Origin of the sequence: Plantibacter sp. Mn2098, from assembly GCF_049319745.1 — a bacterium.
GTDB lineage: Bacteria > Actinomycetota > Actinomycetes > Actinomycetales > Microbacteriaceae > Plantibacter.
Genome location: NZ_JBMOUH010000002.1, coordinates 453,422 through 566,784, shown reverse-complemented (window position 1 = coordinate 566,784; position 113,363 = coordinate 453,422). Strand labels below are relative to the sequence as shown.

Sequence of the window (113,363 nt, the reverse complement as noted above, 5' to 3'; positions counted from 1 at the left end):
CGCCTACACGGATCACGGCCGGGCGCGTGAGCCGGAGATCGCCCGCTGGGTCGCCGCGACGCACGGCATCAACCCGTCCTCGGCGTTGTTCCGCGCGGAGGTGGAGCACCGTCATCTGGCCACCCCCGACGGGCTGGTGGTGACCGAGTCCGGCTCCGTCCTCCTCTCGGAGATCAAGACCACCACGAAGGCGTGGCGGAGCATCCCCCGCAACTACCTCCGGCAGGTGTGGTGGCAGCAGTACGTGCTGGGCGCCGAGCGCACCCTCGTGGTGTGGGAGGAGCACAACGACTTCGTACCGGTCGGCGAGGAACCGCTGTGCCGGTGGGTGGACCGTGACGATGCGGAGATCGCGAATCTCGTCCGGCTGGCCAACTCACTGATCGACGAGCTGCACCGCCGGACGACGCGCGACCGATAGCACCGGAGCCCTGCCCCGCGCGGACTGTTCGGGCGCGAGCACTTCCGCGAAGCCGTACCAGACCAGCCAGGCGAGAGCCACGGTCATCGCGACGAACTCGAGCCAGCTGCCGACCTGCACCCCGATCTCGGCGAGCGACAACAGCCCGCCGGCGCCCGCGACGAGGGCGACGAGCCCGCCGGCCGTCCACGACCCGGCCCGCACGATCCGCACGGGTGATCGCAGGGCCGCGACCCCCATCGCGATGCAGGCGAGCGCGAATCCGAGCACCGCGACGATGATGTGGACGGCATCCTGCACGGTGAACGCGGCGCTTCCCGGAATGGGGCACTCGTACGTGCAGGTCACCTGCGACGCGGTGAAGAAGCACACGCTCGACGCGGCGATGAGCACCCACGGCGCGATGACCGCGCCACCGGCGACGCCACCCGCGACCCCTGCCCGCCGCATCGAGATCGCCAGGCTCAACCCGCCGACCGCCACCATGAGCAGCGCAGCGTTGAACACGGGGGCCGTGACCTCGCCCGTGCTGCCGAGGCCGCTCACGTAGCTGTTCTTGTGCAGACTGAAGCGCGCTCCCCAGATCATGACCGTGGCGATGGCGATGAGCACACCGCCGATCACCGCGAACGTCAGGGCGGACCGGTCGACTCCGCGCGCGCCGTTCACAACCATGCTCTCCACGCTGCCACGCGTCTCGTCGGCCCGCATCCTACGCGCGGATGATCCGCGTACGGCTCAACCACACGACGGCCACGCCCATCAGTCCGATGAACCCGGCGATCGCGATGATGTACACGGCGACCGGGCCGTATCCGCCGAGGTTCGCGGGGTTCAGGAACGGATACGGGTACCACCCCGTGATCGCGCCGCGGATCATCGTGTACACGGACCACACGAGCGGGAACGCGATGATGACCCACAGCGCCCGCCATTCGAGGCGCGACTTCCCCGGCGCGAGGATCCACACGAGCACAAGATAGATCGGCGCGATGAGGTGCAGCACCTCGTTGGACCAGCCGAGCGTCGTCCCCTGGTCGAGCGAGATGCTGCGCAACAGCAGGTTGTATACGACACCCGTCGTCGCCATGTAGGTGACGATGGACGCGAACGCCACGTTGAACCACGGCGGATCCTGCTTGTACCGGAACCCGAACCACGCGCCGACGATGAGCGCGATCGCCGCCAAAGCGTTCGACAGGATCGTGAAGTAGCTGAAGAAGTTCACGAGGAACATCGGGATGTCCGGCTGCCCGTAGTTCAGGCTGGTGATCAGTTGGCCGACGATCGCCGCGATGATGACACCGGCGGCGATGAGGCGGATGACACCGAAAAGTGCGCGCATCGTCACACTCTAGCGGGCACCTCCCGCGCGCAGATCGACAGATGTTGTCCCCCGAAGAGCGGGGTCCGTTCTCGCCCAATTGACACCGCTGTAACACCCTCGACTCATTGGCGGGATTCAATGGTGGACAGAGCCGATGCAGCGTCCGCTGCCTCGGGATCCAGTGCGACGATGGAGGAGCAACGATGCGTCACAGAGTCGGACACTCCTGGTCCACCACGGCCGTCGCAGAGCGTGCGCGGCCGGTTCCCGAAACGATGCGGGCGGCGGTCATCGATGCGACGGGGAGTCCTGAACTCTTCCGCATCGCCACGATCCCGACCCCGTCGAAGGTCAACGCCGAGTACCTCGTCAAGGTCGTAGCAGCCGGCATCAACCCGATCGATGCGAAGACGCGCGCCGGTCGCGGCGTCGCAGCCGCCATCCCCGGCTTCCCGTCGGTCCTCGGGTTCGACTTCAGCGGTGTCGTGCTGCAGGCGCCCTTCGAAGCCTCGGAGCTGCAGGCCGGCGACGAGGTCTACGGGATGACGAGCTTCCCGCGCACACCTGGCAGCTACGCGGAGTACGCGGTCGTGTCATCGCTCAGCCTCGCGAAGAAGCCGACGACGCTCTCGCACGTCGAGGCGGCCGGTGTGCCGCTCGCGGCGCTGACGGCGTGGGGCATGGTCGTGGACGTCGCGAAGGCGCACGAGGGCCAGCGCATCCTCATCCACGCTGGGAGCGGTGGCGTCGGGCACTTCGCGGTGCAGTTCGCCCGGTATTTCGGGGCGCATGTCACGGCGACGGGGTCGACCCGGAATCTCCCCTGGTTGCGTGAGCTCGGTGCGGCGGACACGGTCGATCACACGACGACGCGGTTCGAGGACGTCGTGCGGCAGGTCGATGTGGTGATCGACCTCATCGGGAACGTCCTCGATGACACGGGGTCGCGTTCGCTCTCCGTCCTCCGGCCCGGCGGCCTCATCGTCAACGCGCCGACGGGCAGTTGGCCGACGTTCATCGATGAGGCTCACGATGCCGGGGTGCGGGCGACGACGTACAAGGTCGCTCCGGACGGTGGAACGCTCGACACGATCAGCCGGCTCCTCGAATCCGGCGACGTGCGGGTGTTCGTCGATCAGATCTTCGACCTCGACGCCGTCTCCGCGGCCCACACGGCGCTCGAGACCGGGCATGCCCGCGGCAAGATCGTCCTCAAGGTCGCCGAGGGCTGATCCTCGCCCCGGGAGAGCGTCTGATCGCGCCGGGTCGGCAAGAAGCACACCACGGATGCGGCGAAGACCGAGGCCCTCACCATCCCTCGAGTAGGTTGCGCGTCGATGAGCGGCCGTTCGGGCGAGCTGGATCGTAGGTCTGCCAGGCGAGCAGTACCGCACCGGCGAGCGTGACGACCACGATGGGCCACACCGCGAACCGGTAGCCGCTGACGGCCACCAGAACAGCGACCGCCAGTCCGAAGACCAGCACCGTCACCCCGGCCGCGACCGCCGGCGCCAACGGCGACCGTGCGACGAGGGAGACGATCTTCCGCACAAGATGGCCGAGCCCGAGTGCGATGCTCCCGGCGATCACCCCGAAGATGCTCGCGATCAGGATGATGACCGGAACGAAGGACAGCTGGCTCAGGCGGTTCGGGCCGCTGGAGAGGACCACGTCCAGGATGACCGGCAGCAACGCGGTCAGATTCGCCGCGATCACTCCGGCGAGGGACGCCTGGAAGCACTGCGCCGGCCACGCGACCCGGCGTCGAAGCGGCTTCGGCATGATCATGTCCATCCGCTCACTGTAGAGGCGGAAGCGGGGCGACGCCCATCGGACGCCGCCCCGCGATCCATCCGCCTACTTGGGGTCGGTCAGGATCTGGTACGAGTCGCCGTAGGTCTTCCACTTCAGCGGGACGTTCAGATCGAGGTTGCCGGCCTTCAGGAAGGTCCGCTGCTCGGTGTCGATCCGGCTCGTGTCGTCGTGCGCGTCCTCCTCCTTCATGATCGTGGTGCGCAGGTCGAGGAACGCGTTGAGGTACGCCGTCTCGTTGCCGCCCTGCGCCGGCGTCTTCGCCTTCGCGAGCGCCGCAGCGCGGATGCCGCCGAAGCTCGACCGGTCGGTGCCAGGGCCGTGCATCACGATGGCGTCGTAGTAGATGAACTGGCCGAGCGTGCGCAGCCCGTCTGCCTTCGCCTGGGCGACGGCGGGGTTGAAGTAGACGCGGTCGCGTTCGCTGTCCTGGGTGGTCTTGAAGACCGTGTCCTTCGCGGCCGTCTTCCAGTCGGCGACGAATGCGTTGCCGAGCCCGGTGTGCGAGGCGCTTCCGTTCACCTTCTTCAACGCGGGGATGTACTTCGCCAGCACGTTGCCGGGCCTGGCCGCCGTGTACGCCTGGACCAGCTCGAGCATGTCGCCCGTGCCGCTCGTGAACCCGATGATGCCGCCGGTGTATCCGCGGTCGTCGCCGATGTCCTCGATGTACGCGTATTGCGCCTTCCAGTTGAGCGAAGAATTCTCCGCACTGGAGACGAGCTGCATCGCGATCTCCTTCTTCGACGGCGTGTCCAGGCCGGCGGACGATGCCGCGCTGGCCGGCTGAACGACGCCGATGGTCAAGATCGCTGCGGCGAACGCCGCGGCCAATCCGATTCGAACTCTCATGAATGGTCCTAACCCGGGTCCATTGCTCCCGATGACGAGTACTGCACACGGCCTCGTGCCGGCTCGCGTATCGTAACCTTAAACAACCTTTATAGAAAAGACCTTTCTAGTTAATTGACACGGTGGTCCCCACCGGTCTGGGAAACGGTATCCGGGATGTCTACGATGAATGACAGGGTGCGCGAACGGCGGCTCTCAACGGTTGGAGTTCGCTCGTGGTGACGTCGCAGGAGGGTGGGACCACCGCCTGGCTCCGAGCACGCAACGACCGGACGGCGTTGCGGGTGCTCATCGAACAGGGCCCCCTCACCCGCACCCGGCTCGGACAGCTCACCGGGGTCACGAAGCCGACCGCGACGCAGATGATCGAACGCCTCCAGCGGGCCGGACTCATCACCGGAGCCGGACGTGTGCAGAACACGCGCGGACCGAGCGCCGAGAGCTACCGCGTCCGTGCGGAATGGGTCACGGGCGTCGCGGTGAGCATCACGGCCGAGCGGGTCGAATCGGTCCTCGTCGACGTCGCGGGTGGACAGTATCCGGTCTCGTCGGTCGAGCGCCCGCGGGTGCGTGAGCAGGAGCGCTCGCCCGAGCACACCCACGAGCGTGCGCACGGCCCGGCTCAAGCTCTGGAAGACCTCCCGACGCACGACGCACGAACGCCGGAGCAGATCGTCCTCGACGCCATCGAAGCCGCGTGCGAAGCCGCCGGTGTGGCGAGTTCCAACGTGCGTTCGGTCGTCGTCGGCGTCCAGGCGGCCGTCGCAGACGACTCGGATGCGCTCACGCTCGGCAGCGGCCTCGACGGTTGGCCGGAGCGCGGCGCCAGAACCCGGATCAGCGAGGCGTTGGGCATCGACGTCGTCCTCGAGAACGACGTCAATCTGGCGACGATGGCGGAACGCGCTGTCGGCGCCGGTGCCGAGCCGAGCAGTTTCGTCCTGCTCTGGCTGGGCGTCGGCATCGGCATCGGCATCGATCTGCGTGGGGCGGTGCACCGCGGATCGAACGGGAGCGCCGGAGAGATCGGGTACCTCCCCATCCCAACGGATGTCGGGGAGCCGGATGACGTCGACGTGACGGACCTGCTCGGCGGCGTGACCGTCCTCGGACTGCTCGGGCTCCCGCACGATGCCGATTACGCGGCGCACGTCGGCTCTGTGAGCGGGAACACCGGCGTCCTGGAGGTCCTGGCCGAGCGGATCGTGCTCGCGCTGGAGCCCGTCCAGGCCGTCCTGGACCCGGCGATGGTGGTCCTCGGCGGTCCGACGGGACGCGCCGGCGGCGAGATGCTGGCCTCGCTCGTCACGGCACGCATGCGCGACACCGTCCCGAACGCTCCCCTCATCGTGCCGAGCGGCGTCGCCGAGAACGGTGTGCTCGTCGGAGGCCAACACGTCCTGCGCGCGTTCCTGCAGGAACGGCTGGAGGCCGAGATCCCATCGGAGTAGGCACCCGGCGAGCCGAGCCGTGAGACGGCGGACCGACGACTCAGTGCGCGTCGTCCATCCCGGTCTGATGCACCGAGGCGCCCTGGCATCCGGCGTCCTGCCATCGGTACGTGCCCACCCAGTCGCCGTCGAGGGCGACCTTTGCGGCGTTCGGTCGACCATCCGCTCCGAAGGCCGCGTCCGACTGGATGCCGCCCAGACCGTCGCCGGCATTGAACGTCCACGCGTACCAGAATCCCTGCTTCGCCATGCACACGGCCGTGAGCTGCTGCTGCGTCGACCAGATCTCCGGCGTCGGGAAGGTGGTCTGCGGGATGACGATGCTGGCGGGGTCGGTCCTCGCGTCGTACCAGCCGGCCGGCGTCCGGGAGAAGTCCACACCATCGACGTCGGTCGGAACGACCGGGGCGACGCTCGGCAGATTCGCCTTCGCCGTCTCCAGCGTCTGCGCGAGACGGTCCGACTCGTCCTGCCGCTCCGCGAAGACGGCCCCGCCGCCGAGACCCGCGTACACAGCCCCGCCGACGACCACCACCAGTCCCGTGACGGCGATCCCGAGTGCGATGCCGCGCCGCAGACTCCCGGTCCCGAGACTCACGCGATCGGTCCGGTCGTCGTCGGCACCCTGTCGCCGACCCGACCACTGGACGGAGCCTTCCTCGGAGCCGGCCACCACCAGACGGCGGCACCCGCGAACAGCAGCACCAGACCTGCGCCCGTCCCGAACGTCACCAGGTCGATCGGGCTGAATCCCCACGCACCTGGCGCCGAACGGTAGGCGAGCGAGCCGACCGTCGCGCTCACCAGCACGAGGATCTGCACACTGAGATACACGACCGGGAGTGCGATTCCCGCCAACACGATCGCGCCGATGAACCGCGCTTGTTTCCAGAGCAACGCCCCGACGGCGCTGATCGCAACCACGGCCAACACCATCACCAACAGGTGGTGGCGTGGGATGTTCGGGATGTCGCCGATGACGAGCGCCCGCAGCACACGTACGAGCACAAACACGGCGAGTCCTGCGAGGCCGACACCGGCGGCGAACACCACGGCCGCGAGGACGTCGCCGACGCGTCTGGTGCCGACGGACATCGCGTCGGGCAATGGTGTGGCGCGCTGCTGTCTGGCGCGCCAGGCGAGGTCGGCCGGTGCGCCGCGGAGTGCGCGGGTCAGCATGTCGCGTTTGACCTGTTTCGACGGCGTCCCCGTCTCGTCGGCCCAGGTGGCGTGCTCGTGCAGATCGGATGCGATCTCGTCGCGTCGCGCAGCAGCGACATCCGGCGCCAGGTCCCGCGTGTACCAGCTGCACCAGCCGAGCACGCGCTTGCTCGCCGCGCGGTAGTGCTCGCTGCGGAGCACGCTCATGCCGGACTCGCCCCTGGGATGCGCACGGCGGCGCTGCGCTGTTCCTCGGCCAACCGCTGATGTTCGCGCATTCGGGCCACCTCACCCTCGCCGGTGACTCGGTAGAGGCGTCGACGCGGGCGCCCCTCCTGCTCTGCGAACGCGGGATCCTCCCAATCGGCCTCGATGAGACCGGCTTCCGTCATCCGTGACAAGGCTTTGTACAACGTCCCGTGGGCGATGAGGGCGTCCCCGCCTCCGGCCGACAGATGTTTGGCGAGCAGGAAGCCGTAGAAGCTGCCCTCCTGGCTCTGGAGGACGATGCCGCTGTCGAGGATGTCGAGTTCGAGGGGGAACAGCGTTCCGGGGCGGCGTCTGGGCATACCCCAGCATAGGAATATACGTTCCCACCGGTCAAACCCGTTCTGTCGCGCCTCCCCGCCGCGCAGTTGTCGAGCATAACTCCTTCAATCTGCACGTCGCCGATCGGAGACCCCCGGAATTCCGGGGCGGCGTCCGATGCGACCGACGGATCGAAGGAGTTATGCTCGACGACCCGATGCGGGACCGCCTGACGTCAGCCCCAAAAAACGGCACCGGCTCAGCCCACCGGGAAAGTCTCAGTCCACCGGAAAGGTCTAGTCCACCGGGACCGCCTCAGCCCACCGGGACCGCCCCCGTCCACCCGGAACGCCGAAGGGCCCCACGGCGTACCGTGAGGCCCTTGGTACTCAGAATCTGAGCAGCAGTGCTTAGAAGACGTTGACGTCCAGCGGGATGCCGGGGCCGAACGTGGTCGACACGGCGCCCTTCTGGATGTAACGGCCCTTCGAGGAGGACGGCTTCAGACGCACGATCTCTTCGAGAGCTGCGTTGATGTTCTCCTCGAGCTGCGAAGCATCGAACGACGCCTTGCCGACGACGAAGTGCACGTTGGCGTGCTTGTCGACGCGGAACTCGATCTTTCCGCCCTTGATGTCGGAAACGGCCTTGGCCACATCCGGCGTCACGGTGCCCGTCTTGGGGTTCGGCATGAGGCCACGGGGTCCGAGGACCTTACCGAGACGACCGACCTTGCCCATGAGCTCGGGGGTGGAGACTGCCGAGTCGAACGAGGTGTAGCCGCCGGCCACCTTCTCGATGAGCTCGTCGCCGCCGACCTCGTCAGCGCCGGCAGCGATCGCGGCTTCAGCAGCCGGACCCGTTGCGAACACGATGACGCGGGCGGTCTTACCCGTTCCGTGCGGGAGGATGACCGTTCCACGGACCATCTGGTCCGCCTTGCGCGGGTCGACACCGAGCTTGAGGGCGACCTCGACGGTGCTGTTGAACTTCGCGGAACCAGTCTCCTTGGCGAGGGCGACCGCTTCGTTGGGGGTGTAGTACTTGTCAGCCTCGATCTTCTCGGCTGCGGCCCGGTAGGCCTTCGACTTCGTTGCCATTTGTTTCTCCTGTGAGAATGTGGTCATCTGCGCCTGGCAGGCGCTGCCACGAATGATTAGGGAAGGGCGCGAGCCCTGAACTGATCGGGGTGATTAGCCCTCGACGGTGATGCCCATGGAACGGGCGGTGCCGGCGATGATCTTCGAGGCGGCCTCGATGTCGTTCGAGTTCAGGTCGGGAGCCTTCTGCTCGGCGATCTGACGGACCTGCTCCTTGGTGAGCTTCGCGACCTTGACGGTGTGCGGGGTTCCGGAACCCTTGGCGACGCCGGCAGCCTTCTTGATGAGCTCCGCAGCAGGCGGGGTCTTCAGGATGAAGGTGAACGAACGGTCCTCGTAGACGGTGATCTCAACGGGGATGACGTTGCCGCGCTGCGACTCGGTCGCTGCGTTGTACGCCTTGCAGAATTCCATGATGTTGACGCCGTGCTGACCAAGGGCGGGGCCGATGGGGGGAGCAGGGTTTGCGGCGCCGGCCTGGATCTGCAGCTTGATCAGACCCGTAACCTTCTTCTTCGGTGCCATGTTTCTTCCTTCTTTGTGGGTTCGAGTGCCATCGGATGATGGGCGCTCTCCCGCGCGCCCGGTGGGCGGCGGTGGTTCGAGAAAACTTGGGGTGCTCGGTTAGAGCTTGGTGACCTGGTCGAAGCTGAGCTCGACCGGGGTCTCGCGCTCGAACAGGGAGACGAGGACGGTGAGCTTGCCGCTCTCCGGCTTGATCTCGCTGATCGATCCGGGGAGGCCGGCGAACGAGCCTTCCTTGATCGTGATGGTCTCGCCGATCTCGAAGTCGACCTCGGCGGGGATGACGCGAGCCTGTGTCGCACTGCCCTTGGCAGCACCCTTGGCCGGAGCCGTCTCCTTGACCTCGACGAGGCTCTTCAGCATGTTGAAGGACTCTTCGAAGCGGAGCGGCGTGGGGTTGTGGGCGTTGCCCACGAAGCCCGTGACGCCGGGGGTGTGTCGGACGACCGACCAGCTGTCCTCGTTGAGGTCCATGCGGACGAGCACGTAGCCGGGGATGCGGACGCGCGTGACCATCTTGCGCTGGCCGTTCTTGATCTCGACGACGTCTTCCATGGGCACTTCGACCTGGTAGATGTAGTCGGCGACTTCGAGCGTGGACTTGCGCTGCTCGATGTTGGCCTTGACCTTGCGCTCGAAGCCGGCGTAGGAGTGGATGACGTACCACTTGCCGGGGAGGAAGCGGAGTTCCTTGCGGAACGCGTCGTAGGGGTCTTCCTCGACGGGCTCTTCCTCTTCTTCGGTGATCGCTTCTGCAGCGGCTTCGACCTCGGAGGCTTCGTCGATCTCGAGTGCGTCGTCGACGACGGCGTCGGCCTCTGGGTCGACGGCTTCAGCCATTGCGTCCAGAACGGCGTCGAGGTCGACTTCGTCTGCGTTCTCGTCTTCGACGTGGAGTGCGTTGTGCTCAGCGGGGTCGACGGAGTGTTCGTCGGCTGCGAGTACGTTGCCCTCCTGGGCTTCGTCGTCCTCCGAGGACTGCTCAGCAGCGGTCGCCCAGTCGACGTCGTTCACGTTTCGCTCAGACACTGAATTCCATTCCATTTCATTTGTGCGCCCGGTGAATCGTCCGGGTGCTGCACCGTTGACGGTGCGAGGCGGCGAGGCCGCCTTCTTCGATTGTGAGCCGCGTTAGCCGGCGCTCGGCACACCGAACACGAGCGTGACGACCCAGGCGAACACGAGGTCGATGCCGTAGACGAGCGCCATCATGATGACGACGAAGACGAGCACAACACCCGTGTAGCTGAGGAGCTCTTTGCGCGTCGGGGTGACGACCTTCTTGAGTTCGGCCACCACCTGCTTCAGGAACAGGATGATCCCCGCGAAGAAGCCACGCCGTTCGGCGCGCTCTGCCTTCGCCGTGACGACGACGTCCTCACCGGGCGTCTCGCTTGTCTTCGGGGCCACTCGTTACACCTTTCGTGTGCCGGCACTATTCATGTCGACTCGCAGGGCGGACAGGACTTGAACCTGCAACCTGCGGTTTTGGAGACCGCTGCTCTACCAATTGAGCCACCGCCCTTCAGCACGTGGAGTGTGCTGCAGGGGCTGAAACCTTCCGGCCCCTCTGTCCGGTATCTCACGAGCGAACCAGTGAAAATAGGCGCAAAAAAGCATGGCAGGTTTCAACTACCTCCTTCAAGTGTACGGCACACGAGGGCAGGTGTAAAACGCTGCCGACGAACCACTCGCACTTGCCAGGAACGCGGTACGGATTTCCCAGCCCAGGAGGAAGTTCTGGGACTCAGATCTCGTGCGAGAGTTCCTCGTCGAGTTCGTCGCGCGCACGGTCGTTGTGGGCATCGGCGGCGTACGTCGGCTCGTCGATCCCACGACTCCAGTAGCCGATGATGAGCTGCTCGCGCCGGTCGAAACCGATGCCGAGGCGCAGGTGCACACGGATCGCACGGACCGTCTCGGACTCGGCGCCGACCCACACGCGCACGGTCTCGGAGGCGGTCGGGAAGTCCAGAAGTTCGACGGCGTCCGTCAGGAGGGTGGTCGAACCCGGGGCTTCGCCGTCGCGGTGCAACCAGCGGACCTCGAAGCCCTCAGGCGCCTGGAGCGCCTGCTCCTCTGCAGCGTCGGCGACCTCGATGATCGCGATGCCGCGCTGCTCTGGGTCGAATCCCTCGATCATCGCCGCGATTGCAGGGAGGGCGGTCTCGTCCCCGACGAGCAGCTTCCAGCTCGCATCGCCGATGAGGTTGCCTCCGCCGCCGAGGACACCGATCGCGTCGCCGATGGAGGCTCCGCCGGCCCAGGAGCCGGCCACGCCGCCGCCGTGGAGCACGAACTCGACGTCGAATTCACCGGCCGCGTCGTCGATGCTGCGGATCGTGAAGCTGCGGACGCGCTCACGGGCGCCAGCGCGCCAGACATAGCTGCCGTACACGCGTTTCGGGAGTTCGAGCGGCGCGCCGCCCGCCTCGGGGAAGAACAGTTTGACGTTGGGCTCGCGGTGCGGTTCGGCGAGGTACACGGCGGCGCCGGGGCCGCCGAAGGTCACGCGCCGCAGCCGGGGCGTGACGTCGACCACCCGCGTGACGACGATCTCCTGAGGCAATTGCTGTTCGGTCATGGTTTGAGCATAGGCTCACCTAACCCGCTCGTGCACACCCGTTTCCCGCAGTCGCCGCAGCGCGTCGATCCGCCGGTCGGTGACACCGGAATAGCGGGCCGGACGCCCGAGTTCAGCCGCGGTGCTTGAGGGCCGCGTCAGCCTGCTTCGCGGCTTGCTTCGCGACCTTCTGACCTTCCTTGACGGCGCGCTTGCGGATCTTCTTGACCTGCGGGTCGTTCCAGACGGATTGAGCGATCCCCCGGAGCTCCCGATACCGCGCCCGACCAGCCTTGGCCCCGAGCACGTACGCGGTGACCCCGACCGCGATGATGAGTATCCAGCGGAACGTTTTCGACATCGGTCGATCCCCTCTCGTTCTGGCGTCGCTCGCAGACGTTCCGTCGAGCAGCCACCTCATGCACGCTACGTCGCGCCCCGATCGGCCGCCAGCGATTGACAAGACCCGCGCGGCCTGGCAAGCACTGGATTCTCGAGACGATGCTGGCGCTTCGGAAAGAGTGACTGTATAGTCACTCACATGGTCCGATCGAACTCCATCCTCTCCACCGCCGAGGTGCGCGTCCCACTCGTCACCGCGAGCGCGATCGAGGAATTCGCCCGCGGCGGCTACCACGGGACGACCGTCGCGGACGTCGCGCGGGCATCGAGCATCTCCCCCGCCTACGTGTTCAAACTCTTCCCGGGCAAGGAGCGACTCTTCGTCGCGGCTCTCGAAGAATGCTTCGCGCGCATCGAGCAGGCCCTCGCCGACGGCGCCGACGCGGCGGAGGACCAGACGCCGGACGCCATCCTGTATGCGATGGGCGACGCCTACGCGGACCTCATCCGGGACCGCTCGCTCCTCATCCTCCAGGTCCACGCCCAGTCCGTCGCGGACATCCCGGAGGTCGGCGACGCGCTGCGCCGCGGACTCGGCCGCATCACGACGTTCACCAAGTCCCGCTCCGGCGGCAGCGATGAAGCCGTGCAGCGCTTCATCGCCTACGGCCAGCTCTGCCACCTCATCGTGACGGTCCGCACCGACGACGTCCCGGAGGAGTGGGCGCGGATCCTCGCGCTCGGCATCCGTCACCCCGAGTAGTCGACCCCGCCGCTCCTTCTCCCCACAATCCACTCCGTGAGGTGCACGCCTCCACGCCTCACGGAGTGAGTGACCAGTCACTCATGCCGCGCCCCCACGCCGGTCCCTGAGCTCGTCGAAGGGCCCCAACACCGGTCCCTGAGCTTGTCGAAGGGCCCACCCCCGCATCCCGCACCCGCACATCCCACCCACCCAGAAAGGACTCGACACCATGAACACCACCACACCCACCACATCGACCACACCCACCCCGCCCACACCCCGCAGCACCAGGCGATGGGCGGCCCTCGCCGTCCTCGCCCTCGCCCAGTTCCTCGTCGTCCTCGACGCGTCGATCGTGAACATCGCGCTCCCGGTGATCGGCGAGCACCTCGACATGGACACCACGACGCTCGCGTGGGTCATCACCGCGTACGTCCTCCCCTTCGGCGGGCTCCTCCTCCTCGGCGGCCGCCTCGCGGACCGCTACGGACACCGGCGGCTGTTCCTCATCGGCACGGCCGGATTCGTCGCCGCATCGGCGATGGCCGGCCTCTCGGTCACGAGCGGGATGCTGCTCGGCGCCCGCGCCCTGCAGGGAGCATCCGCGGCGCTCCTCGCCCCTGCCGCACTCGCCCTCGTCACCCACCTCTTCCCGCTTGCGAAGGACCGGGTGAAAGCGCTCGGGATCTGGGGAGCCGTCGCAGGCATCGGCTCGGCCGCAGGAGTCCTGCTCGGCGGCATCCTGACGGCGACCCTCGGCTGGGAGGCCGTCTTCTTCGTCAATGTGCCCGTCGGCGCCGTGGTGCTCATCGCCATCCCGATGCTCGTCACCCGCGACCTGCCGGCCGCCCGAACCCGCCTCGACTACGCGGGAGCTGCGACCGTCACTGGCTCGCTCGTGAGCTTCGTCGGTGCGCTCAGCAGCGCGGAACGACTCGGATTCCTCCACCCGCTGACGCTCGGACTGTTCGTCGCAGCCGTGGTCCTCGGCGCAGCATTCATCGTGATCCAGCGCCGGACGGAGCAGCCGCTCGTCCCGCTCGGCGTCTTCCGCAACCGCAACCTCAGCATCGGCAACGTCGTGGTGCTCCTCGTCGGAGCCGGTATGGTCGCGCTGTTCTTCGCGCTGTCGGTCTACCTGCAGGCGGTGCTCCACTACGACGCGCTCACGGCGGGCCTCTCGCAGCTGCCACTCGCCGGAGCGCTTGTCCTGGTCGCGGGTGTCGTGCCCTCGATCGTCGCCCGGATCGGCACGAAGACGACCCTCATCGCATCCCTCCTCGTGCTCGCCGGCGGTCTCGTCTGGCTCTCGATGTCGCCGGCCGACGCCGGCTTCGTCGCCGACATCCTCGGCCCGAGCCTGCTCATCGGCATCGGGATCGGCGGGGCGCTCGTCACGGCGACCCAGGTCTCCGTCGATGGCGTCGACGGCGGGGAATCCGGTCTGGCCGGCGGTCTCGTGAACACGAGTCAGCAGATCGGCGGTGCGCTCGGCATCGCGGTGCTGTCGTCGATCGCCGCGGCGAGGACGGGCGCACTCGAAGCGGCCGGCGCATCGACCGGTGTCGCGATGACGGCCGGATTCTCGCTCGTCTTCCTCGGAGCCGCCGGTTTGACGGTCCTCGGCGCGCTGACCGCGACGCTGCTCCGCACCTCCACGGGCGACACCTCGCCCGCCACCGCGACGGTTCAGACGGGACAGGTGCAACAGGTGTGACAGGTCGGACAGGTGTGACAGGCAGGACGGATCGCGGGAGCGGCGCCGTCAGGCCGCTAACCCGGCGAGTGCGCGTCGAGGAACTCGTACACCTCGACCTGATCGACCCCGGGGAACGTGCCGGTGGGCAGGGCGGCGAGCAGGCTCGTCGGCGTCCTGGCCGCCGGCCACGACCGCCCGGCCCACCGCTCCGACAGCTCGGACGAGGCCCGTCGGCAGCAGGACTCGTCCGGGCAGCCGGACGTCGACCGATGCGCCGTCTCACGCCCGCGGAACCACTTCACATGAGCGAACGGCACACCGACACTGACCGAGTACTCGCCCTCCTTCGCCTTCTCGATGCGGGAGGTGCACCAGAACGACCCCGTCGCCATGTCCGTGTACTGATACCAGGGACTGAAGCGGTCCTCGATGTCGAACACCGTCCTCGCCGTCCAGTTCCGACACACGATGGACCCCTCCACCGCACCGAGCGCATCGGACGGGAACGTCACACCGTCGTTCTCGTACGCCTTGATGATCGTGCCGGACTCATGCACCTTCATGAAGTGCACCGGGAGGCCGAGATGCTTGGTCGCGAGGTTCGTGAAGCGATGCGCGGCCGTCTCGTAGGACACGGCGAACGCATCGCGAAGATCCTCCATCGAGATCCGACGCAGGTTCTTCGCCTCCGTGAGCGTCTTCACCGTGTCGCGCTCGGGAAGCAGGATCGCCGCCGTCAGATAGTTGGTCTCGACCCGCTGACGGAGGAAGTCCGCGTAGCTCTTCGGCTCCTCGTGCCCGCACAGATGACTCGCGAACGCCTGCAGGATGGGCGAACGGGAATCGCGCGAGGCCGACTGCTCGGTCGGCAGGTAGATGCGCCCGTTGCGGTGGTCGAGGACCGAGCGGGTGGAGTGCGGGAGGTCCCCGACGTAGTGCAGCGAGAAGCCCAGGTGCTGCGCCATGTCCGCGACCGTCTGCTGCGAGACCGGTCCGCCGGTGTGCCCGACGGCGTCGAGGAGATCACGGGCGACGACCTCGAGCTCTGGGAAGAAGTTGTCGTGGGCGCGCATCTCTGCACGCAGCTGCGCGTTGGCACGCCGAGCCTCCTCGGGTGTCGCCGCGCGTTCACGATGCAGCCGCGACACCTCGTTGTGCAGCGAGAGGATCGTGCGGAGGGTCTCGTCGGAGGTGCCCTTCGACACCCGGACCGGTTCGATGCCGAGGGAGGCAAAGACGGGACCCCGCTGTGCGCGCTCGACGGCGATCTCCAGCGCGTCGCGCTCGGTCGGCGGCTCGTCCTTCAGGAGGTCCTCGACACGGGTGCCGACGGCGGCGGCGATCGTACGCAGCATCGACAGCCCTGGTTCCCGGCGGCCGTTCTCGATGGCGGACACCTGCGAGGGGGCCCGGTCCATCGCGCGCCCCAGCTCGTCGAGGGTGAGGCCGGCGCGGAGGCGCGCTTCCCGGATGCGGCGGCCGAGGACGAGCGCATCGGCCTGCTCGTCGGGCGGCGCGTCGGCGTGCTGGTCGGGCCGCGCCTCGGGCCGCGCGCCCGACTCCGCCGGGGGCGTCCGGTGGGTTGCTCGCGTCACAGCATCGGTGCTGGTCATGCGGTCGATGCTGCCACGGGGCCGATCTTCTGGCAAACAGAACTTTCGTGATTCTTCTGCTGACCGATCCAGTTCCAGCGGGTCGAACCAGGCGCACGATCGATACCAGCACCACCGAACACCGGATCTTCCGCGATCTTACGCCGCAACACCGTTGCGACGAACCGCGCACCAGACGACAGGAGCACCCCGTGAGCATCGACGCCACACCGCACCAGACGAACCTCCACCGCCAGCCGATGCGCCCCGGCGACCAGACCCAGACCGCCGCAGAGCTGCAGGCGGAGTGGGACACGGACCCCCGCTGGGACGGCATCCGCCGCGACTACACCGCAGCAGACGTCATCCGCCTGCGAGGCGGCGTGCGGGAGGACGCGACCCTCGCCCGCCGCGGCGCCGAAAACCTCTGGAACCTCATCCACACCGAGGAGTGGGTCCCGGCACTCGGCGCGCTGACCGGCAACCAGGCCGTGCAGCAGGTGCGCGCCGGGCTCACGGCGATCTACCTCTCCGGCTGGCAGGTCGCCGCAGACGCGAACCTCTCCGGACAGACCTACCCCGACCAGAGCCTCTATCCGGCCAACTCGGTGCCGGCCGTTGTGCGCCGCATCAACAATGCGCTGCTGCGGGCGGAGCAGATCGAGTTCGCGGAGCGCTTCTCGGAGTCGTCGGGCGCTGAGGCGGTCGAAGGGCGACGGGCTCAAGGGATGGCGGAGGCCCTTCGACAAGCTCAGGGACCGGGGCAGGGACCAGCGGGGATCGACTGGCTCGCGCCGATCGTCGCCGATGCGGAAGCCGGCTTCGGCGGTCCACTCAATGCGTACGAGCTGATGTCTGGCATGATCCAGGCCGGCGCCGCCGGCGTCCACTGGGAGGACCAACTCGCGAGCGAGAAGAAGTGCGGCCACATGGGCGGCAAGGTCCTCGTCCCCACCGGGCAGCACATCCGCACGCTCAACGCGGCGCGGCTCGCAGCCGACGTCGCCGGAGTCCCGTCGATCATCATCGCCCGCACCGATGCCCTCGCCGCAACCCTCATCACGAGCGACATCGACGACCGCGACCGCCCGTTCTTGAACGGCGAGCGCACGCCGGAGGGCTTCCACGAGGTGACGAACGGCATCGAGCCGGTCATCGCCCGCGGCCTCGCCTACGCGGAGTACGCCGACCTCCTCTGGGTGGAATCCGCTGAGCCCGACATCGAACTCGCCCGCCGGTTCGCCGAAGCGATCCACGACCGGTTCCCCGGCAAGAAGCTCGCCTACAACTGCTCGCCGTCGTTCAACTGGCGGTCCCACCTCGACGACGCGCAGATCGCCTCCTTCCAACGCGACCTCGCCGCGATGGGCTACGCGTTCCAGTTCATCACCCTCGCCGGATTCCACGCCCTCAACCACTCGATGTTCACGCTCGCGAAGGACTACAAGGACCGTGCGATGAGCGCCTACGTCGATCTGCAGGAAGCGGAATTCGCATCGGAGACCAGCGGCTACACCGCGACCAAGCACCAGCGAGAAGTGGGCACCGGCTACTTCGACCTGGTCGCCACCGCCCTCAACCCGACGAGCGCCACCCTCGCCCTCGCCGGGTCCACCGAGGCCCAGCAGTTCCACTAGCCCTGCCGCCGGCGTCGTCCGGTCATCTGCCCTTCGACAAGCTCAGGGACCAGTCGTCCCCGGTCCCTGAGCCTGTCGAAGGGCCCGCACCACCGGTCCCTGAGCTTGTCGAAGGGCCCACACCACAGACCACAACCGCATCGGAGATCATCATGAACACGCTGCTCGACACCCGCACCCTCCCCACCACCGGGGCGATCCCGACCACAACCGCCGGCCCGGCCATCGAGGTCGCCGGCCCCATCCTGGGCCGCTACGACGAGATCCTCACTCCCGCGGCGCTCACGTTCCTCACCGAACTGCACCAGCGCTTCGCCGGCATCCGCCACGACCGCCTCGCCGACCGCATGCGTCGCCGCTTCGAGATCGGCAACGGCCGCGACCCGAAGTTCCGCGACGACACCGCGCACATCCGATCCGATGCCGCCTGGCGCGTCGCGGGAGCAGGTCCCGGTCTCGAGGACCGTCGCGTCGAGATCACCGGCCCCACCGACCCCAAGATGACGATCAACGCCCTCAACTCCGGTGCGAAGGTATGGCTCGCCGACCAGGAGGATGCCACGAGCCCCACTTGGCGGAACGTCATCGATGGTCAACTGTCCCTCCGTGATGCGATCCGCGGAGACCTCACCTTCACCAACGACGCCGGCAAGGAGTATCGCGTCACCGCGTCCGAGACCCCGACGATCGTGATGCGACCGCGCGGCTGGCACCTCGTCGAGAAGCACCTGCGCTTCATCGACAGGACGGGAGCGGCGATGGCGTCCTCCGGCAGCCTCGTCGACTACGGCCTGTACCTGTTCCACAACGCGCAGGCCCTCATCGACTCCGGCCGTGGTCCCTACTTCTATCTCGCCAAGCTCGAATCGAGCGAGGAGGCGAAACTGTGGGACGACGTGTTCACCTTCAGCGAGGAGTACCTGGGCCTCCCGCACGGCACGATCCGCGCGACGGTCCTCATCGAAACCCTGCCTGCCGCCTTCGAGATGGACGAGATCCTGTACGTCCTCCGCGACCACTGCGCCGGCCTCAACGCCGGCCGCTGGGACTACATCTTCTCGATCATCAAGAACTACCGGGGTCGTGGGGCGCGCTTCGTCCTCCCGGACCGCAGCGAGGTGACGATGACCGTGCCGTTTATGCGGGCGTACACGGAACTGCTCGTGCAGACCTGTCACAAGCGGGGAGCGCACGCGATCGGCGGCATGTCGGCGTTCATCCCCAACCGGCGAGACCCCGAGGCGACGGCGCGGGCGATCGAGAAGGTCTCGGCGGACAAGCGGCGGGAGGCCGGCGACGGATTCGACGGCACCTGGGTCGCACATCCGGACCTCATCGACACGGCCAGGGCGGAGTTCGACCGGGTGCTCGGCGAACGCCCCAACCAACTCCACCGGCTCCGGGAGGACGTGCGGGTGACGCCGGCGCAGCTGCTCGACGTGCACATCGGTCGGGCGGTGACCGATGCCGGGCTCCGCGACAACGTGTCGATCGCGGTCCGCTACCTGGACTCCTGGCTGCGCGGCATCGGTGCTGCGGCGATCGACGGGCTCATGGAGGACGCGGCGACCGCCGAGATCAGCCGTTCGCAGGTGTGGCAGTGGATCCACCAGGACGTCGCGACGGACGATGGCTGGCCGATCACCCGGGAACGGGTGGAGGGAGTGCTCGGCGAGTTGCTCGCATCGCTCCCCCGGTTCGACGGCGACCGCTTCGACGATGCAGCAGACCTCTTCCGCGAGGTCGCGCTGGAGGACGAGTTCCCCACGTTCCTGACCATCCCCGCCTACGCCCGCTACCTCGACTGACGGGTCTCCGTCCAGATCCCCCGGTCCTCGTCCCCATCCCCATCCCGCATAACTCCTTCAATCCGTCGGCGCCCATCACGCGCCCATCGCGCATAACTCCTTCGATCCGTCCGTCCGTGAAATCGCCGCCCCGGAATTCCGGGGGTCCGGGACGGGAGCGCGCCGAATTGAAGGAGTTATGCGCGATGGGGACAGATGACGGACAGCAGGATTGAAGGAGTTGTGCGCGATGCGGATGGATGGGGAGGGCGAGTCGATGGGCGCGACCGCGGACCTGACGGAGCACGACCGCGGACCTGAGGGGGTGCGACCGCGGACCTGGACGGGGCGCGACACGACGCGGAGACGGCGCGATCCTCGGAACCGGCTGACACATTCTCCACAGGGGATGCGGGGTTCGGTACGCTCGAACCGTGACCCAGACCCCACGCCTCTCCCAGAAGATCTCGGCCATCGCCGAGTCCGCCACCCTGAAGGTCGACGCGAAAGCAAAGGCCCTCCAGGCCCAGGGCCGTCCCGTCATCAGCTATGCAGCCGGTGAACCCGACTTCCCCACGCCGCAGCACATCGTCGAGGCTGCCATCGAAGCCGCCCGCGACCCGAAGAGCCACCGGTACACGCCGGCCGCCGGTCTGCCGGATCTGCGCGAGGCCATCGCCGAGAAGACGCTCCGCGACTCCGGCGTCCAGGTCGGCGCGAACCAGGTCATCGTCACCAACGGCGGCAAGCAGTCCGTCTACGAAGCGTTCCAGGTGCTCCTGAACCCGGGCGACGAGGTCATCGTCCCGACCCCGTTCTGGACCACCTACCCGGAGGCGATCACCCTCGCCGACGGTGTCCCCGTCGACGTCTTCGCCGACGCGTCCCAGAACTACCAGGTCACGGTCGAGCAGCTCGAAGCAGCCCGCACCGAACGCACCAAGGTCCTCCTCTTCGTCTCACCGTCCAACCCGACCGGTTCCGTCTACTCCCCCGAGCAGACGAAGGCCATCGGCGAATGGGCACTCGAACACGGCATCTGGGTCATCACCGACGAGATCTACCAGAACCTCACCTACGACAGCGTCAAGGCGATCTCCATCGTCGAAGCCGTCCCGGAGCTCGCCGGACAGACGCTGCTCGTCAACGGCGTCGCCAAGACGTACGCGATGACGGGCTGGCGCGTGGGCTGGACCGTCGGCCCCGCCGACGCGATCAAGGCGCTCGGCAACCTGCAGTCGCACCTGTCCGGCAACGTCAACAACATCGCCCAGCGTGCGGCGATCGCGGCACTCACCGGCCCGCAGGACGAAGCGGAGCAGATGCGTCAGGCGTTCGACCGCCGCCGCAAGCTCATCGTGAGCGAACTCAACAAGATCGACGGCTTCCAGACGCCGACGCCGCAGGGCGCGTTCTACGTGTACCCGGACGTCACGGCGCTGCTCGGCCGCAGCTGGGGCGGCGTCACACCGACGACCACGCTCGAACTCGCCGACCTCATGCTCGACCAGGCGGAGGTCGCAGCCGTTCCCGGTGAAGCGTTCGGCCCGTCCGGATACCTGCGCTTCAGCTACGCGCTCGGCGACGACTCGCTCCTCGAGGGTGCGCAGCGCCTGCAGCGGCTCTTCGCCTGACGCGGAGTCAGGAACGACGAACCGGAGAACGACAGAACGACAGAACCCCACCGGCCGAGAGGCTGGTGGGGTTCTGTTGTTGTGGGGCCCTTCGACAGGCTCAGGGACCGGGGTATGCGGGGTGCGGGGCGGGCCCTTCGACAAGCTCAGGGACCGGGGTATGCGGGGTGCGGGGCGGCTAGCGGCTGCGCTGCAGTGCGATGAGGCCGGTCGGGAACCGGTCACGCGCCGAGACGTAGACGACTCCCTTGACCTGATCGACCGCGACGCCGTACACCTTGTTCCCGAAGGCGGTGCCAGGCAGGTTCGCGATCTGCGACAGGTCGGCGGCCTTCAGGATGAGCACACCGCTCGCCTCGAATGCGGCGGACGAGTGCCCGATGTACAGGCGTCCGACGAGCGGGTCGACCGCGACGGACCGGTAGTCCGGCTTGGTCGCCGCGAGCGATGCGAGGAGTTCGAAGGTGGTCCCGTCATAGACGCGAACACCCTCAGTGCCTGCCGTGTTGTCGTTCGTCGTGTAGACCCGGTTCGCCGTGGCGTCGAACGCGATGCCGTGGGTCGTCCAGTTGGCGCCGTCGGTCGAGATCGTGGTGACCTTCGCCCCCGTCGCCGCATCCATGACCTCGAACCCGGTACCGCGGGTCGCCCCGAACACCCGCCCCGTGACGAGGTCGACGTCGATGCCGCGCACGTTCGCCGCGAAGGCGAACGGGCCGCGGGCGATCGTGCCGTCGGCGATCTTCACCACGCTCCACGAGTTGCCGTAGGCGACGTACAGCTCGCCCTTGGTCGAGTCGATGGCGACGTCGCGGACGCCCTCATCGGTGCCGCCGGGGATGACGTGCGTCGCGATGAGCTTGTCCGTGACCGGATCGATCTCCAGCACACGTGCCGGCCGCTGCTCGTTGCCGACGAACACGTGACCCGTCACCGAGTCGACCACTGAACCGACCGGCTTCGTGTCGAGGTCGGCGTTCGCCTCACTGGACGGGATCGCCGTCAGCGAGGTGGGCGTGTACGTGAGGCCCGTCGGCGGCGCCGTCGGATCGGTCGGGTCAGTCGGATCGGTGGGATCCGTCGGGTCCGTGGGATCCGTCGGGTCGGTCGGGTGCGTCGGATCGGTCGGATCCGTGGGGTCCGTCGGATCCGTCGGGTCGGTCGGGTGCGTCGGGTTCTCGACACCGACCCGCTGGCTGACCGTCACCGCGACCGGCTTCAGCTCCGACCCTGGCGGGTTCAGGCGGAAGTCGCGGTTGGAGACGAACACGCGCTGGCGCTTCTCGTCGACCGAGATGCCGTACCCGTCCTTGCCGTACTTCGGGTCCGCCAGATCCGCGAGCTGCGCACCCGTCTTCACGTCGTGCACGGAGAATCCGCCGGTGCCCGGCTGGGTGCCGGTGTAGCCGACGTACACGAGCCCGTGCGTCGAGTCGATGTCGAGCTGACGCGGGTTCGGCCGCGTCGGCGTCTCCCACAGCGGGGTGAAGCCCTTGTCCACGTCGAACGCGGCCAGGTTGATGACCCCTGGGACGTCCTCGAAGTACGCCGCAGCGACGATGCCGGCAGCCGGATCCGCCGAGACGTAGTACGCCCCGGAGGTTCCACCGACGACGCCGAGCGATGCGCCGGTCACGGCGTCGAGGACCTCGACACCACGAGACGGGACAGCGCCGTAGACGTAGCCGCGCACCGGGTCGACATCGATCGACCGGTTCGACTCGATGAAGGAGAACGGTCCGCGCACGATCTGCCCGAACGTCGCATCAGCGATCGACACGACCACCCAGTTGCGGTTCTGCTGGCCGACGTAGAGCAGCTGCCCAGCGTCGTCGATGCCGAGGTCGCGGATGTTCTCCGGGAGCGTCATCGTGCGACGGATCGTGTCCGTGTCCGGGTCGATCTCCGAGATCGTGCGGCCGTTCTGGTCGCCCAGGTACAGGACGCCCTTCGCCTCGGAGAACGCGGAGCCGGCCGGCAGCTGTGTGTTCGACGTGTTCGCGGAGGTGATGTCCGCCACCTGGGCGTACTCGTATCCGGCGTCGAGGACGCGCTTGCTCACCGTCACGGCGACGGGGTCCTTCTCCGATCCAGGCGGGTTGAGACGGTGGTCGCGGTTGGAGACGAAGACGCGCTGCTGCTGCTCGTCGACCGAGATGCCGTAGCCGTCCTTGCCGTACTTCGGGTCGGCGAAGTCGCCGAGGAGCTTGCCCGTCTTGGCGTCGTGGACCGTGAATCCACCGGCACCGACCGCGGTTCCCGTGTACCCGACGTACAGCAGACCGTTGGTGCTGTCCGAGTCGAGCTGGCGCGGGTTGGCGCGGCTGGTCGAGGACCACAGCGATGCGAAGCCGTTCTCGACATCGAAGGACTCGATGTTCTTCGCGTCCTTCACGTCGCTGAAGTAGACCGTGGAGACGAGCCCGTTGGCCGGGTCGGCCGACACGTAGTACGAGTCCGCCGTTCCGCCGATGACACCGAGCGATGCACCGGTCACGGCGTCGAGGACCTCGACACCACGAGACGGCACCGCGCCATAGACATAGCCGCGCACCGGGTCGACGTCGATCGACCGGTTCGACTCGATGAACGGGAACGGACCACGAACGATCTGCCCGAACGTCGCATCGGCGATCGACACGACCACCCAGTTACGGTTCTGCTGACCGACGTAGAGCAGCTGCCCGGCATCATCAATGCCGAGGTCGCGGATGTTCTCCGGGAGCGTCATCGTGCGACGAACGGTGTCCGTGTCCGGGTCGACCTCCGAGATGGTCCGGCCGTTCTGGTCCCCCAGGTAGAGCGCGTTCTTCGACTGGGAGAACGCGGAACCTGCCGGGAGGCGGACAGCGTCCTGCTTCGGCGAGGAGAGCCCGCCGACAACCTGGTAGTCGACGCTCTGCACTGGCGTCCCCGGGTCGGTGGGTCCGCCCGGATCCGGGTTCGGCACACAACCGAGGCACGGAACGGACGTCCCCGGCTCGATCACCTGCGGGATCGTGTCGTCGGTCACGGCCTTGCCGGCCTCGTTCTTCACGATCGTCAGACCGTCGTAGTAGACGCCGTCGGCCGTGCGTGATTCGTAGCGCAGCGAGTCGCCTGACACATCGATCAGCTGGTACAGCTCGATGTCGCCGCCGAGCTTCTTGAGGTGCGCATCGTTCTCGTTCCACAGACGCGGACCGGCTCCCGCGTACATCTTCGAACCGACGACGGACACCGCGTAGACGGGGCCGTCGTAGCTGAGCTCCTTGTTCCAGCTGACCGGGTTGCCCTTCTCGGCGTTGTTGGAGTTGCCGCGGCCGTAGTTGTGGTCGTGGCCCTGCAGCACGAGGTCGACGTTGTTCGCCTCGAACAGCGGCAGCCACGACTCGCGGATCGCACGGTTGTTCCGGCCCTCGTCGAGCGAGAACACCGGGTGGTGGAAGTACACGACCGTCCACTTGTTGGGGTTCTGCTCAAGCGTCTGCTTGAGCCACGCCGTCTGCACGGCGAGCGCCGACGCCTCGGTGATGTTGCTGTTCAGCGAGATGAACCGCACACCCTGGTAGTCGGTGTAGTACACCGTCCCCTTGAGCAGCGCCTCGACGGATGCCGAGCCCTTCGGCCCGTTGTCCGGATACGCGAACTGCGCCTGCCACTGACGGGACAGCGCCTCGCCCTCGTACTCGTGGTTGCCGGCTGCCGCCAGGAAGTTCTGCGTGCCGAAGGTGTACCCGGACGCGTCGAACACCTCGCCCCACTGGGTGTCGTCGTTGGCGTCATCGATGAGGTCGCCGGACTGGAGCACGATGCTCGCGTCCGGGCGGTCCCTGAACGCGTTCCGGATGACCCGGGACGCGTCGGACTTGATGCCGTTCTGGACGTCGCCCAGGTAGATGAACGAGAAGTCGTCCGGTGCGGCCGACGCGGTGGTGAAGTGCTGCCACTCGCTGAAGTTCGTGCCGTCGCCGACCCGGTACTGGTACGTCGTCGCCGGCGTCAGACCGGTGAACGCGACGGTGTGGAACGACTCGGTGTAGCCCTTGTCGGTGGGGACGTCGACGTTCTTCTTCGCCTGCACGGTCGTGAGGTCGGTGCGGTACGGCTGGGCCGTCGCCACACGGATCTGCGCCTGAGCCGTGTTCACCCCGGTGGAGGTGCGCCAGGTGACCGACTGCGAGGTCGCGAGGTCGCCGGACGGGGTCAGGACCAGACGGTCCGGGATGCGGGACGGGCCGTGTTGCACGATGGCGGGCACCGCCGCTGCGGCGAGCTGTGCCGTGGCCGCTTGCGCCGCGGACGCCGGGGCGGTCAGCCCCAGCGAACCGAGCAGCGCTGCGGCGACGGTCGTGACCGCGAGCGCGCTGGACAGCCTGCGGCGGGTGCCGCGGCGTGGTGACGGAGTCATGGGATGAGGCTCTTTCCTCGGGTGGAATGGGGTGGTGTCCGCGTGGGCGGACGAACGGATGCCGAACGGATTCCGGATCATGCCTCGCCTCCTGTGGTGCGGCGGCGGAAGGAGACGAACAGGAATGCTGCGGTGCCGAGGAGCAGGGCTCCTCCGGCGGCCGCGATCGCGATGCCGACACCGTCGACGCCCGTGCTGGCGAGGTCGCGCGCACCGGTCGTCGGCGAACCGACCGCGAGGATCGTGATCGGGGCGTCGATCGTTGCACCGGATTCGAGGCCGCGCACCGTGATGGTGTGTGCGCCCGGGGCGACTCCGGCCGGGATGTGGGCCTCGTAGTAATACCCGCCCGCCGCGTCAGCCGGCAGGTTGCCGAGCGTGATCGGGTCGGAGTGGAGCGTGATCTCGAGGTCCTCGTTCGGCCAGAATCCGCCGCCGCGCATCGCGAGCTTGCCACCGGCGGCGATGCCCGTCGCCGAGAGTTCGATCGGCGTCGGCTTCGCGGCCGGCTTGGGGTCCGGTTTGTCGGTCGGCGGGGTGGTGGGCTTCGGTGTGCCGGTGGGCTGGTTCGTCGGCGCGACCGTGGGCTCAACCGTCGGCTGGACCGTGGGCTCAACCGTCGGCTGGACCGTGGGCTCAACCGTCGGCTTGGGCGTCGGCGTCTCCGTCGGCTTCGGCGTCGGCGTCTCCGTCGGCTTCGGCGTCGGCGTCTCGGTCGGCTTGGGCGTCGGAGTCGGAGTCGGCGTCGGCTCAGGCGTTGAGCCGGGTCCCGGCTGCGCAGGGGTCGGCCGGACGGGCGCCTTCACATCGGCACGGGCGGAACCCGGGCCGGACGCCCACGCGACGGTCTCATCCGTGACGAGCTTCACACCGTCGTCGGACTTCGTGATCGTGAATGCGTCGTACAGTTCGCCCGTGACCTTGTGGCTCTCCACATGGATCTGGTTCGCCGTGACGTCGACGGTCTGGTACATCTGCGTGTCGCGGTTCATGCTGCGCAGGTTCGCGCCGTTCTTGATCCAGTTGTTGGACTCGACCGGGTCCGGCACGTACATCTTCGGACCGGCGATCGTGACCATGTAGACGGGACCGGTCTGGCTCGTGGCGGGGTCGGCTCCGGCTGGGAGGTTCTGCTCGTTCGCGAACAGGTTGCCTCGGCCGTAGGCGTGGTCGTGGCCCTGCAGGACCAGGTCGACGTTGTGCTTCTCGAAGATCGGCAGCCAGGCGTTGCGGATCGTCGCGTTGTCACGGCCCGAGGTCACCGAGAAGATCGGCTGGTGGAACGAGACGACGCTCCACTTGCCCGGGTTCGACGCGAGCACGCCGTCGAGCCACGCGGTCTGCGACTCCATCTCGGCGCCGTTGATCACGGACGCGTTGAGCGAGATGAACCGGACGCCCTGGATGTCGGTGAAGTAGACGTTCTCGTCGTAGACCTGCTTGATCGCAGGCGTCGTGGCCGGACCGTTCCGCGGGTACTCGAACTGCGCTCCCCAGTAGCGGGTGAGCTCGGGGCCCGGGTAGTACTCGTGGTTGCCCGGCGTCGCGAGGACGTTCATCGACGAGTTCGCGAAGCCGGCGGCTCCGAACCATTCGCCCCACTCGGCGTCGGCGACATCGGTGTCGATGAGGTCGCCGCGGTGGACGACGGCCTTGGCGTACGGACGCGCCTCGGAGGCCGCACGGAAGGAGCGGGACGCGTACGACTTGACGTCGTTCTGCGCGTCGCCCTGGACGAGGAAGGAGAACGGTTCCGCGGTCGCGGACGCCGTCTCGAACTCGAACCACTCGCTCCACGTCGTGCCGTCACCGACGCGGTACAGGTACGCGGTGGAGGGTGCGAGGCCCGTCATCGTGGCCGTGTGGTACTTGATCGAGTACCCGAGGTCGGTTGCGAATCCGGTCGTCGTCGACGCCTGGATCGTCGAGGAGACCTTCGGCGGCCCCTTCGTCGACGCGCCGAGCTGCAGCTGCGCCGTTGTGACATCGGTGGAGGTGCGCCAGGAGACGTTCTGGCTCTGGAACGGCGTCTCGGTCGGCGTCATGATGACGCGGTCAGGGATCGCCGATGCGACGTGCACCGTCGCGGGGTTCACCGGGGGCGGGTTGAGTCCACCGGCGGCGTACGCGATCCCACCTCCAACGGTCGCGATGGCGACGACGGTCGCGAGACCGCCTGCCACAAGTGCTGTTCGGGGGTTCAGGCGCGCGCGTATGCGCGCCGAGAGATCGCTCTGCATCGGGAGAGTGTCCTTCGGGGAGGACCGGCGTGACCAGCCGGTGGTGTTCGGGTCGCTGCCACGGGGAGGCAGCGTCGCTCACGCTAACGAACCCTCAATGTCCAATGGGTGTTGGATATCGACGTTCCCCCAACGTTCTCCCGGCGTTCCGAAACACCCCCCGATTTGTCGCAATCGGTCAGCTGAACTTCACCTGAGAGGGACGAACCGGCTCGCGCCGGCACGTCCCGATGCGCTAAGACTCCGCGGGTATCAGGGACGCCCGACGACCGTGCGGGACACCAGATCGACCCACGGATTGTCCGCGCTCTGCAGCGTCGCCGCATCGCACGTCAACAACAGGTTGATCAGCACGTCGCTCTGCGCCGCGACGCGCAGGCCGCTGTACAGACCGGCGGGACCGTCCGTGGTCGCGCTCGTGTACGCCATCGTCGTCACGAGCAGTTCCAGGCCGTCGCCACCGTCCGTCGGGACCGTCGCACGCCCGTTGTCGCCCACGATCGCCGTGTTCGAGAGCTGCTCGCCGAAGCGATCGATGTCGTCCAGCGCAACCGCACGGGTCGACGGGAGGTCGCCCGTCCCACCGCCGGCGGTGTTGCTCGCATCGAAGTCGATGGACTCCACCGAGTAGTTGCAGCCGATCGCGTCGTTGCTCCACGCGTTGACGCCCTCCTCGTCGAAGGTGACCTGCGTCCAGCCTTCCGGCAGCGCGACAGACACGGCGGGCGCGCCGTCGACCTGGTAGTAGGCGTCGAGCGGCAGCACACCGCCGGCGGAGTCCTCAGAGGGCGGCGGTGCGACGGACTCGCCCTGGCTCGGCACAGGGGTGGGGGCCGGCGCCGGCTCTGCGCCGTTCGAGCGGGGCGCGAGGGCGGCCGCGAGCAGCAGCGCGAGCACCACGAGGATCGCGATGATCACCACGGCGCCGCCGCCGATGACCCACCACACCCAGGCGGGGAGGCCGCGTTTCGGGGCGGGCGGGTAGGGGCCGGGGCCGTATCCGTAGGGGCCGCCTGGGCCGCCTGGTCCGACCGGAGCGCCCGGGCCGGCTGGCCCAGGGCCGTACGGCGGCTGCGCGCCCTGATACTGCGGCGGGTTCCCCTGATACTGCGGCGGGTTCCCCTGCTGAGGCGGCTGCACGCCCTGGTACTGCCCAGGCGCACTCGGGTACTCCGGCTGATTCCCCGGGTACTGCGGCTGCGAGAAATACTGCGGCGGGATCGGCTGATGCGGTCGCTGCTCCTGCGGATACGGCTGCTGCGGCGGGCGTGGTGGGACAGGCGGCACCGCGTGCGGCTCTCCCGAGGTCGGGACCGGGCCGGATCCGGGCGGCGGTTCTGGCGGTTGGAACGACATCGCTACCTCTTCTCGCACCGCACGTGAGCGACCTGCGCGTCGTGCGTCCTCAAACTCTACCCAGCCGGGAGACCCGATCAAGGGCCTTGAACACCGGCTGTTGTGTGCCACCCTCCGCCGGGCGCACACACGCCGGGCGGTGCCGGATCAGATCGCGACGCCGACCGTCACCGGCTCAGGTTGCAACAGCACACCGAACTCCGCCAGGACGCGCGCCTGCACAAATCGGGCGAGCTGGGCGACCTCATCGGCCGTCGCATTGCCGCGGTTCGTGAGGGCGAGCGTGTGTTTGGACGACACGGCGGCCCGCGAGCCGGGGATGGCGTACCCGCGGCGGATCCCGGAGCGTTCGATGAGCCAGGCAGCCGACAGCTTCGCGAGCCGTGGCTCGTGCGGCGCGGCGGGCGGGTCCACCGGTGCACCGAGTTCGAAGACGTACTCGGTCTCCGCCTCCGGCTCGATCGGCCACCACGGCGCACCGGCCGGCAGCGACCTGGCGACGTGCTCCGTCACGATCGGGTTGGTGAAGAAGGAGCCGGCGCTCGCGGTGTCGCGGTCGTTCGGGTCGAGGACCATGCCCTTGGATGCGCGCAGGGCGAGAACGGTGGATCGCACCTGACCGATCGACACGGCATCGCCCAGCTCGACCCCGAGCGCGAACGCGAGCTGCTCGTAGGCGACCGGCGCGCCGTCGCCGCCGATCCCGACGTCGTCCAGCTCGATCGTGACCGCGAGGACGATCGCCTCCCGCTCCGGGACACCGCCGCCGTGCCGTTTGAGGACGGATGTCCGGTAGCCGAGCTCCAGCTGGTCGGCCGGAACCGTGTGCACCTCGCCGTCGACCTCGTCGAGCAGATCGACCGAGACGAGCACCGAGTCGAGCTCCTGCCCGTACGCCCCGATGTTCTGCACGGGGGCGGCGCCGACGGATCCCGGGATGCCGGACAGCGCCTCGATCCCGCTCCACCCCTGCTCGACGGCGTGCGCGACGAGCCCGTCCCAGGACTCCCCCGCCTGCACGCGCAGCCGGACCTTGCCCGCCGGAGCAGGCACCTGCTCGATGCCGCGGGTGGCGACCCTGATGACCGTCGCCTCGATGTCCTCGTCGCCGATCAGCAGGTTCGACCCGCCGCCGATGAGCAGCCAGTCACCGCCATCAGCCCACACCCGGCGTGCGACATCGGCCAGGTCGGCCTCCGTCGTGCACTCCACGAAATGGGTTGCGAGGCCACCGACCTGGAGGGTCGTGTAGTCGCTGAGCCGGACAGCGGTCATCGGAGCGAGACCACGACCTGCGCTTTGCCGAGGACCGTCTGGTCCGCGAAGGTGACGGTGAGGTCGATGCGTGCCGTGCCGGCATCGGCGTCGACCTTGCCGGCCTTCGCACTGATGTGCAGCGTCGCGCCGCTCTGCGCATCGACGAGGACCGGACGGGTGAAGCGCACCTGATAGTCGAGGACCTTCGCCGGGTCGCCGATCCAATCGACGACGGGCTGCACGGCGAGGCCCATCGTGAGCATGCCGTGGGCGAGGACGCCAGGCAGGCCGACCGAGGTCGCGACGTCGTCGCGGTAGTGGATGGGGTTGAAGTCCCCCGATGCGCCGGCGTAGCGCACGAGCGAGTCGCGGCTCAGTTCGACGGTGCGCTCTGCGACGACGTCGCCGGCTGTGATGGTTGCCAGGTCGATGCTCATTCGTCTCCCCTGACGACCAGGGTGGAGATGGCGGTCACCACGTGCTGGCCGGTTGCATCGGTCATGTTCGATTCGCACGTCACCATCGAGTGGCCGCCGAGCGACTTGATGCTCGTGACCGTGAGGGTTGCCGTCAGTTCGTCGCCGGCGACGATCGGGCGGGTGTGGATGAACCGCTGGTCGCCGTGGACCACACGGCTGAAGTCGATGCCGGCGTCCGGTTCGGCCAGGAGCTGCGCGAGCGTCTGCTCCTGCACGACGACCGGGAAGGTCGGCGGGGCGACGACATCGGCGTATCCGGCGGCGCGGGCGGCTTCCGGATCGAGGTTGATGGGGTTGGTCGCGAAGACGGCCCGGGAGAACTCCCGCACCTTCTCGCGTCCGACCAGGTACGGCGGGGCGCTCGGGAGGACCCGCCCCTGCAATTCAGGATTCACAGACACCCCACAACCCTACTCGCAGCCCGCGAGGGGTCGCATATGGCTAGTCGGACGAGTCCGCAACTAGCCATTCGCGACCCCTCGCGGGATTCGGTCGGGGTTATTTTTTCGTGCCGGAGCCGAAGAGGCCGCCGAGGGAGCCGAGGATGTCGCCGAGGCCGCCGGAGGAGGAACCGCCGGACGCGGACGCGCCGCCGCCCGTCAGGCCGCCGAGGAGACCGCCCAGGACGTCGCCGATGCCGCCACCACCGGAGGAGGCCGGCTCGGCCGCCGTGGCGTCCGACGCAGCGGACTTGCCCTGGAACTGCTTCGCGAGGAAGCTCATGACCACCGGCGCGAGCATCGGCAGGAGCTTGCCGATGAGGTCACCGCTGATCGGGCTCGCCGCCGCTGCCGGCTGCGTGTTCCCGAGCGCCGCGACGACGTCCTGCTTCTTGTCGCCGAACACGTGATCTACGATCTTCTCGCCGTCAGCCGTGTCGACGTCGTCGAGCGACACCCCGCCGTCGACGAGCGACGTCCCGTGCTGCTCGACGGCCTTCGCGATCGAATCGGCGCCGCCGTCCTTCGCGTTGGCCTCCAGCCCGCCGAGCAGCGCGGGGAGCGCCTGCTTGACCGCGGCTTCCGCGGTGCCGGAGTCGACACCGAGCTTGTTCGCGATGTCGCCGATCGGCAACTGCGAGATGAGTTCTTCCAGACTGCTCACAACATCCTCGTTTCGAGCGTCGCCACCGTGGCATCGCCGGTCGCCGCCAGCGTAACGGCGCGCGTGCGCGAGCGGAAGGGGATCGACGCAGCCCACGGCATCGGCCTACGCTGTGCCGGTGGTCACTGTGCGAGATCTCCAGCTCCCCGACGGTCGGACGCTGCGCGTCCACGACGGCGGGGAGGGCGGGGCCGATGCGACCGGTGCCTCCGGCTCGTCTGCCCTCACCGTCCTCTGGCATCACGGCTCCCCGCAGACCGGCGCTCCGCTCGAACCCTTGCTGACTGCGGCCGCGGCGCGGGGGATCCGGCTCCTCTCCTATGGTCGCCCGAGCTACGGCGGGTCCTCTCCGCTGCCGGGGCGGACCGTCGGTTCGGCGGCGGACGATGTGCGGCACATCGCGGAGGCCTTCGGAATCGAGTCGATGGCGATGCTCGGCGCATCAGGCGGCGGCCCGCACGCCCTCGCAGCGGCAGCCGCGCTCCCCGACATCGTGGTCGCGACGGCGACGCTCGCGAGCCTCGCGCCCTACGAATCGGCTGCGATCGGCTCCGCGGCGGCGCCGGATCGCCCAGGTGTGATCCGGCCGTCGCCCGAGCCGGACTGGTTCGCCGGCATGGCGACGGATGGCGCGTCGTTGCGCGCCGCGGTCGAGGGCCGCGTCACGAAGGAACGGTACGAGGAGAGCGCCGATTTCGACCCGTCGAGCTTCATCGCGCGGGACTACGCGGTCCTCGGATCGTCGTGGGCGTCGCTCGGGGAGGACGTGAATGTCGCGTCCACCGCCGGGAACGAGGGTCTGATCGATGACGATCTCGCGTTCGTGGCCCCGTGGGGTGTCGACCTCGGTTCGATCGTGACGCCGGTCCTGCTCGTCCAGGGCGGCCTCGACCGCGTGGTGCCGGCATCGCACGCCGATCGCCTGCTGCGGCGCATCCCGATGGCCGAGCTCTGGCTCCGCCCCGATGACGGACATCTGTCCGTTCTGGAGGCCGTCCCGGTCGCGATGGACTGGCTGCTCGCCGCGTCGGCATCGCGTCCCTGACCCGCCGGTCCCGTCCGGCCCGTCACGTCCCGTCCGGCTGGAGTTACGCGCGGGAGCGCACCGCCTGGAGGATCATGCGCACGGCGATCACGATGAGGAACGCCGCGAAGAGCAGGTTGCCGACGAACGGCGGGATCCCGGCCGCGACGATCGCCCCGAGTGCCGTGGTGGTGCAGGCCGCGACACCGATGATCGCCGCCGCCTTGAGGTCGACGTTGCGCCGCCTCGCGTTGCCGAACGTGCCCGAGATCGCGGTCGGCACCATCATGAGCAGCGAGGTCCCCTTCGCGACGAGGTCGCTCGCCCCGAACAGGACGATGAGCATCGGCACGACCACAACGCCCCCGCCGATGCCGAGCAGGCCGGACAGCACACCGGTCACGAACCCGAGCACCACCAGGCCGATGATCGTCCAGACCGACAGGTGGATGTCGGATTCCCGCGACGGGACCACGAGGAAGAGCGTCACGATGACGATCGCGAGGAACGTGATGAACGCCCACTGCAGCACCGTCTTGGACAGTCGTTGCAGCAGGAAGCTGCCGAGTTGGGCGCCCGCGATCGCACCGACGGCGAGGCAGATCGCCGCGATCCAGTCGACGTCGCCGTGGATGGCGTAGCTGATCACACCGACGATCGATGTCGGGACGATCGCCGCGAGCGAGGTCCCGGCGGACAGCCGCTGATCGAAGCCGACGAGGAACACGAGCGCCGGGACGATGAGGATCCCACCGCCGACCCCGAACAACCCGGACAGGAATCCGGCGGCGAGCCCGATGACGAGCAGCCATACGATGCGAACGGTCGGGCTGGGAGCACTGGTCACGCACCTACCGTAGTCCCGCCGGGCGCATCCTCCGCATCCGGGTGCGGGCCGTCACGGCTGCTCAGGCGAGTTCGACGCGCGCCGCTCCGGCCTGCAGGACCCGCCAGCCGTCCGGCGTGCGGTCGAGCGTCGAGATGGAGCAGTTCTCCAGGGGCTCGATCTCGCGCTCGGCGATCGCGCTCAGGGTGAGCCTGATGAGCGTGCCGTGGCTGACGACGGCGACGTTCGCGTCCCCGTACTCCGCGGCGAGCTGTTCGAGCGCGCGCAGTCCGCGGTCGGTCACCGATTCCGCCGGCTCCATGTCCGGGTAGTCGTGATCCGGCCAGTTGGCGCGGATGATGTCGGCGTTCGCGCCCTCCGCCACGCCGTAGTGCCGCTCGGTGAACAGCGGGTAGGTGCCGCCGAGTTCGATGCCGAGGATCGAGGCGATGATGCTCGCGGTCTCCCGCGCGCGCCCGAGCGGCGAGCTGACGACGGCGTCCCAATTCCCGCCGAGGAGCGGCGCCGCGACCCTCGCCTGGTCGCGTCCCGTCTGGTTCAGCGGGATGTCGGTCGTGCCCTGCAGCCGCCGTTCGTAGTTCCAGTCGGTTTGGCCGTGGCGGATGAGGGCGAACGTCATGGGGACGCCTTTCGGGTTTCGAGCGGGGATTTCCAGCCTACCCGCGCGTTTCGAGTGCACATCCCCGGCGGGCGATCAGCCTTGGCGTCCGTTCCATCGCGGGTTCTTCTTGTTGATGACGAAGACCTTGCCCCTGCGGCGCACGACCTGCGATCCCGGCTTGTTCTTGAGCGACTTGAGCGATGCCCTGACCTTCATGATGACGCCTCCGTGTGTTCGCGACGGTTTGTTATTGAGAAATGTTCTCAGTAACATCGTACGACACAACCACCGGAACCATCACCCCAGGAAGCCGCCAGTGTCCGAATCCCCTCTCACCGTGATCCTCGTCCTCGGCGCCTGCCCGCCGGAACGCCGCACCATCGCCAGGCAGATCGCCGGATCGGCGTCCGCCCTCGTGACGATCGAACGGCCGATGGGCGTCGACGGCATCGGCACACTCGTCGACGAGGCGATCGATGCACTGCTCGCGCGCGCATTCCTCGACCCGTCGCCGTCCCCCAGGCGACTCGTCCTCGACTGCGGGACGACCGTGCAGCCGGTCGACGCCGTCGGCGCAGTCCTCGCCCGCGCCCCGGAGGTGCGACTCGACGCCGTGGTGACCGCGGTCGACGCCAGTCACATCCTCCAGGACCTCGATGACGACCGCTGGATCGGCCACTCCGCGGACGACACGATCGTCTACACGAGCAGGGCGGCCATCGTGATGGAGCAGATCGAGTACGCGGACACGATCGCGGTCACCGGACGCCAGGGTGTCGAGCACGGCCGGCTCGCTGTCCTGCTCGCCCTCCTCAGCCACCTCAACCCGACGGCGCTCGTGCGCCTGGCCGACGCCCGTCGACCGTCTCGCTACACCGATTCGCCGTTCGATGTTGACCGCTTCAGCGGCTCCCCCGGCTGGGTGTCCAAGATCAACGGCGAGCACACGCCCTGGATCGAGCACCCGCGCGTCTCGACGATGCTGTTCGAAAGCGCCAGGCCCATGCATCCCGAGCGCCTGCTCGCCCTGTTCGACGGCCCCATCGAGTCGCGGCGCTTCGGTCGGATCGTCCGCACGAGCGGATTCTGCAGACTCGCGTCCCGCAGCACCCAGGTCGGATTGCTGCAACAGGTCGGCACGATGCTGGAACTGGAACCGACCTCGTTCAGCAGTGCCGATCCGGGTGCGCCACTCGGACAGGAGCTCGTCTTCACCGGAATCGATGTCGACCAGCCGGCACTCATCGCAGCCCTCCACGACTGCACGCTCACCGATGCAGAGCTCACCGCGGACCCGGTCACCTGGGCCGGCTACCCGGACGCGTTCACGCTGTGGCTGGAGCCGCTCGCGAGCGACCAGGACTGAGGTCGCGCGGTCGCCTCGGACCCATGCATCCCCCTTGACAATAAAAATTGTCGGTGAGATCCTTGCAGCATGTTGGACGTCGCAGTAATCACCGATGCGGGCGCCGCCGAGGCCTCGCTCGGACCCATCAGGAGCCGGATCCTCGCCGCGCTCGGTGAGGAGGCTTCCGCGACCACACTGGCCGACCGCATCGGCCTCCCCCGCCAGAAGGTTAACTACCACCTGCGCGAACTCGAGCGCCACGGCCTCGTCGAACTCGTCGAAGAGCGACGCAAGGGCAACATGACCGAGCGGATCATGCGCGCGACGGCCGCCTCCTACGTCATCTCGCCGAGCGCGCTCCCCGAGGTCGCACCGGACCCCCGACGCGGCGCCGATCAGCGCTCGGCCTTCTGGATGCTCGCTGTGGCGGCACGCCTGGTGCAGGACGTCGGCACGCTCATCACCCGCGCGACCGCCGCCCGCAAGCCGCTCGCCACGTTCACGATCGACAGCCGGCTCACCTTCGCGACCGCGGCGGATCGTGCGTCCTTCGTTGCAGAGCTCAGCCTGAGCGTTGCCCGACTCGCGGACCGGTACGACGCTGCTGGACGGGCCGATGCGACGGGCGGGCGGGAGCATCGCCTGGTGCTCGCCCTGCATCCAGCGATCACAACGGAGGGCACGGCGAGACACGAGCGGACGGTCGCCGCCTCGACTGCGCCCGCGGTCTCGCCGCGCGCCGACGAGCCAACGGTTTCGACGCCGGAATCCCTGCCGACCACACCACTCGCACCCAAGACACCGACCACATCGACCACACCAGAGGAGCATTGACATGGGCAAAGCATTCGAGATCGTCGCCGAGGGCGAGTTCCCCGGCACGCCGGAACAGGTCTGGGACGCGGTGACGTCCAACACCGGCGCGTGGCTGTTCCCGAGCGAGGGGCTACCAGGCGTCGACCTGGTGTCGGAGCGGCCGACGCACCACGTCAACCGGATGGAGGGCCCGGACGGCTGGTTCAACCAGCTGGAGCAGGTCATCGAGGAACGGCCGAACGGGTCGTACCTGCGGTGGGTGCACAGCGGCGTCTTCCAGGACGATTGGGACGCTCAGTACGACGGCGCCTCGCTCCACACCGCGTTCTACCTGCACACGCTCGCCGAGTATCTTGAGCATTTCGCTGGGCGTCAGGCAGTGTTCGTCGATGTGCAGGGCCCAGAGGCGTCGAAGGCCGCCGATGCATTCGAGGTCACCCGTGCGGCGCTCGGGATCGATGCTGCGACGACCGCCGGAACGCCGACGACCGTGGACCTTCCGGGGCTGGCCGCCGGTGATGCCGTCGTCGACCTGCAGGACGAGCACTTCATCGGCCTTCGCTCCGAGAACGCGCTGTTCCGATTCTTCGGCCGCAACGCGTTCGGCGGACCGGTCGGACTGACGGTGCACCACTTCGGCACCGGAGACGCAGCGCCGGACGCCGCCGCGCTCCAGCGCGACTGGCAGACCTGGCTGGACGCCCGCTTCGTCTGACACCCTCCGGCCGTTCGCAATTCAGGAGCGACCCGGCGTGTCAGTGCCGAAACGCCGTGGGCGCGGGTCAACACGCCGCGGCGCTCCTGAGTTGTGAACAGCAGCAGGAGACGGAGGCCGAGCGGCAGTCAGGGCAGGCGCGACGCGAAGGCGACGACGAAGCACACGAACGCGATGACGGCTGCACCCGACCGGAAGACGTCGATCGTCTCCCAGCGGCGGACGGTCGTCTTCCAGTCGGCGGGCGGCTGCTCGACGTCCCAGTCGTTGACCTTGATGTTGATCGGGACGGTTCCGAGGAACGAGAACAGGACGAACGCGATGAGGGCGACGACGCCGGCGATCCGGAACCCGAACCCGTCATCCGTTCCGCCGAAGGCGAGCACGGCGATGCCGACCAGCACGGTCGGGATCATCAGGATCGGGACGACGATGCGCAGTCGTCGGACGAGCGCCTGTCGCGCCAGGATGTGCGGACGGTCCTCCAGTGCGCTCAACGCGGGCTGGACACCGTAGCGGACGATGAACTCCTCGCCGGCGAGCAGGCCGGCGAGGACCAAACCGATCGCCTCCAGGACGACCACGTCAGTGCTCGGGAGCGTCGTCGGCCGCACGTCGCGCGGCGACGATCTCCGCGGCCTTCGCACGGGCACCGGCCGCCGTGCGCGATGCGACGACGCCCGCCGCAAGCTCCTGCGCCTCCGCGAGGGTGTGCCCCAGCAGCTCGTGCCGCACGTCGGCGAGCGCCGCAGCGCTCATCGACAAGGTGGTGACGCCGAGTCCGACGAGGACGACGGCCAGCAGCGGGTCCGCTGCGGCCTCGCCGCACACGCCGACGTTCTTCCCGGTCGCCGCCCCGGCACGCCCGGCCTCCCCCACCAGGCGCAGCACGGCCGGGTGCCACGGGTCCTGGTAGTTCGCGACGGTGCCGAGCTGTCGATCGGCGGCGAGGGTGTACTGCGTGAGGTCGTTCGTGCCGATGCTGATGAAGTCGGCGTCGTCGAGGATCTGTTCGGCGAGGAGCGCGGCCGACGGCACCTCGACCATCACGCCGGCGACCCGCACACCGAGCTCACGGGCGAGTGCGGTGAAATAGGCGCCGTCCTCGGAGTCTGCGACCATCGGCGCCATGACCCACAGGTCGACGCCGGTGCCGTCCGCAGCTTCGACGAGAGCGCGCAGCTGGTCGCGCAGGATGTCCTCATGCGCACGCAGGGCCCGAAGTCCGCGACGTCCGAGCGCCGGGTTCTCCTCCCCATCGTCGGTGAGGAATTCGAGCGGCTTGTCTGCTCCTGCATCGAGGACCCGGACGACGACCTTCTTGCCGGAGAACGCGGCGAAGAGCTCCCGGTACTGCGCCTCCTGACTTTCGACGGTCGGTGCGGATGCGGCGTCGAGGAAGAGGAACTCGGTGCGGAACAGTCCGACACCCTCTGCGCCGAGCTCGATGGCCGATGCAGCGTCCGCCGCGGACCCGACGTTGGCGAGCAGGGGAACGGCCGTCCCATCGGCGAGGCGCCCCGGCGTCACCGGTTCTGCGGCAGCAGCGGCTCGGGCGGCGATGGCGGCCTGCGCCGCACTGATCGCCTCGTCAGTGGGAGCGCTGTCGATCGTTCCGGCGGCGGCATCGACGATGACCACTCCTCCGGAGACGAGGCCGAGCGCACCGTCCGCGCCGACGACGGCCGGGATGCCCTTCGAGCGCGCCAGGATCGCGGTGTGCGAGGTCGGCCCGCCGCCGGAGGTCACCACGGCGAGCACCTTCGTGAGGTCGAGGAGCGCCGTATCCGCCGGCGCGAGATCCCGGGCGACCAGCACGAACGGGACGTCGGACTCCGGGAGCCCCGGCACCGGCACGCCGCGCAGGTTCGCGATGACGCGCTGCGCGACGTCGCCCAGGTCAGCGGCACGCTCGGCCATGTAGCCGCCGAGCGAGGTGAGCATGGTCTGGAACTGCGCGAATGCCTCGTGCACCGCGTACTCGCCGGAGACCCCGCCGTCGATCCGGTCGCGCACGTCGTCGGCGATGGCCGGATCCTGCGCCATGAGCGCCTGCGACTCCAGGACCTCTTTCGCTTCACCGCCGGCACGCTCGCCCGTCGCCTGCAGCTCGAGGGCCGTCTCCGCGAGCGCGGCGAGCGTGCGTTCGATCTCCGCTGCGGCATCGCCAGTGAACGGCGTGGCCTCCGGCGCGGGCAGGTGCTCGGCCATGATCAGAACGGGACCGACAGCCGATCCACGGCCGACTCCGGCGCCAGTGAGCGTCGTCACAGTGATTCCTCTCGATGCGAGCGAACCCGGCGGCGTCCGCTTCTGCATCGAGGCTACCCCGGCAGTGCTGGCGACGGCATGTGTCCGTGTCAACTGTGGAGTGGACCCGAAGCGTGCCCGCCTGTTGAGTACCCTGGAAAACGCAAAAACCCCCGGAAAACCGGGGGTGATGTGTAGCAGGAGCGGGATTCGAACCCGCGACCTCACGATTATGAGTCGTGCGCTCTCACCAACTGAGCTACCCTGCCGCGTACTCTCCGCATGCGGGCGAGCGCAGAGACGGAGAGTAACGAGCCCCGAGTCAGGATTGAACTGACGACCCCTTCCTTACCATGGAAGTGCTCTACCACTGAGCTATCGGGGCGTTGCCGCTGCGATCTCGCGCAATTGGCACCAGTAGAGGATAGCATCCTCCGGCGGTGCAAAAGTACACCGCGTCGTCAGGCCCGCAGAAGCGATGTCGGCCGCTCACCCGCCCGCGTACTCGTCAGCAGCATCGGCGACCTTCTGCAGGTAGCTGTCCGCACTGTTGTAGGACCGGATGGCGGCCACCCAGCCGGCCTCGTCGGTCATCCGCTGGCCCGCATCGCACAGGTACCCTGCCGTCGCGAGCGCCGCGTCGTCGATGTCCTGCGGGTCCTTGACGCCGTCTCCGTTGCCGTCAGCACCCCAGACCGCCCAGGAGCTCGGGATGAACTGCATGGGCCCGACCGCGCGATCCCAGGTGGAGTCGCCGTCGTATCGCCCACCGTCCGTGTCCGGGATCGCGTGGAACTCGGCGCCGGTGAGCGCCGGTCCGATGATGGGCGGTTCCGTGACGCCGGCGGCATCGATCGTCCCGCCGAAGATCGTCCCGTGCACCGATTCCACCCGCCCGATGGCGGCGATCGTGTTCCAGCCGATGCCGCACTCCGGACGCGACTCGGCCATCGCGAGCGCCGCCCCGGCATACGCGCGCATCGCCCGGACGGGGATGCCCGTCCGCGCAGCAGTGTCGGCGACCCAGCTGGGATCGGCCCGATCAGCGATGCTGCGCGGCGCGCCCCCTGCTCCCGGAACCGCGGCGAGGCCTGGCCCGTCCGGCGCCGCATGCGGTGCACGGACGACGGTCGCCTCCGCAGGGGTGGACCGTTCGAGGAGCCCAGGGACGATGATCGCGGCACCGACGACGACCGCAAGCCCGACGACACTCACGATGCCGCCGACGATCAGCCACCGGAGCGAGATCCGGCGAACACCAGCGCGGGCGGAGGGCCGGGTGCGGGCCTGGCGGGCGCGGGCAGGACTACGGCGCGGCGACGGGGTGCGCCGCCGCCCTGCTTGCTTCGCGTCGGCAGGCTTCCGCTTCGCAGCCGCCCGACGAGTGGGCTTCCGTTTGCCGGCAGGCTGGCGAGCCGCTTTCCCCGTGCCGACGGCCCGACCCTCGGCCGCCCGGCCAGGGCCCCTGGACGGCGAGCGCCTCGATCCCGCTCTCCCGTTGGCCACCCGTCAACCGTACCCGCCGCGCCTGAGCGCACACAGCGCCACCCGGCTACGACCCTGGCAGCACCACCCCCGGCAGCACCCACGCCGTGAACGCCGGCCCGTCGCCGTGCAGCCGGATGCCCGGCGCATCGACCGCCAGCTCCGATTCACCCCACACACGATGCGCGACATCGGCCCCGGCGACCGCCCGCGGCAGCAGCGTCACGTCGAACCCGGCCCGCGCAGCCACGACGAGCACGGACTCCTCCCGATGCTCGCGCACGAACACGATGACGTCGTCACCGACGTGCAACCAGCGGAATCCGCCGTCGTTGAGCGCGACATGCGCGCGGCGCAGGGCGATGAGGGAACTGTAGAGCTCGATCGTCTCGGCCGCGATCCCCTCATCGGCCAGATGCCACGGCAGCGGCGTCCGCGAGTCCTCGCCGTCGATCGCGGTGAGCCCGAATTCGTCGCCCGCCCACACCACCGGAATCCCCGGGAACGTCACCGACAGCCCGAACGCCACCGGAACGGTCCCGTCGGCAGCACCGGTGCGGAAGCGAGGCACGTCGTGCGTGTCGAGCGCGTTCATGTTCCCGAGCCTCGTCCGCCAGGGGAACGCCGCAGTGAACTGGACGTGCGCCCGCACGAACTCCTGTCCCGTGTAGCTCGGAATCGTCCCGTACGGCAGCCCGAAGAACGACGACGGCGTCCCAGGCGTGGACAGCCAGCCCCACAGCGGCCGTGTGAAGTTGGCATAGGTCATCGCCCCGTGCCAGGCGTCGCCCTGGACGTCGCTCGCGGCATCGTTCGTCGATTCGCCGAGCAGGATCGTGTCCGGATTGACCTCCACCATCGTGCGGCGGATGGTGCGTCGCACCTGTTCGTTGAGGTCCTCGTCGCGGAATCGGCCGGTCATGTTCGCGACGTCGATCCGCCAGCCGTCGAGGTTGTACGGCGGCTGCAGCCACTTGGCCACGACCGAATCCGGCCCCTCGATGAAGCGACGCCTGAGTTCGGTGGAGTTCCAGTCGAATTTCGGCAGGCTGGAGACGCCGAGCCAGGACGCGTAGGTCTCGTTCTCGTCGTCGAGGAAGTAGTAGAAGGCGCTCTCCGGGGCCTCCGGGTGCCGATGGGCGGCCAGGAACCACTCGTGCCGGTCGCCGGAGTGGTTGCTCGTGAGGTCGCCGATGATCTTGAACCCACGCTCGTGGGCCGCCTCGATGAGCCGGATGTAGGCATCGTCCCCGCCGAGCAGCTGGTCGACCTCGGCGAAGCTCGACGCGTCGTAGCGATGGTTGGAGGCGCCGGGGAACACGGGCGTCAGATAGAGGACGGTGACGCCGAGCCGCTGCAGGTGGTCGAGGTGTTCGATCACACCGTCGAGGTCGCCGCCGTAGAACTGCTGCGAGCGCCCCGGCTGGACGAGGTCGACCTCGTCACCCCACGCCGCGGGGATCGCCCACTCCGGCAGTTCCCGCTCGTCGGCTGCTGCCGAGCGTCCGAACCGGTCGGGGAAGATCTGGTAGAGGATGCTCTCCTTGACCCACGCCGGCGGCGCCTCGTACGTGACGAGGCGGAAGTCCTCCACATCGAGCGTCTCGGTCGTGTGGAGCCCGGTCCCGTTCAGCCAGACGCTCGACCCGTCGCCGCGCGTGATGAGGAACCGGTAGCCGTGGACGGGGTTCTCGACGTGGACGTCGGCCTCCCACCAGTCCCAGCCGTCGTCCGATGCGATGAGCCGGCCGTCCTCGAACCTCGGCTCGTGGTCCGGGTTCGACCGTGTCCGCACGGCGCTCACCGGCCCGAACGACGTGGGGATGCGGACGCTCACCCGCACCGTGTCCCCGAGCGCCGGCGTGGCGTTCGAGACGTGCAGCGGGGATCCGTCGTGGTGCGGTTCGTCAACGTATGGCATGGGTCTCCCCGATCGATGGGCGACGACTGATGGACGACGCAACGGTGCGTTGGCTTCACGCTAGCGCCTCCGATGCTCGTCCAGGTGAACTGTTGCGCACGGGGTTCAGGGCCATGTCGGGACGATGCCGTAGGGTGTGCGCATGGACGCTGCATCGCCGACGCCGACCGACAACCAGAGCTCCGCCCCCGCCGTCTCCATCGGCGCGGAATGGTGGCGATCAGCGGTGATCTACCAGATCTATCCGCGCTCCTTCGCGGACGCGAACGGCGACGGCATCGGCGATCTCCCCGGCATCACGAGCCGTCTCGACTCGCTGCAGCACCTCGGGATCGACGCCATCTGGCTCTCCCCCTTTATGACGAGCCCGCAGCGCGACGCCGGCTACGACGTCGCGGACTACTGCGACGTCGATCCGCTGTTCGGCACGCTCGCCGATTTCGACGCGATGACCGCTGCGGCGCATGCTCGCGGCATCCGCGTCATCGTGGACCTCGTCCCCAACCACTCGTCGAGCGACCACCGCTGGTTCCAGGAGGCGCTCGCGGCGGCGCCCGGTTCCCCCGAGCGGGCCCGCTACCTCTTCCGTGACGGCAAGGGCGAGCACGGCGAGATCGCCCCGAACAACTGGGAGTCCGTCTTCGGCGGTCCGGCGTGGACCCGCATCACCGAGGCGGACGGCACGCCCGGCCAGTGGTACCTGCACATCTTCGACTCCTCGCAGCCGGACTTCGACTGGACCAACGAGTGGGTTCGCGAGCAGTTCCGCGGCATCCTGCGCTTCTGGTTGGACCGCGGTGTCGACGGTTTCCGGGTCGATGTCGCGCACGGCATGATCAAGGCGGACGGCCTCCCCGACTACACGCCTCCGGCTGCGGGCGGCAGCATGGGCGGCGCGGCTCCGGCGATCGGCGCCGAGGGTGCGGCTGGGACCGCCGCTGCGGCTGCGGCCTCGTCCACCGAGACGATCATCGGCGCCTCCAGCAGCACGCCACCGGTCGGCCTCGAACCGGAGATCGACGCCGGCTGGCCGGAATCCGCTCCGTACTGGGGCCAGGACGGCGTCCACGAGATCTACCGCGACTGGCACGAGGTCCTCGCCGCCTACCCCGGCGACCGCGTCCTGTGCGCCGAGGCATGGGTCGAGCCGCTCGAGAAGATGGCACTCTGGGTGCGCCCGGACGAGATGCAGCAGGCGTTCAACTTCCCGTACCTGGAGACGCCGTGGAACGCCGCGGCGCTGCGGCCGGTCATCAACGAGTCGATCCGCGCGTTCGCGGCCGTCGGCGCGCCGAGCACGTGGGTCCTCTCCAACCACGACGTCGTCCGTCACGCCTCCCGGCTGGCGCTCACCGCCGAGAACCCGCAGGGTCACGGCATCGGACCGAAGTCCCCCGGCAAGCCGGATCGCGCCGTCGGTCTGCGCCGCGCCCGCGCCGCATCGTCCGTGATGCTCGCGCTGCCGGGCGGCGCGTACGTCTATCAGGGCGAGGAGCTCGGGCTGCCGGAGGTCATCGACCTCCCCGACGACGCCAGGCAGGACCCCACCTGGTTCCGCACCAACCACGAGCGCTACGGTCGCGACGGTTGCCGCGTCCCGATCCCGTGGGAGGCCGGCCACCCCGCGTACGGCTTCAACACGACCGGTGCGTCCTGGCTGCCGCAGCCGGACGACTGGAACGACTACTCACGCGATGCGCAGGCCGGCATCGCCGGTTCGACGCTGGAGCTCTACCGGACCCTGCTCACCGCGCGCAAGCAGCACGGCCTGGGTCTCGGGTCCGTCACCTGGCTCGACGGCGTTCCCGAGACGGTCCTCGCCTTCACCAACCGCGGCACGACGGGCGCCGTCACCGTGCTCGCCAACACCGGCTCGGAGCCCGTCGAGGTGCCGGCTCCACTGCTCGACACCCATGTCCTGCAGGCGAGCGGTCCGTTCGACGGCACCACGATCGATGCAGACACGACCGTGTGGTTCGAGGCATCCGACCGCTAGCAGGCACGTCCACACCATCACCAACGCAGGGAGAGATCCATGGCAACGGTCGCGGAGACAGTCGTCGCAACACTGAAGGCGAGCGGGGTGAAGCGGGTCTACGGGATCCCCGGTGATTCGCTCAACGGGTTCACCGATGCGCTCCGCACCGATGGGGACATCGATTGGGTGCACGTGCGTCACGAGGAGGCGGCCGCGTTCGCCGCGGCCGCGGAGGCAGAGCTGACGGGTGAGATCGCGGTCGCAGCGGCGAGCTGCGGTCCGGGCAACCTGCACCTCATCAACGGCCTGTTCGACGCCAACCGCTCGCGGGTGCCCGTGCTGGCGATCGCCGCGCACATCCCCAGTTCGGAGATCGGCAGCACCTACTTCCAGGAGACGCACCCGCAGGAGTTGTTCCGCGAGTGCAGCGTCTACGTCGAGCTCGTGTCCGTGCCGGAGCAGCTGCCCAGGGTGCTGGAGATCGCGATGCGGACCGCCATCGAGCGCCGTGGGGTCGCGGTCGTTGTGGTGCCGGGCGACGTGATGCTGCAGAAGGCGGTCTCCGACCGGGTGACGGCCATCCGCTCGACGGCTCCGCGCATCCTGCCGTCCGAGGAGGAGCTGGTCTCGGCGGCGAAGATCCTCAACGGCGCCTCGAAGGTCACCATCCTCGCCGGTGCCGGCACGGCCGGCGCGCACGAGCAGCTCATCCAGACCGCCGATGCCCTCGCGGCGCCCGTTGTGCACGCGCTCCGCGGCAAGGAGCACGTCGAGTACGACAACCCGTTCGACGTCGGGATGACCGGGCTCCTCGGGTTCGCGAGCGGCTACCGGGCGATGCTGTCCTGCGACGTCCTGCTGATGCTCGGCACGGACTTCCCCTACCCGCAGTTCTACCCGGGCAAGGCGACGGTCATCCAGGTCGACGTCCGCGGTGAGCAGATCGGGCGCCGTCACCCGGTCGACCTTCCGCTCGTCGGCACGGTCCGCGACACGCTCGAGGCGCTGCTCCCGAAGCTCGCCCCGAAGACCGACCGCAAGCATCTCGACGATGCGCTCGACAACTATCGGAAGTCCCGCAAGGGTCTCGATGAGCTGGCGACCGGTTCGGACGGCAAGCAGCCGATCCATCCGCAGTACCTCGCGAAGCTCATCGACGAGCTGGCCGCTGACGACGCCGTGTTCATCCCCGATGTCGGCTCTCCCGTCGTGTGGGCGGCGCGCTACCTGACCATGAACGGCAAGCGTCGTCTCATCGGGTCGTTCAGTCACGGCACCATGGCCAACGCGGTTCCGCACGGCATCGGGGCGCAGGCATCGCATCCCGGCCGTCAGGTCGTCGCACTGTCGGGCGACGGCGGGCTCACGATGCTGCTGGGTGAGCTCATCACGCTGACGCAGAACAAACTGCCGGTGAAGACCATCGTGTTCAACAACTCCTCGCTCAACTTCGTGGAGTTGGAGATGAAGGCGGCCGGGTTCGTCAATTACGGGACCGAGCTCGTGAACCCGAACTTCGCGGACGTCGCCAACGCGATGGGAATCCACGGCGAGCGGGTCGAGCGTCCGGAGGATCTCGAGGGCGCGCTGCGGCGCGCGTTCGAGCACGACGGCCCCGCGCTCGTCGACGTCGTCACTGCCAGGCAGGAGTTGTCGATCCCGCCGGCCATCACGGCCGAGCAGGTGAAGGGCTTTACGCTCTACGCGTTGCGTACGGTCATGTCCGGTCGTGGTGACGAGCTCATCGATCTCGCCAACACCAACCTCCTCCGTCGCCTGCTCCCCTAGTCCGGCCTCCTCTGCCCGCGAACTGTCACTTGTGGCTGTTCTGACGCCGTCGTAACCAGCCACGACTGTCAGCTCGCGAGCTGGCAGTCGTGGCTGGTTTCAGCACACCAGAACCGCCACAAGTGACAGTTCGCGAGCCGATGGGTGTTGGATGGGGTCATGAGCGAGACGTCAGCCGCCCTCCATCCGCACGAGCCGCACGCCGCCGGACTCGCAGGCCGCCTCAACTGGTTGCGCGCCGGGGTCCTCGGCGCGAACGACGGCATCGTATCCGTCGCCGCAATCGTCGTCGGTGTCGCAGGGGCGACGACCGACACCGGACCGATCCTGACCGCCGGACTCGCTGGCCTCGTCGGCGGGGCGATCTCGATGGCGCTCGGCGAGTACGTCTCCGTGTCCAGCCAACGGGACACCGAGCGGACCCTCATCCAGAAGGAACGTCGCGAACTGCATGAGATGCCGGAAGAGGAGTTGGCCGAACTGCAGGCGCTCTACGAGGCGAAGGGGCTCAGCCCGTCGACGGCCAAGCTCGTCGCCGCGGAACTCACCGAGCACGATGCGCTGTCGGCCCACCTCTCGGTCGAACTGGGCATCGACCAGGAGGATCTCGCCAATCCGTGGCACGCCGCCCTCGCATCGGCGACGGCGTTCACGATCGGCGCACTGCTCCCGTTCCTGACGATCCTGCTGCTCCCGGCCGAGGTCCGCATCCCGATCACCTTCGCCGCCGTACTGGTCGCGCTCGCGCTCACCGGCGCCGTCGGCGCCCGCCTCGGCGACAGCCCGATCCTGCGCCCGATGGTCCGAGTCGTGGTCGGTGGCGCGCTCGCCCTCGGCATCACGTTCCTCCTCGGCACCCTGCTCGGCACCGCCGGCGTCGTCTAGCAGCCAGCCGGCGAGGGGTCACAAATGGCTAGTCCAGGCTGGTCCGGACTAGCCATACGCGACCCCTCGCGGGCTAGGACGAGGTTGAGCGCGGGGCCGGATCCGGGATCTCGTGCGGGCGGTACTTGGGCAGACGGCTCGCCGGCAGGATGGCCAGGGCGCTCACGGCGGCCAGGATGAGCAGGCCGAGCTTCAACGCGGACAGGCGGGCCTGCGTGTTGACGGCGACCGCTGCATCGAGCTGGGCCGGAGTCGCATCGGTCACGTCCGCGAGCGTCGCGCGCAACTGGTCGTTGCTGACGAAGTTGACGCTGTCGAGATCGACCTGCGAGACGAGCTCCGGCGGAAGGTCGACGTCCGCGACGACCGCGGTACCGACGTTGAACGCGAGGATCGTCACGAGCAGCGCTCCGGACACCGCGGTACCGACCGCCGAGGCGAGGTTCTGCGTCGTACCGCGCACGGATCCGACATCCCCCGCCAGCTCCTTCGGCGCCGCCGTGACGAGCACGTTGAAGACGAGCGTGACGAGCGCGCCCTGCCCCACCCCGAAGACGAACAGGCCGAGGATTGTCGGCAGCGTCTCCCAGTCATTGGTCACAACGAGCGCCAGCCAGAGGAGGGCGACCGTCGTGAGTCCGAAGCCGACCATGCCGATCGTGCGCGGCGGGAACCGCTTGTACAACCGGACCACAAGCGTCGCCGTGACGAACACCGTGAGGTTGAACGGCATCATCGCGAGCGAGGTGTCGAACGGCGTCCGCCCCTGCACGATCTGGATGTAGAGCGGGACGGTGAAGTTGAGCGCCGCTTCGAGCGATACGACGACGAACATCGCGTAGACGGCCGCCCGCTCCTTCGACGAACCGAGCACCGCAAGACTCACGAGCGGCACCTTGCCCGCCTTCGTGCGTCGTTTCGTCCAGAGGAAGAACGCCTGACCGAGGATCACACCGAGCACGATGAGGAGCGGTGCCGGGGACAGCCCGACGATGTCGAAGGGCGCGGCAGCGGTCGCCTCCAGCACGCCCCAACCGTTCAGATTGTTGAACCCGAGGGTGAGCGCCACGATGCCGCCGCCGATGAGCACCGCGGCGACGAGGTCGATCTTCACCGCCGGGTTGCCGGCGTCCGAGCGCAACCGGAAGCTGAACAGGAACACGGCGACCGCGAGGGCGAGCACGATGCCGAACACCGGTCGCCAGCCGACGAACGTCGCGAGCGTCCCACCGACGAGGAACGCGCTGACGCCGGCGAGGGCACGGGCGGAGCCGAGCGATCCGATGGCCGTCGCCTGTTGCGCCCCGCGGTAGTTCTCGGCGATCAGTGCGACGAGCGACGGCACGATGATCGCCGCCGAGGCCCCGGCGAACGCTTGCGCCGTGATCACCCAGGCGACCGTCGGCGCGAGGATCATGAGCGTCGCGGACACGGCGAAGAGCGCCACGACGATGCGGAACATGATGATCCAGCCGACGCGCTGCCCGAGCTTCGCGCCCACCATCACGAGCGCGGCGACGACGAGCCCGTAGGTGACGATCGCGGTGCTCACACTCGTCGGCGGCACACCGAAGTCGGCCACCATCCCGCCGAGCGAGACCGGCAGCGCCGAGACGTTGAACGACATCAGGATCTGGGCGAGGAAGAGTCCCACCATCGGGACCCAGGACGTGCGCACCTCCGGCGCAGCCGCTGCCTGCTGTTCAGTGCTCATCGTGTGTCCCTTCCACGGTCCGCTCGGCGGCCGGATGCGCCGCCGATGCGAAGATGTTCAGTCCCAGGGCCCGGGACAGGTAGGCGGTGGCGCGCTGGCCACGGACGCTGTTGCCGGCCGAATCGAGGCGGGGCGAGAAGACGCCGATCCCGCCCTTGCCAGGGGCGATCGTGACGATGCCGCCGGCGACGCCGCTCTTGCCGGGCAACCCGATCTCAAACAGCCACTCGCCGGAGCGCTCGTAGAGGCCGGTCGATGCCATGACGGCCAGGGTGTCTCGGCACACTTCAGGGGAGACGACCCGCTCACCGGTGACGGGGTTCACGCCACCGTCTGCGAGCGTCGCGCCCATAACCGCCAGGTCTCGCGCGGTCACGAGGAGCGCGCACTGCTTCGTGTAGACGTCGACGACGGCGAGCGGATCCCGTTGGATGCGCCCGTAGCTCTCGAGGAGCCTCGCGATGGCGCGGTTGCGCTGGTTCGTCGCCGCCTCCGATTCGTAGACGACGGAGTCCAGTTCGAGTCGTCGTCCGGCGAATCGGGACAGGCCGTCCCGCACCGCCTCCCACTGCTCGTCCGGCGTCTCGCCAGGCATGAGCGCCGTCGTGGCGATGGCGCCCGCGTTGACCATCGGGTTCATCGGGTGCCCGTCGTTCAGTTCGATCGCGACGATCGAGTTGAACGCGAGGCCGGTGTTGTTCACGCCGATGCGTTCGCGCACGACCTCGTGTCCGAGCTCCTCGCAGACGAGCGCGTAGACGAACGCCTTCGAGATCGACTGGATGGAGAACGCGACGTCCGCATCGCCGGCGGCGTGGATCTCGCCGTCGACCTCCGCGACGCACACGCCGAACAGTTCGGGATCGACCGTCGCGAGGACGGGGATGTAGTCGGCCACGACGCCATCGGCGTGATCGCGGCTGCGCTGGTACGCGAGCGCCACCTGCTGCTCCACCGCCGCCCAGCCGGGAAGTGCGCCCGTCGAGACCTGCTGTTCGACGCCCTGCGAGTCGAGTTCCATCCGTCTTCCCCTCCGGCGCCGGCATAGCATCCGTGGACAACATCATCCTGCGCGGACCGCGTCGAGCGATAGGCCGCCACACGAAGTCGCGCCGATCGGCGAAACGACAGCTGGTGCGCGAAAAGCACTCAAGGGCGCGATCCAGGGGCCATGGGTAGACTCGTGTACCGTGTCCAGACTTCTCGTAACCGGCGGCGCCGGATTCATCGGCTCGAACTTCGTCCACTACGTCCTCGACAACACCGATCACACGGTGACCGTCCTCGACAAGCTCACCTACGCGGGCAACCGAGCCTCGCTCGACGGGCTGCCTGAGGACCGGTTCCGGCTCGTCGTCGGTGACATCCAGGACGCGGCCCTCGTCGACCAGCTCTTCGCCGAGCACGACGCGGTCGTCCATTACGCGGCCGAGTCGCACAACGACAACTCGCTGCACGACCCGCGTCCGTTCCTGGACACGAACATCATCGGCACGTACACGCTCCTCGAAGCGGCTCGCAAGCACGGCACCCGCTTCCACCACATCTCCACCGACGAGGTCTACGGCGACCTCGAACTGGACGACCCGGAGCGCTTCACCGAGGACACCCCGTACAACCCGTCGAGCCCGTACTCCTCGACGAAGGCGGGCAGCGACCTCCTCGTGCGCGCCTGGGTGCGTTCGTTCGGCGTCAAGGCGACGATCTCGAACTGCTCCAACAACTACGGCCCGTACCAGCACGTCGAGAAGTTCATCCCGCGCCAGATCACCAACGTGCTCGGCGGCGAACGCCCGAAGCTCTACGGCACGGGTGAGAACGTCCGCGACTGGATCCACGCCAACGACCACTCCTCCGCCGTCCTCACCATCCTCGAGAAGGGTGTCATCGGCGAGACGTACCTCATCGGCGCCGACGGCGAGAAGAACAACAAGGACGTCGTCGAGCTCATCCTCACGCAGCTGGGTCAGCCGGCCGACGCGTACGACCACGTCAACGACCGTCCCGGCCACGACCTCCGTTACGCCATCGACTCCTCGAAGCTCCGCACGGAGCTCGGTTGGACCCCCGCGTTCAGCGACTTCGAGGCCGGCCTCGCCGACACGATCGAGTGGTACCGCGACAACGAGTCCTGGTGGGGCCCGCAGAAGGCAGCCACCGAGGCCAAGTACCAGGAGCAGGGTCAGTAGCAGCCCTGCAGCAGCCCAGCATCAGCCCTGCATCCGAGCCTCTAGCCGGGTCATCGCCCCTGCAGCCGACCCTCTAGCCGGGTCAGCTCCTCGCAGGCACACCGCTGCCGCATCCCGATGGCCCGCTCTCTCTGGAGGGCGGGCCATCGTCGTCCCCTCCCGCGCCCATCGAGCACAACTCCTTCAATTCGGAGCGCCGCCGACCGGCTCCCGCGGAATTCCGCGGATCTGGATTCGGGCGCCCAGAAATTGAAGGAGTTATGCTCGATCAGCTCACGGGATGGCTGGAGCGTTTGGGCGGCTGAGTGCGGCCACAGGATGGCTGGAAGCCGCCAGGACCAGATAGCTCAGGATGGCTGGAAGCCGCCAGGACCAGATAGCGCAGGATGGCGGGAAGCCGCGGCCGGGAGCCAGATAGCTCAGTACGGCGGGAAGCCGCCGCCAGGAACTGGCTAGTTCGTGTTGGCGTACAGCCACTCGAGCGGGTCGACCCAGGTGACGCCGTCGAGACGGATCTCGAAGTGCAGGTGGGGACCGGTCGACATGCCGGTGGAACCGACGAGACCGATGATCGTACCGACCTTGACGACCTGACCCTCGGTGACGCGCGTGGAACCGTGCTGCATGTGCGCGTACACGCTGGAGACGAGCTTGCCGTTGATGGTGTGGTCGATGATGATGTTGACGCCGAGCGAACCCTCGCCGTCCTCGACGTGACGGACGACACCGTCGGCGATGGCCTGGATGGGCGCACCGTTGCCCGGGTTGAAGTCCTGGCCGTGGTGGTTGGCCGAGCAGCCGGCGCAGTCGCGGGCGCCGAAGCGGTCGCCGATCGTGACGCCGACGGCGAAGGGCCACTGGATGGTCCCGTTCGCGTCGTTCGTGAACGTGTTCGCCGGGCGGATGCCCATCGCGACGGCGGCTTCCTCGACCGTGCTGGTGGAGTAGTCGTCACGCGTGAAGGTGAGTTCTGCTGATCCCTCGCTCTGCACGGACTGGCTCTGGAGCTTCATGCTCTGGCCGTCGCCGTCGCCCAGCTGGGAGTTGATCGATGCTGCTGCGACGTCCTCTGCGGTGAGAAGCGCGTTCGCGGGGAGGGAGGTTGCCACGGCCATCAGGGCGACGAAGCCCATGGCTGCGGTGGCGGCGATCTTCGTCGCACCACGACGGACCGGCTTGGACTTCGGCGCGGTCTTGGCAGACGTGGACGCCGGTACGAGGGCCTTCGATGAGGGCGCGGTGGCGGCGGTCGGTGCGACCGTGCCTCGGCGGGGACGACGTCCCTTGCCGACGGTGTCGGAGGAGCGACGCGAGCGGCGTGAACCGGCTACGGCGGCCACATCGACATCGGTACCGCTGTCAGCGGCGTCGTCCTGTGCGTCGGCAGTGACGCGGACGAACGGGAGTTCGGTGTCCGGGGTGACGGGCTCTGCTGCGACGGGCACGCCCATCGCGATGAGGACCTCGTCGAACGAGGGCTGCGCGTCGGCGGCGGATGCAGTTTCGGCCGCTGGCGCCGCGTCGGTGATGGTCTCGCCGGCTTCGTCGACCGGGCCGTCGATCGTCAGGGTCTCGACGACCTCGTCGGTGGACGATGCGGGAGCCGCCGGAGCCGCGGCGGGAGCGGCAGCGTCCTCGGCAGCGGTGAAGAGTGGGATGGCAGCGGTCTTCGGCTGCGCGTCGTCCTGCTGCGACCGGTTGAGCGTCTCGGACGGGGCGGTGCTCGTCCAGCTGTCCAGGATGGGCTTCGGGTCCGCCGTCAGTGCGGCTGCCCGCTCGCGTTCCCGGAGTTCTCGACGGGTGAGCGGAGCGGCGGCCGGAGCAGCGTTCTGAGCCGGTGCATGAGCTGTCTGGAGCGCCGTTTCTGCACCCTGATTCGAGGGGTCCTGAGGGGTTGGAAGCACAGGGCTATCCTCAGGGCTGACGTGTCGGGGCAAGAGTGGGGGATCTTTCGGGACGGCTCGGACAGGACACTTCTGCGGGGGGATCACAAAAGTAACGAATTCATAAATGCTAGCAACGGCTCCCTGAAAAAGCCATGGCAACCATTCGTAACGCCGTGAAAGAACCTGATCAGAGGCCGAATGAGAGTTATCTAAGACGTCCTCACAAACCCGCGAGCATACCTTCCAATACGTCGTACAAGGACTCGTCGGCGGCGATCACGAGGTCCTGCGTCGCCGGCCCGCCACCACGTCCACCGACCTTCGCTCCAGCCTCGGCCGCGATGAGCGCACCGGCCGCCTGGTCCCAGGGATGCAGCCCGGATTCGAAGTAGGCGTCGAGCCGCCCGCTGGCCACGTTGCAGAGATCGAGCGCCGCCGATCCAGCCCGCCGGACATCGCGGAACGTCCCGAGCAGCCCACCGAGCACCGCCGCCTGCCCCACCCGGCGTGACGCCGAATACGAGAACCCGGTTCCGAGGAGCGCGAGCTGTGGTTGCACATCGCGATTCACCGAGAGGAGTCGCCCATTCAGGTGCGCCCCCATCCCCCTCGCGGCGTTGTAGGTCTCATCGAGCACCGGGTTGACCACGGCTGCGGCGAGCGCCGTCCAGGTCGCCGGATCCGGCTCCCCATCGACCACGCCGATGCTCACGGCGTACGCGGGGAAATCGTAGAGGTAGTTGACCGTCCCGTCGATGGGGTCGACCACCCAGGTGAGGCCGGAGGTCCCACGGTCGGCGCCGGTCTCTTCTCCGAGGAAGCCGTCATTCGGCCGAAGCGCGGCGATGCGATCACGGATGAGGCGTTCTGACTCGCGGTCGGCGAGGGTCACGATGTCTTCGGCCGACGATTTGCTCGCCGCGACATCCACCCCCACTCGCCGTCGCTCACGAATGAGCAACGCCGCCTCGGAGGCGATGTCGGTGGCGATGTGCAGGAGTTCGTCGATGCCGGTCACCCCTTAATCATCCCGCCGTTCGCCGACGCGCGAGCACCACGAGCGCGATCGACCGGACCGAGATGACGCCGATGAACACACTGATCAGCCCCAGGAGCACCGCGGCGATGATCTGCCATCCGGGGAACGCGGCGAACGCGAGCCACTCCATCACGAATCCGACGACCGCCGCGTACGCGAAGGTGAAGGACCAGAACCCGAGCCCGAACGGCAGGTACCGGTAGCGGCGCACCAGGGCGATCTGCATCCCGGCCATGACCACCGTGATCGCGATGAGGGCGCTCACGGCACCGGCGGCCAGCCCTGTCGGCGCGCCTCCCGACATCGCGAACACCGCTTCTCCCGCCACAGCAGGCGGCGCCGCGATGATCGCGAGCGTCGGGACGAGCGCATCCGGCAGCGGCGGCAAGAACGCGAGCCGGGCGATGATGATCACGGACATCACGATCCAGAAGAACACGCCGACGGCGAGCGCTCCGATCGCGAGCGTCGGCAGCCCGACCTTGGCCGCAGCACCGGCGGCGACGAGTCCGGCGGCGACGGTCGGGAGGAAGTACCCGCCGTGGATGGCGGCGGCCTGCACGCGCCCGCTCGCCCAGTGGCCGAGGATCCAGGCCGCGAACACCGCGGCGACGGCGATCATCACGACCACGACGATCTCGCCCGCGAGCGGCGCGACATCGGCGAGCTTCGCACCGAGCAGCATCCCGACCGTCGGCGCGAGCGATCCGATCGGGCCCTGCGCCGGGTGACGCAACTGATCGCCGAGCGAGTCCGCGGACCGCCGGCCGCGCACGAGATGGGCGACGATGAGCCAGACCCATGCGATCGCGGCGATGATCCAGACGACGTTCCCGATGACCGGCGGGACGCCGAGCAGGCGGCCGGCGATGGACCAGTCCCCCGCGAGGCCGGCGAGACCGATGCTGATGGCGAGCGTGACGAAGGGGATGCGGGTCGGCGATGCGCCGGGCGCCGCGACGGTGCCGGCAGCAGTTCCCGGAGCGGCCCCAGCAGCAGTGCCCGCGGCAGTACGCGCAGCAGGTCCCGCAGCAGTCGGGATGGGGATCGATTCAGTGGTCATCCCCACACACTAATGCTTAATCGTGCTTTTATCCATTAGTGAGCTACACTGATCCCATGGCACCCCATTCATCGGCGGACACCACGGGCTTCGACCAAGCCCTCGTGCGCGACGCCGGACTCGTCCTCGTCGGAGAACCACTGGCCCTCGACCTCGCCAACACGCGGAAGACCCGTCTTGCGCAACCCCGCGACATGCTCCGCGAACACGGCGGGAACCACGCGTTCTGGGCGCTTGAAGCGCACCGGCTGCCCGTTGCAACGACCACGCCGGCCCTCGAGGACACCGCGAGGCTCCGTGACGCCATCGCGCAGCTCACCGAATCCGTCCTGGAAGACGCGCCCGTCGAGGACGAAGCGATCGCGTACGTCAACCGGGTGGCTGCCTCGGCCACCCCCAAGACCCGCCTGAGCTACGTCGACGGGCGATTCGCCGTCGAGCAGACCTGGGATGCGGACGATGCGGCCACCGCTGATCTCGCCGCCGTCGCCGCCTCGGCCATCGAGCTCCTCGCGGGTCCCGACGCCGAGCGGTTGCGTCGATGCGCATCTGAGCACTGCAGCATGGTCTTCGTCGCCACCAACGCGAAGCGCAAGTGGTGCACGGCGGAGGGCTGCGGCAATCGCGCCCGTGTTGCCCGGTTCAGCGCCGCGCGCGCCTGACCGATCCCCAGCATCGTCCGATTGTCAACCGCTACCATGTAAAACTTGAGATAAGCAGCTCATGTGACACGATGGTCAGATGTCAACAACGCCCTCCACCGCGGACACCTCACCACCGAGCGGCGAAGACCGCTCGTTCTTCGGTCAGCCCAGACCCCTCGCCAACGTCTTCGGCGTCGAGATGTGGGAGCGCTTCTCCTTCTACGGGATGCAGGGCATCCTCCTCATCTACCTGTACTTCTCCGTCACCGACGGCGGGCTCGGCGTCGACAAGCCCACGGCGGCCGGCATCGTGGGCGCGTACGGCGGAACCGTCTATCTGTCGACCATCGTCGGCGCGTGGCTCGCCGACCGCGTCTTCGGCTCCGAACGCGTCCTCTTCTTCGGCGCGATCGTCATCATGGCCGGTCACGTCGCCCTCGCCCTCATCCCGGGAGCCGGCGGCATCATCGTCGGCCTCATCCTGGTGGCGTTCGGCAGCGGCGGCCTGAAGGCCAACGCGACACGCATCGTCGGGACGCTCTACAGCGAGCACGACCCGAGGCGCGACGCGGGGTTCTCCATCTTCTACCTCGGCATCAACCTCGGCGGGTTCCTCGGTCCCATCCTGACCGGCCTCGCCCAGTCGACCCTCGGATTCCACTGGGGCTTCGGCGTCGCGGCCGTCGGCATGGCGATCGGACTCGTGCAGTACAGCTTCGGACGCAAGCGCCTCCCGGCCGAAGCGAACCTCGTCCCGAACCCGCTGCCGGCATCGCGACGTCCGCTGATGGCCGGGCTCGCGATCGCGTTCGTCGTCCTCGCAACCGTCCTCGTCCTGACCGGCGTCATCACGGCGCAGAACCTGCCGCTCGTGATCATCGGTCTGGTGGTCGTCGCAGCAGTCTCGTACTTCGCCGTGATGCTGAGCTCCAAGGGCGTCACCGCGACGGAACGCAGCCGCCTGTTCGCCTTCATCCCGCTGTTCATCACGAACGCCGCGTTCTGGTCGCTGTACCAGCAGCAGTTCACGGTGCTCACGATCTACTCCGATGAACGCCTCGACCGCCACCTGTTCGGCTGGGAGTTCCCGGTCTCGTGGGTGCAGTCGATCAACCCGATCTTCATCATCATCCTGTCCGGCGTCTTCGCGGCGATCTGGACCAAATGGGGTGACCGCCAGCCGTCCACGCCCGTGAAGTTCGCCGCCGGAACCGTCGTGATGGGGCTCGCGTTCCTGCTGTTCCTCATCTGGTCGGGCGGTGGACCGAACAGCACCCCGCTCATCGCGATGATCGGGATCCTGCTCGTGTTCACGATCGCGGAGTTGCTCATCTCCCCCGTCGGACTGTCGGCGTCGACCAAGTTGGCGCCGCACGCCTTCGAGGCGCAGATGGTCGCGCTGTACTTCCTGTCGGTGTCGCTCGGGACGGCGATGGCCGGCCAACTGGCGAAGCTGTACACCCCGGAGACCGAGTCGAGCTACTTCGCGGCGATCGGCGGCATCGCGATCGGCATCGGCATCGTGCTCGCGCTCCTGAGCCCCCGGGTCCTCCGCCTCATGCGGGGCGTCCGCTAGCGCACCAACGCAGAACGGCCCCGTATCTCGGAGAGGTGCGGGGCCGTTCTGGTGGTACTGCCTGTGGCGAGTGAGGGATTCGAACCCCCGAAGGCTGAGCCGTCTGATTTACAGTCAGATCCCTTTGGCCGCTAGGGTAACTCGCCAGGCGCGCCCGACCAACTTACTTCAGCCAACCGAAAGCGCTTCACAAGGATAACGGGCAAACGCCCGGACGCGAAATCGTCGCCGTCCGAGCATCGCCGATGCCCATCCGACGCCGATCGGACCGGGCCGGGTAGCATGGTGGGATGGCAGATTCATCGTTTGACGTCGTGAGCAAGGTCGACAAGATGGAGGCGGACAACGCCCTCAACCAGGCGCACAAGGAGATCGAGCAGCGCTACGACTTCAAGGGCGTCGGCGCGTCGATCGCGTGGAGCGGCGAGAAGATCCTCATGAAGGCGAACACCGAGGAGCGCGTCAACGCCGTCCTCGACGTCTTCCAGACCAAGCTCATCAAGCGCGGCATCTCGCTCAAGAGCCTCGACTCCGGCGAGCCGTACCCGAGCGGCAAGGAATTCCGCATCGAGTCCACCCTCAAGGAGGGCATCAGCCAGGAGATCGCCAAGAAGGCGAACAAGCTCATCCGCGATGAGGGCCCCAAGTCGGTCAAGTCGCAGATCCAGGGCGACGAGCTCCGTGTCTCCTCGAAGAGCCGCGACGACCTCCAGGCCACGATGGCGCTGCTGAAGAACGCGGACCTCGACATCGACCTGCAGTTCACGAACTACCGCTGACGCACCCGCAGACCCCGCTGGCGGCCGACCGTTTCGACGGGCGGCCGCCATCGTCGTCTCCGGCCGCGGAACAGGCGAGGCCGGAAGCCGGGAACCGCTCTAGCCGTCGACGTCCTTGCGCAAGTACGCCCGCGCCCACGTCGTGATGTCGGCGGAGGCTCGCTTCCGGACGGACTCCTCGGAGAGGAAGACGTCGTGCAGGGCGCCGTCGAGTCTCACGATCGTCACGAGGCGCCCGAGGTCGAGGGCCCGCTGCGCAACGCCGACGACGTCGAGCGCGACATCGCTGTGCAGCATCGCCTCCGTCCACCGCGGTAGGAGTGTGCTCCGCGCCGACAGCAGTGTCAGCACCGGGATCGCGAGATTCAGCCCGGCCTCGACCGTGGCGTGCCCCTGCAGGATGGCGTGGAGCCACCCGGGGTGGAGCGGGAACCCGTGCTGCGGCCGCCACTGGTCGTTGTACTCCCACTCGCCGTCCATCGCCTTCGAGACGGACCGCGTGTAGAACCCGAGATCGACGACGGGCAGCTGCGCGAGCGGGTCGATGCGCGCGCCCACCTGGATGAGCGGCGCAATGGTCTTGCGGCCCAGCTGCCTCGACTGGAACTCCAGCCAGGGACTGTTGAGCACCAGCGCGGCGACACGATGCTGGTGCCGTGCGGCCCACAGGCTGAGGGTCAGACCGCCCGTCGAGTGCCCGAGCAGGACGAGTCGTCTGCCTGACCGAGAGGACCCGGTGCCGGACGCTCCGTGCCCCATCGCCTCGAGTGCCGCATCGATGTCCTCGTCGTAGGTGGCGAGGTCTTCGATGTATCCCGGCGTCTGATGGTCGCGGAGGCTGCGGCCGTACTTGCGGAGATCGAGCGCGTAGAACCTGGTGCCGAGGCCGGCCCAGAACGTGGCGAGATGCGTTTGGAAGAAGTAGTCGGACCAGCCGTGCACATAGAGGACGTCGACCCCGTCGGCGACGTTCGGGAGGAGGTACTCCCCCAGCTGCTCGAACACGGGCGGCCGATAGCGCACGAGCGTCGCGACGACCTCCCCCTCGGCGTCGTCTGCGAGCTGGAGCGTCCGCTGCTGGAAACCCTCGCCGAGGATGTCCGGCTGCCACCCCCGTGTGCTCGACATGACCCCACCATACGGTGTCGTGTCTGCGGTGTCACGGTTGCGGTGCCACCGCCTCGGCGTTCTCAGCGGGCGCTACGGCTGCCCGTGGCCTCGACGTTGACGGCGTGCGCTCGCGACGATCGCCCCGACGGCGAGGAAGCCCGCGAGCGTGATCCCGTAGACGAGCGGGGCGAGGATGCCGACGTTGATCACAAAACCGAACCCGAACCCGCCGTTGATGGCCCGCACGATCGTCGCGATGATGACGAACACGAACAGCACACCGGTCCCTGCCGCCGACGCGAACACGACCGGCCCGAGCAGGCCCGCCGCGCCGTTGGCCGCGGTCAACGGGCGCACGAACACGAGGATGAGGAACGCCGTCGCCGTCCAGGCGACCAGGTTGAACAGGTTGGCGCCGAACCCCGTGACGAGCGTCGGCACGTCGTAGGCGAGGAAGAATCCGCCGAACAGGTTGATGGCGGCGAGGACGAATCCGACGCCCAGTGCGATGCCGGCCGCGATGAGGGCGAGACGGATCTGCGGTCCGCGCCCGTTCGCGACGACCGGCGTCTGCACCGGCTGATCGAACTGCTGCTGCACCTGCTGCGGGTACGGCGGTTGTCCGCCGAGTTGCTGCTGCGCGCCCGGCTGGTTCGGGTACCCGTGCTGATGCGCGTACGGGTAGTCGGCGGGGTGACTCGAGTGGATTGGTGCACTGTGCGGCTGCGGCTGGTGTTGCACCGTCGGATCGGCTGCCTGCTGCACCGGCGGCGGCGCGCTCTCCGGGCTGAGCTCCCCGTACCTGGGCGGCTGGACGGGAGCCGGCTGGGCGGCTGGCTGGGCGGCTGGCTGGGCAGCCGGCTGGGCCGAGGGCGGCTGGACGTTCGGCGGGACGCTGTGGTCGGTCACGCGTCCAGCATAGTGAAACGCGTGATCCCGCCTGCTGAGGCCGCGGTGCATATGACCCGGGACGACGAACGGCGGGCGGACATCGGTCCACCCGCCGTTCGCGCAACCGCCGGAATCTACTCGGCGCGGGAGATGCGCACCATCTCGTCGCGCGGGACGACCTTGACGCGTGCACGGTCGTGCGGGGCGCCCAGGGCGATCTCGTGCTCGTCGAGGTGGTGCCAGCCGTCGAGGTCGGTGTACTTCACACCGCGCTCGTCGAGCATGGCGACGATCGACTCCTCGCTCGGGTCGACAGGCGACCACCAGTCGGCCTGGTCGTTGATGACGTGGCTGATGGTCTCCATCGCGTCGGACTTCGTGTGGCCGATGAGGCCGACGGGCCCGCGCTTGATCCAGCCGGTCGCGTACACGCCGTGGACACGTTCGTTGCTGCCGGCCTCGAGGACCTTGCCCTCGTGGTTGGGGATGACGCCGTGGATCTCGTCGAACGGGACGCCGTCGAGTGGGCTGCCGAAGTAGCCGACCGCACGGTACATCGCCTGGATCGGGATCTCGCGGATCTCGCCGGTGCCGACGACGCCGCCCTCGCCATCCGGCCGGGTGCGCTCGTACCGGATCGCCGCGACCTTGCCCGTGCCGTCGTCGACGAGCTCGACGGGCTTGGCGTAGAAGTGCAGGTGGAGGCGACGCGACGCCTGCCCGACCTCACGCGTGCGCCATTGCTGCAGCACACGATCGATGACCATGACCTGCTTGTTGCTCGCGACGGCGGCCTTGGACGCCTCGTCGTAGTCGAAGTCCTCGTCGTAGACGACCATGTCGACATCGCGCAGTTCGCCCAGCTCGCGGAGTTCGAGGGGGGTGAACTTCACCTGTGCTGGACCGCGGCGGCCGAAGACGTGGACGTCGGTGACGGGCGACTGCTTGAGCCCCTCGTACACGTTGTCCGGGATCTCGGTGACGAGCAGGTCCTCGGCGTGCTTCGCGAGGATGCGCGACACGTCGAGGGCGACGTTGCCGTTGCCGAGGACCGCGACGGACTCAGCTTCGAGCGGCCACGTGCGCGGGACGTCGGGGTGTCCGTCGAACCAGCTGACGAACTCGGCCGCGCCGTACGAGCCGTCGAGGTCGATGCCGGGGATGTCGAGCGGGGCGTCCTGGATGGCTCCCGTGGAGAAGATGACGGCGTTGTAGTGGTGCTTCAAGTCGTCGAGCGTGATGTCGGTGCCGAAGTTCACGTTGCCGAAGATGCGGATGTCACCGCGGTCGAGCACGTCGCGGAGGGCGTTGATGATGCCCTTGATGCGCGGGTGGTCTGGCGCGACGCCGTAGCGGACGAGTCCGTAGGGCGCCGGGAGTTGCTCGAAGAGGTCGATCGAGACGTCGAACTTCCGTTCCGCTTTGAGCAGGATGTCTGCGGCGTAGATGCCCGCTGGTCCTGCTCCGACGATGGCCAGCCTGAGCTTGGTCACGGATGGTTCCTTTCCATACTCCCCGGAGGGGATTCTCGTATCGTGTCGATCATCTGCCCGCAGTGGGGGTCCTCGTATCCGGTTCGATCGACTCGTCGCCGATCTGGTGCGGTTCCCCCGGAGGACGGTGGACCCGCTCGGCGGTTCAGCTCGTGCGGTCGACGACCGCTTCCGCGAAGTTGATGAGCGCCTTCTTGACCGAGCCGTCCGGCAGCGGGGCGATGGCCGCGATGGCGTCGTCAGCCCAGGCGTGCGCTTCGGTGAAGGTGCGTTCGGTGACGGCGTGCTCGCGCAGCTCTGTGACGATGGCTGCGAATGCGACCGGGTCGTGCTCCGCGTCCGAAGCGCTTGCGGCTGCGTCGATGCGGGCGACGAGGTCTGCTGCCGACGGGTCGACGAGCGCCTCGCGACGCAGGTACAGCATCGGCAGCGTGACGACGCCGGCGCGGAGGTCGGTGCCTGGAACCTTGCCGGTCTCCTCCGGCTGCGGAGACAGGTCGATGACGTCGTCGATGAGCTGGAACGCGATACCGATCTTCTCGCCGAAGTCGACGACGGGCTGCTCGAACTCGGCCGGGGCGTGCGAGAAGATCACACCGCTCTGCGCCGCGACGGCGATGAGCGAACCGGTCTTGTCCGACAGCACCTGGATGTAGTGCTCGACGGCGTCCTCGCCCTCGCGTGGACCGATGGTCTCGTGCAGCTGCCCGAGGACGAGTCGTTCGAAGGTGCCGGCCTGCATGCGGATGGCACGCTCGCCGAGATCGGCCATGAGCTGGCTGGCGCGGGCGAAGAGGAGGTCGCCCGTGAGAATGGCGGTGTTGTTGCCGAACACCTGGTGGGCGCTGGGGACGCCGCGACGCTTGTCCGCGTCGTCCATGACGTCGTCGTGGTACAGCGAGCCCAGGTGGGTGATCTCGATGGCTTCCGCGGCCGTCAGGACGTCCTCGGTCACGCCGTCGCCCAGCTGCGAGATGAGCAGCGTGAGGAGCGGGCGGATGCGCTTGCCTCCGGCCTCGAGCAGGTAGCGTGCGGTGACGTCTGCGAGATCGTCGGTGTACGCGAGTTGTCGTTCGAGGCCGACCTCGAGTCTGGCGATGCCGTCGTCGATGGTCCTGGCGAGCTTCTTGTCGGAACCGGACGCGAACAGGCGTTCGGTCAGTCCGACCTGGCCGGCCAGGCTGCTGACACGTCTGGTCGCACTGGGATTCACAGCCCCTAGCCTATCCGCCTTCTGTCACAGGGCAGTGCCTGTCTCGGCACATCCCCATCTGCAGGTGGGCGGGCGGTCTGGCTGGTGGTCCGGCCCACCGTCTGGCGTCCCGGCCGGCGGCCCACTTGCCGACCTGCGCGGCTCAGCGGATCTGCATGCCGTTCGCGTCGAAGAGTGCGAGGTGCGGCATGGTGCGGGCGAGGTTCTGGACCATCGCGTACCCGTCGGCGTTGAGCGCCGGCCACGTCCACGAGGTCACCTGCTCCGCGGAGGGCAGTGCCGCTTCGAACAGCGCCGCCTCGACGCCGGTGCCGAGGTGCTTGTGCGGCACGACGACCTCCACGATGTGTCCGGTGGACCCCATGGTCGTGAACTGGAGGCGCGCGCCGGTGGCGTCGTCGCGGACGATGAACTCGCGGGTGCCGAGCGTGTCCGGTGGGATCTCGGTCGTGTCGAAGCGGTCGTACGGGCGACCGACGACTGATTTTGCACGCCTGGCCTGCATCACGATGACGACGGCGAGGAGCGCGACGATCGCGATCCCCCACAGCCAGGGTCCGCCGGGAAGGTTGTCGAGCATGTATCAAGTATGCCGTCCCCCGCCGACAGTCCCGTCGCCCCCGGTTCCTGATCCCGTCGAAGGGCCCTCAGACCAACCCGCCGTCGACGGACCGCCCGTACTCGATCGTCTCCTCCGGCACGAGCACCTCCGTGTCGCGGTTGAGGCTCTCGCCGCGGAAGAACGGCTTCGACGCCTTCCGCGTCCACCACAGCAGCATCAACACAAAACCGAACGCGAGCGACCCCACCCCGATCACGAACGTTCCGCCCACCCCGAACAGGACCGTGTACCCGTAGTCCACGGCGAACATGTCGATGCAGCTCTGCACAAACGCGTACGTCAGCATCAGCGCGCCGAGCAGCGGGAACAGGCCCTTGAACACGAAGTCCCTGGCCGATCGGAACAGCACCTTCCGGAAGTACCACACGCACGCATACCCCGTGATGCCGTAGTAGAAGGCGATGGCGAGGCCGAGCGACAGGATCGAGTCGGCCAGGATGTTCTCGCTCACGAACGTCATGCCCACGTAGTAGACGATCGCGACGATGCCCATCACGAGCGTCGAGAACGACGGCGTCCTGTACGTGGGGTGCACGGTCGAGAACTGTTTCGGGAGCGCCTTGTAGGCCGCCATCGCGAGGGTGCCGCGGGCGGTCGGGAGGATGGTCGTCTGCGTCGACGACACCGCGGAGATGAGCACGGCGACGACGAGGATCCACGCCCACGGCCCGAGGATGAGGTCCTTGAGCGCGAGGAAGATGTCGTTCGCGTTGTCCTCGTTGCCGACGCCCGTCCCCGTCGTCCCCAGGCCGGCGTACGCCATCGCCGCGACCGTCACGGTCACGTAGGTGACGAGCAGGACGACCGTGGAGATGAGGGCTGCGCGGCCGGGGATCTTCTGCGGGTCCTTCGTCTCCTCGTTGAGCGCCAGGCACGTGTCCCAGCCCCAGTAGATGAAGAGGGCGAGCAGGACCGCCTCGGTGAAGCCGTGGAAATCGGTGAACGCGAACGGGTTGAACCAGTCGAGGGAGATCGGGGTCGCGTCTGGCGCCGATCCGTTGGCCGCCCCGAGGAACGCGAAGACCGCGAACAGGACGAGGGCGAGGTACTGGATCGCGAGGAGGATGTTCTGGATCCGCTCACCCAGTTCGATGCCGCGGTAGCTGACCCAGGTCATGAGCGCAATGAAGACGACGCCCGTCGCCGTGACGAGCGGGACGTTCTGCGCGAGCGATCCGTCGCCGATGAGCAGCCACAGGTACTGGCCGGCGATCTGCGCGAGGTTCGCGAGGACGACGATGCCGGCGAGCGCGACGCCCCACCCGCCCATCCAGCCGGTGATCGGTCCGAACGCCTTTGTGCCCCAGGTGAACGTCGTGCCGCAGTCCGGGACGTCCCGGTTCAGCTCGCGGTACGCGAACGCGATGAACAGCATCGGGATGAACGCGACGATGAACGCGATGGGCGCCTGCGCACCGACGGCGAGGACGACGAAGCCGAGCGTTGCGACGAGGGAGTAGACGGGCGCCGTCGAGGCCAGCCCGATGATCACCGATCCGAACAGGCCGAGGGTGCCGGTTGCGAGGCCTTTGCCTCCCGTGACCGGGGGTTGTTGCGTGTCGGGTGCTCCATTGCGTGCCGTCATGACGGAACGGTAGTGCGCTCACCAGCCCCTGTCAACGGACCCGATGAGGGGCTTGCGTCGGCCCGCTCGCTGAGCGTGTCGAAGCGCCCACGTCCGACCCCGGTCGCTGAGCGTGTCGAAGCGCCCACGTCCGACCCCGGTCGCTGAGCTTGTCGAAGCGCCCGCGTCAGAGCCCGGTCGCTGAGCTTGTCGAAGCGCCCGCGTCCGACCCCGGTCGCTGAGCCTGTCGAAGCGCCCGCCGCTACAGCGGCTTGACCCCGCGGTGCAGCGCGACGATGCCGCCGGTCAGGTTCCGGTACGCGACGCGTTCGAATCCGGCCTCGCGCAGCCATCCGGCCAGTTCCGGCTGGGCGGGCCACGCGCGGATGGAGTCGTTGAGGTAGGTGTACGCCTCCGCGTTGGAGCTGGCGACGCCGGCGACGATGGGCATGACCCGCTCGAGGTACAGGTTGTACGCGGCACGCATGGGGGCGAGCACCGGTGTCGAGAACTCGCAGATCACGATGCGGCCGCCCGGCTTCGTCACACGGAACATCTCGGCGAGCGCGTCCTTGGGGCGGACGACGTTGCGGAGGCCGAAGGAGATCGTCGTCGCGTCGAATTCTTCGTCGCCGAAGGGCAGCTTCGTGGCATCGGCTTCGACGAATTCGATGTTGGGGACGTCGCGGTATTTCTCGCGACCCACGGCGATCATGCCGGGCGAGAAGTCCGCTGCGACGACGTGGGCGCCGTTCTTCGCGAGCGATGCGGAGGAGGTCCCGGTGCCTGCTGCGAGGTCGAGGACCCGTTCGCCGGCCTTCGAGCCGACGGTGCGGGTGGTGACGATGCGCCACAGCGCGTCGTTGCCGACGGAGAGCACGGCGTTCATGCGGTCGTAGTTGGTCGACACGTCGTCGAACATGGCGGAGACCTGCTCCGGCTGTTTGGAGAGGTCTGCTCGATTCACCCTCCCATCCTACGCGCGCCGCCTGCGGAAGCGATCAGAGGGGGAGGTTCGCCAGTACGGAGAGCCAGCGGGTGGCAGCCTGATCGAACGGCTCCTCGCGGGACTCGACGCGGAGGCGCAACGCCTCAGCCGTCGACTCCGTGAGTTCGACGACCTCAGCGGGGTACGACATCGCGAGCGCGTGGTCCTCGAACTCGTCCTCGTCGTCGATCCAGGTGCCGCGAACGTCGTCGGTCCGGATGACGTCGAGGTCCATGTCGATGCCGGTCTGTTCGGCACGGTTCAGGACCACGTCGGCGGCGAGATCGATGTACACCTGCACACGATCGTGGTGCCCGGGCGGGTAGAACGTGGCGACCCAGGGCGTCCCGTCAGGGACGAGCGAGACGTTCGGGGTGTCGGTGACGAAGCTCGCGCCGGGGCGGCTGTTGACCGTGCCGGAGTGCTGACCGAACCACTGCCCGTACTCGTCGCTGCCGAGCCACACCGCTGGGACGGTCCAGTGCTCGCCGCCGTCCCACTTGCGGAATTGGAAGGTGAAGCGTTCCCCCGTGCTGAATCGCGCATCGCCCATCCCCACACCATAGCTCCAGCCAGTCGGCCCGCGAACTGTCACTCGTGGCTGGTATCCGTGCTGCCAGACCGGCCACCACTGCCAACTCGCGAGCTGTCATCTGTGGCTGGTCTGGCGGACTGAGAACAGCCACGAGTGACAGCTCGCGGGCGGAGGACGGAGGATGGTTGGGAGGTGGGTGTGCGCGGGATGCGAGGACGCTGGGCGAGGAGGCGGACCGGAAAGGTGCGGCCCGGCGAGGCGTAGGGTTGAGGTGTGACCACATCACTGACCTCGTCGCTGGTCGCAGAGACCGTCCCGATCGACGATCCTCGCCAGCTCCTCCCCCTCGCCGACACCGCGTCCCCGCTCATCTGGGTCCGCAAGGGATACGGCATCGTCGGGATCGGCGAAGCGCTCCGGCTCGAATTCAGCGGCCCGGGTCGACTCACCGATGCCGCCTCAGCGTGGCGCGACATCGCTGCGGCGGCCGACATCACCGACCCCATCGGCCGGCCGGGCACCGGGCTCGTCGCGTTCGGCACCTTCGCGTTCGACGACGAGTCCTCCGCGACGAGCGTCCTGATCGTCCCCCGCACGATCATCGGTCGGCAGGCCGGCTACAGCTTCGTCACGCGCATCCGCCCGTCGGACGATGCAGCGTCGAACGGCGACGGGACCGGCGGCGGCGCGAGCATCGCCGGCATCGCGACCGCCACCGACGCCGTCACCCCTACCGGCTACGGCCCCGAGTACCGCATCCAGCTCCTCCCCGGCGCGCAGTCGGCGGACGGCTTCCGCGGCTCGGTCGAGACCGCGGTCGGCCGCATCCAGGCCGGGGCGCTCAGCAAGGTCGTCCTCGCCCGCGACATCGTCGGGCATCTCCCGGCAGAGGCCGATCTGCGCCGCGTCGTCTTCGACCTCGCGCTCGGGTACCCGGACTGCTGGACGTACGCGGTCGACGGATTCATCGGTTCCAGCCCGGAGACGCTCGTGCGCGTCGACCACGGTTCGGTTTCGGCTCGGGTGCTCGCCGGCACGATCTCGCGCGGGCCGGATGCCGACAGCGATCACGATCAGGCCGTCGCCCTCGCGACGAGTCCGAAGGACCAGGACGAGCACCAGTTCGCGGTGCAGAGTGTGTTGCAGGCGTTGCGCCCGCACAGCCCGCACCTGTCGACCAGCGAGGTGCCGTTCACCCTCAAGCTGCCCAATCTGTGGCATCTCGCGACCGATGTCGAGGGCCGGTTGTCCGACGGGGCGTCATCGCTCGACCTCGTTGCGGCGCTGCATCCGACAGCTGCTGTCGCCGGGACCCCGACGCCGTCTGCGCTGGACCTGATCCGTGAGCTCGAGCCGTTCGACCGCGGTCGCTACGCCGGACCGGTCGGCTGGGTCGATGCGAGCGGCGACGGCGAGTGGGCTGTCGCGCTGCGGTGCGCCCAGGTGGAGCCGGACGGTGACATCACGGCGTTCGCCGGGTGCGGCATCGTCGCCGATTCCGACGCCGAGAAGGAGCTGCTCGAGACGCGGATGAAGTTCCGTCCCGTCGTCGAGGCGTTCGCCTGATCCTCACGCCATTCCAGTTCTCCAGTTCACACCGCACCTCCACAATTCAGGAACATTCCGCGAATTCAGGACGGAATCGACCGAAATCGGCACCGATCAGCCTGAATTGCGCAAATGTTCCTGAATTGTGGAACGGGCTGGGCGGGATCAGGTGGCCGCGAGCCGCGCCTGCTCGACGGCGATGTCGTACTCGGGGGCCGGCCACTGCGGATCGATGCCGCGCAACGCGTCGATGAGCAGGCGCTGCACGGCGAGCCGCGCGAACCACTTGTGATTCGCCGGGACCACGTGCCAGGGCGCGAGCGACGTGCTCGTCCGGTCGAACACGATCTGGTACGCGTCCTGGTAGTGCGGCCACAGCTCACGCTCGTCGACGTCGCCCGGGTTGTACTTCCAGTACTTGTCCGGCCGTTCCAGCCGCTCGGTCAGTCGCGACTTCTGCTCGTCGGAGCTGATCTGCAGCATGACCTTCACGATGCGCGTCCCCCGCTCGACCAGCGTCTGCTCGAAGTCGTTGATCGCGCCATAGCGCCGCTCGATCTCGTCGGCCGGCGCCAGCTCGCGCACCCGTCCGATGAGGACGTCCTCGTAGTGCGACCGGTCGAAGACGCCGATGCGCCCGGCGCTCGGCACCCGTGATTCGACCCGCCACAGGAAGTCGTGGCTGAGCTCCTCCTTCGTCGGCTTCTTGAACGCGTAGTGGTCGACGCCCTGCGGGTCGACGGCACCCACCACGTGACGGACGATGCCGCCCTTGCCGGCCGTGTCCATCGCCTGCAGCACGAGCAGCACGGCATCCGTCGCCCCACCGGTGCTCGCCGCGAAGAGCCGCTCCTGCAACTCCGACAGTTCGTCGGCGCCGTCGGCGAGTTCGGCCTCCGCGTGCTTCTTCTTCCCGTCGAATCCGGGTGTCGACGAGGGGTCGACATCGGTCAGTCGGAACCCGCGGCCCACGCGCAGCGCGGTTCCGGGATCGGTCGACCACAACGACGACAGTGGCGGGTGCGATGCGTGGGGTGCGTTCATCTGCCCATTCTGGTGTCGGCCGTCCCGGAAGTCGAGAGATCGACCGGGTTCGATGACGCGCGCTGGCTGCGTCGCTCAGCTGCGCGGCAGCGGCACCTCGACGATGACGGGACCGGTCACCGGCGTCGTGAACGCCTGATCGAGTTCCCCACGCGTCGTCGCCCGCTGATACGACCAGCCGTAGGCAGCTGCGAGCGCGGCGATGTCGACCGACTGCGGCGTGTACTGGACGCGGTCGAACGCGGCGCGGGGAGCGGACGATGCGACTTCGAGCGAATCGAAGATCGTCCCGCCGCCGTCGTTGCCGACGACGATCTGCAGACGCGGCGACCCGTCGAGCAGCAGGGCGCCGACATCGTGGAGGAGTGTGAGGTCGCCGATGAGGACGCGTGTGATCCCGGTCGCACCCGCCGCCTGGCTCGCGAGGGCGATGCCCGTCGCCGTGGCGACCGTGCCGTCGATGCCGGCGAGTCCGCGGTTGGCGTGCACGGGGATCTTCCGGCCGTGGACGACGCCGTCTGCGACGCGGATGAGCCGCGAAGCCCCCAGCACGAGCCGGTCGTGCGGCCAGGTCGCCCGCCACACCGAGTCGACGAGCATCTCACGCGTGATCGGCGCACGGACGGCGTCGAGCTCCGCACGGACGGAGGCGAGGCGCGCAGCCGGCGTCTTCGAGTGCAGCCCGGCGAGGTCCGGGGCCGCAGCGGTCAGATCGGGGACGAGCTCGCGAGAGCCGACGACCCAGGCGCCCAACCAGGAACGCTCCGATCGGCCGTCCTCGACGGACACCGACGACACGATGTGCCTGGCCGGGTTCCCGACGGCGCGCCCGGGATCGTACGCTTCAGCGCCCGCCGGAGCCACGATGATCGTCTCCACCGCCGGCGACTGCAGCAGCAGGGGCACTTCGCGGCTGAGCGTCGGGTGCCCGAACACGATGACGCGTTCCACGGACTCCCGATACTCGTCGTCGCGCAGCAGCTCGCGGTACGCGATGACGACGTTGCGCCCGAAGCGCGACCCGCTCGACACCTCCGCGATGAGCGGCCAGTCTCCCGCTGCTGCGAGCGCCTCGGCGTCCGGGCCGGCTCCTGCGCCTGCCACGACGAGGGTCCGCGGACCGCGTTCGAGCACGAAATGGGGGCGGCCGGGGAACGGCGTACGCGGTGCGGCAGGGGCGTCAGGGGCGTCAGGGGCGTCGGCCGAGTCAAAGGCCGAAGCGGCAGCATCGCCATCGCCATCGGCATCGGCATCGCCATCGGTCGGGGCGGCCGCATCACCGACCGGCACAACGCCCGACAACGGCTCGCGATACGCGAGGTTCAGGTGCACGGGCCCCGGCAGGAGTTCATCGGTCGCCGAGGCGACGGCCTGCGCAGCGAGCGCAGCCGCGGCATCGGCCTCCCCCTCGGCACCGACCGGCGCCTCGACATCGACCGCCAACCGCACCGCGGAGCCGTAGAGGCCGGCCTGCTCGGTCGTCTGATTCGCCCTGATGCCGCGCAGCTCGACGGGACGATCCGCCGTGAGCACGATCATCGGCACCCCGGAATGGTGCGCTTCGAGTACGGCCGGATGCAGGTTCGCGGTCGCCGTCCCCGAGGTGGTGATCACCACGGCCGGCACCCCGGACTCGACGGCCAGGCCGAGCGCGAGGAACCCACCGACCCGTTCGTCGATGCGGACGTGCACACGGGCGAGCCCAGCATCATCGAGCGCCGCAGCGGCGAGGGCCAACGCTTGCGACCGGGACCCTGGCGACACGACGAACTCGCGGACGCCGAGGTCGACGAACGCACGGAGCATCGCCGCTGCGGACGCACTCGCCGGGCTGGGCGATGCCGCAGGTACGGATGCAGGTGCCGCAGATTCAGCAGCGGTGGCGGCAGGGACGTGCTCGGCGGTCATGAGGCGCTGGGTGCGCCGGGCGGCTTCCTGCCCGGGCCGTCATCCGGCTTCTCCGTGCCATCCGGACCGGCGGCGCGGCCGGGCTGCGTGTGCCCGGGCTGCGTGTGGCCGGGCTGCGTGTGCCCGGGCTCTGCCGGCGGCGTTGTTCCCGGGGCATCGTCGTCGAGCCGCTTGAGCTCGTCCTCGAGATCGTGGATGCGCTTGGACTGCGCGCGCTCCTGGTCGAGCTTCTTGAGGAACTCGAGATCGTCATCGGGAGCCTTGCCACGCGGCGGCGCCTTGACGGCACGGACCCGACCGATGATGAACCACAGCGCCGCACCGATCACGGGCAGCAGGAGGATGGCGAAGATCCACGAGGTCTTCGAGATGCCACGCACCCGATCGCGCGGCATCGTTGCACAGTCGACCACCGAATAGACGATGAAGACGACGGCCGCAACGGCGAGACCGATCAGGAGACGAACCATGTACCCATCGTAAACGTCTTCTGTACACACTGCCTGGGCTTGCCGTCAGGTACGACGCCTACACTTGTGGGGTGAATCGCATCCCCCCGGTCGTCAAGTACACCGTGCTGCGCCTGCTGGCGTTCGCCGTCCCCCTCGCCCTGCTGCTCGTCTTCACCCAGCTGCAGGGATGGGTCTCCGCGGTGATCGCCGCGATCATCGGCCTCTGCGTGTCCTACATCTTCCTGCGGACCCCGCGCGACACCGTCGCGAAGGAGCTGTACGAGCGCCGTCACGGCGAGAAGACGGTCCCGCACGACGACGAGGACTCCGAGGACGCGGTGCTCGACGGCGCCGCGCCCGCCGCGTCAGGACCCGATGGTGGGCGTGACGAAGAACGCCAGGGCGAGCAGCACACCGAACGCTAGCTGAACGACACCCGTCAGCTTCAGCACGAGGATCAGTTCCTTCGCCGTCTTGGCGGTGATCGTGATGATGCACGCCGGGATCGCCGCCAGCAGCGTGAACAGCGTGAGCCACGCGAGCGGGTAGAAGAACGCCAGCCACACCGCGATGACGACGGGCAGCAGCAGGAACAGGCAGAACAGCACCTTCGACACGACGGGCCCGACGAGGACCGAGAGGGTGCGCTTGCCGGCCAGCTTGTCCTGCTGCAGGTCGCGCAGGTTGTTGACCGTGAGCGCTGCGCAGGAGATGAATCCGGCCGCGACCGCACCGAACCAGGCCTCCTGGTTGAGGCTACCGACCTGCACGAACGTGGTGCCGAGCGTCGCGACGAGCCCGAAGAACACGAACACGAAGACCTCGCCGAGCGCGAAGTACCCGTAGGGTCGCTTGCCGCCCGTGTAGAACCAGGCGGCCACAATCGCGACCGCTCCCACGAGGATCAGCCACCACAACTGCGTGATGATCGTGAGCGCGAGTCCTGCGACGGCCGCGATGGCAAAGAACACGAACGCGACGGTCAGGACGGCGCGGGGCTTGGCCGCACCGGAGCCGGTCAGGCGGCTCGGGCCGACGCGGTGGTCGTCGGTTCCACGGATGCCGTCGGAGTAGTCGTTGGCGTAGTTGACGCCGATCTGCAGGGCGACCGCCACGATGAGGCACAGCAGCGCGCGCACCGGGTGGTAGACGCCTGGGCCGGCGATGAGCGTTGCGGCCCCCGTACCGATGAGCACGGGCGAGATCGCCATCGGCACCGTGCGGAGACGGGCCGCGCCGACCCAGTCGCCGAACCTGGCCGGACGGACCGGTGGGGCGTTGCGACCGCCGCTCTTCGCGGGGTTGCCGGAGCGACCGCCGTGCGCGCCTCGTCCTGCGAGGGTCTCGCTGGGGTTCAATCTCTGCTGTTTCGGCGCCGTCGGCCGTGATCCTTGTGCCACGTCGGCGATTCTACTTCCCAGCCCTTGGCGCCCGCTCGCAGCCCGGTCCGCGCCCCGGTCCCTGAGCCCCGGTCCCTGAGCCTGTCGAAGGGCCCACGGTCCCCCGTCCCCGGTCCCCGCCCTCCCGGTCCCTGAGCTTGTCGAAGGGCCCAACTACCAATGCCCGGTCCGGTCAGGGACCGACCGGCAACCCCGTGCGGATCGCCTGCACGTCCGGCTTCCCGCTCGCGAGCATCGGGATCTCGTCGACACGCTCCAGCCGAGCAGGCCGCGCATGTCGACCGATGGCGGACTCCACAGCTGACCGCGCATCGGCGAGTGTCCCATCGCCGGTCGTCACGATGACGCTCGCCTGCCCGAACCGTTCATCGTCCACCCCCAGCAGCACCGCATCGGCCAGTCCGGCTACGGTCCGGACCGCGGCCTGGACCCGGTCCAGCGAGACGTTGATCCCGCCGCTGATGATGACGTTGTCCGCACGGCCCGTGACGCGCACGACGCCGCCGTCGAGCATCGCGATGTCGCCGGTGCGGTACCAGCGGCGCCCGGCGTCGTGCGGGAACACGGCGGCGGTGCGGACCGGATCGCCGAGGTAGCCCTCCGCCAGCACTGGTCCGGCGAGTTCGAGGACGTCGTCCACGATGCGCGGCTCGACACCGGCGAACGGGACGCCGTCGTAGACGCAACCGCCGGCTGTTTCGCTCGACCCGTAGCTGCGGACGACGCGGAGGCCGAGCGCATCGGCCCGATCGCGGAGTTCCGGTGGCGTCGATTGTCCGCCGACGAGGAGCCCGTGCATCCCGCGCAGGATGTCCCGGATCGTGGTGCTCGTCTCGGCTGCTGCGACGAGCGCCGCGAGTTGGGCGGGGACGACGGCTGCGAAGAGCGAGTCACCCGTCATCCGCTCGACGAGAGCGCTGAAGGCCGCTGCGTCGAACGGGCCGGGGTCGAGGACGACGGGCGTCGTGCCGTCCGCGATCGAGCGCACGAGCACGTTGACACCGGCGATGTAGTGCGCGGGGAGCGCGAGGAGCCATTGGCGTTGGCCGTGACCGCCGAGAGCGGCGCCCGAGCCGGCCGCGCTCTGCAGGAGGGCGCTCGTGGAGAGGACGACGCGTTTCGGGTCCCCGGTCGATCCGGAGGTCTCGACGACGAGGGCGACCTTGCGGTCGACCTCGTCCGGGAGGCCGGTCGGCGCTGGAGCGTCGAGTCTGGCTGGGAGCACGGCCGGGCCGGAGCCGTCGAGTGCGCGGTGCAGCGCATCGAACAGTTCCGCCGGTTCGGCCGGGACCACGCGCAGAGCTCTCGTCATCCATTCACCCTACGCCTGCGGCCCTGCGGCGTCCGGCCCCGGTCACTGAGCTTGTCGAAGTGTCCACCCCACCCGGTCACTGCGCCACCCCTCCGGTCACTGAGCCTGTCGAAGTGTCCACCTCACCCTTCGACAAGCTCAGGGACCGGGCTGGGCGGCTGAGGGTCCGGCAGCGCAGCCTCGGGACCGACCGATCGACGCCCGCCCCCGATCGAGCACAACTCCTTCGAAATCTGCGGCCGGCTCGGACCGACCCGCGGAATCCTGCGGATCCCGCCGGACAACGGCACAAATCGAAGGAGTTACGCTCGTCGGCTGCGCGGACGGACGAGGGGGATCAGAAGGGGATCAGAACTGCCAGGGGTAGGGCGACCAGTCCGGCGCCCGCTTCTCCAGAAAGGAGTCTCGACCCTCGACGGCCTCGTCGGTCCCGTAGGCGAGCCTCGTCGCCTCACCGGCGAACACCTGCTGGCCGACGAGCCCGTCATCAACCGCGTTGAACGCGAACTTGAGCATCCGGATCGCCGTCGGCGACTTGCCCATGATGGTGCGCGCCCACTCGATGCCGGTCTTCTCCAACTCGGCATGCGGCACAACGGCGTTGATCGCACCGGCCTGCAGTGCACGCTCCGCATCGTATTCGCGGGCGAGGAAGAACACCTCGCGAGCGAACTTCTGCCCCACCTGGCGGGCGAAGTACGCGCTGCCGTACCCGGCGTCGAAGGAGCCGACATCGGCATCGGTCTGCTTGAATCTGGCGTGCTCGCGGCTCGCGATGCTGAGGTCGCACACCACGCCGAGCGAGTGCCCGCCGCCGGCCGACCAGCCGGGGACGAGGTTGATGACGACCTTCGGCATAAAGCGGATGAGCCGCTGGACCTCGAGGATGTGGAGGCGGCCGTTGCGGGCCGCGTCGACGCCGGACGCCGTCTCATCGCCGTCGGCTGTCGCGTACTGGTAGCCGTCGCGACCACGGATGCGCTGGTCGCCGCCTGAGCAGAACGCCCAGCCGCCGTCCTTCTCGCTCGGTCCGTTGCCGGTCAGCAGGACGACGCCGACTCGGGGCGACTGCCGCGCGTGGTCGAGCGCCCGGTACAGCTCGTCCACCGTGTGCGGGCGGAATGCGTTGCGGACCTCTGGACGGTCGAATGCGACGCGGACGAATCCGCCGTCGAGCGACCGGTGGTAGGTGATGTCGGTCAACGCTTCGAAGCCGGGGACGGCTTCCCACTCGGCCGGGTCGAACAGTTCGGACACATTGACGCTCATACGCCCAGCCTATTTCCTCCGCATCGAGATTCAGGAGGACGGACGGGTCACTGCGGAACGGTGAGACCGTCGAACGGTTTCAGGGCGGCGAGGAACGCCGCACGGTCCGCCTCCGCGAGCAGCGCCGAGGCGTCCAGATGCAGTTCGATGCCGTCGGGCGCCATCCCGAGACTCGTGATGGCGAAGTACCGGTTCTTCTCGACCTTGCCCGTCGCATCGATCGACAGGTCCACGATGTCGGTGCTGAACCTGCCGCCGGCCGCGATCGCGTCGTAGGCGTTGAGGCTCCAGAGCGCCTGCGTCTCCAAGGTCTCGCCGCCGAACTGGTCGGTCAGTTCACCCGGCTGACGCCATGCGGCTGGAGCGTTCTGCATGCTCAGGTTCACGATGCCGTAGCGCTGGGCGACCTGCCGGATGATCTCCACGGCGCGATTCTTCTGTCCGATGTCGGTGAGCGCCTTCGTCGTCTGCCAGACGGGCGCGGTGTACCGGTTGAGCATCGAGTCGCCGCCGAAGCCGTTGCCGTCCTTCTCGGTCTTCGCGGGCTGCCGCTCGATCCACTCGAAGCCGAACTCAGCGGTGAGGGCCGCGCGCAGTTCCGCGAGCATCGCATCGGATCGTTCCGCGAACGTCGCGAGGTCCGCACCGTCGACGACGTCCTTGACCGGGGTGAAGCGCGAGCCGGGATAGCCCTTCCAGATCGGGTCGATGTCGGCATCCCTCGCACCACCCGAACCGCTGCTCCCGGCCTCGCTGCCGCCCGGAGCGCCGAACAGGCCGGACAGCCCGGACAGCCCGAACGGGCCGGACGGATCGACGATGCCGCGGACGCCGCCGACGGTCAGCGGATTGACGAGGAGGGTGACCACGAGCGTCGCGATCACGATGCCGCGCGCCAGCCGTCGTCGTTCGCGGGCAGCCCGGACCACGATGCCGAGCTGCACCACCAGGACGAGCGCGAGCGCGCCGAGCAGCGCCCAGACCACGGGGGCGTTCCCGCCGAGGAAGGCGGTGAACACGGCGACGCCGGCGATCGCGATGGCCAGGAGCAGGAGGAGCACGCCGGAACTGGTGGTCGATGGCGCCCGGTCCTGCGCGCGCGGCGGTGCTGCGACGGGCTGCGCAGCCGGAGCGTATCCGCTCACGTCCGGACTCGGTGCGCCTGCCGGCGAAATGGATCCGCCAACGTCCGAAACCGCCCCGATCAGCCTCGGCGGAGCATCCGGATCGGCGCCCGCGGCCGGCCCTCCGACACCCGCCGGCTGCCAGCTGTCTGCTTCCGGAGTCGTTGCGCGGTCCGGGCGGCGGGCGAAGATCGGCACGCCATCGATTCTGTCATGGGCGCGCGTGGACACCCCGGCGCCACCGCTCGGACGGCTCTCTCGATCGGACTGCCGGCCCAACAGGAGGATGATGGGACCATGCAGCCAGACATCGAGGACCTGCTCCGGACCGCCCGTGTGGTGGCCATTCCGCTCGCGACGCGCTTCCGCGGCATCGACGTGCGTGAGGCGCTGGTGATGCGCGGACCGTCGGGGTGGACCGAGTTCTCCCCGTTCATCGAGTACGACGATGCGGAGTCCGCCGCGTGGCTGCGAGCCGCGATCGATTTCGGCTGGTCGGACACCCCGACCCTGCATCGGGATCACATCCGGGTCAATGCGACCGTGCCTGCGGTCGATGCCGCAGAGGTCCCCTCCGTGCTCGCCCGATTCCCCGGCTGCCGGACGGCGAAGGTCAAGGTCGCAGAACGCAGCCAGGTGCTCGCGGACGACATCGCGCGAGTTTCCGCCGTCCGCGATGCGCTCGGTCCAGAGGGACGCATCCGCGTGGACGCCAACGCCGGGTGGAACGTGGATCAGGCTGAGCGGGCCATCCACGCCCTCGCGACCTTCGACCTCGAATACGTCGAGCAGCCGTGCGCAAGCGTCGAGGAACTCGCCGAGATCCGAGCCCGCGTCGCCGACTTCGACGTCCCCATCGCTGCCGATGAGAGCGTGCGGAAGGCGAGCGACCCCCTCGCGGTCGCACGGGCCGGCGCCGCGGACATCATCATCGTGAAGGCGCAGCCGCTCGGCGGGATCCATGCGGCGCTGCGCATCGCAGGGGAGGTCGGCCTGCCGGTCGTGGTGTCGAGCGCCCTGGACACCTCGGTCGGCATCTCGATGGGCGCCCACCTCGCGGCCGCGCTCCCGCAGCTGGACTTCGACTGCGGACTCGCGACGACGGCGCTGCTCTCCGGCGACGTCACGAGGTCACCGCTCGACCCCGTCGGCGGTGCCATCAGGGTCGAACGGGTCGATGTCGACACCGATCTCCTCGACCGGTTCGAGGCGAGCCCGGAGCGCCGCACCTGGTGGTTGGATCGGCTGCGGCGCACACACGAGCTGCTGGGCTGAGGCGGCCGGCACGGGCTGGCACTGCCGGCTCGGCCGGCTCGGCCGGCACGGGCCGGTCCTGCCGACCCGCGCCAGCCAGGACGACGTCGCTCAGTGGCCCGCCCGCGGCGGCCGGCACTGCACAACGCTCATCCGGCCGCGCAGTTCCACGGCGCCGGTCCCGTGCATCGTGAGCACCGTGCTGCCAGCAGCGATCTCGATGCTGCCGCCCTCGTACTCCAGGACGCCGGCTCCATCGAGGACCACGATGACCGAGAACGCCGGATCGAGCCGCGACGTCCCGTCGACGTCGAGCTTCGCCGCCGAGAAGAACGGATCGGCGTCCGCCGGGAAGAGCGTCTCGGATCCCCGCCGAGCGGCGAGGCGTTCGAGGCGCTCCGGCGACACCCGACCGCGGTCGAGGCCCGCGATCGCGGTGTCCAGATCGAGTCCGAGCAGCGCGTCGGCCTTCGTCAGTCCGTTGTAGCCCTCGTACTCCAGCAGGATGGAGAGGTCGGTGGGCTGCTGCAGCTCGACGAGCGTGAGCCCTGGACCGATCGCGTGCGCCAGCCCGGCGGGGACGAGGAGCGTGTCCCCAGCCGACAGCTCGACGCGGTTCATCGCGCCGAGCATGTCCGGGGCGTCCTGCCCGGTGAACCAGTGCGCGACCTCGACCTCCGTCACGTCCCTCGCGAACCCGAGCGCCGCGTATCCGGACGTGCCCGGTGCGACGTCCAGGACTACCCAGGCCTCGGTCTTCCCGAACGGCTCCGCGAGTTTCGCCGCGGCGAACGCATCGTCCGGGTGGTAGTGGACGAACAGCCGCTCTGCCGTGTCGAGGAGCTTGACGAGCAGCATCGTGCGGGCGCCGAACGCCCGAACGTGCTCCTCGCCGAGGAAGCCGATCGGATCGGCGATGACGGCGTCGCGCAGCGTGCCGCCGTCGGCGAGCCGGGTGAGCCCGATCCCGCCGCCGGCGTGCACCTCGGTGGTCGAGGCGACGAAGTCCTCCGGGGTGAAGGGGCTGGTCTGCTCCGTCCCGCGGAAGGCCGCGATCCCGGCGCCTCCGCGGTAGGGGCGGTGGTCCGGCTGGTTCGCGTCGAGCACGACCGGACGGTAGACGGTCCGCTGACGCGGCGGATTGATGGTGGTCATTCGTGGACTCCGGCGCGCATCAGGAGAGGTGGACGATCGCGTACGTCGCGAGCGTTGGGATGGTGACGCTCGCGACGCCGTCGACGACCGTGACGGGAACCGGAGCCGGCTCCTGGCCCGGGGCGTGGAGTTCCGCGGTCGTGACCTCGCCCGTGACGCGGACGCCGACCGTGAAGTCGCTACGCTCGCGGATGCTGTCGCTCGTCTCGTCGTAGTCGTAGTTGACGATGTGGAGCGCGACGGTGCCGTCGTCGAGCGCGTGGATGTTCGCTGCGGCGAGCGCACCGAGGTCGGTGACGACGTCGTCCGGGGTCACGGAGGCGATGGCGTCGACCGCCTGGACGATGGTCGTGCCCTGGTGCTCCAGGAGGCGGGCAGCTGCTCCGTCCGGGAGTTCGGTCCCGTACGCGCCGTGGACGACGACCGATCCGCCGGCGTCGAGGAACTGCACGAGGACCTCGTGCTGCCCCGAGCTCACGTTCCACGCGTCGGGGACGACGACCGTGCTGTAGCGGGAGAGCGAGTCTGCGTCGACGTCGGTCGCGCGCAGTTCCTCGTCCGGGAACACGATCGTGTCGAAGACGCGGGAGCTGCGGCTCAGGTGCTCGACCGTCTCCCAGTAGGAGGCCGGGCGCGAGTCGGTCGCTTCGACGCGCTTGTACCAGCGGTCGCCATCGAAGAACTGGTCGGAGTCGATCGTGGCGCGCATGATGCTCGCGACCGAGTAGACGACCGCCGTGCTGTGCTCGGAACGGTTGGAGGTCACACCGTCGATCGACTTCAGGAACTGGCCAACCTCGACGGCGAGCTTCCGGGGCACCCAGTAGGAGTCCTTCACCTCGGTGCCGAGCCAGGAGCCGTACGGGAGCGACATGTTCGCACCCATAGCGCTGGCCTCGAAGATCGTGAGCCGGAACAGGTCGCGGGCGCGCCCCTCCTGCAGCTTCGTGAGGAGCTCGTCGGTGACGCCGCCGTACGGGTTCTCGACCGCGACGAGCGGCTTGCCGCGGGAGAGGCCGACGCCGTGACGGAAGTACCACGGCTGCTGGTAGGTCGTCTCGCGCATCTCGGTGACGAGGACGTCGACCTCGTCGACCATCGCGTCGTAGTACGGGGCGCAGTCGTAGAAGTTGCCGGCGATGCGGACGGCGTGGTTCTTCGACGCGGCGTACTCGCGGACGTAGGCGGTCAGTTCGCGGAACGTCTCGGCGATCGAGAACTCCTGGAAGCGCGTGTAGTGGCCGTAGAGGGGGAACGTCTGCGGCGCGACACCCTTGCGGAAGCCCTGTTCGAGCAGCCACGTGCGGTAGTCGAAGGTCGTGAGATCGATTCCAGCGAGTTCGGCCGGGGTGTTCTCGAGGCCCTGGAGGTAGCTGCGGAAGCCCTTGACGCAGTCCTTGCAGAAGCAGCCGCCGTAGCGGACGGCGAGCAGCGGGACATCGGTCTCGTCGAGCTGGATGCCAGGGGCGCCTGCGTCGATCTGGATGCGGATGATCGCTTTCAGGTACTCACGCCAAACCGGGTTGTTGCGGTCGGCGAGGTAGCAGACCTGCCCCTTGTCGTCGACTTCGACCCAGTGCGCGCGGAGCGGGTTGCCGTCGAGGTCACGGGACACGACCTCCTCCCACAGATCGACGACCTGTTCGCCGTCGCTGTTGACGAGGCCGTCCGGGAAGTAGTGCTTGAACGCCTTCCACGATGCTGGACCTGTGTCGGTCGAGAACTCGCGGAGGCCGACGGTCGATGCCGGGGCCGCGCCGCGGAGCTGGTTCTGCGCGAGGACCTCGCCGTCGACGATCTCAGCCGGGAACTCCCACGCCTGCGCCTCGAACACGATCGCGAACAGGTCGATGCCTCGATCCTTCGCGTGGTGGATGAACTCCGAATCGTTGACGTAGCCGTGCTGGCGGAATCGCGCAGGGACCTGGCCGAACGCCTCTTCCTCGAGGTACGCCAGGCTGATCGAGCCGCCGCCGAGGCCGGCCCAGACGAGCATCGTCCCGCCCATGTCCTCGAGGTCGTCGATCATCGTCAGTCGCCGCGGCGGCATGCTCGGGTGGTAGCAGTGCTCGTTCGGATACCATCCGTCGAAGTAGATGCCGCGTTCCATTGCAGTGGCTCCATCTCCCGCGCTCGCGGGGTCGGTTGTGGTGACGTGACGACGCAGGAGGCGCTGTCGTCACACGGGGACGCTCGGGTACCACGGACGTGCGCTGGCGCGCAGCGTCAACTCGGTGGCGAGCGTGAGTGAGTGGAGGTTCTCGTAGTCCGGGGCGAGAACCATGCGGGTGGCCGCCTGCCCCATCTGCCAGGCGGGCTGGGCGATGACGGTGACCGGCGGGTCGACGAGTTTCGCCCACGGCACCTCGTCGAACATCACGACGGAGATGTCCTCTGGGACGCGCAATCCACGGTCCCTGACGGCCGTGAGCGCGGCCTCGCCGAGCACGTTGTTGCTCGCGATGAGGGCTGTGGGCGGTTCGTCGACGTCGAGCAGCCGGAGGGCGCTCGCGTAGGCGGTGTCGCGGGTGAAGCGGGTCTGCACGACGAGGCGTTCGTCGATCTCGACCCCCATGTCCGCGTGGGCACGACGGAATCCCTCGTCGCGCAACCGGCCGCTCGTCAGCTGGGACGGGCCGCCGAGGTAGCCGATGCGGCGGTGGCCGAGCGCGAGGACGTACTCCGTCAGGGCCCTGGCGGCTGCGAGGTTGTCGATGAGGACGGACGGGATGTCGAGGTCGTCGATCGTCCGGTCCGCGAAGACGATGTTGATGCCCAGCCGGGCGGCGCTGCGCCAGGCGTCGACGTTCTCACCCGTGGGGAAGGCGATGATGCCGTCGACGCGCTGCTCGACGAGCAGGTCGATGTACTCCTTCTCGCTCTCCGCATCCTCGCCGCTCGCGCAGAGGATCACGTGGCGACCCATGGACTTCGCGGTCGCGAGGACGCCCTGGGCGAACTCGCCGTAGAAGTTGTTGGAGATGTCGGTGACGATGAGGCCGATGTTGTTCGTCTTCTGGCGTTTGAGGCCACGGCCGAGCGCGCTCGGGTGGTAGTTGAGGTCGCGGGCGATCTGTTCGACCCGCTTGCGTGTGGACTCCGCAACCTTGCCCTGTTTCGAGAAGACGCGGGAGACCGTCCCGAGGCCGACGCCGGCTGCCGCTGCGACATCCTTCATGGTCGCCTGCTTGGCCGATCGCGACCCTGCTCGGCCGCCCTGCGTTTCGCTCATGCTTGTGCTCCGTTTCGTGGATCTTCCAGGTCAGGAGCCCGCGCGACGCCGGATCGCCCCATACCTCGCAGGATACTGACCTGCCGGTTGTGCGTCGTGTTGCGCATGCGTCGTTGCCCTGTCTGATCATTCACGGAGAACGTGGTGGTTACGTTTCCACCACGACCATAGTCGCAGATTCGTCGTTGTGTCAATCACGCAAAAAACCCTGTTTTTATGCGGTCGATTGCCAAACTTGCAGAGCGGTATGAGCGGATTGACACAAGCGATCCAGTGAGAGAGAGTGGAATCGGTTCCAAATGACCGGGTCGCACAGGCGCGACCGACCAGAGAGAGCAACCATGACCTCCACCATCCCCACCACCATGAACGCGAGCGTGCTCCACACCGCCGGCGACGTCAGAACCGACGTCGTCGACACCCCGACGCTCGCACCGGACCAGGTGCTCGTCCGCATCGCCGCCGTCGGCGTATGCGGTTCGGACGTGCACTACTACCACGAGGGGAGGATCGGCTCATTCATCGTCGAGCAGCCCCTCATCCTCGGCCACGAATCGGCCGGCACGATCGTCGCGACCGGCTCGGACGTCCCCGCCACCCGCATCGGCGAACGCGTGTCGATCGAACCGCAGCGCGCATGTCGACACTGCGAGCAGTGCAAGCACGGACGGTACAACCTGTGCGCCGAGATGGAGTTCTACGCGACCCCGCCCATCGACGGCGCCTTCGCGGAGTACGCCGCCATCCAGGCCGACTACGCCTTCCCCATCCCCGACTCGATGTCCTTCGACGCCGCCGCGCTGTGCGAGCCCCTCTCTGTGGGCATCTGGAGCAATCAGAAGGCGGGAACCGCGCCGGGATCGCGCATCCTGATCGCAGGCGCCGGGCCCATCGGCATCATCGTCGCGCAGGTCGCCCGCGCCTTCGGGGCATCGGAGATCATCGTGAGCGACCCGGTCGCCGAACGCCGCGAGGTGGCGCTCCGCTTCGGGGCGACCACGGTCCTCGACCCGCTCGCCGCCGACATTGCGACGCTCGGACTCGAGGTGGACGCCTTCATCGACGCGTCCGGGGCGCAGCCGGCCATCCGCGCCGGGATCCACGCCGTCGCTCCGGCCGGCCGCGTCGTCCTCGTCGGCATGGGCGCCGATGAGGTGACCATGCCCGTCTCCCGCATCCAGAACCGCGAACTCCTCGTGACCGGTGTGTTCCGGTACGCGAACACCTGGCCGCTCGCGATCGCGCTCGCGTCCTCCGGCGCAGTCGACCTCGACGCCCTCGTGACCGGTCGCTTCGGCCTCGACGAGGTCGAAGCCGCACTCGAGGCGGCCGGTCGCCCGTCGACCATGAAGGTCGTCGTCACACCGAACGAGCGGTGACCGGACGATGACTCTCGTTGCCGGGATCGATTCGTCGACCCAGAGCTGCAAGGTCGTCATCCACGATCTGGAGACCGGTCGGGTCGTCAGAACGGGCCGGGCGTCGCACCCGGCCGGGACGGAGATCGATCCGGCCCAATGGTGGGACGCCCTCACCCGCGCCATCCACGACGCCGGCGGCCTCGACGACGTCGCGGCCGTCTCGGTCGCGGCCCAGCAGCACGGCATGGTCCTGTTGGACTCCGCCGGCCGCGTCATCCGGCCCGCACTGCTGTGGAACGACACCAGGAGCGCACCCTCGGCCGCCGACCTCGTCCGCGAGGTGGGGGCCGACGCATACGCTGCACGCACCGGCGTTGTCCCCGTCGCGGCCATCACGGCGTCGAAGCTGCGCTGGATCCGCGATGCGGAGCCGGCATCGGCGCACGCCGTCGCCGCGGTGGCGCTCCCCCACGACTGGCTCACCTGGCGCCTGCGCGGCTACGGGCCGGCGGATTCGAGCCCGCTCGGCCCCGCCCTCGAAGCCCTCACGACCGATCGGTCCGATGCGAGCGGCACCGGCTACTGGTCCCCGTCGACCGGCGGCTACGACCTGGACCTGTTCGAGCTCGCGCTCGGCAGGCTGGCGATCCTTCCCCGGGTGCTCTCGGCCGCGGACTCCCCCGGGACGACGCCGGGCGGGGCCGTCGTGGGCGCAGGTGCCGGGGACAACGCGGGCGCCGCCCTTGGCCTCGGCCTCGAGGTCGGCGACGTCGTCGTCTCGCTCGGCACGAGCGGGACGGTGTTCGCCGTCGCGGATGCCCCGCGCGCCGATCCGTCGGGCACGGTCGCAGGGTTCGCAGATGCGACCGGGCGATTCCTCCCCCTCGTCTGCACGCTCAACGCCGCCCAGGTCGTCGACGCCACGGCACGTCTGCTGAACGTCGACCACGCGGAGTTCTCGCGTCTCGCACTGGCGGCGGAACCGGGGGCGGGCGGTGTGACGCTCGTGCCGTACTTCGAGGGGGAACGGACGCCGAACCTGCCGGACGCCACGGGGAGCATCTTCGGTCTCACGCTCCGCTCCACGACCCGCGAGAACCTGGCGCGGGCGGCCGTGGAGGGGATGCTGTGCGGCCTGGCCGACGGACTCGACGCGCTCGTCGCCGACGGCACGGCGGCGAACCGCATCCTGCTGATCGGCGGAGGCGCCCGGAGCGATGCGGCGAGGACCATCGCCGCGGAGGTCTTCGACCAACCGATCGAGGTGCCGAGCGCCGGAGAGTACGTCGCAGACGGCGCAGCGGCCCAGGCCGCCTGGGCGCTGACGGGGCGCCGTCCGTCCTGGACGCTCGCCCGTGACGACCGCCGCGCACCCGCGACCGTCCCAGGCATCAGGGCCAGGTACGCGAGTCGCGCCACAATTGGAACCGATTCCACTATTTCCACGTCATCATCCACATAATACGCACGTCAAGAGTTGGTCAATCACTCGACAAAACACCGGAAAATCAACGGAAATTGAAGGATTGACATTCTCACCAATCCGGAGCTACGCTCCATAGTGGAAACGTAACCACTGGTTACCGAGCAAGTCACGACACAACGAGGTGATGAAGATGACCGCTACCACGCGGTGCCACAGCTCGCTCGCGATGTTCCGCCCCGCCGGTCCGGCACACCTGCCCCTCCTCCGCACAGGAGACCGGGCACACACCCGACGCCCCGACCCCGATCGGGTTCGCGCCGGCCGTTCCAGCCTCACCCCACCCGGAGCGCACATCGCCTCCCCGGTCACCCGGATCCCCCATCGGGCGACCATCGGCGACACGCCCCACACTCAAGGAGAAACGCAATGACCCGCATCACACGGGACACCAGCAGCAGTCGCGGCCCCCGCCGCACCGCACGTGTCTTCGCAACCGTCGCCGCCACGGCAGCCCTCAGCCTGCTCCTCGCAGCCTGCGGATCCTCCGGCGGCGCTTCCACCGCAGGCGGCATCACCGCCTGGGGCACCACGGCAGACAAGCCACTGACAGAGCCGTCGGTCACCGAATTCAACGCCGCGAACTCGAAGACGCAGATCAAGGCGAACTACTTCGGCACCAACGACTACAAGGACAAGATCCGCACCGCCATCAACTCCCCCCAGGCACCGACGCTGGTGTACACCTGGGGCGGCGGCACCATGGCGCAGTACGTCAAGGCCGGCCTCCTCCGCGATCTGACCCCCGACCTCAAGGACGACAAGGCCTTCACCGATCGCCTCATCCCCTCCGTCGCGGCCGGCGGCATCAACGGCGGCAAGACCTACGCCATCCCCATGGACCCGACCTCACCCGTCGTCCTCTACTTCAACGAGGACGTGCTGAAGAAGGCCGGCGTCGAACAGCCGAAGACCTGGGACGAACTGCTCGCAGCCGTCCCCAAGATCAAGGACGCCGGATTCGCACCGATCGCCCTCGGCGGCGGCAGCAAGTGGCCGTACCTCATGTGGATCGAGTACCTCGTCGACCGGATCGGCGGACCGCAGGTCTTCCAGAACATCCTCGACAACAAACCGGACGCCTGGTCGGACCCCGCCGTCATCAAGGCCAACACCATGATCCAGCAGCTCGTCAAGGCCGGCGGCTTCGCCGAAGGATTCGCCTCCGTGTCCGCGGACACCAACGCCGACCTCGCCCTGATGGTCACCGGCAAGGCCGCCATGCTCCTGCAGGGCGCCTGGGCCTACTCCGGCATCTCGCAGATCGACCCGACCTTCGAGTCGAGCGGCAAGCTCGGCTTCGGTCCGTTCCCAGCGGTCGAAGGCGGCAAGGGCGACCCGAAGAACATCGCCGGCAACCCGGCCTCCTACTGGGCGGTCTCCGCGAAGGCGACCGACGCACAGGCAAAGACCGCGATGAACTACCTCACCAAGACGGTGTGGAACGACGCGTACACGAAGTCGGTCATCGACGCGGGCAACATCCCGCCGCTCACCGGCATCGGGCCGCAGCTGAAGGGCGACTTCGCCAAGGGACTCAACGACATGATCGCCGACGCCCCCAACTTCCAGCAGTCGTGGGACCTCGCCCTGTCGCCGGCCGCGTCATCGGCGTTCTGGACCCAGCTCGACCTCCTCTTCAACGGTTCGGAGACGCCCCAGCAGTTCTCCGACAACATGAACAAGACCATCGGAAAGTAAATGAGTACTCGGAACGGTGGGGCCATCGCCCGCCTCTCAGCACCCAGCAGTTGGCTCGTCGCCCCCGCCCTGGTCTTCTTCCTCGGCTTCGCGATCATCCCCCTGCTGATCGCCCTCGGCCTCAGCTTCACGAGCTGGGATGGCCTCACCGCTCCGGTGTTCAACGGCATCTCCAACTGGGTGAGCAAGCTGACCGACCCGGTCACCTACAACGCCCTCTGGTTGAGCCTCCAGGTGATCGTCTTCTCCTGGATCGTGCAGACGCCCCTCAGCCTCCTGCTTGGCGTCTTCACGGCCGGGCGTCAGAAGTACCGCGCGGTCCTGGCCGCGCTGTATTTCCTGCCGCTCATCCTCTCCTCCGCCGCGATCGCCATCGCGTACAAGGCACTCCTCGACCCCAACTACGGCATCGGCAAGGCCTTCAACCTCCCGGTCCTGTCCCAGGACTGGCTGGGCAACCCGGCCCTCGTCCTCTACGTCGTGATCTTCGTGATCGCGTGGCAGTTCATCCCGTTCCACTCCCTCCTCTACCAGGCGGGCGCACGGCAGATCCCGGCCTCGCTCTACGAGGCGGCGCAGCTGGACGGCGCCGGACGGGTGAAGCAGTTCTTCTACATCACCGTGCCGCAGCTGAAGAACACGATCATCGCGTCCTCGACGCTGATGGTGGTCGGGTCGCTCACCTACTTCGACATCGTCTACATCCTCACCCAGGGCGGGCCGGGTTACGCCACCCGCCTCCTCCCGCTGGACATGTACCTGACCGGGTTCTCGGCCAGCGACCTCGGCGGGGCGAGTGTGCTCGCCGTCATCCTCGTGGTCATCGGCCTGCTCCTCGCGGCCGGGCTCACGAAGTTCAGCGGGTTCAACCGGATGTCCAGCCAGCAGGACGGAGCGTGACCGACATGACGACGACAGCCCACACCACCGCCACACCACGCGGAGCAGGCATCGCGCCATCCCAGCGGCGCGCGGACCTCGTGCCCAAGAAGCGGCGCGGACGCGCCAGCAGGGCCGGAAGCCCCCGCAAGAACGTCCTCGGCGGCCTCGCCGGGTACATCTGGCTCGCGATCATCATCCTGCCGATCTACTACGTGGTCATCACGAGCTTCAGCGAACAGGGCGCGTTCTACACCCGCAACCCGCTCGCACCACCGGCGAACCCGACACTCGACAGCTACGGGCTCGTCCTGCAGAGCGGCTTCTTCACCTACTTCGCGAACAGCCTCATCGTGACCATCGCGACGGTCATCGTCACCACGATCGTCTGCCTCCTCGCGGCGTACGTCATCGTCCGCTCCAACGCGAAGTTCGTCCGTGCGACGTACTCGGTGTTCCTGCTCGGCCTCGCGATCCCGCTGCAGGCGACGATCGTGCCCCTGTTCTTTATGCTGGGGCAGGTGCAGTTGTACGACACCCTGTGGGCGATCATCCTGCCGTCGATCGCCTTCGCCGTGCCCATCACCGTCCTCATCCTGGTGAACTTCCTCCGCGACATCCCGAACGAGCTGTTCGAATCGATGCGGGTCGAGGGTGCCGGGCAGTGGACGATCCTGCGGCGCCTCGTGATCCCGATGGCAAGGCCCGCCATCGCGACCGTGGTCATCTACGACGCGCTGCAGGTGTGGAACGGGTTCCTCCTGCCCCTCGTCCTGACCCAGAGCGAGGACATCCGGGTGCTCCCGCTCGCGCTGTGGAACTTCCAGGGCCAGTTCAGCATCAACGTGCCGGCGACGCTCGCAGCCGTTGTGCTCTCTGCCCTGCCGATCCTCGTGCTCTACATCCTCGCGAGACGGCAACTCGTGAGCGGACTCACCGCCGGCGTCGGCAAGTGACCTGACCCCTGCCGTCGCGGCGGCCCCACCCGCGGCGGCAGGCACCAACCATCCAGCGCCGAACGGTGCGCAAGCGGCTCTCGATCCCTAAGCTGATCGAGGGCCGCTTCGTGCGTCCCGCCCTCGGTCCCTGAAGCCCCGGTCCCTGAGCCTGTCGAAGGGCCCCGACCCGAAAGCAGACATGATCACCGTCATCGGAGAATCCCTCATCGATCTCGTCGCAGGGACGCCTCACGTCGGCGGCAGTCCGCTCAACGTCGCGATCGGCCTGGCACGGCTCGGGCATCGGACCGACTTCGTGTCGCGATTCGGACGGGATGCGTACGGCGAGCAGATCGCGGCTCACCTCGCCGCGGACGGCGTCACACCCGTGCTCCCGCCGGACGACGGCCGGACGAGCGTCGCGACGGTCACTCTCGATGAGCGCGGGGCTGCGAGCTACGACTTCGATCTCGACTGGTCGCTGCCCACGGTGGACGAGATCACCGCGGCGCTGGCGGCGGCTTCGGCCGGTGCGCACGATCCCGCGTCATCGCCGTCGCTCGCGCACATCGGTTCGATCGCGACGACCCTGCAGCCGGGCGCGACGACGGTCCTCGATCTGGTGACCCGTCTCCGACCGGAGTCGACGATCACCTTCGACCCCAACGCCCGTCCGACGATCGTCGGCGATGTCGCCTACGCGGTCGCGCAGGCGGAGGCCTTCGTCGCGGTGAGCGATGTGGTCAAGGCGTCGGATGAGGACCTGCTGTGGCTGTATCCGGGTCGGACGATCGAGGAGACGGCTGCGGCGTGGTTGGCGCTCGGGCCGGCCGTCGTCGCCGTCACTCGCGGTTCGGAGGGCGGCTACGCCGTCGCCGCGAGCGGTGCCGTGTCGGTCCCGTCCGTGCGTGCCGAACTGGTCGACACGGTCGGCGCCGGCGATTCGTTTATGGCGGCGATGCTGGGCTGGGTCGTCGACAACGGTCTGGACGGTCCGTCGTCGCGGGATGCCCTGCATGCGATCTCGCCAGCGCAACTGAGCTCGCTCCTCGGCTACGCGGCGGCCGCAGCCGCCATCACCGTCTCCCGTGCAGGCGCCAATCCGCCATCGCGGTCCGAGCTCGACGCCGCCCGCTCCTCCGCTCCCGCTTCCTCCCCCGCTTCCTCTTCCACAATTCAGGACGTTTAACGCAATTCAGGACGATCCGGCCCGTTTTCCGGGCGAATCGTCCTGAATCGCGCAAATGTTCCTGAATTCCGCGAGGCAGCACGATGAGGCTGCGGCGCGGATCAGAGGCCGCTGCGGATCAGAAGCCGAGGCAGATCAGAGGCCGCTGTAGGCGTGCAGACCCTTGAAGAAGACGTTGACTACGGTGAAGTTGAACATCACTGCCGTGAACCCGACGATCGCGAGCGTCGCAGCACGCGATCCGCGCCATCCGCGCGTTGCACGGGCGTGGATGTAGCCGGCGTAGATCACCCAGATGATGAACGTCCAGACTTCCTTGGTGTCCCAACCCCAGTAGCGGCCCCAGGCGCGCTCGGCCCAGATGGCGCCTGCCATGAGCGTGAACGTCCAGAAGATGAAGCCGACGATGTTGATGCGGTACGCGAGGTTCTCGAGGCGCTCGGCCGTCGGCAGCGTCTGCACGAACTTCAGCTTCGTGGCCACGCCGGTGAACGCCAGGCGCTCACGACGCTGCTGCAACAGCTGCACGACGGACAGGGCGAAGCCGATCGCGAAGAACGCGGTGCCGAGGCTGGCGACGAAGACGTGGATGACGAGCCAGGCGGACTGCAGCGCCGGCGGAAGCGGAACGACCTCGACGTAGAAGTTGGCGGTGGCCAGGCCGAGCAGCACCGTCACGAGGCCGACGATGAACGTCCCGAGGAAGCGGACGTCGACGCGTGTGAGGACCGCGAGGAACACCGCGATGATGAGCAGCGTGCCCGTCATGGCGAACTCGTACATGTTGGCCCACGGCACACGACCGGCCGCGATGCCGCGGGTCACGTCCGCGGTCAGGTGCAGCAGGAACGCGATGACGGTGAGGGCGACGCCGACGCGCAGGCTGGGCGACTTGCGCACGGGCGCCGGCGGTTCGTCCTCGCCGCGACGAGCCTTCGTGAGCGTTGTGGAACGCGCGCCTGCCGGGGAACCGGCAACGGCTGCAGCTGCGGCGGTCCCGCCGGCGACCGAGGCGCCGGCGCCGGATTCGGCTGCCGCAGCGGCATCCGCGGCGGCGGTGACCTCAGCGCTCCTCCGCGCGAGGTCGAACGAGAACGCGATGAACGCCATCGCGTAGACGGCTACGGCCGACCACAGGCAGAGGTTCGAGATTTCGACGAGAGTCACGGTTTAACACTACCTCCGGTGGTTGGTGCTTGGTCTGGTGTTTCGGGCTCCTCGACAGCGGGGGCATGGGCCTCCGCGAGGGCTGCCACCGCCCGTTCGAGGCCGGGGTCCTCGCCTCTCGCGAGACCCGCGTACTGCAACGTGACGGTGCCGTCCTCGCCCGGGATCGCCTTGACCCACACCCGCCGGCGGGCGACGAGCAGCGAGGTGATGAGGCCGCCGAGGGCGAGGAGCGCGAACACGAGCACCCACACCTGCGTCGGGTCGTGGTGCACGTCGAACGAGGCGAACCGTTTGACCGAGCCGGCGTAGTTCTCGGTGGACGGGTGCTTCGCGACGTTCTCGAACGTCACCGAGCCGAGGCCGTTCGGCAGCTCTGAGCTCTGCCCGGGGGCCAGCTCGATCGAGTCGACGCCCGTGGATCCGCCCGTGATCTGCTTCATCTTGTCGACGTTCAGCGCGTACACCGACTTGGGGACACCGGCGTTGATGCCGAGGTCGCCCTCGTACACGTTGAGCGTCAGGAGGGGGTACGCGAGGTCCGGGTAGGAGGAGAAGAACGGCGCCTTCGACGCGGCCTGGGTCGGGTAGAAGAACCCGATCATGCCGATCTGCTTCGCGAGGCCGTCCGGCACCTTCACCACACCGAGGGAGGTGAGCTGCGCGTCCTGCGGGAGGAACGGGATCGAGTCGCTGAAGACGACCTCTCCCTTCGGGTTCTTCACCGTGATCGTCGGCGCGTAGCCGTTGCCGAGCAGGTAGACGTCCGTGCCGGCGAAGCGCAGCGGGTCGTTGACCTTGATGGTCGCCTGACGGGATTCCCCGTGCGGGTCGGTCGCCGTGACCTCCGCACGGTAGTCGATCGCCTGGCCGTAGGCGTTCAGGTTCTTCGTCTCGTAGGTCACACCGAACTTGTCGAGTGTGAGCTTGTACGGCTCGAGCGAGCTCGGGTCGAAGAACCGGCCGGGGTTGAAGGAGTCGAAGTCGATGAGGCTGTTGACGAACGTCTGGCCCTCCACGAGGACGCGCTGTCCGGCGAACCCGAATCCGCCGCCGAACCCGACCGTGATGAGGATGCCGACGAGCGCGGAGTGGAACACGAGGTTGCCGGTCTCACGCATAAAGCCGCGCTCGGCAGAAACGGATTCCGTCCCCTTCGCTTCGAACCGCTCGACGCGGTAGCCCTGGCGGCGCAGCTGCTTCGTGGCCGAGTCGATGAGCTCGGTCGGCGTGGCGTCGGCCGCGACCGTCCGCGACTCGAAGGCCGCGAGGCGCTCCAGACGCGCAGGCGTCCTCGGCGGACGCGAGCGGAGCGCCTGGAAGTGGTGCTTCGTGCGCGGCACGACACAGCCGATGAGCGAGACGAACAGCAGGATGTAGATGGCCGAGAACCACGCGGAGCTGTAGACGTCGAACAGCTGCACCTTGTCCAGGATCGGTGCGAGATCCGGGTTGTCCGCGAAGTACTGCGTGACACCGTTGGGGTCGCTCGACCGCTGCGGGACCAGCGAACCGGGGATCGCCGCGATCGCGAGCAGCAGGAGCAGGAACAGCGCCGTGCGCATGCTCGTGATCTGCCGCCAGATGAACCGCAGCCAACCGACGAAGCCAAGCTTCGGCTGGTTGATCGTGTCGGGTGCCGGTGAGTCGATGTGATCAGAGGGGCGTGACAATTTGCGTCAACACCCCCTGCAGCGAATACATCCAGGCGGACCAGAGACCAGAAACCATCAATACACCGATCAGGATGAGCAGCACTCCGCCGACGATGTTGATCGCGCGAATATGCCGTTTGAGGAATGTCATCGACCCGGTCACCCAGCCGAGGCCGAGGGCCACGAGCAGGAACGGGATTCCGAGGCCGATGCAGTAGAACAGGCCGAGCAGTGCGCCACGCCACGCCGAACCGCCGGAGAGGCTGAGCGCACTGATGGCGGTGAGTGTCGGGCCGAGGCACGGCGTCCACCCGACGGCGAAGACGATGCCGAGCAGCGGCGCACCGGCGAGACCGGTCTTCGGCGCCCACGACGGTTTGAACGACCGCTGCAGGAAGGTCAGCTGCCCGATGAAGATGAGCCCCATGAGGATCACCACGGCACCGAGGACGCGGGTGATGACGCCCTCCCACTCAACGAGCCACGCGCCGACCGTGCCGACGAACGCCGCGATGCCCACGAAGACGACCGTGAAGCCGAGGATGAACAGGCTCACCCCGAGGAGGACGCGACGACGCCCGGCCCACGTGCGCGCAGCATCGGCAGAGGTCATGCCTCCGACGTAACCGAGGTAACCGGGGACGAGCGGGAGGACGCACGGCGACAGGAACGACAGCAGACCGGCTGCGAGTGCGATGGGGATCGCGACGAGCAGCTGGCCGCCGTAGACGATGTCGCCGGGCGTCACTTGTTCGCGCTCTCGGCGACGGTGTCCCTGATGAGGGTGTCGAGGATCGTGCGGTCCTGCAGCTGGCCGAGGATCCGGGCAGCGACCCGGCCCTGCGCGTCGAGGACGATGGTGGTGGGGACGGCGTTGGGCGGGACGCTGCCGGTGAAGGCGAGCTTCGCCTCGCCGCTGTCGACGTCGAGGATCGACGGGTAGGTGATGTCGTAGGTCGTGTTGAACGCACGAGCCGTGTCGGCGGTGTCGCGGACGTTCACCCCGACGAAGCTCGCGCCCTTGCCCGTGTAGCTGGCGTTGAGCGCCTGCAGGTCAGGGGCTTCTGCGCGGCACGGGGCGCAGGCCGCGTACCAGAAGTTGACCACCAGGACCTGGCCGGCGTAGTCGGAGGACGAGATCTTCTCGCCGTTCTCGCCCGTGCCGGAGAAGGTGATCGATGCGCCGCGGTCGGCCGCCTTGATCTCCGTGACGCTGCCGTCACCGGCGACGTAGCCCTTGTTGCTTCCCTCCCGGTACTGCTCGGCGAGCGGATCGTTGCTGCACGCGGTCAGCAGGAGGCCCGCGATGGCGAGCGGGGCGATGGCGGCGAGGATGCGGCGTTTCATAGTGGTTCCCTGGAACGTGAGTCTGGCCACGTCACACCGCCCCGACATCGGTCGAGCCGACGGCGAGTGCCGCGGCCGGATCGGTGTAGCCGACTTCGATGAAGCCGTCCGTGGTGCGTTCGAACGTGGTGATGCTCGACAGTGCGCAGCGGCGCTTGCGCGGGTCGTGACGGAGCTGGAGGCCTTCGACGGAGCTGTGCATCATCCAGATGGGCAGCTGGTGGCTCACGATGACGGCGTCGCCGCTGTCGGTCGCGCGCCAGGCGCTCTCGACGGCCGCGGTCATCCGGTTGACGATCGACGCGTACGGCTCGCCCCAGCTCGGCTTCGACGGGTTGCGCAGCTTCGGCCAGTTGAGCGGGTTGCGCAGGGCACGGCTCATGCGCTTGCCCTCGAACTCGTTGAACGGTTCGATGACGCGGTCCTCCGGGATGATCTCCAGACCGAAGCGCGTCGCGATGGGGGCAGCTGACTCCTGCGCACGCTGCAGCGGCGATGCGTAGAGTGCGGAGACGGGGCGCCCGCGGGCCGCGAGGTCGTCTGCGGCGGCTGCGGCCATCCGCTGACCGAGCTCGGACAGCCGGAATGCGGGGAGTCGGCCGTAGAGCACACGAGAAGGATTGTGTACTTCGCCGTGACGCACGAGATGGATTTGGTCGGCTACCACCCCTCAAGTGTACGTTTCGATTCACTGCGGATTCGCCGAGATCGCCTTCCGGGCCCGGACATGCCGAAGTCGGCCGCCCCGCTCTCGCGCTCCGCTCCCTGCCTCTGTGCTCCGCATCCCCTCCGCTACCTCTCCACATCCCCCCCCGCCTCCCGCCCGCATCCCGCCCGCATCCTCTCCGCATCCCGTCCGCATCCCCTTCCCTCTCCGCTACCTCTCCACTTCCCCTCCGCATCCCGTCCACTTCCTCCCCGCAGCATCGCGCATAACTCCTTCAATTCGTCGCGGCCGCCAGCCGCGTCCCCGGAATTCCGCGGATGTCTCCGGGACGGCCTCCGAATTGAAGGAGTTATGCGCGATGGGACCACGGCCCCGGCTGGCGACTTCGGCCGTCAGAAGTGGCATGGACGCGGCACGGCTAAGCTGTCCAGGTGACTGAACGCGTAGTTGTGAAGAACCTGGCCGCCCTCCCAGACGGTCCCGTGACCGTGTCCGGATGGGTCGAGACCGTCCGCGATCAGAAGAAGGTGCAGTTCATCGTCCTCCGTGACGAGTCCGGCGCCGTCCAGCTGGTGAACCCGGCGACCCGCGAGGTCGACCCGGAGGTCGAGGGCTCTGCAGAGCGCGTCGCAACCACGGAGGCAATCTCCGCACTCGCGAACGGCTCCTTCATCACCGTCACCGGCGAACTCAAGCACGACGAGCGCGTGAAGCTCGGCGGCATCGAGGTCAAGCTCGCGACGCTCGAGATCGTCGGAGAGGCGCTCCCCGAGACGCCCATCGCAGCCGACTCCTCGCTCGACAAGCGCATGGACTGGCGCTTCCTCGACCTGCGTCAGCCGAAGCAGGCGCTCATCTTCCGCATCCAGACCACGTTCGAGCACGCGCTCCGCCAGTACTGGATCGACAACGACTTCATCGAGATCCACACGCCCAAGCTCATGGCGAGCGCGAGCGAGTCCCGTGCGGAACTCTTCGAGGTCGAGTACTTCGACACGAAGGCGTACCTCGCGCAGAGCCCGCAGTTCTTCAAGCAGATGGCGCAGCCGGCCGGCTTCGGCAAGGTCTTCGAAGTGGGCCCAGCATTCCGTGCAGACCCGTCGTTCACGAGCCGCCACGCGACCGAGTTCACGAGCGTCGACGCCGAGATCAGCTGGATCGACTCCCACGAGGACGTCATGACGCTGCACGAGGAACTCCTCGTCGCCGGGTTCACGGCCGTCAAGGAGAAGCACGGCGAGCAGATCAAGGAACTGTTCGACATCGACCTCGAGGTTCCGTCGACGCCGTTCCCCCGCATCCCCCTCGCCGAGGCGAAGCGCATCGTCGCAGAGCGCGGCTACGAAGTGCCCCGCGCGGACGACGACATGGACCCTGAGGGCGAGCGCCAGATCGCGGCGTACGTCAAGGAGACCTTCGGACACGAGTTCGTGTTCCTCACCGACTACGCGTCGAGCATCCGGCCGTTCTACCACATGCGCAATGAGGAGGACGCGGAGCTGACCAACAGCTACGACCTCATCTTCAACGGTGTGGAGATCTCGACCGGCGCGCAGCGTGAGCACCGCGTCGACGTGCTCATCGAGCAGGCCAAGGAGAAGGGTCTCGACCCAGAGGAGCTCGGCTTCTACCTCGACTTCTTCCGCTACGGCGTCCCGCCGCACGGTGGTTTCGGCATGGGCCTCGCCCGTGTGCTGATGCTTATGCTGCACGAGACGTCGATCCGCGAGGTCACGTACCTCTTCCGCGGCCCGACGCGTCTCGCGCCGTAACATCCGCTTCCGGACGGCCCGCCGTCCCAGCCTCACTAGACCCCCGATATCCGATGGATGTCGGGGGTCTAGTGCATCTGTCGCGCCAGCCCTATATTGAGTCCAGACGACGCCGTCCGGGGGTCGCGGTGGTGCAACTGAGGAGACGTGCAGATGGCTGGCAAGTTCGAAGTGTTCCAGGACAAGAGCGGGCAGTACCGCTTCAACCTCAAGGCCGCGAACGGCGAGGTCATCGCCAGTTCCGAGGGCTACGTCGCGAAGGCGAGCGCGCTCAAGGGCATCGAATCCGTGCGGAAGAACGCCGCTGACGCGGAGATCGTCGAGCGCGACGCCTGAGCCGAGACACGAGAACGACACCCGCGGCGTCCGGAGGCTCTCGGGGCTCCGGGAGTATGCCCGGGTCCGGGCATACTCCGGGCTCCGGGGACCGCAGCGCGCTCATCGATCGGCTTCGCCGTGCCGGGTGCGTCTTCGCTGAGGACGAGGCGGAGTTGCTGCTCGCCGAGGCGCATTCGCCTGAGCAGCTCGAAACGATGACGGCCGCCAGGGTGGCCGGGCTGCCGCTGGAGCATGTGCTCGGCTGGGCGGCGTTCCGCGGCCTCCGCATCGAAGTCGACCCGCGTGTGTTCGTCCCGCGCCGACGGACAGAACTGCTCGTCGAGCAAGCGGTGCGTGTAGCGGGCCGGCGCGCGACGATCGTCGACCTCTGCTGCGGGACCGGCGCGGTCGGCACGGCACTGCTGCACGAGCTCGATGACGCGAACGTCTACGCGGCGGACATCGATCCGGCCGCCGTTGCCAGCGCGAGGCGAAATCTGGAGCCGCACGGCGGCATCGTGCTCGCCGGCGACCTCTTCCAGGCGCTGCCGTCGTCCCTGCTCGACCGCGTCGACGTGATCGTCGCGAACACGCCCTACGTGCCGACCGACGCGATCGCGCTCATGCCGCCGGAGGCCAGGGAGCACGAGGCGACGGTCGCGCTCGACGGCGGCGTCGACGGACTCGACCTGCACCGGCGGGTCGCCGATGGCGCCGCCCGGTGGTTGCGACGCGGTGGTTGGCTCATCGTGGAGACCAGCGTGGAGCAGGCCGAGCGGACCGCAGGGCTGTTCCGCGCCGCCGGGCTGACGGCATCGATCGTCCGTTCCGAGGAGGTCGACGGGACGGCCGTCGTCGGTCAGCGTGCCGCTGACTCAGTCGAGCTGGAAGTCGACGGCGGCGCGCGCTGAGACGTGCTGTTTCACGATCGCGACGACGCGCTGGTGCTCCAGGTGCACCTGGTACCGCTCGAGCGCTTCGAGGCTCGGGTAGTCTCCGACGAGGACGACGTCCCAGTTGCTCTCCGGGTAGGCGATGTTGCGGCCGACCTGCAGGCTGATGATGTCGTCGGGCATCACGCCAGCAAGGGCTTCGAGCTCGCTCTGGAGGACGGTGAATGACGCGTCGCGTGCGGCGTCGTCGGTGGCGTTCAGCTTCCAGCTGACGATGTGGCGGATGGTCATCTCTGCTCCAGGATGGCGGTTCGGAGGCGGTCGGGATCGATGCGCCAGTAGTTGTGGACCTTGCCGTTGATGAGCAGCACGGGGATCTCCTCCCAGTGGCGCTCGTAGAGCTCCGCATCATCGAGGATGGACACCTCGTCGAGCGCGATCTCCGGCGATCCGGCCGGGAGGGAGTCGATGACGCCCGTCACCACGGCGTGCGCGTCTTCGCACAGGTGGCAGTCGGGCTTCCCGATGAGGGTCAATTGCAGGCTCGTCACCCCTCCAGCCTATTCGTCGCGCGACGTGCGCACTCCCCTTGGTGGCCCGTCGCACCGGTCGGAATCGGTGATGCTTATCTGCACAGGTGTTGTATACATGTGTTGGGAAAACTCTGGATGCGACTGAGTGAGGCGCGTAGTCATAGGTGGTGGCCGAACATTCAGAAGCAGCGAAGATCCTCGGGGAACGCCTGCGCGCAGCCCGCCTCAAGCGGGAGCTCACGCTCGAAGACCTCGGTGCGCTCGCAGAGATGCACTGGACCAACATCGGCAAGATCGAGCGCGGCCAGGTGCACCCGAGCGTCGAGACCCTCGTCCGGTTGAGCAGCGCGATGGACCTCGACGCCGCACAGTTCGTGCAGGGGCTGAACGCCGACATGTATCCGGGCCGCACCCACAAGCTGACCGCGAAGGATCTGTTGGCCGAGCGCAAAGCGCGCGACGAGCGGAACTGACGCCGGACATCGACTCCACGGCGCCACGCACGAACCCCTCCAGCGGTGCGTCAGATCACCGACGTTGCAGACTGAGCTCATCGAGGATCCGCTCGATCGCGATGAGTTCCCCCACATCGAATCGCGGTCCGGCGAGCGCGTCGAGGTTGCCGTCGAGCTGCTCGACACTCGATGCTCCGACGAGCGCGGTGGCGACCGTCGCGTCACGCAGCACCCAGGCCAACGACATCTGGGCCAGTGTCTGCCCCCGCTCCACCGCCAGATCGTTGAGCGAGCGCACTGCGCGAAGCGTCCCGTCGTCGAGGGCGTCGGCGGAGAGCGTCTGCCTTCTCGCCGCACGCGAATCGCTCGGCACTCCGTTGAGGTAACGACCGGTCAACACCCCCTGGTTGAGCGGCGAGAACGCGATGATCCCCAATCCGTTCCTCCTCGCCAGCGACAACAGGCTGTCGGGTCCGTCCTCGATCCAACGGTTCAGCATCGAGTACGACGGCTGATGGGCGATGAGCGTTCCGCCCAGCCGGGACATCGCGGCGAGAGCGGCTTCGGTCTGCACGGCATCGTAGTTGGAGATGCCGACGTACCTGGCTTTGCCAGCTTGGACGGCCGATTGCAGGGCGCCCATCGTCTCTTCGATCGGCGTCTCCGGATCCGGGCGATGGCTGTAGAAGAGGTCGACGTGATCCACGCCGAGCCGCGACAACGACTGGTCGAGGCTCGAGAGCAGGTACGTGCGCGATCCACCGTCGCCGTACGGTCCCGGCCACATGTCGTAGCCGGCCTTGGTGGAGAGCACGAGTTCGTCTCGAAGACCACGGAAGTCGCCGCGCAACGCCTGGCCCAGGTTGCGCTCCGCGGATCCGTACGGCGTGCCGTTGTTGTTGGCCAGGTCGAAGTGGGTCACCCCGCGATCGAAAGCGCGGCGGAGAATCGCATTCCGCTGCTCGGCCGGTCGCTCGTCACCGAAGTTCTGCCACAGCCCCAACGAGATGGGCGGGAGCCGGAGACCGCTGGCGCCCACGCGTCGGTAGACGGCGCCGTCGTAGCGGGCGGGGGAAGGGAAGTCGGTCATCGCGCGGCCTCTGCGGTCATCGGATCGGTGGAGGGTGTCGTGTCGTCGACGCGTGCCGCGGCTGAGGCGGCGAGGCGAGCCAACCGTCGCTCACGCTGCTCGCCGGGGTCCGGAACCGGCGCGGCGAGCAGGAGCGAGCGTGTGTACGGATCCTGAGGCCGCTCGGTGACGTCGGCGACGGATCCCTGTTCGACGATCCGCCCCCGGTACATCACGGCGACGCGATGGCTGATGGCTCGGATGACGGCGAGATCGTGCGACACGAAGAGGTAGGCGACGCCCGTCCGCTCCTGGATCTCCGCGAACAGTTCCAGGACGCGCGCCTGCGTCGTCAGGTCGAGGGCACTCACCGGTTCATCGCACACGATGAGGCGCGGGTCGATCGCGAGGGCGCGGGCGATCGCCACGCGCTGCCGCTGACCCCCGGAGAACTCGCCGGAGAACCGATCGGCGGCATCGAGCGGAAGGTTCACCTGCCCGAGCAGTTCGGCGACCCTGGCGCGGGCATCACCACGGCCGATCCCCTGGGCGAGCAACGGTTCCGCGAGGATGTCGCCGACGCGCATCGCCGGGTTGAGCGAGGTGTACGGGTCCTGGAAGACCACTTGGATGTCGCGGCTCAGGCGGCGGCGCTGCTGCTTCGTCGCCGTTCCGATGTCGGCGCCGTCGAAGGTGATCGAGCCGCCGGACACCGGGGCGAGCCCGAGGACCGCCCGTCCGAGGGTCGTCTTGCCTGACCCGGACTCGCCGACGAGCCCCATCGTCTCGCCCGGCCGCACGTCAAGGGAGACGCCGTGCAGGGCGCGGAACGACGTGCGTCGCCTCCCCGGGTACTCGACCACGAGATCGGTGATGGACAGCAGTGGCGCGGTCATGCGCGTCCCTCCTCGTGGGCGAGCGTCGGAGCGGCTGCGGCCGCAGACACCGGAATCTGGACGGACGTCGGAACCGGTTCTCGGTACTCGCGCAGCGGTGCGTGCTCCAGCCCGGAGCCGAGCAGGGCTCTGGTGTACGGATGACGTGGTCTCGCGAGGACGTCCGAGACCGAGCCGTGCTCGACGATCTCACCGCCGCGCATCACGGCGACGCTGTCGCACAGGTCGGCGACGACACCGAAGTTGTGTGTGATGAGCAGCACCGTCAGCTCGCGCTCCCGCTGCAGATCGCGGAGGAGTTCGAGGATCTCGGCCTGCACTGTGACGTCGAGCGCGGTCGTCGGCTCGTCGGCGATGAGCAGCTCCGGATCGCAGGACACGGCGCCGGCGATGAGGACGCGCTGCGCCATGCCGCCGCTGATCTGATGCGGGTATGAGTCGAAGACGCGTTGCGGATCGGTGATGCCGACGCGTTCGAGCAGTTCCAGCGACCGCCGCTTCGCCACGTCCTTGGAGACTCCAAGAGCGGACCGCATGGGCTCGCACAACTGTGATCCGATCGTGAAGGACGGGTCGAGGTTGCTCATCGGCTCCTGCGGGATGTAGCCGATCGAGGATCCGCGGAGGGCCCTGAACTGCTTGGCCGGGAGACCTGTGAGTTCACGGCCCCCGATGGCGATGCTTCCCGTCACGATGCGGCCACCGGCGGGCAGGAGCCCGAGCACGGACAGCGACACCTGCGTCTTCCCTGAGCCGGATTCACCGACGAGTCCGAGGATCTCGCCGCTTCGGAGCGACAGGTCGACACCGTGCACGACCTCGATGGCGCCCTCCGGGCCGTCGTAGGCGACCGCGAGGTCGCGGATGTCCAGGTACGCCTCCGGGTCGATCGCGTCCGAGGGCGCTTCGGGGGCGCCTGCCCCGCCCTGCACCGGTGGCACCGCTGCCGTCCGCACGGCCGCCGTCGAACCGGTCGTCGCCATGAGCTTCGCCCGACGCCCGCGCCCGACGCCGTCCGAACCGGCGAGCGCGTCCCGCACGCTGTTCGCGATGAGGAGCAGCGACATCGCGGTGATGCCGATCATCAGCCCGGGGGGCCACAGCAGGTGCGGGCCGTTGTAGAGGTTGTTGAAGGCGTCGAGGAGCATGCCGCCCCACGTCGGCGTCGAGGGATCGCCGAGCCCGAGGAACTCCAGCCCGGCCTGGACCACGATCGCGGCGCCGCCGATCGTCGCGCCCAGGATGATGATGGGCGCTCGGACCACGTACAGGATGTGGCGGGAGACGATCCGGACGTCCGACAGTCCGGAGACGCGCGCGGCGTCGACGTACAGTTCGTTCTTCACCGCGATGACCTGCGTGCGGACGACCCGGTAGAAGTTCGGCGCCATCATAAAGCCGAGGATGACCATCGTGAGGATCACGTTGGGCCCGACGACGGTGAACAGTGCGACGAGCACGATCGTCCCCGGGAGCACGATGAGGAGGTTCGCGACCCAGCCGCTGACGTGGTCGAACCAGCCACCGACGTACCCGGCGACGAGCCCGCTCGTGACACCGAGGAGGATCGCGACCGTGACGGTGGTCGCCGCCCCGAGGAGCGTCAGCCGGCCCGCGAACAGGAGGCGGCTGAGGACGTCGCGTCCAGCGCCGTCTCCGCCGAGGAGGTTGCCAGGCCCAGGAGGCGCGTTGACGGAGCCGAGCTGCGCGAGCGTCGGACTGGCGGGGCTGATGACGCCGGCGAAGACACTCACCAGCACGATGGCGAAGAGCACGATCGCGGGGACCACGAACAGCGGGTTGCGGAGGAGGCGATGGACGACGCCCTGGCGGGGCGCCCGCGGGCTCACGGTGCGGACGTCGACGGCGGTGTCGGTCACTGGACTCTCACTTTCGGGTTGACCCAGCCGTTGGCGAGGTCGACCAGCAGGTTGATGGAGACGACGAGGATCGACATCGTGACGATGACGCCCATGATGACGGGCAGGTCGCCGCGGATCGCGGACGTCACGGCGAGCGTGCCGAGCCCCTGGAGCGCGAACACCTTCTCGATCATGATCGCGCCGCTGATCATGCCGATGAATTGCAGCGACAGGACCGTGATCGCCGGCGGAGCGGCGTTCCGGAGCGCGTGCTTCAGGATCACGCTCCGCTCGGACAGGCCTCTCGCGCGGAGCGTGCGGATGTAATCCTTGGAGAGGACGTCGATGACCGCGCTCCGCACCTGTTGGGCGGTGGAGGCGATGCCACCGATGACGAGGGCGACGACCGGGAGGGTGATGGTCGCGATCCAGCCGAAGAACGATTCCGACGGCGGCACGTATCCGGTCGGAGGGAAGAGGCCGAGGCCCAATGCGAAGACGCTCACGAGGACGAGTGCGATCCAGAAGTTCGGGAACGCCTCCCCCACGACCGAGAAGACCTGCACGGTCCGGTCGACGCGTCCCCGGCGGACGGCGGCGAGGACGCCGAGCGTGACGCTGATGATCGTGGAGACGATGACCGCTGCGATGACGATCGAGAGCGTCAAGGAGATTCGATTGAGCACAGCCGATGCGACTGGTTCAGCCGTGAACCAGGAAGTGCCGAAATCACCCTGCAGGGCATGGACGAGCCAGGTGCCGTACTGCACCGGCAGCGGTTGATCGAGGCCCAGCTCGGCCTCCTTCGCGGCGAGCTGCTCCGGTGTCGCGAACTCGCCGAGCAGCGTTCTGGCGATGTTGCCGCTCGCGATGCTCATGAGCCCGTAGACGAGCGCGGTGATGGCGAACACGAGGACGAGCCCTGCGAGCAGTCGTTTGACGATGAACTGGATCATGATGCCCTTTCGTCGGTGGCGCCCGGCACGCCAGAGGGGAGACGGTGCCGGGCGCATCCGATCACTTCGTCGGCTGGTAGCCCCAGAGGTACGGGACGACGTTCTGCGGGTGCATCGTCACCTGGACGTCCTTCGCACTGAAGTACACCGCGTCGGCGATGAACCAGGGCGCGAACCACGCCTGCTCGGTGAGCCACGTATTGACCTTCTGCAGGGCGGCGGCGTAGTCGTCGGGATCCGTCGCGGTCTTCGCATCGGCGATGAGGGCGTCGAGCTCGGGGTCCTGGTTGTCGAAGACGTTCCACACGCCGGCCGGGATGATGCTCTTCTGCACATCCCACCAGGGGTCGCCAGCGGTCAGACGCATCCAGAACGCCGAGTACTTGCCCGACTGGATGCCGGTGACCCAGGAGTCGTTCGGGACCTTGTCCCAGGTGACGCGGATGCCGACCTCGCCGAGCTGCTGCTCCACGATCGGATTCGCCGCCACAGTGGCGTTCTCCGGAAGGAGGAGGTCGAAACCGTCGGGGTAGCCGGCCTCCGCGAGGAGCTTCTTGGCTTTCGCGGGGTCGTAGTCGTAGACGTCGTCGAGGACGTCGACGTGCGCGATGCTCGTCGTGTTGAACACCTGGTCGGTCGCGGTGCCGAAGCCCTGCTGGATGCTCTTGAGGATGCCCTCCGTGTCGATCGCGTGGTTGATCGCCTGACGGACGCGGACGTCGCCGAGCGCCGGGGTCACCTGCCCGGCACGGTCGACGAGGAGCAGTCCTTCCCGGTCGAGGGGCTGCTGGTAGACGGTGAGGCCCGCGGCCTTGGCTTCGGCGACGCTCGCCGGCGAGCCGGTGGCGCCGTCGACCTGTCCGGCTTTCAACGCGTTCATGCGGGCGGTGACCTCTGCCATCGGCATGAGCTTGATCGTGTCGTACGGGTAGGCCTTCGCGTTCCAGTAGTCCGGGTTCCGCTTGTACGTGTATGCCGTGCCCTGAGTGGTGTTCGCCGTGTCGAGCACGTAGGGTCCGGAGCCGACGGGGGTCGTCGCGATCGCCGGATCGTCGAGCGCCGCGGGGCTGCCCATCGCTCCGCCGACGAACGTCAGGTACGCCAGGAGGGCAGGATTCGGCTCGGTGAGGTGCAACTCCGCCGTGAACTCGTCGACGGGCACGACCTCCGCGACGGTCGAGACCATCACGCTGTTCTGGCCGGTGCCATTCTTCAGGTGCTCGACGTTGGCCTTGACCGCTTCTGCGTTGAACGGTGTCCCGTCGGTGAAGGTGACATCATCCCGCAGATCGAGGGTGAGGACGGTGTTGTCGGCGTTGTACTCCCACTTCGTTGCGAGCCCTGGTCGGATCGTCGCGTCCTTGTCCATCGTGAGGAGCGTGTCGTAGACCGGAAGCCAGTACTGCGCCCGATGGCCGTTCTCGAGGAGGGCAGGATCGAAGGAGTTGTTGTCCTGCCCAACCGCGAGGGTGAGGGAGGTCTTCGTGGCGGGTTTCGCAGGTCCTGCGCACGAGGCGGTCAGCGCGACGACACCGAGTGCCGCCACGACCGCGACGAGCAGTCGACGTGCACCCCCTGTTCGCGGCGGGTTCGTGAAGCGGTACATAAAGACTCCTATGTCTTGATGGATCGGGCGGAATGTATCAGCGGGATGTATCAGTCGGGATGGTTCGGTGCTGCGGATGATTCCAGAGGTGCGCCGGTCGACCTCGGGCGGATGGCCGACGCACCTCGAACAGGTCAGGCCAGCTGCAGGTCCAATGACTCGATGATCTCCGTCATGTTCTGCAGTGGAGCGAACCCGTGGTCGTCGAGTGCGTTCGCGAGCGGCATCCGGCTGATCGGGGTGATCTCCACTTCTCCCCGGTGCGACAGCCACTGCTTCGCCGAGCTCGGGTAGTTCACGTTGATCATGCGTTCTGCAACCGTGAGCAGGCGCTGCACGAGCCGGGTCTGCTCGTCATCGCGGGTCCCGTTGGCGCACAGCCAGACGACCAGCTCGGGGTAGAGACTTGAAGCGTATCCGGAGTGCCCAGATCCGCCGAGCTGCATGGACTCGATGACGGAGGAGATCTGCCCGTTGTAGAGGCGCATCGGGGTGCCCTCGGACACGGCGAGTTTGGCCGCCATGTCAGGCACGGAGTGACTGACGTCCTTGTGGAAGACGAATCGTCCGGTGTGCGCCGCCCATTCGTAGACGTTGGCCGGGACGAGACGCTTCCACGGCGTCGGGCATTCGTAGAACCCGAGCGGGATGTCGCCCGTGCCGTCCACGATGCGTTCGAGCTGCCCGGTCCACTGCGCCTCGGACGTCCCCTGGTCGCCGAGGTGGTTCGTGAGGATGATGACGGCATCCGCACCGACGTCGTGGATGCGCTTGATCGATTCGATCTCCTGCTCCGCCGTCTCCCCGAACGTCCCCGTTGCGACGACCGCGGCACGTCCCGCAGCTCGCTTCACCACACGGGCGGCGAGTTCGACCCGTTCCTCAGGGGTGAGGAACTCGACCTCGCTCGACCGGGAGTTCGTGAAGAGGCCCTCGCAACCCGCGTCGATGTACCAGTCGGTGATCCGATCCACCCCGTCCCAGTCGATCGTGCGGTCCCAGTTCATCGGTGTCAGCATCACGGGCCAAACCGCGTTGGTCATCAGTTTGTCGCTCGTCATCGAGATTCCTCCTGTTGTGTCCTGTCGAATACACGATCGCGTACCGACATGTGAATGACCGTAGAAGATTCAAAGCAGTACGGCAAGTGCTTAATCTTGCTTTTTGCGTGCATAAATGTAGAGTGGTCATCCATGAGAGATCTTCACGACGACCCACGCAGGGTCGGGGTGCGATTGGGCAGAGACGCCCTCTCCGCGCGCATCAGGACCGAGACCGTCGGTGCGACGTTCGCACGCCTCATTGCAAGCGGGGATGCCGAGACGCGCGCCGACCTGGCCCGTGTCACCGGACTCTCGAGAACGACCGTCAGCACCGGGGTCGAATTCCTGCAGGACCGCGGAGTACTGCGCACCATCCAGAACGCCGCAGGCCAGAACCGAGGACGACCCTCGGATTCACTCATCCTCAACGCGAGGTACGGGGTGATCCTCGTCGCAGACCTCGGGATAGCCTCCACCCGACTCAGCATCTACGACCTCAATCAGCGCACGGTCGCCCTGGAGTTCGTCGCCGTGGACTTGAGCACGGGACCGGAAGACAGCGTCCCAGTGCTACTCAACGCCTTCACGAGGATGATCGACGCCATACCGGAGCATCTCGGCCCGCCTCGCATCTGCGTCGTCGGCGTCCCCGGCCCGGTCGACGCCCGTCGCGGCGAGGCTTCGCGCCCTCCCATCCTCAGCGGCTGGAAGTCCTACGATCTCGCCGCGGCATTCGAGTCCGGTCTCGGCTGCTCCGTCATCGTCGAGAAGGACGTGAGCTTGCGCGCACTCGGCGAAGCACGTTCGATCGACCGCTCCCAGAGCCCCCTCGTCTACATCAAGGTGGCATCGGGCATCGAGGCCGGCATCGTCACGGCGGACGGCGAGCTCTATCGAGGAGCCCACGACGCCGCTGGCGACCTCGGCCACATCAGGGTCGTCGAGGCCGGTGATGCGCTCTGCACCTGCGGCAACACCGGCTGCCTCGCCACGATCGCGTCGACGACGTCCCTGGTCCAGGCGCGCGCGGCACTGAGAGGCCCCGATTCGGACGGCGAAACACTCGACGACTTCGAGGCGGCTATCCGCGCAGGCGAACCAGACGCCGTACGGCTGCTTCGGACCGCCGCAGGAGCGATCGGCGAGGTGACGGCCGGCCTGGTCAACTTCTTCAACCCGTCCAGAATCATCGTGGGCGGATCGATCGCATCGGTGAGCGACGACATCCTCGCAGGCGTGCGCAGCGTGGTGTACCAGCGGTCGTTGCCGCTGGCGACCCGCAATCTCACGGTCAGCGCACCGCGCCACGGACACCTGTCCGGTGCGGCCGGAGGACTGGCGCTTGCGTTGGAGAGACTGTTCTGCGCCGAAGAGCTCACAGACGATGAGCACCGATTCGCACTCCAGCAGGCACAACACTGACGCTGCGCTCGCCGTCGAGCGACGCCATCAGAACGTCACCCGCAGCAGGTACTGACCGCCATCCGGTCTGAACCAGGACACTTGCACGCTCGTGCGGCGCTCGAGCGCGGCGCCGACGACGTGCAGTTCGAGCGCGGAGCCGACCGGTACAGTGCACGGACCGACGGGCGTCATGAGCCCCGGCCCGAACAGCCTGGCGCGAACCCAGTGCACGGGCTCGACGCCGACGTTGCGCAAGCGGTACCGCGGGGCATCGTCTCGTTCCACGATGAACGGCACCCGGTACGCGACTTCACGGGACTCTGGACAGATGACCATCTCGACGGAACGACTCATGCCCGCAACTTACGCACACCCCACGACGCCGAACGCCTCCACCCGGCACTCCCGCACCGACATGTGGAGAACTCGTCCACAACCTCACCTGTGAGGTGGACCCAGAATCAGCGCCCGCACACCAAAAAGCGCCGGGTCCCGGAGGACCGGCGCTTCTGGAGAACGCTCAAGAAGCTGCGTCGCACCGATGATCCCGGCTGGACCGGGCATCGGCTCGAGCGAGCAGACTACTTCTTGTTGCGACGCTGGTGGCGAGTCTTGCGAAGCAGCTTGCGGTGCTTCTTCTTCGCCATACGCTTGCGTCGCTTCTTGATAACAGAACCCACGGATAACCTCACAAAATTGGGGGTATGGCCGCAGGAAACGCGGCCGACAGATCGATGCCTCAGGACAGTCTAGCTGATCCGACGGGCGCGTCGTTCACCGGGCGTTCGCCACGGCCTGATAATGACGCTCCATCAGTGATCGTGGCCAGCTAGCCGACGTCGGAAACGGGACGCTGCATCGCTGCTTGCACCGCCGTCTCCGGGACGCGGAACGACTTGCCGAACCGGATCGCAGGCAGTTCGCCGGAGTGCACCATCCGATACACGGTCATCTTGGACACGCGCATCACGTCGGCGACTTCGGCCACCGTGAGGAAACGCACGTCAGACAGGTCTTGCGACATGACACCCTCCCGGATCGGCCTGGATCAGCGCTCCGCCAGAGGAGCGCTGCACGCAACTCTAGAGGCAGCCGCAACTCCCTGTACATCCCCTTTGCACCACCCGTTGCCCCGCCTCATCTCGCGAGGGGTCGCAAATGGCTAGTCCGGCATGCTGTGGACTAGCCATTTGCGACACCTCGCGGGCTGACAGGCTGGCGGACGGGGTGGGGACTAGCGCTGGAGCTTCTTGGTGACGGCGTGGACGGCGTTGGAGACGGCGTGGGTCGTGTCCGCCGCGACCTTGCCGACGGTGCCGGCGACGGCCTTCGCCTGCTCGGGCAGACTCAACGACGCGAACGACGCGTCATCGTCCTCGCCGGCGTAGTCGACGCTGAGGAACGGGATCAACCAGTCCTCGATGTCTTCCAGCGGCGCGTAGTCCAGGCTGTAGTAGCGGTGCTGGCCCTCTTCACGGACCTCGACGAGACCGGCTTCACGCAACACCTTGAGGTGCTTCGACACGGTGGGTTGACTGAGACCCAGCTGCGCCACGATCTCGGAGACGCTCGTCCCTTGCGCACTGCTGTGGCGGTCGAGCAGCAATGACAGGATGTCGCGACGCGTCGTGTCCGCGATCACATCGAAAATGTCGGCCATAGCTCAACGATAGTGACCACCGGCGGGGAGTACCATGACACGGCACAGACTGCGACCACGAAGGGCCACATGAGCGGCAACGCGATGCAACCGCGTCGGGACATCACCGCCCGACACGGATTCGCGAGGATTCGCGAGATCATCAGCGATTTCGCGGCGAAATCGACCTCCAGATTCGCCATCCTCGTGTTCTCGTTCCTGATCTTCGTGTTCACACTGCTGTTCTCGCTCCCCATCGCGAGTCGCAGCGGAACCGTGACCCCGCTCGCCGACGCGTTGTTCACCGCGGTGTCGGTCATCTGCGTGACGGGCCTGTCAACCGTCGACATGGCGACGCACTGGTCGCTGTTCGGCCACATCATCGTGTTCATCGGCGTGCAGATCGGCGCCCTCGGCGTGCTGACGCTCGCATCGATCCTCGGGTTCGTCATCGCGCGACGGCTCGGCCTCCGCCAGAAACTCATGGCGGCGAGCGACACCAACCCGATGCGCTCCCACCACGGACCGGTCGCGGAGGGTCAGGCGGTGCGACTGGGCGAGATCGGCAACCTGCTCGTGACGGTCGCCGTGAGCGCCCTCGTGATCGAAGCCGGCCTCGCCGTGCTGCTGTTCCCGCGGATGCTGCTCGACGGGGTCAACGTGTGGGACGCCATCTGGAACAGCTTCTACTACGCCGCCATGGCGTTCACGAACACCGGTTTCACCCCCAACGCCGAAGGCCTGGCGCGCTTCGAGAGCGACTACTGGTTCCTGTCGATCCTCATGCTCGGCGTGTTCCTCGGCTCCATCGGCTTCCCGGTGATCTACGCGCTGAGCAGGAACTTCCGCCGACCACGCCGCTGGTCGTTGCACGTGAAACTGACGCTCGTGACCACCGCGATCCTGTTCGTCGTCGGGGCGGTGCTGTTCATCGCACTCGAGTTCAACAACCCGAACACGTGGGGCAAATGGAACCTCTGGGACACGATCTTCCAGGGCTTCTTCTTATCGGCGATGACGAGATCCGGCGGATTCTCGACGGTCGACATCTCCCAGCTCAACGGGTCCAGTCTGCTCGTCGCCGACATGCTGATGTTCATCGGTGGCGGCTCCGCCTCGACAGCCGGCGGCATTAAGGTCACAACCCTCGCCGTGCTGTTCCTCGCCGCGTTCGCCGAGGCGCGAGGCAACGACGGCGTCGAGGTCTTCGGCCGCCGCATCCCGCAGGACGTCCTGCGCGTCGCCGTCAGCGTTGTGCTGTGGGGTGCGACCATCGTCGCGATCTCCACGATCACCCTCCTGCAGATCACCAAAGCACCGCTCGACCACGTCCTCTTCGACGTCATCTCCGGCTTCGCGACCACCGGTCTCACCACCGGCCTGGCCGCGAATCTGCCCGACGAGGGCGTCTACGTGCTCGCCGCCACGATGTTCCTGGGTCGCGTTGGTACAGTGACACTCGCCGCGGCAGTCGCCGCGAGCCAACGCGCGCAGTTGTACAAACGACCGGAAGAGAGGCCAATCGTTGGTTGACCGCATCAAACACGACGCCCCGGTCCTCGTCATCGGTCTCGGCCGATTCGGTGCGGCATGCGCCGGCGAACTGGACCGGCTGGACCGCGAAGTGCTCGCGATCGACGACAACTCCGATCTGGTCCAGAAGTGGTCGGAGCGCGTCACCCACACGGTCCAGGCGGATGCGAAGAACATCGAAGCGCTGCGTCAGATCGGCGCCCAGGACTTCTCCGTCGCCGTCGTCGCCGTCGGGTCGTCGATCGAGGCGAGTGTGCTCATCACCGCGAACCTCGTCGATCTGAAAATCCCCCAGATCTGGGCAAAAGCCGTTTCACAGTCGCACGGCAAGATCCTCGCCCGCGTCGGCGCGAGCCACGTCATCTACCCCGAGCGGGAGGCCGGCGAGCGCGTCGCGCACCTCGTCTCCGGGCGGATGCTCGACTTCATCGAGTTCGACGACGACTTCGCACTCGTGAAGATGTACCCACCGAAGCCCATCCGCGGCCTCAACCTGACCGAGTCCGGCGTGCGGTCGAAATACCGGATCACGGTCGTCGGCGTGAAGTCGCCTGGGAAGCCGTTCACGTACGCGACGGCCGAGACCGTCGTGTCGAACCACGACCTCATCATCGTGTCCGGGACGTCGGCCGACATCGAGCGGTTCGCGAGCCTCGACAACTGAGCGGGGCGTCGGGCGACGCTTCGACAGGCTCAGCGACCGGGGACGGGGTCGGGGCGGCCGAGGACGCTTCGACAAGCTCAGCGACCGGGGACGGGGTCGGGGCAGCCGAGGACGCTTCGACAAGCTCAGCGACCGGGGACGGGGTCGGGGCAGCCGAGGACGCTTCGACAAGCTCAGCAACCGGGCGACCGGCGGGGTACAGGGGCGCCCTCGCGGGACCGCCAGCGCGGGTCCCTGAGCCTGTCGAAGGGCGGAAGGGAAAGAGCTCAGAGCGTCCTCGCGTAGCAGAGCGAGATGGCACTCCCGACGTACGGCCCGAAGTTCGGGATGGGCGAGTACCCTTCCCGCTCGTAGAACCGGATGGCGTCCGGCTGCTCCGTCCCGGTCTCCAGCCTGAGCTCCGTGACGCCCATCGCCCGAGCCTCGTCCTCCAACGCTCGGAGGACCGCTGAGGAGACGCCCGTCCCTCGCGATGCCGGCGCCACGAACATCCGCTTGATCTCGGCCGTCGCGTCATCGAGTCGTCGCAACGCCCCGCATCCGACCGGGCTCCCGTCCGCATCGAAGGCGACGAGGAACACCGCGATGTCGTCCGCGCTCGGCGGCGTCCCAGGCTCGTGGTCGTCGGATCCATAGCGGGAGTCGAGCTCCGCCCGCTGCGCCCGTCGCAGTTCGGCGCCGGCGGCATCGTCCCAGTCGGTGCGGGTGATCGTGATCGCCATCATGTGTCCTTCGGTGTGTGCAGCCAGTGCGGGTGTCGACGCGTCGGAGAGCAGGCTTCCTGACGCTCCGCTGCCAGCGCCGGCCGCGCCCCGGCACCCGTCGTGAATTCGTAACGAACAGTACGGTAACATCTGTTACGAGGTGATGCGACATGGCGAGACGATCCGATCCGGACGAGCAGACCGCCAGGATCTCGGAGGCGCTCTGGGACGTCCTGGCGACGAACGGGCCGCAGGGGCTGACGCTCCGCGCGGTCGCTGAACGGGCAGGCTGCACGACCGGGCTCGTGCTGCACCGCTTCCCGGACAAACGAGCGCTCCTGCTGCACGCCCGCGACCTCCTGCACGCCAGGACCGCCGAGCAGACCGAGGCGGTCGAAACGGCAGCAGCGTCCCCCACCGCGGCCGTGCGCGCAGTCCTCGCGCAGGCGCTCTCCCTCACCGCCTCGACCCAGCAGGAGGCGCGGGTGTGGCTCGGCTACCTCGCAGCCTCCCTCGGCGACGACGACCTCGCTGAACGGCATCGCATCGGCAACACCGTCTTCGTGGAGCGGATGCATCGCCTGATCGGGGCGGCGCGCCCCGACTGGGACGATGCGCACGTGTCCACAACGGCGATGGCGCTCCTCGCGCTCGTCGAAGGGTTCAACGTCCTCGGGACGGCGGATCTCGTCCGGTACTCCCCCGCCGTGCAGATGGCGGCGCTCGATCGGGCCTTGGAGGCGTTCGGGCTGGCGGTCGACGGCGGCGACACCGTGATCGCGGCATCGTGATCGCCCGAGAATCGGGAGCGGCCATCGGCGCACTGCTCGCGGACTATCACCTGCGCACCGAGGCGGAGAAGGCCGACGCGGGGTTGTCGACCCCGGTTTCGCGCGTCGAGGAGCTGCCTGCCCGGTATCTCGCCGAGATCCGGTCCCCCGAGGTCGTGTTCCGGGACGACACCG

General features: G+C 68.1%; 106 protein-coding genes and 4 tRNA genes (2 of these 110 running past the window's edge). 37 read left to right on the top strand and 73 right to left on the bottom strand.

Features of this window, described 5'->3' with window-relative positions:
• On the top strand, positions 1-421 hold the 3' portion of the coding sequence (locus ACL9RL_RS05445; protein WP_422779190.1) for a YqaJ viral recombinase family protein. Its footprint begins 170 nt before the window's first position; only the last 421 of its 591 coding nucleotides appear in the window; its start codon lies beyond the left edge, outside the window; it ends in the stop codon at positions 419-421.
• Here the strand turns inward: ACL9RL_RS05445 and ACL9RL_RS05440 are convergent.
• Both ACL9RL_RS05440 and ACL9RL_RS05435 read right to left on the bottom strand, forming a co-directional pair.
• A complete protein-coding gene (locus ACL9RL_RS05440) occupies positions 377-1,096 on the bottom strand; it encodes a DUF998 domain-containing protein (protein ID WP_422779189.1) in 720 nt (239 codons plus the stop codon). The two genes, ACL9RL_RS05445 and ACL9RL_RS05440, sit on opposite strands and share 45 nt — an antisense overlap.
• A 37-nt stretch (positions 1,097-1,133) precedes the next feature.
• Entirely contained in the window at positions 1,134-1,766 is a 633-nt protein-coding gene (locus ACL9RL_RS05435; protein ID WP_422779188.1) for a Pr6Pr family membrane protein, read from the bottom strand.
• Positions 1,767-1,951: 185 nt separating this feature from the next.
• On the opposite strand from ACL9RL_RS05435, the gene ACL9RL_RS05430 reads away from it, so the two are divergent.
• On the top strand, positions 1,952-2,980 hold the full coding sequence (locus ACL9RL_RS05430) for an NADP-dependent oxidoreductase (protein ID WP_422779187.1): 1,029 nt from the start codon (positions 1,952-1,954) through the stop codon (positions 2,978-2,980).
• A 76-nt stretch (positions 2,981-3,056) separates the two neighbouring features.
• Here the strand turns inward: ACL9RL_RS05430 and ACL9RL_RS05425 are convergent, their stop codons facing one another.
• Both ACL9RL_RS05425 and ACL9RL_RS05420 read right to left on the bottom strand, forming a co-directional pair.
• Positions 3,057-3,542 (bottom strand): hypothetical protein, encoded by a 486-nt coding sequence (locus ACL9RL_RS05425; protein WP_422779186.1) that lies wholly within the window; start codon positions 3,540-3,542, stop codon positions 3,057-3,059.
• A gap of 63 nt (positions 3,543-3,605) precedes the next feature.
• Positions 3,606-4,412 (bottom strand): chitosanase, encoded by an 807-nt coding sequence (locus ACL9RL_RS05420; protein ID WP_422779185.1) that lies wholly within the window; start codon positions 4,410-4,412, stop codon positions 3,606-3,608.
• Between the two features lie 215 nt (positions 4,413-4,627).
• Here ACL9RL_RS05420 and ACL9RL_RS05415 point away from each other — a divergent pair, with 215 nt between their 5' ends.
• On the top strand, positions 4,628-5,863 hold the full coding sequence (locus ACL9RL_RS05415; RefSeq protein WP_422779184.1) for an ROK family protein: 1,236 nt from the start codon (positions 4,628-4,630) through the stop codon (positions 5,861-5,863).
• A gap of 40 nt (positions 5,864-5,903) precedes the next feature.
• Here ACL9RL_RS05415 and ACL9RL_RS05410 read toward each other — a convergent pair whose 3' ends face one another.
• From ACL9RL_RS05410 to ACL9RL_RS05365, 10 genes are all read right to left on the bottom strand, one after another.
• Positions 5,904-6,461 (bottom strand): hypothetical protein, encoded by a 558-nt coding sequence (locus ACL9RL_RS05410; protein ID WP_422779183.1) that lies wholly within the window; start codon positions 6,459-6,461, stop codon positions 5,904-5,906.
• A complete protein-coding gene (locus tag ACL9RL_RS05405) occupies positions 6,458-7,231 on the bottom strand; it encodes a hypothetical protein (protein WP_422779182.1) in 774 nt (257 codons plus the stop codon). The genes ACL9RL_RS05410 and ACL9RL_RS05405 overlap by 4 nt, the downstream gene beginning before the upstream one ends.
• Complete coding sequence (locus tag ACL9RL_RS05400; RefSeq protein ID WP_422779181.1) at positions 7,228-7,593, bottom strand: PadR family transcriptional regulator; 366 nt, start codon at positions 7,591-7,593, stop codon at positions 7,228-7,230. Before ACL9RL_RS05400 ends, ACL9RL_RS05405 begins: the two co-directional genes overlap by 4 nt.
• Before the next feature lie 369 nt (positions 7,594-7,962).
• Complete coding sequence (gene rplA / locus ACL9RL_RS05395) at positions 7,963-8,652, bottom strand: 50S ribosomal protein L1 (RefSeq protein WP_422779180.1); 690 nt, start codon at positions 8,650-8,652, stop codon at positions 7,963-7,965.
• Between the two features lie 93 nt (positions 8,653-8,745).
• Positions 8,746-9,177, bottom strand: coding sequence for a 50S ribosomal protein L11 (gene rplK, locus ACL9RL_RS05390; protein WP_347870612.1), 432 nt, complete (start codon positions 9,175-9,177; stop codon positions 8,746-8,748).
• A gap of 99 nt (positions 9,178-9,276) precedes the next feature.
• A complete protein-coding gene (gene nusG / locus ACL9RL_RS05385; protein ID WP_422779179.1) occupies positions 9,277-10,206 on the bottom strand; it encodes a transcription termination/antitermination protein NusG in 930 nt (309 codons plus the stop codon).
• A gap of 102 nt (positions 10,207-10,308) precedes the next feature.
• A complete protein-coding gene (secE, locus tag ACL9RL_RS05380; protein WP_422779178.1) occupies positions 10,309-10,587 on the bottom strand; it encodes a preprotein translocase subunit SecE in 279 nt (92 codons plus the stop codon).
• Between the two features lie 42 nt (positions 10,588-10,629).
• Positions 10,630-10,702 (bottom strand) — tRNA-Trp (locus ACL9RL_RS05375).
• A 222-nt stretch (positions 10,703-10,924) separates the two neighbouring features.
• Complete coding sequence (locus ACL9RL_RS05370; RefSeq protein ID WP_422779177.1) at positions 10,925-11,761, bottom strand: siderophore-interacting protein; 837 nt, start codon at positions 11,759-11,761, stop codon at positions 10,925-10,927.
• Positions 11,762-11,873: 112 nt separating this feature from the next.
• Positions 11,874-12,101, bottom strand: coding sequence for a hypothetical protein (locus ACL9RL_RS05365; RefSeq protein WP_422779176.1), 228 nt, complete (start codon positions 12,099-12,101; stop codon positions 11,874-11,876).
• Between the two features lie 180 nt (positions 12,102-12,281).
• Here ACL9RL_RS05365 and ACL9RL_RS05360 point away from each other — a divergent pair, with 180 nt between their 5' ends.
• The gene (locus ACL9RL_RS05360; protein WP_422779175.1) at positions 12,282-12,845 is read left to right on the top strand and encodes a TetR/AcrR family transcriptional regulator; all 564 of its coding nucleotides are present in this window, start codon (positions 12,282-12,284) and stop codon (positions 12,843-12,845) included.
• Positions 12,846-13,056: 211 nt separating this feature from the next.
• Entirely contained in the window at positions 13,057-14,544 is a 1,488-nt protein-coding gene (locus ACL9RL_RS05355; protein ID WP_422779174.1) for an MFS transporter, read from the top strand.
• 56 nt (positions 14,545-14,600) lie between these two features.
• On the opposite strand, the gene ACL9RL_RS05350 is transcribed toward ACL9RL_RS05355, so the two are convergent.
• On the bottom strand, positions 14,601-16,139 hold the full coding sequence (locus tag ACL9RL_RS05350; RefSeq protein WP_422779173.1) for a helix-turn-helix domain-containing protein: 1,539 nt from the start codon (positions 16,137-16,139) through the stop codon (positions 14,601-14,603).
• 239 nt (positions 16,140-16,378) lie between these two features.
• Between ACL9RL_RS05350 and aceA the strand changes: the two genes are divergently transcribed.
• The 3 genes from aceA (at position 16,379) to ACL9RL_RS05335 (ending at position 21,176) form a co-directional block, all read left to right on the top strand.
• Positions 16,379-17,755, top strand: a complete 1,377-nt coding sequence (aceA, locus tag ACL9RL_RS05345) for an isocitrate lyase (protein WP_422779219.1) — start codon at positions 16,379-16,381, stop codon at positions 17,753-17,755.
• A 152-nt stretch (positions 17,756-17,907) separates the two neighbouring features.
• Complete coding sequence (aceB, locus tag ACL9RL_RS05340) at positions 17,908-19,563, top strand: malate synthase A (protein WP_422779172.1); 1,656 nt, start codon at positions 17,908-17,910, stop codon at positions 19,561-19,563.
• Positions 19,564-19,976: 413 nt separating this feature from the next.
• The gene (locus tag ACL9RL_RS05335; RefSeq protein WP_422779171.1) at positions 19,977-21,176 is read left to right on the top strand and encodes a pyridoxal phosphate-dependent aminotransferase; all 1,200 of its coding nucleotides are present in this window, start codon (positions 19,977-19,979) and stop codon (positions 21,174-21,176) included.
• A gap of 178 nt (positions 21,177-21,354) precedes the next feature.
• Here the strand turns inward: ACL9RL_RS05335 and ACL9RL_RS05330 are convergent, their stop codons facing one another.
• From ACL9RL_RS05330 to ACL9RL_RS05300, 7 genes are all read right to left on the bottom strand, one after another.
• Positions 21,355-25,566, bottom strand: coding sequence for a metallophosphoesterase (locus tag ACL9RL_RS05330; protein WP_422779170.1), 4,212 nt, complete (start codon positions 25,564-25,566; stop codon positions 21,355-21,357).
• 77 nt (positions 25,567-25,643) lie between these two features.
• The gene (locus tag ACL9RL_RS05325) at positions 25,644-27,806 is read right to left on the bottom strand and encodes a fibronectin type III domain-containing protein (RefSeq protein ID WP_422779169.1); all 2,163 of its coding nucleotides are present in this window, start codon (positions 27,804-27,806) and stop codon (positions 25,644-25,646) included.
• 252 nt (positions 27,807-28,058) lie between these two features.
• Positions 28,059-29,162 (bottom strand): hypothetical protein, encoded by a 1,104-nt coding sequence (locus tag ACL9RL_RS05320; RefSeq protein ID WP_422779168.1) that lies wholly within the window; start codon positions 29,160-29,162, stop codon positions 28,059-28,061.
• A gap of 147 nt (positions 29,163-29,309) precedes the next feature.
• Positions 29,310-30,437, bottom strand: a complete 1,128-nt coding sequence (locus ACL9RL_RS05315; RefSeq protein WP_422779167.1) for a UDP-N-acetylmuramate dehydrogenase — start codon at positions 30,435-30,437, stop codon at positions 29,310-29,312.
• On the bottom strand, positions 30,434-30,856 hold the full coding sequence (locus ACL9RL_RS05310) for a MaoC family dehydratase (protein WP_422779166.1): 423 nt from the start codon (positions 30,854-30,856) through the stop codon (positions 30,434-30,436). Before ACL9RL_RS05310 ends, ACL9RL_RS05315 begins: the two co-directional genes overlap by 4 nt.
• On the bottom strand, positions 30,853-31,299 hold the full coding sequence (locus ACL9RL_RS05305; RefSeq protein WP_422779165.1) for an FAS1-like dehydratase domain-containing protein: 447 nt from the start codon (positions 31,297-31,299) through the stop codon (positions 30,853-30,855). Before ACL9RL_RS05305 ends, ACL9RL_RS05310 begins: the two co-directional genes overlap by 4 nt.
• 97 nt (positions 31,300-31,396) lie before the next feature.
• Entirely contained in the window at positions 31,397-32,002 is a 606-nt protein-coding gene (locus ACL9RL_RS05300; protein ID WP_422779164.1) for a DUF937 domain-containing protein, read from the bottom strand.
• Positions 32,003-32,120: 118 nt separating this feature from the next.
• Here ACL9RL_RS05300 and ACL9RL_RS05295 point away from each other — a divergent pair, with 118 nt between their 5' ends.
• The gene (locus tag ACL9RL_RS05295) at positions 32,121-33,047 is read left to right on the top strand and encodes an alpha/beta fold hydrolase (RefSeq protein WP_422779163.1); all 927 of its coding nucleotides are present in this window, start codon (positions 32,121-32,123) and stop codon (positions 33,045-33,047) included.
• A 43-nt stretch (positions 33,048-33,090) separates the two neighbouring features.
• Here ACL9RL_RS05295 and ACL9RL_RS05290 read toward each other — a convergent pair whose 3' ends face one another.
• The 3 genes from ACL9RL_RS05290 to ykgO form a co-directional block, all read right to left on the bottom strand.
• Positions 33,091-33,873, bottom strand: coding sequence for a sulfite exporter TauE/SafE family protein (locus ACL9RL_RS05290; RefSeq protein WP_422779162.1), 783 nt, complete (start codon positions 33,871-33,873; stop codon positions 33,091-33,093).
• A 61-nt stretch (positions 33,874-33,934) separates the two neighbouring features.
• Positions 33,935-34,492 (bottom strand): histidine phosphatase family protein, encoded by a 558-nt coding sequence (locus tag ACL9RL_RS05285; protein ID WP_422779161.1) that lies wholly within the window; start codon positions 34,490-34,492, stop codon positions 33,935-33,937.
• A 75-nt stretch (positions 34,493-34,567) separates the two neighbouring features.
• The gene (gene ykgO, locus ACL9RL_RS05280) at positions 34,568-34,690 is read right to left on the bottom strand and encodes a type B 50S ribosomal protein L36 (protein ID WP_422779160.1); all 123 of its coding nucleotides are present in this window, start codon (positions 34,688-34,690) and stop codon (positions 34,568-34,570) included.
• Between the two features lie 100 nt (positions 34,691-34,790).
• Between ykgO and ACL9RL_RS05275 the strand changes: the two genes are divergently transcribed.
• The 3 genes from ACL9RL_RS05275 to ACL9RL_RS05265 all read left to right on the top strand — a co-directional run bounded on the left by ACL9RL_RS05275 (position 34,791) and on the right by ACL9RL_RS05265 (position 37,353).
• Positions 34,791-35,840 (top strand): GTP-binding protein, encoded by a 1,050-nt coding sequence (locus ACL9RL_RS05275; RefSeq protein ID WP_422779159.1) that lies wholly within the window; start codon positions 34,791-34,793, stop codon positions 35,838-35,840.
• A 69-nt stretch (positions 35,841-35,909) separates the two neighbouring features.
• Positions 35,910-36,656: an ArsR/SmtB family transcription factor gene (locus ACL9RL_RS05270; protein ID WP_422779158.1), complete on the top strand. Its 747-nt coding sequence runs from the start codon at positions 35,910-35,912 to the stop codon at positions 36,654-36,656.
• Between the two features lies 1 nt (position 36,657).
• Positions 36,658-37,353 carry an SRPBCC domain-containing protein gene (locus tag ACL9RL_RS05265; RefSeq protein ID WP_422779157.1) on the top strand — a complete coding sequence of 232 codons (696 nt, stop codon included), beginning with the start codon at positions 36,658-36,660 and terminating at the stop codon, positions 37,351-37,353.
• A gap of 128 nt (positions 37,354-37,481) precedes the next feature.
• Here ACL9RL_RS05265 and ACL9RL_RS05260 read toward each other — a convergent pair whose 3' ends face one another.
• The 6 genes from ACL9RL_RS05260 to ACL9RL_RS05235 form a co-directional block, all read right to left on the bottom strand.
• On the bottom strand, positions 37,482-37,937 hold the full coding sequence (locus tag ACL9RL_RS05260; protein WP_422779156.1) for an anthrone oxygenase family protein: 456 nt from the start codon (positions 37,935-37,937) through the stop codon (positions 37,482-37,484).
• Position 37,938: 1 nt separating this feature from the next.
• Positions 37,939-39,672 (bottom strand): phosphoenolpyruvate--protein phosphotransferase, encoded by a 1,734-nt coding sequence (gene ptsP / locus ACL9RL_RS05255; protein WP_422779155.1) that lies wholly within the window; start codon positions 39,670-39,672, stop codon positions 37,939-37,941.
• Between the two features lie 126 nt (positions 39,673-39,798).
• Positions 39,799-39,872: transfer RNA gene (locus ACL9RL_RS05250), tRNA-Met, on the bottom strand.
• 44 nt (positions 39,873-39,916) lie between these two features.
• A tRNA-Thr gene (locus tag ACL9RL_RS05245) sits at positions 39,917-39,988 on the bottom strand.
• A 104-nt stretch (positions 39,989-40,092) separates the two neighbouring features.
• Positions 40,093-41,109 carry a lytic murein transglycosylase gene (locus ACL9RL_RS05240; protein ID WP_422779154.1) on the bottom strand — a complete coding sequence of 339 codons (1,017 nt, stop codon included), beginning with the start codon at positions 41,107-41,109 and terminating at the stop codon, positions 40,093-40,095.
• 46 nt (positions 41,110-41,155) lie between these two features.
• A complete protein-coding gene (locus tag ACL9RL_RS05235; RefSeq protein WP_422779153.1) occupies positions 41,156-43,009 on the bottom strand; it encodes a glycoside hydrolase family 13 protein in 1,854 nt (617 codons plus the stop codon).
• Between the two features lie 142 nt (positions 43,010-43,151).
• Between ACL9RL_RS05235 and ACL9RL_RS05230 the strand changes: the two genes are divergently transcribed.
• From ACL9RL_RS05230 to ACL9RL_RS05220, 3 genes are all read left to right on the top strand, one after another.
• Positions 43,152-45,005: a glycoside hydrolase family 13 protein gene (locus tag ACL9RL_RS05230; protein ID WP_422779152.1), complete on the top strand. Its 1,854-nt coding sequence runs from the start codon at positions 43,152-43,154 to the stop codon at positions 45,003-45,005.
• 39 nt (positions 45,006-45,044) lie between these two features.
• Positions 45,045-46,775, top strand: coding sequence for a ubiquinone-dependent pyruvate dehydrogenase (gene poxB / locus ACL9RL_RS05225; protein WP_422779151.1), 1,731 nt, complete (start codon positions 45,045-45,047; stop codon positions 46,773-46,775).
• Positions 46,776-46,934: 159 nt separating this feature from the next.
• Positions 46,935-47,660, top strand: a complete 726-nt coding sequence (locus tag ACL9RL_RS05220) for a VIT1/CCC1 transporter family protein (protein ID WP_422779150.1) — start codon at positions 46,935-46,937, stop codon at positions 47,658-47,660.
• 73 nt (positions 47,661-47,733) lie between these two features.
• Here the strand turns inward: ACL9RL_RS05220 and ACL9RL_RS05215 are convergent, their stop codons facing one another.
• Positions 47,734-49,374, bottom strand: coding sequence for an MFS transporter (locus tag ACL9RL_RS05215; protein ID WP_422779149.1), 1,641 nt, complete (start codon positions 49,372-49,374; stop codon positions 47,734-47,736).
• On the bottom strand, positions 49,364-50,395 hold the full coding sequence (gene glsA / locus ACL9RL_RS05210) for a glutaminase A (RefSeq protein WP_422779148.1): 1,032 nt from the start codon (positions 50,393-50,395) through the stop codon (positions 49,364-49,366). The genes ACL9RL_RS05215 and glsA overlap by 11 nt, the downstream gene beginning before the upstream one ends.
• A gap of 169 nt (positions 50,396-50,564) precedes the next feature.
• Here glsA and rfbB point away from each other — a divergent pair, with 169 nt between their 5' ends.
• Positions 50,565-51,563 (top strand): dTDP-glucose 4,6-dehydratase, encoded by a 999-nt coding sequence (gene rfbB / locus ACL9RL_RS05205; RefSeq protein ID WP_422779147.1) that lies wholly within the window; start codon positions 50,565-50,567, stop codon positions 51,561-51,563.
• Positions 51,564-52,015: 452 nt separating this feature from the next.
• On the opposite strand, the gene ACL9RL_RS05200 is transcribed toward rfbB, so the two are convergent.
• From ACL9RL_RS05200 to ACL9RL_RS05190, 3 genes are all read right to left on the bottom strand, one after another.
• The gene (locus tag ACL9RL_RS05200; protein WP_422779146.1) at positions 52,016-53,467 is read right to left on the bottom strand and encodes a M23 family metallopeptidase; all 1,452 of its coding nucleotides are present in this window, start codon (positions 53,465-53,467) and stop codon (positions 52,016-52,018) included.
• A gap of 202 nt (positions 53,468-53,669) precedes the next feature.
• Complete coding sequence (locus ACL9RL_RS05195; RefSeq protein ID WP_422779145.1) at positions 53,670-54,467, bottom strand: inositol monophosphatase family protein; 798 nt, start codon at positions 54,465-54,467, stop codon at positions 53,670-53,672.
• 7 nt (positions 54,468-54,474) lie between these two features.
• The gene (locus ACL9RL_RS05190) at positions 54,475-55,551 is read right to left on the bottom strand and encodes a transporter (RefSeq protein ID WP_422779144.1); all 1,077 of its coding nucleotides are present in this window, start codon (positions 55,549-55,551) and stop codon (positions 54,475-54,477) included.
• A gap of 56 nt (positions 55,552-55,607) precedes the next feature.
• Here ACL9RL_RS05190 and ACL9RL_RS05185 point away from each other — a divergent pair, with 56 nt between their 5' ends.
• Together ACL9RL_RS05185 and ACL9RL_RS05180 are read left to right on the top strand one after the other, a co-directional pair.
• The gene (locus ACL9RL_RS05185; RefSeq protein WP_422779143.1) at positions 55,608-56,213 is read left to right on the top strand and encodes a CGNR zinc finger domain-containing protein; all 606 of its coding nucleotides are present in this window, start codon (positions 55,608-55,610) and stop codon (positions 56,211-56,213) included.
• A gap of 79 nt (positions 56,214-56,292) precedes the next feature.
• Entirely contained in the window at positions 56,293-57,771 is a 1,479-nt protein-coding gene (locus ACL9RL_RS05180; protein WP_422779142.1) for a peptide MFS transporter, read from the top strand.
• A 64-nt stretch (positions 57,772-57,835) separates the two neighbouring features.
• Here the strand turns inward: ACL9RL_RS05180 and ACL9RL_RS05175 are convergent.
• A tRNA-Tyr gene (locus ACL9RL_RS05175) sits at positions 57,836-57,917 on the bottom strand.
• Positions 57,918-58,061: 144 nt separating this feature from the next.
• Between ACL9RL_RS05175 and ACL9RL_RS05170 the strand changes: the two genes are divergently transcribed.
• A complete protein-coding gene (locus tag ACL9RL_RS05170) occupies positions 58,062-58,550 on the top strand; it encodes a YajQ family cyclic di-GMP-binding protein (RefSeq protein ID WP_422779141.1) in 489 nt (162 codons plus the stop codon).
• Between the two features lie 99 nt (positions 58,551-58,649).
• On the opposite strand, the gene ACL9RL_RS05165 is transcribed toward ACL9RL_RS05170, so the two are convergent.
• The 8 genes from ACL9RL_RS05165 to ACL9RL_RS05130 form a co-directional block, all read right to left on the bottom strand.
• The gene (locus ACL9RL_RS05165) at positions 58,650-59,678 is read right to left on the bottom strand and encodes an alpha/beta hydrolase (RefSeq protein WP_422779140.1); all 1,029 of its coding nucleotides are present in this window, start codon (positions 59,676-59,678) and stop codon (positions 58,650-58,652) included.
• A gap of 72 nt (positions 59,679-59,750) precedes the next feature.
• Positions 59,751-60,569, bottom strand: coding sequence for a DUF3824 domain-containing protein (locus tag ACL9RL_RS05160; protein WP_422779139.1), 819 nt, complete (start codon positions 60,567-60,569; stop codon positions 59,751-59,753).
• 116 nt (positions 60,570-60,685) lie between these two features.
• On the bottom strand, positions 60,686-62,044 hold the full coding sequence (locus ACL9RL_RS05155) for an FAD-dependent oxidoreductase (RefSeq protein WP_422779138.1): 1,359 nt from the start codon (positions 62,042-62,044) through the stop codon (positions 60,686-60,688).
• A 145-nt stretch (positions 62,045-62,189) separates the two neighbouring features.
• On the bottom strand, positions 62,190-63,257 hold the full coding sequence (locus ACL9RL_RS05150) for a polyprenyl synthetase family protein (RefSeq protein ID WP_422779137.1): 1,068 nt from the start codon (positions 63,255-63,257) through the stop codon (positions 62,190-62,192).
• 142 nt (positions 63,258-63,399) lie between these two features.
• Positions 63,400-63,837, bottom strand: coding sequence for a hypothetical protein (locus ACL9RL_RS05145; RefSeq protein WP_422779136.1), 438 nt, complete (start codon positions 63,835-63,837; stop codon positions 63,400-63,402).
• A gap of 67 nt (positions 63,838-63,904) precedes the next feature.
• Positions 63,905-65,464, bottom strand: a complete 1,560-nt coding sequence (locus ACL9RL_RS05140) for an APC family permease (RefSeq protein ID WP_422779135.1) — start codon at positions 65,462-65,464, stop codon at positions 63,905-63,907.
• Positions 65,465-65,705: 241 nt separating this feature from the next.
• Positions 65,706-66,365 (bottom strand): class I SAM-dependent methyltransferase, encoded by a 660-nt coding sequence (locus tag ACL9RL_RS05135; protein WP_422779218.1) that lies wholly within the window; start codon positions 66,363-66,365, stop codon positions 65,706-65,708.
• 79 nt (positions 66,366-66,444) lie between these two features.
• Entirely contained in the window at positions 66,445-66,984 is a 540-nt protein-coding gene (locus ACL9RL_RS05130; RefSeq protein WP_422779134.1) for a DUF402 domain-containing protein, read from the bottom strand.
• Positions 66,985-67,239: 255 nt separating this feature from the next.
• Here ACL9RL_RS05130 and ACL9RL_RS05125 point away from each other — a divergent pair, with 255 nt between their 5' ends.
• Complete coding sequence (locus ACL9RL_RS05125) at positions 67,240-68,532, top strand: isochorismate synthase (protein WP_422779133.1); 1,293 nt, start codon at positions 67,240-67,242, stop codon at positions 68,530-68,532.
• 147 nt (positions 68,533-68,679) lie between these two features.
• Here the strand turns inward: ACL9RL_RS05125 and ACL9RL_RS05120 are convergent, their stop codons facing one another.
• The 3 genes from ACL9RL_RS05120 to ACL9RL_RS05110 all read right to left on the bottom strand — a co-directional run bounded on the left by ACL9RL_RS05120 (position 68,680) and on the right by ACL9RL_RS05110 (position 71,936).
• Positions 68,680-69,558: a polyphosphate kinase 2 family protein gene (locus ACL9RL_RS05120; RefSeq protein WP_422779132.1), complete on the bottom strand. Its 879-nt coding sequence runs from the start codon at positions 69,556-69,558 to the stop codon at positions 68,680-68,682.
• Between the two features lie 75 nt (positions 69,559-69,633).
• A complete protein-coding gene (gene menD / locus ACL9RL_RS05115; RefSeq protein WP_422779131.1) occupies positions 69,634-71,466 on the bottom strand; it encodes a 2-succinyl-5-enolpyruvyl-6-hydroxy-3-cyclohexene-1-carboxylic-acid synthase in 1,833 nt (610 codons plus the stop codon).
• Positions 71,463-71,936 (bottom strand): PLDc N-terminal domain-containing protein, encoded by a 474-nt coding sequence (locus ACL9RL_RS05110; protein ID WP_422779130.1) that lies wholly within the window; start codon positions 71,934-71,936, stop codon positions 71,463-71,465. The genes menD and ACL9RL_RS05110 overlap by 4 nt, the downstream gene beginning before the upstream one ends.
• A 71-nt stretch (positions 71,937-72,007) precedes the next feature.
• Here ACL9RL_RS05110 and ACL9RL_RS05105 point away from each other — a divergent pair, with 71 nt between their 5' ends.
• The gene (locus ACL9RL_RS05105; RefSeq protein WP_422779129.1) at positions 72,008-72,343 is read left to right on the top strand and encodes a DUF4229 domain-containing protein; all 336 of its coding nucleotides are present in this window, start codon (positions 72,008-72,010) and stop codon (positions 72,341-72,343) included.
• Here the strand turns inward: ACL9RL_RS05105 and ACL9RL_RS05100 are convergent.
• From ACL9RL_RS05100 to ACL9RL_RS05085, 4 genes are all read right to left on the bottom strand, one after another.
• Positions 72,284-73,318 (bottom strand): 1,4-dihydroxy-2-naphthoate polyprenyltransferase, encoded by a 1,035-nt coding sequence (locus tag ACL9RL_RS05100; RefSeq protein WP_422779128.1) that lies wholly within the window; start codon positions 73,316-73,318, stop codon positions 72,284-72,286. The genes ACL9RL_RS05105 and ACL9RL_RS05100 overlap by 60 nt on opposite strands.
• Positions 73,319-73,490: 172 nt before the next feature.
• On the bottom strand, positions 73,491-74,630 hold the full coding sequence (locus ACL9RL_RS05095; protein WP_422779127.1) for an AMP-binding protein: 1,140 nt from the start codon (positions 74,628-74,630) through the stop codon (positions 73,491-73,493).
• Positions 74,631-74,978: 348 nt separating this feature from the next.
• Entirely contained in the window at positions 74,979-75,899 is a 921-nt protein-coding gene (locus ACL9RL_RS05090; RefSeq protein ID WP_422779126.1) for a 1,4-dihydroxy-2-naphthoyl-CoA synthase, read from the bottom strand.
• A 47-nt stretch (positions 75,900-75,946) separates the two neighbouring features.
• Complete coding sequence (locus tag ACL9RL_RS05085; protein ID WP_422779125.1) at positions 75,947-77,221, bottom strand: hypothetical protein; 1,275 nt, start codon at positions 77,219-77,221, stop codon at positions 75,947-75,949.
• Between the two features lie 99 nt (positions 77,222-77,320).
• On the opposite strand from ACL9RL_RS05085, the gene ACL9RL_RS05080 reads away from it, so the two are divergent.
• Complete coding sequence (locus tag ACL9RL_RS05080) at positions 77,321-78,298, top strand: o-succinylbenzoate synthase (protein WP_422779124.1); 978 nt, start codon at positions 77,321-77,323, stop codon at positions 78,296-78,298.
• Positions 78,299-78,388: 90 nt separating this feature from the next.
• Here ACL9RL_RS05080 and ACL9RL_RS05075 read toward each other — a convergent pair whose 3' ends face one another.
• The 3 genes from ACL9RL_RS05075 to ACL9RL_RS05065 all read right to left on the bottom strand — a co-directional run bounded on the left by ACL9RL_RS05075 (position 78,389) and on the right by ACL9RL_RS05065 (position 82,664).
• Positions 78,389-79,432 carry a class I mannose-6-phosphate isomerase gene (locus ACL9RL_RS05075; RefSeq protein WP_422779123.1) on the bottom strand — a complete coding sequence of 348 codons (1,044 nt, stop codon included), beginning with the start codon at positions 79,430-79,432 and terminating at the stop codon, positions 78,389-78,391.
• Between the two features lie 19 nt (positions 79,433-79,451).
• Complete coding sequence (locus ACL9RL_RS05070; protein ID WP_422779122.1) at positions 79,452-81,542, bottom strand: hypothetical protein; 2,091 nt, start codon at positions 81,540-81,542, stop codon at positions 79,452-79,454.
• 69 nt (positions 81,543-81,611) lie between these two features.
• Complete coding sequence (locus tag ACL9RL_RS05065; RefSeq protein WP_422779121.1) at positions 81,612-82,664, bottom strand: LacI family DNA-binding transcriptional regulator; 1,053 nt, start codon at positions 82,662-82,664, stop codon at positions 81,612-81,614.
• A 341-nt stretch (positions 82,665-83,005) separates the two neighbouring features.
• Between ACL9RL_RS05065 and ACL9RL_RS05060 the strand changes: the two genes are divergently transcribed.
• The 6 genes from ACL9RL_RS05060 to ACL9RL_RS05035 all read left to right on the top strand — a co-directional run bounded on the left by ACL9RL_RS05060 (position 83,006) and on the right by ACL9RL_RS05035 (position 90,215).
• On the top strand, positions 83,006-84,043 hold the full coding sequence (locus ACL9RL_RS05060; protein WP_422779120.1) for an NAD(P)-dependent alcohol dehydrogenase: 1,038 nt from the start codon (positions 83,006-83,008) through the stop codon (positions 84,041-84,043).
• 7 nt (positions 84,044-84,050) lie between these two features.
• Positions 84,051-85,487: a xylulokinase gene (gene xylB, locus ACL9RL_RS05055; RefSeq protein WP_422779119.1), complete on the top strand. Its 1,437-nt coding sequence runs from the start codon at positions 84,051-84,053 to the stop codon at positions 85,485-85,487.
• Positions 85,488-85,877: 390 nt separating this feature from the next.
• The gene (locus tag ACL9RL_RS05050) at positions 85,878-87,209 is read left to right on the top strand and encodes an ABC transporter substrate-binding protein (RefSeq protein ID WP_422779118.1); all 1,332 of its coding nucleotides are present in this window, start codon (positions 85,878-85,880) and stop codon (positions 87,207-87,209) included.
• Positions 87,210-88,109: a carbohydrate ABC transporter permease gene (locus tag ACL9RL_RS05045; protein WP_422779117.1), complete on the top strand. Its 900-nt coding sequence runs from the start codon at positions 87,210-87,212 to the stop codon at positions 88,107-88,109.
• A gap of 5 nt (positions 88,110-88,114) precedes the next feature.
• Positions 88,115-89,044 (top strand): carbohydrate ABC transporter permease, encoded by a 930-nt coding sequence (locus ACL9RL_RS05040; protein WP_422779116.1) that lies wholly within the window; start codon positions 88,115-88,117, stop codon positions 89,042-89,044.
• A gap of 181 nt (positions 89,045-89,225) precedes the next feature.
• Positions 89,226-90,215: a carbohydrate kinase family protein gene (locus tag ACL9RL_RS05035; RefSeq protein ID WP_422779115.1), complete on the top strand. Its 990-nt coding sequence runs from the start codon at positions 89,226-89,228 to the stop codon at positions 90,213-90,215.
• Positions 90,216-90,350: 135 nt separating this feature from the next.
• Here the strand turns inward: ACL9RL_RS05035 and ccsB are convergent, their stop codons facing one another.
• From ccsB to ACL9RL_RS05010, 5 genes are read right to left on the bottom strand one after another with little or no spacing between them, the layout of a single operon-like run.
• A complete protein-coding gene (gene ccsB / locus ACL9RL_RS05030; RefSeq protein WP_422779217.1) occupies positions 90,351-91,325 on the bottom strand; it encodes a c-type cytochrome biogenesis protein CcsB in 975 nt (324 codons plus the stop codon).
• Between the two features lie 53 nt (positions 91,326-91,378).
• Positions 91,379-93,055 carry a cytochrome c biogenesis protein ResB gene (resB, locus tag ACL9RL_RS05025; RefSeq protein WP_422779114.1) on the bottom strand — a complete coding sequence of 559 codons (1,677 nt, stop codon included), beginning with the start codon at positions 93,053-93,055 and terminating at the stop codon, positions 91,379-91,381.
• Positions 93,039-93,785 carry a cytochrome c biogenesis CcdA family protein gene (locus ACL9RL_RS05020; RefSeq protein ID WP_422779113.1) on the bottom strand — a complete coding sequence of 249 codons (747 nt, stop codon included), beginning with the start codon at positions 93,783-93,785 and terminating at the stop codon, positions 93,039-93,041. Before ACL9RL_RS05020 ends, resB begins: the two co-directional genes overlap by 17 nt.
• Entirely contained in the window at positions 93,782-94,384 is a 603-nt protein-coding gene (locus ACL9RL_RS05015) for a TlpA family protein disulfide reductase (RefSeq protein WP_422779112.1), read from the bottom strand. Before ACL9RL_RS05015 ends, ACL9RL_RS05020 begins: the two co-directional genes overlap by 4 nt.
• A gap of 31 nt (positions 94,385-94,415) precedes the next feature.
• Complete coding sequence (locus ACL9RL_RS05010; RefSeq protein ID WP_422779111.1) at positions 94,416-95,051, bottom strand: histidine phosphatase family protein; 636 nt, start codon at positions 95,049-95,051, stop codon at positions 94,416-94,418.
• Positions 95,052-95,482: 431 nt separating this feature from the next.
• Between ACL9RL_RS05010 and aspS the strand changes: the two genes are divergently transcribed.
• The 3 genes from aspS (at position 95,483) to ACL9RL_RS04995 (ending at position 98,052) form a co-directional block, all read left to right on the top strand.
• Positions 95,483-96,823, top strand: coding sequence for an aspartate--tRNA(Asn) ligase (aspS, locus tag ACL9RL_RS05005; protein WP_422779110.1), 1,341 nt, complete (start codon positions 95,483-95,485; stop codon positions 96,821-96,823).
• 153 nt (positions 96,824-96,976) lie between these two features.
• Positions 96,977-97,159, top strand: a complete 183-nt coding sequence (locus tag ACL9RL_RS05000) for a YegP family protein (RefSeq protein WP_422779109.1) — start codon at positions 96,977-96,979, stop codon at positions 97,157-97,159.
• Between the two features lie 56 nt (positions 97,160-97,215).
• The gene (locus ACL9RL_RS04995) at positions 97,216-98,052 is read left to right on the top strand and encodes a putative protein N(5)-glutamine methyltransferase (RefSeq protein ID WP_422779108.1); all 837 of its coding nucleotides are present in this window, start codon (positions 97,216-97,218) and stop codon (positions 98,050-98,052) included.
• Here ACL9RL_RS04995 and ACL9RL_RS04990 read toward each other — a convergent pair.
• Complete coding sequence (locus tag ACL9RL_RS04990) at positions 98,017-98,325, bottom strand: Dabb family protein (protein WP_422779107.1); 309 nt, start codon at positions 98,323-98,325, stop codon at positions 98,017-98,019. The genes ACL9RL_RS04995 and ACL9RL_RS04990 overlap by 36 nt on opposite strands.
• Complete coding sequence (locus tag ACL9RL_RS04985; RefSeq protein WP_422779106.1) at positions 98,322-98,585, bottom strand: glutaredoxin family protein; 264 nt, start codon at positions 98,583-98,585, stop codon at positions 98,322-98,324. The genes ACL9RL_RS04990 and ACL9RL_RS04985 overlap by 4 nt, the downstream gene beginning before the upstream one ends.
• A gap of 149 nt (positions 98,586-98,734) precedes the next feature.
• On the opposite strand from ACL9RL_RS04985, the gene ACL9RL_RS04980 reads away from it, so the two are divergent.
• A complete protein-coding gene (locus ACL9RL_RS04980) occupies positions 98,735-99,040 on the top strand; it encodes a helix-turn-helix domain-containing protein (protein WP_422779105.1) in 306 nt (101 codons plus the stop codon).
• A 55-nt stretch (positions 99,041-99,095) separates the two neighbouring features.
• Here ACL9RL_RS04980 and ACL9RL_RS04975 read toward each other — a convergent pair whose 3' ends face one another.
• The 6 genes from ACL9RL_RS04975 to ACL9RL_RS04950 form a co-directional block, all read right to left on the bottom strand.
• A complete protein-coding gene (locus tag ACL9RL_RS04975) occupies positions 99,096-100,112 on the bottom strand; it encodes an aldo/keto reductase (RefSeq protein WP_422779104.1) in 1,017 nt (338 codons plus the stop codon).
• Positions 100,109-100,987 carry an ATP-binding cassette domain-containing protein gene (locus ACL9RL_RS04970; RefSeq protein ID WP_422779103.1) on the bottom strand — a complete coding sequence of 293 codons (879 nt, stop codon included), beginning with the start codon at positions 100,985-100,987 and terminating at the stop codon, positions 100,109-100,111. Before ACL9RL_RS04970 ends, ACL9RL_RS04975 begins: the two co-directional genes overlap by 4 nt.
• Positions 100,984-102,867 (bottom strand): dipeptide/oligopeptide/nickel ABC transporter permease/ATP-binding protein, encoded by a 1,884-nt coding sequence (locus ACL9RL_RS04965; RefSeq protein ID WP_422779102.1) that lies wholly within the window; start codon positions 102,865-102,867, stop codon positions 100,984-100,986. The genes ACL9RL_RS04970 and ACL9RL_RS04965 overlap by 4 nt, the downstream gene beginning before the upstream one ends.
• Entirely contained in the window at positions 102,864-103,805 is a 942-nt protein-coding gene (locus ACL9RL_RS04960) for an ABC transporter permease (RefSeq protein WP_422779101.1), read from the bottom strand. Before ACL9RL_RS04960 ends, ACL9RL_RS04965 begins: the two co-directional genes overlap by 4 nt.
• A 61-nt stretch (positions 103,806-103,866) precedes the next feature.
• Complete coding sequence (locus tag ACL9RL_RS04955; protein ID WP_422779100.1) at positions 103,867-105,411, bottom strand: ABC transporter substrate-binding protein; 1,545 nt, start codon at positions 105,409-105,411, stop codon at positions 103,867-103,869.
• 134 nt (positions 105,412-105,545) lie between these two features.
• Positions 105,546-106,472, bottom strand: coding sequence for a dihydrodipicolinate synthase family protein (locus ACL9RL_RS04950; protein WP_422779099.1), 927 nt, complete (start codon positions 106,470-106,472; stop codon positions 105,546-105,548).
• A gap of 132 nt (positions 106,473-106,604) precedes the next feature.
• On the opposite strand from ACL9RL_RS04950, the gene ACL9RL_RS04945 reads away from it, so the two are divergent.
• Positions 106,605-107,876 (top strand): ROK family protein, encoded by a 1,272-nt coding sequence (locus tag ACL9RL_RS04945; protein WP_422779098.1) that lies wholly within the window; start codon positions 106,605-106,607, stop codon positions 107,874-107,876.
• Positions 107,877-107,903: 27 nt separating this feature from the next.
• Here ACL9RL_RS04945 and ACL9RL_RS04940 read toward each other — a convergent pair whose 3' ends face one another.
• From ACL9RL_RS04940 to ACL9RL_RS04925, 4 genes are all read right to left on the bottom strand, one after another.
• Complete coding sequence (locus tag ACL9RL_RS04940; protein WP_422779097.1) at positions 107,904-108,212, bottom strand: hypothetical protein; 309 nt, start codon at positions 108,210-108,212, stop codon at positions 107,904-107,906.
• Between the two features lie 227 nt (positions 108,213-108,439).
• A complete protein-coding gene (locus tag ACL9RL_RS04935; protein WP_003792170.1) occupies positions 108,440-108,538 on the bottom strand; it encodes a 30S ribosomal protein bS22 in 99 nt (32 codons plus the stop codon).
• Between the two features lie 149 nt (positions 108,539-108,687).
• Positions 108,688-108,882, bottom strand: coding sequence for a helix-turn-helix domain-containing protein (locus ACL9RL_RS04930; protein ID WP_422779096.1), 195 nt, complete (start codon positions 108,880-108,882; stop codon positions 108,688-108,690).
• 210 nt (positions 108,883-109,092) lie between these two features.
• Positions 109,093-109,518 carry an ArsR/SmtB family transcription factor gene (locus ACL9RL_RS04925; RefSeq protein ID WP_422779095.1) on the bottom strand — a complete coding sequence of 142 codons (426 nt, stop codon included), beginning with the start codon at positions 109,516-109,518 and terminating at the stop codon, positions 109,093-109,095.
• 69 nt (positions 109,519-109,587) lie between these two features.
• Here ACL9RL_RS04925 and ACL9RL_RS04920 point away from each other — a divergent pair, with 69 nt between their 5' ends.
• Both ACL9RL_RS04920 and ACL9RL_RS04915 read left to right on the top strand, forming a co-directional pair.
• A complete protein-coding gene (locus ACL9RL_RS04920) occupies positions 109,588-111,030 on the top strand; it encodes a TrkH family potassium uptake protein (RefSeq protein ID WP_422779094.1) in 1,443 nt (480 codons plus the stop codon).
• Entirely contained in the window at positions 111,023-111,694 is a 672-nt protein-coding gene (locus ACL9RL_RS04915) for a potassium channel family protein (RefSeq protein ID WP_422779093.1), read from the top strand. The genes ACL9RL_RS04920 and ACL9RL_RS04915 overlap by 8 nt, the downstream gene beginning before the upstream one ends.
• Before the next feature lie 266 nt (positions 111,695-111,960).
• Here the strand turns inward: ACL9RL_RS04915 and ACL9RL_RS04910 are convergent, their stop codons facing one another.
• The gene (locus ACL9RL_RS04910) at positions 111,961-112,416 is read right to left on the bottom strand and encodes a GNAT family N-acetyltransferase (protein ID WP_422779092.1); all 456 of its coding nucleotides are present in this window, start codon (positions 112,414-112,416) and stop codon (positions 111,961-111,963) included.
• 152 nt (positions 112,417-112,568) lie between these two features.
• Between ACL9RL_RS04910 and ACL9RL_RS04905 the strand changes: the two genes are divergently transcribed.
• Complete coding sequence (locus ACL9RL_RS04905; protein ID WP_422779091.1) at positions 112,569-113,189, top strand: TetR/AcrR family transcriptional regulator; 621 nt, start codon at positions 112,569-112,571, stop codon at positions 113,187-113,189.
• A protein-coding gene (locus tag ACL9RL_RS04900) for a GNAT family N-acetyltransferase (protein WP_422779090.1) crosses the window boundary here: on the top strand, positions 113,186-113,363 show its start. The gene runs 425 nt beyond the window's last position; only the first 178 of its 603 coding nucleotides appear in the window; it begins with the start codon at positions 113,186-113,188; its stop codon lies beyond the right edge, outside the window. The genes ACL9RL_RS04905 and ACL9RL_RS04900 overlap by 4 nt, the downstream gene beginning before the upstream one ends.

Bases quoted from the DNA above. Each gene is read 5' to 3' on its own strand.
- ACL9RL_RS05270 (WP_422779158.1), top strand. From the start codon at position 35,910: ATGTTGGACGTCGCAGTAATCACCGATGCGGGCGCCGCCGAGGCCTCG.
- xylB (WP_422779119.1), top strand. From the start codon at position 84,051: ATGACTCTCGTTGCCGGGATCGATTCGTCGACCCAGAGCTGCAAGGTC.
- ACL9RL_RS05075 (WP_422779123.1), bottom strand. From the start codon at position 79,432: ATGACCACCATCAATCCGCCGCGTCAGCGGACCGTCTACCGTCCGGTC.
- ykgO (WP_422779160.1), bottom strand. From the start codon at position 34,690: ATGAAGGTCAGGGCATCGCTCAAGTCGCTCAAGAACAAGCCGGGATCG.
- ACL9RL_RS05120 (WP_422779132.1), bottom strand. From the start codon at position 69,558: ATGAACGCACCCCACGCATCGCACCCGCCACTGTCGTCGTTGTGGTCG.
- ACL9RL_RS05050 (WP_422779118.1), top strand. From the start codon at position 85,878: ATGACCCGCATCACACGGGACACCAGCAGCAGTCGCGGCCCCCGCCGC.
- ACL9RL_RS05350 (WP_422779173.1), bottom strand. From the start codon at position 16,139: ATGACCAGCACCGATGCTGTGACGCGAGCAACCCACCGGACGCCCCCG.
- ACL9RL_RS04905 (WP_422779091.1), top strand. From the start codon at position 112,569: ATGGCGAGACGATCCGATCCGGACGAGCAGACCGCCAGGATCTCGGAG.
- ACL9RL_RS05065 (WP_422779121.1), bottom strand. From the start codon at position 82,664: ATGAGCGAAACGCAGGGCGGCCGAGCAGGGTCGCGATCGGCCAAGCAG.
- ACL9RL_RS05080 (WP_422779124.1), top strand. From the start codon at position 77,321: ATGCAGCCAGACATCGAGGACCTGCTCCGGACCGCCCGTGTGGTGGCC.
- ccsB (WP_422779217.1), bottom strand. From the start codon at position 91,325: ATGGCGTTCATCGCGTTCTCGTTCGACCTCGCGCGGAGGAGCGCTGAG.
- ACL9RL_RS05440 (WP_422779189.1), bottom strand. From the start codon at position 1,096: ATGGTTGTGAACGGCGCGCGCGGAGTCGACCGGTCCGCCCTGACGTTC.
- ACL9RL_RS05000 (WP_422779109.1), top strand. From the start codon at position 96,977: ATGGCTGGCAAGTTCGAAGTGTTCCAGGACAAGAGCGGGCAGTACCGC.
- ACL9RL_RS04930 (WP_422779096.1), bottom strand. From the start codon at position 108,882: ATGTCGCAAGACCTGTCTGACGTGCGTTTCCTCACGGTGGCCGAAGTC.
- ACL9RL_RS05145 (WP_422779136.1), bottom strand. From the start codon at position 63,837: ATGCTCGACAACCTTCCCGGCGGACCCTGGCTGTGGGGGATCGCGATC.
- ACL9RL_RS05430 (WP_422779187.1), top strand. From the start codon at position 1,952: ATGCGTCACAGAGTCGGACACTCCTGGTCCACCACGGCCGTCGCAGAG.
- ACL9RL_RS04970 (WP_422779103.1), bottom strand. From the start codon at position 100,987: ATGACCGCGCCACTGCTGTCCATCACCGATCTCGTGGTCGAGTACCCG.
- ACL9RL_RS05060 (WP_422779120.1), top strand. From the start codon at position 83,006: ATGACCTCCACCATCCCCACCACCATGAACGCGAGCGTGCTCCACACC.
- rplA (WP_422779180.1), bottom strand. From the start codon at position 8,652: ATGGCAACGAAGTCGAAGGCCTACCGGGCCGCAGCCGAGAAGATCGAG.
- ACL9RL_RS05405 (WP_422779182.1), bottom strand. From the start codon at position 7,231: ATGAGCGTGCTCCGCAGCGAGCACTACCGCGCGGCGAGCAAGCGCGTG.
- ACL9RL_RS05370 (WP_422779177.1), bottom strand. From the start codon at position 11,761: ATGACCGAACAGCAATTGCCTCAGGAGATCGTCGTCACGCGGGTGGTC.
- ACL9RL_RS05420 (WP_422779185.1), bottom strand. From the start codon at position 4,412: ATGAGAGTTCGAATCGGATTGGCCGCGGCGTTCGCCGCAGCGATCTTG.
- ACL9RL_RS05040 (WP_422779116.1), top strand. From the start codon at position 88,115: ATGACGACGACAGCCCACACCACCGCCACACCACGCGGAGCAGGCATC.
- ACL9RL_RS05360 (WP_422779175.1), top strand. From the start codon at position 12,282: ATGGTCCGATCGAACTCCATCCTCTCCACCGCCGAGGTGCGCGTCCCA.
- ACL9RL_RS05285 (WP_422779161.1), bottom strand. From the start codon at position 34,492: ATGACGTTCGCCCTCATCCGCCACGGCCAAACCGACTGGAACTACGAA.
- ACL9RL_RS04950 (WP_422779099.1), bottom strand. From the start codon at position 106,472: ATGACGAGCGACAAACTGATGACCAACGCGGTTTGGCCCGTGATGCTG.
- aceA (WP_422779219.1), top strand. From the start codon at position 16,379: ATGCGCCCCGGCGACCAGACCCAGACCGCCGCAGAGCTGCAGGCGGAG.
- ACL9RL_RS05310 (WP_422779166.1), bottom strand. From the start codon at position 30,856: ATGAGCATCGACCTGGCAACCATCACAGCCGGCGACGTCGTCGCAGAG.
- ACL9RL_RS05220 (WP_422779150.1), top strand. From the start codon at position 46,935: ATGAGCGAGACGTCAGCCGCCCTCCATCCGCACGAGCCGCACGCCGCC.
- ACL9RL_RS05135 (WP_422779218.1), bottom strand. From the start codon at position 66,365: ATGTTCGACGACGTGTCGACCAACTACGACCGCATGAACGCCGTGCTC.
- ACL9RL_RS05315 (WP_422779167.1), bottom strand. From the start codon at position 30,437: ATGACCGCTGTCCGGCTCAGCGACTACACGACCCTCCAGGTCGGTGGC.
- ACL9RL_RS05095 (WP_422779127.1), bottom strand. From the start codon at position 74,630: ATGACGAGAGCTCTGCGCGTGGTCCCGGCCGAACCGGCGGAACTGTTC.
- glsA (WP_422779148.1), bottom strand. From the start codon at position 50,395: ATGGAACTCGACTCGCAGGGCGTCGAACAGCAGGTCTCGACGGGCGCA.
- ACL9RL_RS04910 (WP_422779092.1), bottom strand. From the start codon at position 112,416: ATGGCGATCACGATCACCCGCACCGACTGGGACGATGCCGCCGGCGCC.
- ACL9RL_RS04960 (WP_422779101.1), bottom strand. From the start codon at position 103,805: ATGATCCAGTTCATCGTCAAACGACTGCTCGCAGGGCTCGTCCTCGTG.
- ACL9RL_RS05180 (WP_422779142.1), top strand. From the start codon at position 56,293: ATGTCAACAACGCCCTCCACCGCGGACACCTCACCACCGAGCGGCGAA.
- ACL9RL_RS05140 (WP_422779135.1), bottom strand. From the start codon at position 65,464: ATGACGGCACGCAATGGAGCACCCGACACGCAACAACCCCCGGTCACG.
- ACL9RL_RS05235 (WP_422779153.1), bottom strand. From the start codon at position 43,009: ATGCCATACGTTGACGAACCGCACCACGACGGATCCCCGCTGCACGTC.
- ACL9RL_RS05190 (WP_422779144.1), bottom strand. From the start codon at position 55,551: ATGACCACTGAATCGATCCCCATCCCGACTGCTGCGGGACCTGCTGCG.
- ACL9RL_RS05230 (WP_422779152.1), top strand. From the start codon at position 43,152: ATGGACGCTGCATCGCCGACGCCGACCGACAACCAGAGCTCCGCCCCC.
- ACL9RL_RS05130 (WP_422779134.1), bottom strand. From the start codon at position 66,984: ATGGGCGATGCGCGATTCAGCACGGGGGAACGCTTCACCTTCCAATTC.
- ACL9RL_RS05320 (WP_422779168.1), bottom strand. From the start codon at position 29,162: ATGTCGTTCCAACCGCCAGAACCGCCGCCCGGATCCGGCCCGGTCCCG.
- ACL9RL_RS05325 (WP_422779169.1), bottom strand. From the start codon at position 27,806: ATGCAGAGCGATCTCTCGGCGCGCATACGCGCGCGCCTGAACCCCCGA.
- menD (WP_422779131.1), bottom strand. From the start codon at position 71,466: ATGACCGCCGAGCACGTCCCTGCCGCCACCGCTGCTGAATCTGCGGCA.
- ACL9RL_RS05110 (WP_422779130.1), bottom strand. From the start codon at position 71,936: ATGGTTCGTCTCCTGATCGGTCTCGCCGTTGCGGCCGTCGTCTTCATC.
- ACL9RL_RS05435 (WP_422779188.1), bottom strand. From the start codon at position 1,766: ATGCGCGCACTTTTCGGTGTCATCCGCCTCATCGCCGCCGGTGTCATC.
- ACL9RL_RS05015 (WP_422779112.1), bottom strand. From the start codon at position 94,384: ATGAAACGCCGCATCCTCGCCGCCATCGCCCCGCTCGCCATCGCGGGC.
- ACL9RL_RS05070 (WP_422779122.1), bottom strand. From the start codon at position 81,542: ATGGAACGCGGCATCTACTTCGACGGATGGTATCCGAACGAGCACTGC.
- aceB (WP_422779172.1), top strand. From the start codon at position 17,908: ATGAACACGCTGCTCGACACCCGCACCCTCCCCACCACCGGGGCGATC.
- ptsP (WP_422779155.1), bottom strand. From the start codon at position 39,672: ATGCAGAAGCGGACGCCGCCGGGTTCGCTCGCATCGAGAGGAATCACT.
- ACL9RL_RS05165 (WP_422779140.1), bottom strand. From the start codon at position 59,678: ATGTCGAGCACACGGGGGTGGCAGCCGGACATCCTCGGCGAGGGTTTC.
- ACL9RL_RS05090 (WP_422779126.1), bottom strand. From the start codon at position 75,899: ATGAGCGTCAATGTGTCCGAACTGTTCGACCCGGCCGAGTGGGAAGCC.
- ACL9RL_RS04955 (WP_422779100.1), bottom strand. From the start codon at position 105,411: ATGTACCGCTTCACGAACCCGCCGCGAACAGGGGGTGCACGTCGACTG.
- ACL9RL_RS04975 (WP_422779104.1), bottom strand. From the start codon at position 100,112: ATGACCGACTTCCCTTCCCCCGCCCGCTACGACGGCGCCGTCTACCGA.
- ACL9RL_RS05215 (WP_422779149.1), bottom strand. From the start codon at position 49,374: ATGAGCACTGAACAGCAGGCAGCGGCTGCGCCGGAGGTGCGCACGTCC.
- ACL9RL_RS05170 (WP_422779141.1), top strand. From the start codon at position 58,062: ATGGCAGATTCATCGTTTGACGTCGTGAGCAAGGTCGACAAGATGGAG.
- ACL9RL_RS05355 (WP_422779174.1), top strand. From the start codon at position 13,057: ATGAACACCACCACACCCACCACATCGACCACACCCACCCCGCCCACA.
- ACL9RL_RS04940 (WP_422779097.1), bottom strand. From the start codon at position 108,212: ATGAGTCGTTCCGTCGAGATGGTCATCTGTCCAGAGTCCCGTGAAGTC.
- ACL9RL_RS05045 (WP_422779117.1), top strand. From the start codon at position 87,210: ATGAGTACTCGGAACGGTGGGGCCATCGCCCGCCTCTCAGCACCCAGC.
- rplK (WP_347870612.1), bottom strand. From the start codon at position 9,177: ATGGCACCGAAGAAGAAGGTTACGGGTCTGATCAAGCTGCAGATCCAG.
- ACL9RL_RS05035 (WP_422779115.1), top strand. From the start codon at position 89,226: ATGATCACCGTCATCGGAGAATCCCTCATCGATCTCGTCGCAGGGACG.
- ACL9RL_RS05185 (WP_422779143.1), top strand. From the start codon at position 55,608: ATGGCACCCCATTCATCGGCGGACACCACGGGCTTCGACCAAGCCCTC.
- ACL9RL_RS04925 (WP_422779095.1), bottom strand. From the start codon at position 109,518: ATGGCCGACATTTTCGATGTGATCGCGGACACGACGCGTCGCGACATC.
- ACL9RL_RS05400 (WP_422779181.1), bottom strand. From the start codon at position 7,593: ATGCCCAGACGCCGCCCCGGAACGCTGTTCCCCCTCGAACTCGACATC.
- ACL9RL_RS04945 (WP_422779098.1), top strand. From the start codon at position 106,605: ATGAGAGATCTTCACGACGACCCACGCAGGGTCGGGGTGCGATTGGGC.
- ACL9RL_RS05365 (WP_422779176.1), bottom strand. From the start codon at position 12,101: ATGTCGAAAACGTTCCGCTGGATACTCATCATCGCGGTCGGGGTCACC.
- poxB (WP_422779151.1), top strand. From the start codon at position 45,045: ATGGCAACGGTCGCGGAGACAGTCGTCGCAACACTGAAGGCGAGCGGG.
- ACL9RL_RS05330 (WP_422779170.1), bottom strand. From the start codon at position 25,566: ATGACTCCGTCACCACGCCGCGGCACCCGCCGCAGGCTGTCCAGCGCG.
- ACL9RL_RS04990 (WP_422779107.1), bottom strand. From the start codon at position 98,325: ATGACCATCCGCCACATCGTCAGCTGGAAGCTGAACGCCACCGACGAC.
- ACL9RL_RS04920 (WP_422779094.1), top strand. From the start codon at position 109,588: ATGAGCGGCAACGCGATGCAACCGCGTCGGGACATCACCGCCCGACAC.
- ACL9RL_RS04995 (WP_422779108.1), top strand. From the start codon at position 97,216: ATGCCCGGGTCCGGGCATACTCCGGGCTCCGGGGACCGCAGCGCGCTC.
- ACL9RL_RS05425 (WP_422779186.1), bottom strand. From the start codon at position 3,542: ATGGACATGATCATGCCGAAGCCGCTTCGACGCCGGGTCGCGTGGCCG.
- ACL9RL_RS05265 (WP_422779157.1), top strand. From the start codon at position 36,658: ATGGGCAAAGCATTCGAGATCGTCGCCGAGGGCGAGTTCCCCGGCACG.